The organism is Methanopyrus sp. (genome assembly GCF_053997775.1).
On sequence record NZ_JBMXXF010000004.1, the window covers coordinates 1 to 113,252 of the forward strand.

121 protein-coding genes, 2 tRNA genes and 1 pseudogene (1 of these 124 running past the window's edge) are annotated in these 113,252 nt (G+C 69.7%); 67 read left to right on the plus strand and 57 right to left on the minus strand.

The genetic code is table 11. The annotated features are described in order from the left end of the window. The 3 genes from serA to ACXJJV_RS00675 form a co-directional block, all read left to right on the plus strand. Positions 1-1,400, plus strand: a 1,400-nt coding sequence (gene serA / locus ACXJJV_RS00665; protein ID WP_456466246.1) for a phosphoglycerate dehydrogenase, incomplete at its 5' end; no start/stop codon positions are given. Continuing rightward, complete coding sequence (locus ACXJJV_RS00670) at positions 1,394-1,828, plus strand: nucleotidyl cyclase domain-containing protein (protein WP_456466247.1); 435 nt, start codon at positions 1,394-1,396, stop codon at positions 1,826-1,828. The genes serA and ACXJJV_RS00670, both read left to right, overlap by 7 nt. A 6-nt stretch (positions 1,829-1,834) precedes the next feature. After that, on the plus strand, positions 1,835-3,205 hold the full coding sequence (locus tag ACXJJV_RS00675) for an RsmB/NOP family class I SAM-dependent RNA methyltransferase (protein WP_456466248.1): 1,371 nt from the start codon (positions 1,835-1,837) through the stop codon (positions 3,203-3,205). Here the strand turns inward: ACXJJV_RS00675 and ACXJJV_RS00680 are convergent. Next, a complete protein-coding gene (locus tag ACXJJV_RS00680) occupies positions 3,202-4,479 on the minus strand; it encodes an MgtC/SapB family protein (protein WP_456466249.1) in 1,278 nt (425 codons plus the stop codon). The genes ACXJJV_RS00675 and ACXJJV_RS00680 overlap by 4 nt on opposite strands. Before the next feature lie 28 nt (positions 4,480-4,507). Between ACXJJV_RS00680 and larC2 the strand changes: the two genes are divergently transcribed. From larC2 to ACXJJV_RS00725, 9 genes are read left to right on the plus strand one after another with little or no spacing between them, the layout of a single operon-like run. Then, complete coding sequence (gene larC2, locus ACXJJV_RS00685; protein ID WP_456466250.1) at positions 4,508-5,089, plus strand: nickel pincer cofactor biosynthesis protein LarC2; 582 nt, start codon at positions 4,508-4,510, stop codon at positions 5,087-5,089. Further along, positions 5,086-5,679 (plus strand): dCTP deaminase, encoded by a 594-nt coding sequence (gene dcd, locus ACXJJV_RS00690; protein ID WP_456466251.1) that lies wholly within the window; start codon positions 5,086-5,088, stop codon positions 5,677-5,679. Before larC2 ends, dcd begins: the two co-directional genes overlap by 4 nt. Positions 5,680-5,726: 47 nt before the next feature. Beyond that, entirely contained in the window at positions 5,727-6,218 is a 492-nt protein-coding gene (locus ACXJJV_RS00695) for a hypothetical protein (protein ID WP_456466252.1), read from the plus strand. Then, on the plus strand, positions 6,187-7,257 hold the full coding sequence (locus ACXJJV_RS00700; RefSeq protein WP_456466253.1) for a DNA topoisomerase: 1,071 nt from the start codon (positions 6,187-6,189) through the stop codon (positions 7,255-7,257). The genes ACXJJV_RS00695 and ACXJJV_RS00700 overlap by 32 nt, the downstream gene beginning before the upstream one ends. 6 nt (positions 7,258-7,263) lie before the next feature. Then, positions 7,264-7,716 (plus strand): flavodoxin family protein, encoded by a 453-nt coding sequence (locus ACXJJV_RS00705; protein ID WP_456466254.1) that lies wholly within the window; start codon positions 7,264-7,266, stop codon positions 7,714-7,716. Then, positions 7,713-7,973, plus strand: coding sequence for an iron-sulfur cluster assembly protein (locus ACXJJV_RS00710; protein WP_456466255.1), 261 nt, complete (start codon positions 7,713-7,715; stop codon positions 7,971-7,973). The genes ACXJJV_RS00705 and ACXJJV_RS00710 overlap by 4 nt, the downstream gene beginning before the upstream one ends. Continuing rightward, positions 7,960-9,009, plus strand: coding sequence for a radical SAM protein (locus ACXJJV_RS00715; protein WP_456466256.1), 1,050 nt, complete (start codon positions 7,960-7,962; stop codon positions 9,007-9,009). Before ACXJJV_RS00710 ends, ACXJJV_RS00715 begins: the two co-directional genes overlap by 14 nt. A 25-nt stretch (positions 9,010-9,034) precedes the next feature. Further along, a complete protein-coding gene (locus tag ACXJJV_RS00720) occupies positions 9,035-9,982 on the plus strand; it encodes an MJ0548 connectase family domain-containing protein (protein WP_456466416.1) in 948 nt (315 codons plus the stop codon). A 56-nt stretch (positions 9,983-10,038) separates the two neighbouring features. Next, on the plus strand, positions 10,039-10,773 hold the full coding sequence (locus tag ACXJJV_RS00725; RefSeq protein WP_456466257.1) for an MBL fold metallo-hydrolase: 735 nt from the start codon (positions 10,039-10,041) through the stop codon (positions 10,771-10,773). Here the strand turns inward: ACXJJV_RS00725 and ACXJJV_RS00730 are convergent. The 3 genes from ACXJJV_RS00730 to ACXJJV_RS00740 form a co-directional block, all read right to left on the minus strand. Next, entirely contained in the window at positions 10,770-11,183 is a 414-nt protein-coding gene (locus tag ACXJJV_RS00730) for a hypothetical protein (RefSeq protein ID WP_456466258.1), read from the minus strand. The two genes, ACXJJV_RS00725 and ACXJJV_RS00730, sit on opposite strands and share 4 nt — an antisense overlap. Further along, positions 11,180-11,875, minus strand: a complete 696-nt coding sequence (locus ACXJJV_RS00735; RefSeq protein WP_456466259.1) for an ASCH domain-containing protein — start codon at positions 11,873-11,875, stop codon at positions 11,180-11,182. The genes ACXJJV_RS00730 and ACXJJV_RS00735 overlap by 4 nt, the downstream gene beginning before the upstream one ends. 72 nt (positions 11,876-11,947) lie before the next feature. Continuing rightward, positions 11,948-12,625 carry a protein-L-isoaspartate O-methyltransferase gene (locus tag ACXJJV_RS00740; RefSeq protein ID WP_456466260.1) on the minus strand — a complete coding sequence of 226 codons (678 nt, stop codon included), beginning with the start codon at positions 12,623-12,625 and terminating at the stop codon, positions 11,948-11,950. Between the two features lie 73 nt (positions 12,626-12,698). Between ACXJJV_RS00740 and ribH the strand changes: the two genes are divergently transcribed. From ribH to hemL, 3 genes are all read left to right on the plus strand, one after another. Further along, complete coding sequence (gene ribH / locus ACXJJV_RS00745) at positions 12,699-13,133, plus strand: 6,7-dimethyl-8-ribityllumazine synthase (protein WP_456466261.1); 435 nt, start codon at positions 12,699-12,701, stop codon at positions 13,131-13,133. A 41-nt stretch (positions 13,134-13,174) separates the two neighbouring features. Continuing rightward, positions 13,175-13,252: transfer RNA gene (locus ACXJJV_RS00750), tRNA-Thr, on the plus strand. A gap of 43 nt (positions 13,253-13,295) precedes the next feature. Further along, a complete protein-coding gene (hemL, locus tag ACXJJV_RS00755) occupies positions 13,296-14,588 on the plus strand; it encodes a glutamate-1-semialdehyde 2,1-aminomutase (RefSeq protein ID WP_456466262.1) in 1,293 nt (430 codons plus the stop codon). A 127-nt stretch (positions 14,589-14,715) separates the two neighbouring features. Here the strand turns inward: hemL and ACXJJV_RS00760 are convergent, their stop codons facing one another. Continuing rightward, on the minus strand, positions 14,716-15,438 hold the full coding sequence (locus ACXJJV_RS00760) for a radical SAM protein (RefSeq protein WP_456466263.1): 723 nt from the start codon (positions 15,436-15,438) through the stop codon (positions 14,716-14,718). A gap of 28 nt (positions 15,439-15,466) precedes the next feature. Here ACXJJV_RS00760 and ACXJJV_RS00765 point away from each other — a divergent pair, with 28 nt between their 5' ends. Next, positions 15,467-16,282: a hypothetical protein gene (locus ACXJJV_RS00765; protein ID WP_456466264.1), complete on the plus strand. Its 816-nt coding sequence runs from the start codon at positions 15,467-15,469 to the stop codon at positions 16,280-16,282. A gap of 45 nt (positions 16,283-16,327) precedes the next feature. Further along, the gene (locus ACXJJV_RS00770; RefSeq protein ID WP_456466265.1) at positions 16,328-17,890 is read left to right on the plus strand and encodes a 2-isopropylmalate synthase; all 1,563 of its coding nucleotides are present in this window, start codon (positions 16,328-16,330) and stop codon (positions 17,888-17,890) included. Here ACXJJV_RS00770 and ACXJJV_RS00775 read toward each other — a convergent pair. Then, complete coding sequence (locus ACXJJV_RS00775; protein WP_456466266.1) at positions 17,873-18,682, minus strand: hypothetical protein; 810 nt, start codon at positions 18,680-18,682, stop codon at positions 17,873-17,875. The genes ACXJJV_RS00770 and ACXJJV_RS00775 overlap by 18 nt on opposite strands. A gap of 209 nt (positions 18,683-18,891) precedes the next feature. Between ACXJJV_RS00775 and ACXJJV_RS00780 the strand changes: the two genes are divergently transcribed. Further along, positions 18,892-19,974, plus strand: coding sequence for a polysaccharide deacetylase family protein (locus ACXJJV_RS00780; RefSeq protein WP_456466267.1), 1,083 nt, complete (start codon positions 18,892-18,894; stop codon positions 19,972-19,974). A gap of 59 nt (positions 19,975-20,033) precedes the next feature. Further along, on the plus strand, positions 20,034-20,645 hold the full coding sequence (locus ACXJJV_RS00785) for a hypothetical protein (protein WP_456466268.1): 612 nt from the start codon (positions 20,034-20,036) through the stop codon (positions 20,643-20,645). On the opposite strand, the gene pheS is transcribed toward ACXJJV_RS00785, so the two are convergent. Continuing rightward, complete coding sequence (gene pheS, locus ACXJJV_RS00790; protein WP_456466269.1) at positions 20,646-22,226, minus strand: phenylalanine--tRNA ligase subunit alpha; 1,581 nt, start codon at positions 22,224-22,226, stop codon at positions 20,646-20,648. It abuts the gene before it with no gap. A 227-nt stretch (positions 22,227-22,453) separates the two neighbouring features. On the opposite strand from pheS, the gene cgi121 reads away from it, so the two are divergent. Then, complete coding sequence (gene cgi121, locus ACXJJV_RS00795) at positions 22,454-22,891, plus strand: KEOPS complex subunit Cgi121 (RefSeq protein WP_456466270.1); 438 nt, start codon at positions 22,454-22,456, stop codon at positions 22,889-22,891. Here the strand turns inward: cgi121 and ACXJJV_RS00800 are convergent. Further along, positions 22,848-24,170, minus strand: coding sequence for a hypothetical protein (locus ACXJJV_RS00800; RefSeq protein ID WP_456466271.1), 1,323 nt, complete (start codon positions 24,168-24,170; stop codon positions 22,848-22,850). The genes cgi121 and ACXJJV_RS00800 overlap by 44 nt on opposite strands. Positions 24,171-24,532: 362 nt before the next feature. Here ACXJJV_RS00800 and ACXJJV_RS00805 point away from each other — a divergent pair, with 362 nt between their 5' ends. Genes ACXJJV_RS00805 through ACXJJV_RS00820 form a run of 4 tightly spaced genes read left to right on the plus strand, consistent with a single transcriptional unit; the run spans position 24,533 to position 26,021 of the window. Beyond that, on the plus strand, positions 24,533-24,790 hold the full coding sequence (locus ACXJJV_RS00805) for a sulfurtransferase TusA family protein (RefSeq protein ID WP_456466272.1): 258 nt from the start codon (positions 24,533-24,535) through the stop codon (positions 24,788-24,790). Positions 24,791-24,842: 52 nt separating this feature from the next. Then, a complete protein-coding gene (locus ACXJJV_RS00810) occupies positions 24,843-25,190 on the plus strand; it encodes a zinc finger domain-containing protein (RefSeq protein WP_456466273.1) in 348 nt (115 codons plus the stop codon). A gap of 12 nt (positions 25,191-25,202) precedes the next feature. Continuing rightward, positions 25,203-25,481 carry an elongation factor 1-beta gene (locus ACXJJV_RS00815; protein ID WP_456466274.1) on the plus strand — a complete coding sequence of 93 codons (279 nt, stop codon included), beginning with the start codon at positions 25,203-25,205 and terminating at the stop codon, positions 25,479-25,481. 27 nt (positions 25,482-25,508) lie between these two features. Continuing rightward, positions 25,509-26,021: an HD domain-containing protein gene (locus ACXJJV_RS00820; RefSeq protein ID WP_456466275.1), complete on the plus strand. Its 513-nt coding sequence runs from the start codon at positions 25,509-25,511 to the stop codon at positions 26,019-26,021. Here ACXJJV_RS00820 and ACXJJV_RS00825 read toward each other — a convergent pair. The 3 genes from ACXJJV_RS00825 to ACXJJV_RS00835 are packed head-to-tail and all read right to left on the minus strand — an operon-like array spanning position 25,999 to position 29,561. Then, the gene (locus ACXJJV_RS00825) at positions 25,999-26,712 is read right to left on the minus strand and encodes a TrmB family transcriptional regulator (protein WP_456466276.1); all 714 of its coding nucleotides are present in this window, start codon (positions 26,710-26,712) and stop codon (positions 25,999-26,001) included. The genes ACXJJV_RS00820 and ACXJJV_RS00825 overlap by 23 nt on opposite strands. 7 nt (positions 26,713-26,719) lie before the next feature. Next, positions 26,720-29,017 (minus strand): phosphoenolpyruvate synthase, encoded by a 2,298-nt coding sequence (ppsA, locus tag ACXJJV_RS00830; RefSeq protein WP_456466277.1) that lies wholly within the window; start codon positions 29,015-29,017, stop codon positions 26,720-26,722. 22 nt (positions 29,018-29,039) lie between these two features. Beyond that, the gene (locus ACXJJV_RS00835) at positions 29,040-29,561 is read right to left on the minus strand and encodes a 50S ribosomal protein L16 (RefSeq protein ID WP_456466417.1); all 522 of its coding nucleotides are present in this window, start codon (positions 29,559-29,561) and stop codon (positions 29,040-29,042) included. A gap of 84 nt (positions 29,562-29,645) precedes the next feature. Here ACXJJV_RS00835 and ACXJJV_RS00840 point away from each other — a divergent pair, with 84 nt between their 5' ends. From ACXJJV_RS00840 to rpsJ, 5 genes are all read left to right on the plus strand, one after another. Then, positions 29,646-30,488: a hypothetical protein gene (locus ACXJJV_RS00840; RefSeq protein ID WP_456466278.1), complete on the plus strand. Its 843-nt coding sequence runs from the start codon at positions 29,646-29,648 to the stop codon at positions 30,486-30,488. 136 nt (positions 30,489-30,624) lie between these two features. Continuing rightward, positions 30,625-32,637 (plus strand): FAD-dependent oxidoreductase, encoded by a 2,013-nt coding sequence (locus ACXJJV_RS00845; protein WP_456466279.1) that lies wholly within the window; start codon positions 30,625-30,627, stop codon positions 32,635-32,637. 198 nt (positions 32,638-32,835) lie between these two features. After that, positions 32,836-33,771 carry a Gfo/Idh/MocA family oxidoreductase gene (locus tag ACXJJV_RS00850; protein WP_456466418.1) on the plus strand — a complete coding sequence of 312 codons (936 nt, stop codon included), beginning with the start codon at positions 32,836-32,838 and terminating at the stop codon, positions 33,769-33,771. Between the two features lie 77 nt (positions 33,772-33,848). Beyond that, entirely contained in the window at positions 33,849-35,117 is a 1,269-nt protein-coding gene (gene tuf / locus ACXJJV_RS00855; protein ID WP_456466280.1) for a translation elongation factor EF-1 subunit alpha, read from the plus strand. A gap of 44 nt (positions 35,118-35,161) precedes the next feature. Next, positions 35,162-35,470, plus strand: coding sequence for a 30S ribosomal protein S10 (gene rpsJ, locus ACXJJV_RS00860; RefSeq protein ID WP_456466281.1), 309 nt, complete (start codon positions 35,162-35,164; stop codon positions 35,468-35,470). Between the two features lie 28 nt (positions 35,471-35,498). Here the strand turns inward: rpsJ and ACXJJV_RS00865 are convergent, their stop codons facing one another. Further along, positions 35,499-36,782 carry a phosphoadenosine phosphosulfate reductase domain-containing protein gene (locus ACXJJV_RS00865; RefSeq protein ID WP_456466282.1) on the minus strand — a complete coding sequence of 428 codons (1,284 nt, stop codon included), beginning with the start codon at positions 36,780-36,782 and terminating at the stop codon, positions 35,499-35,501. Positions 36,783-36,805: 23 nt separating this feature from the next. Between ACXJJV_RS00865 and ACXJJV_RS00870 the strand changes: the two genes are divergently transcribed. From ACXJJV_RS00870 to ACXJJV_RS00885, 4 genes are read left to right on the plus strand one after another with little or no spacing between them, the layout of a single operon-like run. Beyond that, entirely contained in the window at positions 36,806-38,815 is a 2,010-nt protein-coding gene (locus ACXJJV_RS00870) for a helicase-related protein (protein WP_456466283.1), read from the plus strand. Next, positions 38,815-39,957 (plus strand): DUF512 domain-containing protein, encoded by a 1,143-nt coding sequence (locus ACXJJV_RS00875; RefSeq protein WP_456466284.1) that lies wholly within the window; start codon positions 38,815-38,817, stop codon positions 39,955-39,957. The genes ACXJJV_RS00870 and ACXJJV_RS00875 overlap by 1 nt, the downstream gene beginning before the upstream one ends. Beyond that, positions 39,939-40,811, plus strand: coding sequence for a hypothetical protein (locus ACXJJV_RS00880; protein ID WP_456466285.1), 873 nt, complete (start codon positions 39,939-39,941; stop codon positions 40,809-40,811). The genes ACXJJV_RS00875 and ACXJJV_RS00880 overlap by 19 nt, the downstream gene beginning before the upstream one ends. 51 nt (positions 40,812-40,862) lie before the next feature. After that, complete coding sequence (locus tag ACXJJV_RS00885) at positions 40,863-41,735, plus strand: Mrp/NBP35 family ATP-binding protein (protein ID WP_456466286.1); 873 nt, start codon at positions 40,863-40,865, stop codon at positions 41,733-41,735. A 108-nt stretch (positions 41,736-41,843) separates the two neighbouring features. Here ACXJJV_RS00885 and ACXJJV_RS00890 read toward each other — a convergent pair whose 3' ends face one another. From ACXJJV_RS00890 to ACXJJV_RS00915, 6 genes are read right to left on the minus strand one after another with little or no spacing between them, the layout of a single operon-like run. Then, complete coding sequence (locus tag ACXJJV_RS00890; RefSeq protein WP_456466287.1) at positions 41,844-42,293, minus strand: fibrillarin-like rRNA/tRNA 2'-O-methyltransferase; 450 nt, start codon at positions 42,291-42,293, stop codon at positions 41,844-41,846. A gap of 10 nt (positions 42,294-42,303) precedes the next feature. Beyond that, positions 42,304-42,855: a YfcE family phosphodiesterase gene (locus ACXJJV_RS00895; protein ID WP_456466288.1), complete on the minus strand. Its 552-nt coding sequence runs from the start codon at positions 42,853-42,855 to the stop codon at positions 42,304-42,306. After that, positions 42,852-43,643: a tRNA(His) guanylyltransferase Thg1 family protein gene (locus tag ACXJJV_RS00900; RefSeq protein ID WP_456466289.1), complete on the minus strand. Its 792-nt coding sequence runs from the start codon at positions 43,641-43,643 to the stop codon at positions 42,852-42,854. Before ACXJJV_RS00900 ends, ACXJJV_RS00895 begins: the two co-directional genes overlap by 4 nt. Next, positions 43,640-44,428: an aspartate dehydrogenase gene (gene nadX, locus ACXJJV_RS00905; RefSeq protein WP_456466290.1), complete on the minus strand. Its 789-nt coding sequence runs from the start codon at positions 44,426-44,428 to the stop codon at positions 43,640-43,642. Before nadX ends, ACXJJV_RS00900 begins: the two co-directional genes overlap by 4 nt. Next, positions 44,367-44,987: a hypothetical protein gene (locus ACXJJV_RS00910; RefSeq protein WP_456466419.1), complete on the minus strand. Its 621-nt coding sequence runs from the start codon at positions 44,985-44,987 to the stop codon at positions 44,367-44,369. Before ACXJJV_RS00910 ends, nadX begins: the two co-directional genes overlap by 62 nt. A gap of 9 nt (positions 44,988-44,996) precedes the next feature. Continuing rightward, positions 44,997-45,311 (minus strand): PRC-barrel domain-containing protein, encoded by a 315-nt coding sequence (locus tag ACXJJV_RS00915; RefSeq protein WP_456466291.1) that lies wholly within the window; start codon positions 45,309-45,311, stop codon positions 44,997-44,999. A 13-nt stretch (positions 45,312-45,324) separates the two neighbouring features. On the opposite strand from ACXJJV_RS00915, the gene ACXJJV_RS00920 reads away from it, so the two are divergent. From ACXJJV_RS00920 to ACXJJV_RS00935, 4 genes are all read left to right on the plus strand, one after another. Further along, positions 45,325-46,872, plus strand: coding sequence for a carbamoyltransferase C-terminal domain-containing protein (locus ACXJJV_RS00920; RefSeq protein ID WP_456466292.1), 1,548 nt, complete (start codon positions 45,325-45,327; stop codon positions 46,870-46,872). A gap of 27 nt (positions 46,873-46,899) precedes the next feature. After that, positions 46,900-47,595, plus strand: coding sequence for a RibD family protein (locus tag ACXJJV_RS00925; RefSeq protein ID WP_456466293.1), 696 nt, complete (start codon positions 46,900-46,902; stop codon positions 47,593-47,595). Next, positions 47,592-47,951 (plus strand): zf-TFIIB domain-containing protein, encoded by a 360-nt coding sequence (locus tag ACXJJV_RS00930; RefSeq protein ID WP_456466294.1) that lies wholly within the window; start codon positions 47,592-47,594, stop codon positions 47,949-47,951. The genes ACXJJV_RS00925 and ACXJJV_RS00930 overlap by 4 nt, the downstream gene beginning before the upstream one ends. A gap of 153 nt (positions 47,952-48,104) precedes the next feature. Further along, on the plus strand, positions 48,105-49,283 hold the full coding sequence (locus tag ACXJJV_RS00935) for a hypothetical protein (RefSeq protein ID WP_456466295.1): 1,179 nt from the start codon (positions 48,105-48,107) through the stop codon (positions 49,281-49,283). A 49-nt stretch (positions 49,284-49,332) separates the two neighbouring features. Here the strand turns inward: ACXJJV_RS00935 and ACXJJV_RS00940 are convergent. Then, positions 49,333-49,411, minus strand: a tRNA-Met gene (locus ACXJJV_RS00940). Between the two features lie 70 nt (positions 49,412-49,481). On the opposite strand from ACXJJV_RS00940, the gene ACXJJV_RS00945 reads away from it, so the two are divergent. After that, positions 49,482-50,069 (plus strand): nucleoside/nucleotide kinase family protein, encoded by a 588-nt coding sequence (locus ACXJJV_RS00945; RefSeq protein ID WP_456466296.1) that lies wholly within the window; start codon positions 49,482-49,484, stop codon positions 50,067-50,069. Positions 50,070-50,072: 3 nt separating this feature from the next. After that, positions 50,073-50,483 carry a Holliday junction resolvase Hjc gene (gene hjc / locus ACXJJV_RS00950; protein WP_456466297.1) on the plus strand — a complete coding sequence of 137 codons (411 nt, stop codon included), beginning with the start codon at positions 50,073-50,075 and terminating at the stop codon, positions 50,481-50,483. Here hjc and ACXJJV_RS00955 read toward each other — a convergent pair. Genes ACXJJV_RS00955 through ACXJJV_RS00975 form a run of 5 tightly spaced genes read right to left on the minus strand, consistent with a single transcriptional unit; the run spans position 50,458 to position 56,494 of the window. Then, complete coding sequence (locus tag ACXJJV_RS00955) at positions 50,458-52,029, minus strand: asparagine synthetase B family protein (RefSeq protein ID WP_456466298.1); 1,572 nt, start codon at positions 52,027-52,029, stop codon at positions 50,458-50,460. The genes hjc and ACXJJV_RS00955 overlap by 26 nt on opposite strands. Before the next feature lie 12 nt (positions 52,030-52,041). Continuing rightward, complete coding sequence (locus tag ACXJJV_RS00960; protein WP_456466299.1) at positions 52,042-53,118, minus strand: RNA ligase family protein; 1,077 nt, start codon at positions 53,116-53,118, stop codon at positions 52,042-52,044. Next, positions 53,115-54,413: a phosphomethylpyrimidine synthase gene (thiC, locus tag ACXJJV_RS00965; protein ID WP_456466300.1), complete on the minus strand. Its 1,299-nt coding sequence runs from the start codon at positions 54,411-54,413 to the stop codon at positions 53,115-53,117. Before thiC ends, ACXJJV_RS00960 begins: the two co-directional genes overlap by 4 nt. Beyond that, positions 54,410-55,795, minus strand: a complete 1,386-nt coding sequence (locus ACXJJV_RS00970; protein ID WP_456466301.1) for a hypothetical protein — start codon at positions 55,793-55,795, stop codon at positions 54,410-54,412. The genes thiC and ACXJJV_RS00970 overlap by 4 nt, the downstream gene beginning before the upstream one ends. Continuing rightward, positions 55,796-56,494 (minus strand): hypothetical protein, encoded by a 699-nt coding sequence (locus ACXJJV_RS00975; RefSeq protein WP_456466302.1) that lies wholly within the window; start codon positions 56,492-56,494, stop codon positions 55,796-55,798. Between the two features lie 41 nt (positions 56,495-56,535). On the opposite strand from ACXJJV_RS00975, the gene ACXJJV_RS00980 reads away from it, so the two are divergent. Next, positions 56,536-57,939 (plus strand): aspartate kinase, encoded by a 1,404-nt coding sequence (locus ACXJJV_RS00980; RefSeq protein WP_456466303.1) that lies wholly within the window; start codon positions 56,536-56,538, stop codon positions 57,937-57,939. Next, positions 57,936-58,664 carry a hypothetical protein gene (locus ACXJJV_RS00985; protein WP_456466304.1) on the plus strand — a complete coding sequence of 243 codons (729 nt, stop codon included), beginning with the start codon at positions 57,936-57,938 and terminating at the stop codon, positions 58,662-58,664. Before ACXJJV_RS00980 ends, ACXJJV_RS00985 begins: the two co-directional genes overlap by 4 nt. Here the strand turns inward: ACXJJV_RS00985 and ACXJJV_RS00990 are convergent. Beyond that, entirely contained in the window at positions 58,651-60,762 is a 2,112-nt protein-coding gene (locus ACXJJV_RS00990; protein WP_456466305.1) for a DEAD/DEAH box helicase, read from the minus strand. The genes ACXJJV_RS00985 and ACXJJV_RS00990 overlap by 14 nt on opposite strands. Positions 60,763-60,790: 28 nt before the next feature. On the opposite strand from ACXJJV_RS00990, the gene ACXJJV_RS00995 reads away from it, so the two are divergent. Further along, positions 60,791-61,300, plus strand: coding sequence for a gamma carbonic anhydrase family protein (locus tag ACXJJV_RS00995; protein WP_456466306.1), 510 nt, complete (start codon positions 60,791-60,793; stop codon positions 61,298-61,300). Here ACXJJV_RS00995 and ACXJJV_RS01000 read toward each other — a convergent pair. Together ACXJJV_RS01000 and ACXJJV_RS01005 are read right to left on the minus strand one after the other, a co-directional pair. Next, entirely contained in the window at positions 61,282-62,292 is a 1,011-nt protein-coding gene (locus ACXJJV_RS01000; protein ID WP_456466307.1) for a hydantoinase/oxoprolinase family protein, read from the minus strand. The genes ACXJJV_RS00995 and ACXJJV_RS01000 overlap by 19 nt on opposite strands. An 11-nt stretch (positions 62,293-62,303) precedes the next feature. After that, positions 62,304-63,236: an ATP-grasp domain-containing protein gene (locus ACXJJV_RS01005; protein ID WP_456466308.1), complete on the minus strand. Its 933-nt coding sequence runs from the start codon at positions 63,234-63,236 to the stop codon at positions 62,304-62,306. A 241-nt stretch (positions 63,237-63,477) separates the two neighbouring features. Between ACXJJV_RS01005 and ACXJJV_RS01010 the strand changes: the two are divergent. Then, positions 63,478-64,377, plus strand: a pseudogene (locus ACXJJV_RS01010) (YcaO-like family protein). A 53-nt stretch (positions 64,378-64,430) separates the two neighbouring features. Here ACXJJV_RS01010 and fhcD read toward each other — a convergent pair. From fhcD to glyA, 7 genes are read right to left on the minus strand one after another with little or no spacing between them, the layout of a single operon-like run. Continuing rightward, on the minus strand, positions 64,431-65,321 hold the full coding sequence (gene fhcD, locus ACXJJV_RS01015) for a formylmethanofuran--tetrahydromethanopterin N-formyltransferase (protein ID WP_456466309.1): 891 nt from the start codon (positions 65,319-65,321) through the stop codon (positions 64,431-64,433). A gap of 54 nt (positions 65,322-65,375) precedes the next feature. Then, the gene (locus ACXJJV_RS01020) at positions 65,376-66,245 is read right to left on the minus strand and encodes a shikimate dehydrogenase (RefSeq protein WP_456466310.1); all 870 of its coding nucleotides are present in this window, start codon (positions 66,243-66,245) and stop codon (positions 65,376-65,378) included. Continuing rightward, positions 66,211-67,062: a metallophosphoesterase family protein gene (locus ACXJJV_RS01025; protein WP_456466311.1), complete on the minus strand. Its 852-nt coding sequence runs from the start codon at positions 67,060-67,062 to the stop codon at positions 66,211-66,213. The genes ACXJJV_RS01020 and ACXJJV_RS01025 overlap by 35 nt, the downstream gene beginning before the upstream one ends. Further along, the gene (locus tag ACXJJV_RS01030; protein WP_456466312.1) at positions 67,037-67,549 is read right to left on the minus strand and encodes a chorismate--pyruvate lyase family protein; all 513 of its coding nucleotides are present in this window, start codon (positions 67,547-67,549) and stop codon (positions 67,037-67,039) included. The genes ACXJJV_RS01025 and ACXJJV_RS01030 overlap by 26 nt, the downstream gene beginning before the upstream one ends. 17 nt (positions 67,550-67,566) lie before the next feature. Beyond that, the gene (locus ACXJJV_RS01035; protein WP_456466313.1) at positions 67,567-68,517 is read right to left on the minus strand and encodes a coiled-coil protein; all 951 of its coding nucleotides are present in this window, start codon (positions 68,515-68,517) and stop codon (positions 67,567-67,569) included. Further along, positions 68,517-69,167: a phosphoserine phosphatase SerB gene (gene serB, locus ACXJJV_RS01040; protein ID WP_456466314.1), complete on the minus strand. Its 651-nt coding sequence runs from the start codon at positions 69,165-69,167 to the stop codon at positions 68,517-68,519. Before serB ends, ACXJJV_RS01035 begins: the two co-directional genes overlap by 1 nt. After that, positions 69,140-70,420: a serine hydroxymethyltransferase gene (gene glyA / locus ACXJJV_RS01045; protein WP_456466315.1), complete on the minus strand. Its 1,281-nt coding sequence runs from the start codon at positions 70,418-70,420 to the stop codon at positions 69,140-69,142. The genes serB and glyA overlap by 28 nt, the downstream gene beginning before the upstream one ends. Before the next feature lie 28 nt (positions 70,421-70,448). Between glyA and ACXJJV_RS01050 the strand changes: the two genes are divergently transcribed. From ACXJJV_RS01050 to ACXJJV_RS01065, 4 genes are all read left to right on the plus strand, one after another. After that, positions 70,449-71,036 carry a hypothetical protein gene (locus ACXJJV_RS01050; RefSeq protein WP_456466316.1) on the plus strand — a complete coding sequence of 196 codons (588 nt, stop codon included), beginning with the start codon at positions 70,449-70,451 and terminating at the stop codon, positions 71,034-71,036. After that, complete coding sequence (locus ACXJJV_RS01055; RefSeq protein ID WP_456466317.1) at positions 71,033-71,566, plus strand: ferredoxin domain-containing protein; 534 nt, start codon at positions 71,033-71,035, stop codon at positions 71,564-71,566. The genes ACXJJV_RS01050 and ACXJJV_RS01055 overlap by 4 nt, the downstream gene beginning before the upstream one ends. A 17-nt stretch (positions 71,567-71,583) precedes the next feature. Continuing rightward, a complete protein-coding gene (locus ACXJJV_RS01060; protein WP_456466318.1) occupies positions 71,584-71,847 on the plus strand; it encodes an eS26 family ribosomal protein in 264 nt (87 codons plus the stop codon). Positions 71,848-71,977: 130 nt separating this feature from the next. After that, complete coding sequence (locus ACXJJV_RS01065; RefSeq protein WP_456466319.1) at positions 71,978-73,480, plus strand: DHH family phosphoesterase; 1,503 nt, start codon at positions 71,978-71,980, stop codon at positions 73,478-73,480. Between the two features lies 1 nt (position 73,481). Here the strand turns inward: ACXJJV_RS01065 and glmS are convergent, their stop codons facing one another. Genes glmS through gatE form a run of 3 tightly spaced genes read right to left on the minus strand, consistent with a single transcriptional unit; the run spans position 73,482 to position 78,308 of the window. After that, positions 73,482-75,326 carry a glutamine--fructose-6-phosphate transaminase (isomerizing) gene (gene glmS, locus ACXJJV_RS01070; RefSeq protein WP_456466320.1) on the minus strand — a complete coding sequence of 615 codons (1,845 nt, stop codon included), beginning with the start codon at positions 75,324-75,326 and terminating at the stop codon, positions 73,482-73,484. Between the two features lies 1 nt (position 75,327). Continuing rightward, positions 75,328-76,374 (minus strand): M20 family metallopeptidase, encoded by a 1,047-nt coding sequence (locus ACXJJV_RS01075; RefSeq protein WP_456466420.1) that lies wholly within the window; start codon positions 76,372-76,374, stop codon positions 75,328-75,330. Between the two features lie 11 nt (positions 76,375-76,385). Further along, positions 76,386-78,308 (minus strand): Glu-tRNA(Gln) amidotransferase subunit GatE, encoded by a 1,923-nt coding sequence (gene gatE / locus ACXJJV_RS01080; protein WP_456466421.1) that lies wholly within the window; start codon positions 78,306-78,308, stop codon positions 76,386-76,388. 13 nt (positions 78,309-78,321) lie between these two features. On the opposite strand from gatE, the gene ACXJJV_RS01085 reads away from it, so the two are divergent. The 3 genes from ACXJJV_RS01085 to tfrB are packed head-to-tail and all read left to right on the plus strand — an operon-like array spanning position 78,322 to position 80,826. After that, positions 78,322-78,825, plus strand: a complete 504-nt coding sequence (locus ACXJJV_RS01085) for a methylated-DNA--[protein]-cysteine S-methyltransferase (protein ID WP_456466321.1) — start codon at positions 78,322-78,324, stop codon at positions 78,823-78,825. Next, entirely contained in the window at positions 78,738-79,346 is a 609-nt protein-coding gene (locus ACXJJV_RS01090) for a DUF366 family protein (RefSeq protein ID WP_456466322.1), read from the plus strand. Before ACXJJV_RS01085 ends, ACXJJV_RS01090 begins: the two co-directional genes overlap by 88 nt. Before the next feature lie 4 nt (positions 79,347-79,350). Continuing rightward, entirely contained in the window at positions 79,351-80,826 is a 1,476-nt protein-coding gene (gene tfrB / locus ACXJJV_RS01095; RefSeq protein WP_456466323.1) for a fumarate reductase (CoM/CoB) subunit TfrB, read from the plus strand. Here tfrB and ACXJJV_RS01100 read toward each other — a convergent pair. The 3 genes from ACXJJV_RS01100 to ACXJJV_RS01110 form a co-directional block, all read right to left on the minus strand. Beyond that, complete coding sequence (locus ACXJJV_RS01100) at positions 80,823-81,833, minus strand: RNA-guided pseudouridylation complex pseudouridine synthase subunit Cbf5 (RefSeq protein ID WP_456466324.1); 1,011 nt, start codon at positions 81,831-81,833, stop codon at positions 80,823-80,825. The genes tfrB and ACXJJV_RS01100 overlap by 4 nt on opposite strands. A 57-nt stretch (positions 81,834-81,890) precedes the next feature. Further along, on the minus strand, positions 81,891-82,268 hold the full coding sequence (locus tag ACXJJV_RS01105) for a BlaI/MecI/CopY family transcriptional regulator (protein WP_456466325.1): 378 nt from the start codon (positions 82,266-82,268) through the stop codon (positions 81,891-81,893). Positions 82,269-82,426: 158 nt separating this feature from the next. Next, complete coding sequence (locus ACXJJV_RS01110; protein WP_456466422.1) at positions 82,427-83,191, minus strand: putative RNA uridine N3 methyltransferase; 765 nt, start codon at positions 83,189-83,191, stop codon at positions 82,427-82,429. 29 nt (positions 83,192-83,220) lie between these two features. Between ACXJJV_RS01110 and ACXJJV_RS01115 the strand changes: the two genes are divergently transcribed. From ACXJJV_RS01115 to ACXJJV_RS01125, 3 genes are read left to right on the plus strand one after another with little or no spacing between them, the layout of a single operon-like run. Then, entirely contained in the window at positions 83,221-83,883 is a 663-nt protein-coding gene (locus tag ACXJJV_RS01115) for a 2-phosphosulfolactate phosphatase (protein ID WP_456466326.1), read from the plus strand. After that, on the plus strand, positions 83,884-84,630 hold the full coding sequence (locus ACXJJV_RS01120; protein ID WP_456466327.1) for a TraB domain-containing protein: 747 nt from the start codon (positions 83,884-83,886) through the stop codon (positions 84,628-84,630). 16 nt (positions 84,631-84,646) lie between these two features. Further along, entirely contained in the window at positions 84,647-85,321 is a 675-nt protein-coding gene (locus ACXJJV_RS01125) for a DUF166 family protein (protein ID WP_456466328.1), read from the plus strand. Here the strand turns inward: ACXJJV_RS01125 and ACXJJV_RS01130 are convergent. Further along, a complete protein-coding gene (locus ACXJJV_RS01130; RefSeq protein WP_456466329.1) occupies positions 85,318-86,112 on the minus strand; it encodes a sulfite exporter TauE/SafE family protein in 795 nt (264 codons plus the stop codon). The two genes, ACXJJV_RS01125 and ACXJJV_RS01130, sit on opposite strands and share 4 nt — an antisense overlap. A 54-nt stretch (positions 86,113-86,166) precedes the next feature. Further along, the gene (locus tag ACXJJV_RS01135) at positions 86,167-86,979 is read right to left on the minus strand and encodes a sulfite exporter TauE/SafE family protein (RefSeq protein WP_456466330.1); all 813 of its coding nucleotides are present in this window, start codon (positions 86,977-86,979) and stop codon (positions 86,167-86,169) included. 65 nt (positions 86,980-87,044) lie between these two features. Here ACXJJV_RS01135 and ACXJJV_RS01140 point away from each other — a divergent pair, with 65 nt between their 5' ends. Then, a complete protein-coding gene (locus tag ACXJJV_RS01140; RefSeq protein ID WP_456466331.1) occupies positions 87,045-87,527 on the plus strand; it encodes a universal stress protein in 483 nt (160 codons plus the stop codon). Here ACXJJV_RS01140 and ACXJJV_RS01145 read toward each other — a convergent pair. After that, positions 87,514-88,275, minus strand: coding sequence for a sulfite exporter TauE/SafE family protein (locus ACXJJV_RS01145; RefSeq protein ID WP_456466332.1), 762 nt, complete (start codon positions 88,273-88,275; stop codon positions 87,514-87,516). The genes ACXJJV_RS01140 and ACXJJV_RS01145 overlap by 14 nt on opposite strands. A 73-nt stretch (positions 88,276-88,348) precedes the next feature. Then, positions 88,349-89,059: a PP-loop family protein gene (locus ACXJJV_RS01150; RefSeq protein WP_456466333.1), complete on the minus strand. Its 711-nt coding sequence runs from the start codon at positions 89,057-89,059 to the stop codon at positions 88,349-88,351. A gap of 20 nt (positions 89,060-89,079) precedes the next feature. Here ACXJJV_RS01150 and ACXJJV_RS01155 point away from each other — a divergent pair, with 20 nt between their 5' ends. Continuing rightward, positions 89,080-89,598 (plus strand): hypothetical protein, encoded by a 519-nt coding sequence (locus ACXJJV_RS01155; protein WP_456466334.1) that lies wholly within the window; start codon positions 89,080-89,082, stop codon positions 89,596-89,598. On the opposite strand, the gene ACXJJV_RS01160 is transcribed toward ACXJJV_RS01155, so the two are convergent. Beyond that, positions 89,570-92,140 carry a tRNA(Met) cytidine acetyltransferase TmcA gene (locus tag ACXJJV_RS01160; protein WP_456466335.1) on the minus strand — a complete coding sequence of 857 codons (2,571 nt, stop codon included), beginning with the start codon at positions 92,138-92,140 and terminating at the stop codon, positions 89,570-89,572. The two genes, ACXJJV_RS01155 and ACXJJV_RS01160, sit on opposite strands and share 29 nt — an antisense overlap. A gap of 104 nt (positions 92,141-92,244) precedes the next feature. Here ACXJJV_RS01160 and ACXJJV_RS01165 point away from each other — a divergent pair, with 104 nt between their 5' ends. Continuing rightward, a complete protein-coding gene (locus ACXJJV_RS01165) occupies positions 92,245-92,913 on the plus strand; it encodes an aldo-keto reductase family protein (protein ID WP_456466336.1) in 669 nt (222 codons plus the stop codon). A 47-nt stretch (positions 92,914-92,960) separates the two neighbouring features. Here the strand turns inward: ACXJJV_RS01165 and selB are convergent, their stop codons facing one another. Both selB and ACXJJV_RS01175 read right to left on the minus strand, forming a co-directional pair. After that, entirely contained in the window at positions 92,961-94,346 is a 1,386-nt protein-coding gene (gene selB, locus ACXJJV_RS01170) for a selenocysteine-specific translation elongation factor (RefSeq protein ID WP_456466337.1), read from the minus strand. A gap of 4 nt (positions 94,347-94,350) precedes the next feature. Beyond that, on the minus strand, positions 94,351-95,175 hold the full coding sequence (locus ACXJJV_RS01175) for a methanogenesis marker 8 protein (RefSeq protein ID WP_456466338.1): 825 nt from the start codon (positions 95,173-95,175) through the stop codon (positions 94,351-94,353). A 27-nt stretch (positions 95,176-95,202) separates the two neighbouring features. Between ACXJJV_RS01175 and ACXJJV_RS01180 the strand changes: the two genes are divergently transcribed. Beyond that, positions 95,203-95,643 (plus strand): SAM-dependent methyltransferase, encoded by a 441-nt coding sequence (locus ACXJJV_RS01180; RefSeq protein ID WP_456466339.1) that lies wholly within the window; start codon positions 95,203-95,205, stop codon positions 95,641-95,643. On the opposite strand, the gene glyS is transcribed toward ACXJJV_RS01180, so the two are convergent. From glyS to ACXJJV_RS01200, 4 genes are read right to left on the minus strand one after another with little or no spacing between them, the layout of a single operon-like run. Continuing rightward, positions 95,597-97,285, minus strand: coding sequence for a glycine--tRNA ligase (gene glyS / locus ACXJJV_RS01185; protein ID WP_456466423.1), 1,689 nt, complete (start codon positions 97,283-97,285; stop codon positions 95,597-95,599). The two genes, ACXJJV_RS01180 and glyS, sit on opposite strands and share 47 nt — an antisense overlap. Positions 97,286-97,342: 57 nt before the next feature. Then, positions 97,343-98,326, minus strand: coding sequence for an orotidine 5'-phosphate decarboxylase / HUMPS family protein (locus ACXJJV_RS01190; protein ID WP_456466340.1), 984 nt, complete (start codon positions 98,324-98,326; stop codon positions 97,343-97,345). After that, complete coding sequence (locus ACXJJV_RS01195; protein WP_456466341.1) at positions 98,320-99,459, minus strand: hypothetical protein; 1,140 nt, start codon at positions 99,457-99,459, stop codon at positions 98,320-98,322. The genes ACXJJV_RS01190 and ACXJJV_RS01195 overlap by 7 nt, the downstream gene beginning before the upstream one ends. Positions 99,460-99,477: 18 nt before the next feature. Next, on the minus strand, positions 99,478-99,759 hold the full coding sequence (locus ACXJJV_RS01200) for a 50S ribosomal protein L35ae (protein ID WP_456466342.1): 282 nt from the start codon (positions 99,757-99,759) through the stop codon (positions 99,478-99,480). A 59-nt stretch (positions 99,760-99,818) separates the two neighbouring features. Between ACXJJV_RS01200 and ACXJJV_RS01205 the strand changes: the two genes are divergently transcribed. Together ACXJJV_RS01205 and ACXJJV_RS01210 are read left to right on the plus strand one after the other, a co-directional pair. Next, positions 99,819-100,973: a DegT/DnrJ/EryC1/StrS family aminotransferase gene (locus ACXJJV_RS01205; RefSeq protein ID WP_456466424.1), complete on the plus strand. Its 1,155-nt coding sequence runs from the start codon at positions 99,819-99,821 to the stop codon at positions 100,971-100,973. A gap of 18 nt (positions 100,974-100,991) precedes the next feature. Next, the gene (locus tag ACXJJV_RS01210) at positions 100,992-103,244 is read left to right on the plus strand and encodes a DHH family phosphoesterase (RefSeq protein WP_456466343.1); all 2,253 of its coding nucleotides are present in this window, start codon (positions 100,992-100,994) and stop codon (positions 103,242-103,244) included. Here the strand turns inward: ACXJJV_RS01210 and ACXJJV_RS01215 are convergent. From ACXJJV_RS01215 to ACXJJV_RS01240, 6 genes are read right to left on the minus strand one after another with little or no spacing between them, the layout of a single operon-like run. After that, positions 103,241-103,726 (minus strand): class E sortase, encoded by a 486-nt coding sequence (locus tag ACXJJV_RS01215; protein WP_456466344.1) that lies wholly within the window; start codon positions 103,724-103,726, stop codon positions 103,241-103,243. The two genes, ACXJJV_RS01210 and ACXJJV_RS01215, sit on opposite strands and share 4 nt — an antisense overlap. Beyond that, positions 103,723-104,694, minus strand: a complete 972-nt coding sequence (locus ACXJJV_RS01220) for a hypothetical protein (protein ID WP_456466345.1) — start codon at positions 104,692-104,694, stop codon at positions 103,723-103,725. Before ACXJJV_RS01220 ends, ACXJJV_RS01215 begins: the two co-directional genes overlap by 4 nt. A 57-nt stretch (positions 104,695-104,751) precedes the next feature. Then, on the minus strand, positions 104,752-105,813 hold the full coding sequence (locus tag ACXJJV_RS01225; RefSeq protein ID WP_456466346.1) for a DUF515 domain-containing protein: 1,062 nt from the start codon (positions 105,811-105,813) through the stop codon (positions 104,752-104,754). A 17-nt stretch (positions 105,814-105,830) separates the two neighbouring features. Further along, on the minus strand, positions 105,831-106,565 hold the full coding sequence (gene pssA, locus ACXJJV_RS01230; RefSeq protein WP_456466347.1) for a CDP-diacylglycerol--serine O-phosphatidyltransferase: 735 nt from the start codon (positions 106,563-106,565) through the stop codon (positions 105,831-105,833). Then, complete coding sequence (locus ACXJJV_RS01235; RefSeq protein ID WP_456466348.1) at positions 106,522-107,214, minus strand: phosphatidylserine decarboxylase; 693 nt, start codon at positions 107,212-107,214, stop codon at positions 106,522-106,524. Before ACXJJV_RS01235 ends, pssA begins: the two co-directional genes overlap by 44 nt. 5 nt (positions 107,215-107,219) lie before the next feature. After that, complete coding sequence (locus tag ACXJJV_RS01240; protein ID WP_456466349.1) at positions 107,220-107,765, minus strand: TRM11 family SAM-dependent methyltransferase; 546 nt, start codon at positions 107,763-107,765, stop codon at positions 107,220-107,222. 26 nt (positions 107,766-107,791) lie between these two features. Between ACXJJV_RS01240 and ACXJJV_RS01245 the strand changes: the two genes are divergently transcribed. The 8 genes from ACXJJV_RS01245 to ACXJJV_RS01280 all read left to right on the plus strand — a co-directional run. After that, complete coding sequence (locus ACXJJV_RS01245; protein WP_456466350.1) at positions 107,792-108,418, plus strand: Era-like GTP-binding protein; 627 nt, start codon at positions 107,792-107,794, stop codon at positions 108,416-108,418. Beyond that, positions 108,415-108,786 (plus strand): OapB/ArvB family protein, encoded by a 372-nt coding sequence (locus ACXJJV_RS01250; protein WP_456466351.1) that lies wholly within the window; start codon positions 108,415-108,417, stop codon positions 108,784-108,786. The genes ACXJJV_RS01245 and ACXJJV_RS01250 overlap by 4 nt, the downstream gene beginning before the upstream one ends. Before the next feature lie 7 nt (positions 108,787-108,793). Beyond that, positions 108,794-109,057 (plus strand): OapC/ArvC family zinc-ribbon domain-containing protein, encoded by a 264-nt coding sequence (locus tag ACXJJV_RS01255; protein ID WP_456466352.1) that lies wholly within the window; start codon positions 108,794-108,796, stop codon positions 109,055-109,057. After that, positions 109,054-109,671, plus strand: a complete 618-nt coding sequence (locus tag ACXJJV_RS01260) for a hypothetical protein (protein WP_456466353.1) — start codon at positions 109,054-109,056, stop codon at positions 109,669-109,671. The genes ACXJJV_RS01255 and ACXJJV_RS01260 overlap by 4 nt, the downstream gene beginning before the upstream one ends. Positions 109,672-109,773: 102 nt before the next feature. Then, positions 109,774-110,847, plus strand: coding sequence for a rod shape-determining protein (locus ACXJJV_RS01265; protein WP_456466425.1), 1,074 nt, complete (start codon positions 109,774-109,776; stop codon positions 110,845-110,847). 14 nt (positions 110,848-110,861) lie between these two features. Continuing rightward, positions 110,862-111,572, plus strand: a complete 711-nt coding sequence (locus tag ACXJJV_RS01270; RefSeq protein ID WP_456466354.1) for a PHP domain-containing protein — start codon at positions 110,862-110,864, stop codon at positions 111,570-111,572. Next, positions 111,569-112,708 (plus strand): RsmD family RNA methyltransferase, encoded by a 1,140-nt coding sequence (locus ACXJJV_RS01275; RefSeq protein WP_456466355.1) that lies wholly within the window; start codon positions 111,569-111,571, stop codon positions 112,706-112,708. Before ACXJJV_RS01270 ends, ACXJJV_RS01275 begins: the two co-directional genes overlap by 4 nt. 12 nt (positions 112,709-112,720) lie before the next feature. Continuing rightward, positions 112,721-113,252, plus strand: the 5' portion of a protein-coding gene (locus tag ACXJJV_RS01280) for a M48 family metalloprotease (RefSeq protein WP_456466356.1). It continues 437 nt past the right edge of the window; the window shows 532 of its 969 coding nt (coding positions 1-532); its start codon is at positions 112,721-112,723; its stop codon lies beyond the right edge, outside the window.

Sequence of the window (113,252 nt, forward strand, 5' to 3'; positions counted from 1 at the left end):
TGATCGAGGAGGCGGAGAACCTGAAGGTGATCGCGCGGGCGGGGGTGGGCGTGGACAACATCGACGTGGAGGCGGCGACGGAGCGCGGGATCATCGTGGTGAACGCGCCGGAGTCGAGCTCGATCTCGGTGGCGGAGCACACGATGGGGTTGATGCTGGCGCTGGCGCGGAGGATCCCGCAGGCGGATCGGTCGGTGCGTCGGGGTGAGTGGGAGCGGCAGCGGTTCATAGGGGTGGAGTTGGCGGGGAAGGTGCTGGGGATCATCGGGCTGGGTCGGATCGGGCGGCAGGTGGCGAAGCGGGCGAGGGCGTTCGAGATGGAGGTGATCGCGTTCGATCCGTACATCTCGGAGGAGGTGGCGGAGGAGCTGGGCGTGGAGCTGGTGGAGGATCTGGACGAGCTGCTGCGGCGGGCGGACGTGGTCACGATTCACGTGCCGTTGACGGAGGAGACGCGGGGGATGATCGGGGAGCGGGAGCTGAAGCTGATGAAGGAGTCGGCGTTCCTGATCAACTGCGCGCGGGGTGAGGTGGTGGACGAGGAGGCGCTGGTCAGGGCGCTGAAGGAGGGGTGGATCGCGGGCGCGGCGCTGGACGTGTTCGCGGAGGAGCCGCCGGGGGAGGATCACCCGCTGTACGAGCTGGATAACGTGGTGCTCACGCCGCACATCGGGGGGTCTACGAGCGAGGCGCAGCGGGCGGCGGGGTTGATCGTGGCGCGGGAGATCGAGCGGGTGCTGAAGGGGGAGATCCCGGAGAACGTGGTGAACCTGCCGGTGGCGGGGGTGTCGGAGGCGACGCGGCGGTTGATGGAGGTGGGGGAGCGGTTGGCGGACGTGGGCGCGCAGCTGTTGGAGGGTAGGCTGCGGTCGGTCGTGGTGAAGGTGGGGGACGAGCCGGGCGAGCGGGAGCGGGAGGCGCTGAAGCGGTCGGTGTTGAAGGGGTGCCTGGATCGGATCCTGCAGGAGCCGGTGACGATGGTGAACGCGGTGCGGGTGGCGGAGGATCGGGGGATCGAGGTCGAGTTCGCGGTCTCGGATGAGCTGGAGTCGGGGGAGCTGGCCGTCTCGCTGCGGTCGGAGGGGGAGGAGGTGTCGCTGCGGGGCGCGTGGTTGGACGGGCAGGTCTACCTGACGTCGGTGAACGGGTACGAGCTGCGGTTCAAGCTGAGCGGGCCGACGCTGTTCGTCTGGCACGTGGACCGTCCCGGGGTGGTCGGTGAGGTGGGGCTGATCCTGGGCGAGCACGGGGTGAACATCGCGGCGATGGAGGTGGGCCGCCGGGAGCGGGGTGGGGAGGCGATCATGGTGATCCGGACGGACGAGGAGCCGCCGGGGGAGTGCCTGCGGGCGATCGGGGAGGTGGAGCAGGTGCGGCGGGTGAGGCTGGTGCTGTGCTGAGGAGCGTGGCGGTGGCGGGCGACCTGGACGACTTCGGGGAGGTGGTGCGGGAGAAGGGGTGGCCGGAGTACTCCCCCAACCCCGCCACGGGCCTCCTCACGGAGCTGGTGGAGCGGTTCCTGACCCGGTTCCCGGGCGCGGTGGCCGTCAAGGGGCCGGACCGGGAGCGGGGCACCGAAGAGTTCATCGTCGAGATCCCGGGAGGGGAGGGGCTCCTGGAGGAGATCGTGGAGGAGTGCGAGCGCATCCGGCGCGAGTTCGAGCGGCGGTTCGAGGGCGAGGTGACGATCAGCATCGGGGTGGGGGTGGCCCCGGCCCCGCGCCACCGGCTGGTTCCGGAGCGTGAGTCCCCCGCGGTCCGGCGGGCGTTGGAGGCGCTGCGGGAGGCGAAGCGGCGGGGTGGGAACGTCGTGGTCGTGCGGGGGTGAGGCGGCGTGTCGGGGCGGGCCGGGTCGGGCGGGTTCATGATCACGTGCTACGCGCTGGCGGCGCGGTCGCTGGTGGCGGTGATGCGGACGCGGTCGTACCCGATCCAGTACGTCCTGCGGCGGGAGCTCTCGGACTACGACGATCGGACCCAGTCCGTGACCCGGAGCCTCGTGTACGAAACGCTGCGCCGGTACGGCACGCTGGAGCGGGTGGTGGAGGACGTCGCGCGGAGCCGGCTGCCCCCGCTGGAGCGGGCCCTGGTGATGATCGCGGCGAACGCGATCCTGTACGAGGGGGAGCACCCGGCCCCGGTCACGGACTGCGCTGCCCGGGCGGCGAAGCGGCTGGGCGTGAACCACCGGCGAGTGCACGGGGTGGTCGCGGACCTGGAGGACTACGAGGGGCCGGAGCCGGAGGACGAGGTGGACCGGCTCTGCCTGGAGTACCATCACCCGCGCTGGTTCGTGGAGCGGTTCGAGCCGCTGCTGGGTCGGGACGAGCTGAAGCGGCTGATGGAGGTGCACAACCGGCCCCCGGACTACTACACGTTCCGCGTGAACACGGCGGCGGCGGACGTGGACGAGGTCATCGGGGAGTTCGAGGAGCACGGGTTCGAGGTCGAGCGCGGCCGGTACGTGGAGTACTGCGTGCGGGTGCGGAAGGGGCGGCCGCTCCGGCTCGAGGAGCTCGAGTGCTGGAGGAAGGGATGGATCGTCCCGCAGGACGAGGCGGCCGCGCTCGTCACCGAGGTGCTGGACCCGCAGCCGGGGGAGCGGATCGCGGACCTGTGCGCGGCCCCGGGCGGGAAGACCACGCACATCGCCCAGCTGACGGAGGGTGACGTGGAGATCCTCGCCGTGGACGTGAGCCGCACCCGGCTCCGCCGGCTGCGGCGGTTCGCCGAGCGGATGGGGTTCGAGGACTGCATCGAGATCCTGCGGGCGGACGTGCGCCGCCTCGGACGGAACCCGCGCTTCGTCGGTAAGTTCGACCGCGTGCTGCTCGACCCTCCGTGCACGAGCCTCGGCACCCTGCGCACCGACCCGGACGTGAAGTGGAAGATCGGGCCGAGGGAGGTGCGGGAGCTCGCCGCGAAGCAGCGGCAGCTGATCCGGGCGGCCGCGCGACTGGTCAAGCCCGGGGGCGTGCTCGTGTACTCCACCTGCACGCTCACGCCCGAGGAGAACGAGCTCGTCGCCTCCGAGGCGCTCAAGACCGAGCGGCTGCGGGCGGAGGACGTGCGCTCCGAGTTCGACTTCCTCAGCCCGCCCCTCGAGGTGAACGGCGTCTCCCCGTCCCTAGAGGCCGGCCGCATGTGGCCGCACGTGCACGACACGTCCGGGTTCTTCGTGGCCCGGTTCCGCAAGCTGCGTTAGGCGAGTAGCAGGCCCGCGAGCAGCCCCACCGCCCCCGCCGCGGCCGGCGGGACGAGGTACGGCCACACCCGCCGCACGAGCCCCGGCCCGCCGAACGCGCCGACCCAGAGCAGCTTCACGAGCCCCGTCTCCAGGGAGGCGAGCGCGATCAGCCGCCCGGCCACGCCCGGGTCGAGCTTCCCCGAGGCCGCCATGTACGCGAGCGTCAGGCTCATCGCGTGGCTGCTCGCCAGCGATCCCACCACGACGCCCACCACCACCCCGGACCGGCCCGCGAGGAGCTGGGCCACCTTCAGCGCCATGGTGAACCCCGAGATCAGCACCGCCAGTTTCACCGCCGGCTTCAGGGACAGGGGCGAGCGGATCCGCCGCCGGAGGATCCCCCACAACCGCTCCTCGTCCACGTCCAGCCGACCCGCCCCGAGCGCGGCGACCAGGAGGCCGACGAGCGCGGCCGGGACGGCGACGAGCGCGACCCACCGGAGCACCTCCGGGCTCCGGGAGACCACGCCCACGTACGCCATGTTGCGGAGCTCGGCCACGGCCGTCGCGGCCGGCACGACCACCGCCACGACCCGGGGCACCTCCCGGAACCGGGACGCCACCGTCGCCGTCGTGGCCGAGCTGCTCACGAACCCGCCCACCAGTCCCGTGGCCAGGGCCCCGCCCCGCGCCGAGATCCGCATGCCCACGTACCCGATCGCCGTCACCGCCAGCACGATCAGCACGATCTCGATCACGCTCCGCAGGTTGAGCACGCCCCACGGGTCCACCGGTCCCGGCGGGCAGAGCGGGTAGACCAGCGCGGCCAGTGAGAAGACCGTGATCGCGTCCAGCACGTCCCGGTCCGAGAGCCGCCGCAGGATCGGGTGGACCCGGGCCCGGGAGAGCAGCACGACGGCGGTGAGGATGGCGAGCGTGGCCCCCTCCTTGAACCGACCCAGCCCCACGAGCCCGCCGGACGCCAGGGTGACCATCAGGGCCAGCGGGGTCACGACCCCGAGCGAGCGCCGCCGGTACACGCGCATGGCGTAAAGGAGGGTGACCAGGCCGACCGTGCCCGCGAGCACGGCGACCGCCAGCGTCCCCATCCCGACCCGCGCCAGGTACGTGGAGAGGCCGCCGAGCAGCCCCGTCAGCGTGAAAGTGCGGAACCCGGCCACCCGGCGGGCCGGCCGTGCGTGCTCCCGCTCCACCCCGATGAGCATGCCCACCGCGGCGGAGAGGATCACGGTCCGGAGGAAGTCCAGGTAGCCCGAGAGCTCCCAGCCCACGGGCCCTCGCCCCGGGGGTGAGTCCCGCTTGAGCCTGGATTACAATCCTTCCCATCTCACGCTGCTGCTCACCGTGGTGGACGATCGGGACGGGGAGGTCCTGGGGGACGCGATCCAGCGGCTCGTGGAGCGGGACGAGGTGCTCGCGTGCCACGTCCTGCCGTGCACGACCAAGAAGAACCGGCCCGGGCACGTGCTCCTGGTCCTGGTCGACGGCGGGGACGACCCCGACGGGACGGCCGAGCGCGTGGCGCGCGAGATCATGACCCTCACGGGCTCGACGGGCGTCGACCGGTTCGACGCGGACGGCGTCTACTCCGTCCCCTCCCGGTTCGAGACGGTGGAGGTGCGGTACGGGGACCGGCGCTGGGAGGTGAGCGTGAAGGTCGCCGAGACCCCGGACGGGGAGCCGGTCACGGTCAAGGCGGAGTTCGACGAGTGCCGCCGCATCGGCCGGGAGGTGGGGCTGCCGCCGCGCGAGGTCAAGGCCCTCGTCGAGGCGGCCGCCCGCGTCGGGGGCACGGTGGATTTGAAGCGCCGGGAGATCCGGGTGGACCGGGAAACCGCGGACGCACGCTCCGAAACGCGCCGGCCGGGGGCGCGCCCTTGACGGTCCTCTCCGACCGGGACATCCGGCGGGCGCTGGAGACCGGGGAGATCGTGATCGACCCGCTGGACGAGGACTACCTGGAGGAGGCCCTCGGCCCCGCGAGCCTGGACCTGCGCCTGGGGAACGAGTTCGTCGTCTTCAAGACCCTGCACAAGCCGTGCATCGACCCGACCAAGGACGCGGGCGAGAACACGGAGCGGATCGTGCTCGACGAGGACGAGGAGTTCGTGATCAACCCCGGCGAGCTCGTCCTGGGCGTCACCCATGAGTGGATCGAGATCAACTCGCCCGAGATCACCGGCGTCCTCCACGGCCGCTCCTCCCTCGGCCGGCTCGGCATCCAGGCGCACGTCGAGGCCGGGTACGTGGACCCCGGCTGGCGCGGCCGGCTCACGCTGGAGCTCGTCAACTTCAACCCCATGCCCGTGAAGCTACGCCCCGGCATGCGGATCGTGCAGATCGTGTTCCACCGGCTCTCCAGCGCGGCCGAGCGGGTGTACCCGGAGTTCAGCGGCAAGTACCACGGGGACCGACGACCCACCCCCTCCCGGCTGCACCTGGACTTCAAGGATGGGGACCGGCGCCCCTAAAGGCCACCCCATTTATAGTGGGGGACCGGCACGTCGCCCGGGACCCCGTGGCGTTCCGACAGTACCTGTACCCGGAGTTCCTCCGGCGGGCGTACCGACCCGCCCCCTGGGGACACTGCCGACGCACCGACCGATGGTCTTTCGGGCGCCGACTCCTCGACCCCGTCCACCCCGACCAGGTGACCCTGCAACCCGTCGAGGTCAGGCTCACCGAGCCGGACGCCCGCCACCCCTGCCTTCCACGCCGACTACGCTGCGCGACCCTCCTCTCCGTGCCCTGGAGCGAGGACCACCGCGAGGAGGCCCGGGTCCGAGCCTCCACCCGGATCCCGTGGCCCCGGGACGCGCGACCTCCGAGGGTCATTCACGTGCCCCCGGGCGGGATCGCGCGGCACCGGCGATTCAACGTCTCCATGCCCTATCCGCCGAGCAGCGACCGGGTGTCCAGAAAGGCCCTCTTCGCCCTGTCCCTGACGCTGGAGCTCCTGAGGGAGGGGCGGGGTAACCTTGGCGGAGGTCCGGCTCAGGGTCCGGGATGAGTCGCTGGCCCGGCGCACGTTCCGGGCGCTGGAGGGGTGCCCGGCGGAGGTCGTGCGGGTCCGCCGGGAGGAGCGGGAGATCGGGCCCCAACCCCCCTTCGAGACCGGGACGATGCTCCAGGTCGCGACGCGCCGCCTGCGGCTCTCCTCCGAGCGCGTGATGCGGCTGGCCCAGGACCTCTTCGAGGGCGGGATCATCACCTACCACCGGACCGACTCCACCCGGGTCTCGGACGAGGGCAAGCGGGTCGCCCGGGAGTACATCGAGGCGAACCTGGACCCGGACGACTACCACCCGCGCACCTGGGAGCCGAGGTCGGAGCACGTGGAGGGCGCGCACGAGTGCATCCGGCCGACCCGCCCGGCCGACCCCGAGGAGCTCCGCACGATGGTCCGGGAGGGAGCGCTCCAGACCACCGTCACGCTGACGCGCGACCACCTGCGCCTCTACGAGCTCATCTTTCGGCGGTTCATCGCGAGCCAGATGCGGCCGGCGCGGGTCCTGTACCAGGAGGCCGTCCTGCACGTGAAGGTGGACGGCACGCCCGTGGCCGAGCTCGAGCTGGAGGGCGTGGTGGAGGTTCTCGAGCCGGGGTTCACGAAGGTCCTCACGGAGTACGACCTGCCCGCGTACGGGATCCGCGAGGCGCCCCGGCTGGAGGAGGGGGACGAGCTGGAGATCGGGGAGGTGGAGGTCCTGGAGCGCCACGAGACGTACCCGTACGACCAGTCGGAGCTCGTGGAGGACATGCGGGAGCGCGGCCTGGGCCGGCCCAGCACCTACGCGCAGATCGTGGAGAAGCTGTTCCGCCGGGGCTACGTGTACGAGACCCCGCGCCGCCGGTGGATCTTCCCGACCGCGCGCGGGGAGGCCGTGTACGAGTACCTGAGCTCCCGGTACGAGGAGTTCGTCTCCGAGGAGACCACGAGGCGGCTGGAGGAGCGCATGGACGCCGTGGCGCTGGGCCGCGCGGACTACCAGGAGGAGGTGCACCGGCTCTACCTGAGGCTGCGGGAGACCGTGGACGTCCTGCCCTGACGGGAGGTGAGGGTCATCCAGCCCATCGTGTACTACTTCTCGGAGACCGGTAACACGGAGACCGTGGCGAGGGCCATCGCCTCCGCGCTGGGCGCCGACCTGGTCGGCCCCCTCACGGGCCGGGAGCGCGCCGACGCCGACCTGGCCTTCATCGGCACCCCCACCCACGGGTTCCGACCCGCGCGCCCCGTGCGCGACTTCATCGAGCGCAACGACTGGTCCGGCGTGAGCGTGGGACTCTTCTGCACGTACGCCCTGCACCCCGGCGGCACGCTCCGGTGGATGCGTCGGAGGATCGAGGACCGGGGCGGCCGAGTCCTGGGCGAGCTCGCGGTGAAGGGTGAGCACTCGGCGCTCCCCCTCCTCGCCCGGGGCCGACCCAACGAGCGCGACCTGCGCCGCGCCCGAAGGTTCGCCCTCAACGTCCTGAGAAGGTTCGAACGGGGTGAGCGCGATTGAACCGGGAGGACGTGCTCGAGGAGCTCCGGGCGGTTAAGGACCCGCACACCGGGCTCGACATCGTGCAGATGGGCCTGGTGGAGGACGTGGAGGTGGGGGAGGAAGAGATCCGCGTGACCATCCGACCCACGAACCCGTTCTGCCCCTCCGCGCTGTTCATCGTGGAGGACGTGAAGCGGGTCCTGAAGGACCGGTTCCCGGACCACGAGATCGACGTTCAACTCGTGGGGCACGTGCTCTCCGATGAGGAAGGGTGAGTGCGCCCTCTGCGGCGCCCCGGCCTCCCGGTTCCTCCGGGTCTGCCGCGAGTGCATCCTGAACCGCTGGGACGAGGCGGAGCGGTACGTGCGCGAGGCCCACGCCCGGGCGCGCCGGGAGCTGGGACTGCCCCCGGAGCCCCCGCGGCGGGGCAAGCGCTGCGGGGCCTGCGTGAACGATTGTCGCATTCCGGAGGGCGGGCGCGGCTTCTGTGGGGTCGTCGTCAACCGGGAGGGAACGCTCGTGCGGGAGCACCGGGGCCGGGCCTACCTGGACCCGCACCCCACGAACTGCGTGGGCGCCTGGGTCTGCCCCGGCGCCACGTCCGCGGGCTACCCCCGGTACACCGACACCAAGGGACCCGAGCTCGGCCGGTACAACCTCGCCGTCTTCTACGCCGGGTGCAGCCACCACTGCTTCTTCTGCCAGAACCACGAGCACTGGGTGGAGGAAGGTCGGCTCGACGCCGAGCGGCTCGCGCGCCGGGCGCGGGACGAGGACGTGACCTGCGTCTGCTTCTTCGGCGGGGATCCCACGCCGCACCACGACCAGGTGCTGGAGCTGGGGGAGCGGTGGGAGGAGCTGGGGGTGCGGGTCTGCCTGGAGACCAACGGCAGCCTGGACCCGAGGATCATGCGGAGGATCGCGGAGGTCTGCTACGAGTCCGGCGGCGGGTTCAACATGGACGTGAAGGCGTACGACCCGCGGATCTACCGCGCCCTTACGGGCTCGGACCCGGAGAACACGTTCAAGAACCTGGAGCTGATCGGGGAGGAGTTTCACCGGGAGGATCCGCCCATTCTGCGGCCGAGCGTGCTGATCGTGCCCGGGTACGTGACGCCCGGGGAGGTGGAAAAGATCGCAGAATTCTTAGCTTCCGTCAACGAAAGTATACCTCTGAAGCTGCTCCAGCACGTGCCTCATTACCACTCCCTGGACCTGGGGTACACGCCCGTGCGCGTCATGCGGGAGTGCGAGCGGGCCGCCCGGCGGCACCTGGAGCGGGTTGAAGCCTGTATCTACCGGCCCGCGTGACGGGGGAGGCCCGGTCTTGACCCTCGTGCTGGCCTACGCGGGCACGGACGGCGCCCTGATCGCCGGCGACCGACGCACCCTGGTCGCGCGCGCCGAGGAGGAGAAGATGAGCGAGCTCGAGCGCCGGCTGTACTCGGGCGAGGTGCGCACGCGGGAGGAGTTCGAGCGGCTGGTCGAGGAGCTCGGGATCGAGGGGTACGTGGACTTTCACGACGATCGGGAGAAGGTCTGGAAGGTGAACGACGAGGTGCTGGCGGGCGAGGTCGGGATCCGCTCCGCGCGGGGCGTGCGCCGGCGGCGGGTGTACGTGACCCCGGGGGCCCACGCGTTCGTGGAGCTGGAGGGGGACGAGGTGCAGTCGAAGCGGTTCGGCGGCCCCGCGCTCATCGTGGAGGGGCCCAAGGTGGTGAAGGAGCTGGTTTCCGAGTTCCTGGAGGACCTGGGGCGCCCGGATCTGGAGACCCTGCGGGATTCGCTCGACGATCTCTTCGAGTACGTCGCGTCCGAGACCATCCTGGTGAGCCGGGAGTACGACTCGTACGTGGTGGAGGGCGGGGCCGACCCGCTGGCCCGGGCCCGGCTGCAGAACGCGATCCGTGAGGACGTGGAGGAGCTGCGCCGGTACCGGCGTCAGTTGGCGGAGGAGATGCTCAAGCACGTGCGCGAGGCGTACGACCTGCTGAAGGAGGGTGAGGTGGGCGAGGTGGTCGAGGTGGGTACCGAGGAGGAGGGGCAGGGGGTGGAGGATGAGCCCCCGGAGCGTCGGATCGTGGTGCGGCTGGCGGACGGGGTGGAGGCCCGCTACTGGGGGGACGTGGTGGCGGGCCCGGGTGAGACGGTGGTGATGGCAGTGGAGGATCCGGAGCGGGTGGAGCCGGGCGACCGGGTCGTCGTGGAGGACGGGGAAATGAAGATAGCGAAAAAGGGCGTGCCCGTCAAGACGGGGTACTCGATCTGCCGAGCGAGGGACTAGATCGGTGGACGGGCGCCTCCGTCTTCTTCGCCGGAACCGGCGGCGGACGGTTCGCGATGATCACGCAGAAGCGCCGGACCGGTGGCTTCCGGCTCGAGCTGCCGGGGCTCCGGTTGCAGGTGGATCCGGGCCCGGGCTGCCTGCTCAGCACCCGGCTCGCCGGCCGGTCAACGACGGCCGTCGACGCGATCTTCGTCTCCCACTCGCACCCGGACCACTACACGGAGGCGGAGGTGCTCATCGAGGCGATGACCCGCGGGGGAACGCGGAACCGGGGCCTGTTTCTGGGATCCAGGTCGGCCGTGGAGGGGTACCGGGACGGGTCGGGCGATTACGGGCCCGTCATCAGCGCGTACCATCGGGAGCTCCCCGAGCGCGTGGTCGGGCTGTCGCCCGGGGACGAGGTCCGGCTCCCGGAGGGTCGGTTGGAGGCGACGCCCACGGAGCACGGGGACCCGACGGGGATCGGGTTCCGGCTGGAGTACGAGGACGGGGTGATCTACTACACCGGTGACACGGCGCTGGTGGACGGGCTGTTCGACTGCATCGAGGACGCGACGACGGCCATCGTCAACGTGGTCCGGCCCGGCTCGGACCGGATCCGCGGGCACATGTGCACGCGCGACGTCATCGAGCTGGTGCGGGAGGCGTCGGAGCTGGAGCGGGTGTTCATCACGCACTTCGGGATGAAGATGATCCGGGTGGGCCCGGGCCGGGAGGCGCGCCGGATCGAGCGGGAGACCGGCGTGGAGACGATCGCCCCTCGGGACGGTCGCGCGTACCGGATCTAGCGGGGCGGGATGCCCGAGGCCTCCTCCTTCACGATGACGAGCTCGTCCGGATCCTCGCCGTACCTGCGCAGCAGGTCGCGGAAGGACCTGCCCTTCCACACGAACGAGACGCCTCCGATGAGCACGTGCGCGCCCTCGAACTCCTCCTTCGCCCACTCCATGAGGTCGATCGCCATCGCCTCCAGGTTCCTCGGGTCCACGAGCGTGCGGTCCGCCCCGCTCTCCTCCGACTCCTTCAGCCCTATGTAGACCAGGAACACGTCCTCGCCCCGGGAGACGAGCTTCGAGACCGGGTCCGGGTCGTCCTCCCGGCCCGGCCGCACGGCCACGTAGATCTCGTCCACGAGCTGCGAGTCGACCCGGGGAGAGACCTCCGACGCGATCCTCTCCGCGATCTCCTCCGGCTTCATCGTTCCTCCTCCCACTCACGCACCGGCTCGAACTCCGCCACGTCCACCTTCTCCGGCATCCCGCCGTACATCTCCTCGAGCGCCTCCAGGCACTCCTCCTTGCTCTCGAACCCCGCCTCCCGGTGGTACCGCTCCGCCGCCTCCTCCGGATCCAGCCCCTTCTCCACGTTCCGAACCACCGTCTCCACGCACCGCATCGTCCCCGCCTTGAAGTTCTTGAACACGAGCGTGTCACCCGGCTCCAGGTACCGGAACGATCGGTGGTCCGAGGGCCGAATCTCCGCCGTTTTCAGGCCCTCCACGATCAGGTCGAAGAACTCCTCCCTGGTCATGAGCTCGATCACGCGCCGCGGCGGCCGCTCACCCAACCGCTCCCGCAGCCGCCGCGCCTCGAACTCCGGGATCCACACCCGCGCCACCTTGTTCTTCAGGTCCACCTCCTCCAGCCGGACGATGAGCTCCTCACCCGGGATGAAGAGGAGCTCCAGGTCCACCGGCTCGGGCCAGTCCAGCGCGGCCCGGATGGCGCCCGCCGGCAGGAACACGCCGAACGGGAGGCCCAGCTCCAGCTGAATCCCCTGATCCCCCTTGATCTGAGCCACCACGGCCTCCACGTACTCACCCACCGCCCGGTGCGGGTTCTTCGCCACCTCCGAACGGCTGAGCACGCGCTCGGGCCGCTCCTCACCCATCCCTCGACACCCCGCGGTGGGTCGGCCTATCGGGGTCCTCGATCATCCGCCCCTCCGCTCCTGCCGGTCTCGTCATCCCCGCTCCGGGAACCCCTCCTCACCCACCAGCGGGACGAACGCGCACCCGCCGTGCCGCTCCCGGCGGATCCGACCGTCCTTCGTCTTCTCCACCACCCACAGCTCCTGCATGTGCCGGTCCCCGACGGGGATCACGAGCCGGCCCCCGGGCTTCAGCTGCTCGAGCAGGCTGGGCGGCACGTCCGGGGCGCCCGCCGTCACCAGGATCCGGTCGTAGGGGGCCTCCGGCGGGTACCCCTTCGACCCGTCCCCCACCTTGACCTCCACCCACCGATCGTACCCGGTCCGCCTTAGATTCTCCCGGGCGAACTCGGCCAGCTCCGGGATCCGCTCCACCGTGATCACCTTCCCGTCCGGCTTCACCAGCTCCGCGACCACGGCCGCGTGGTACCCCGAGCCCGCGCCCACCTCCAGCACCTTGTCGCCCGGTCGCGGGTCGAGCAGCTCCGTCATCAGGGCGACCATGTGCGGGGCCGAGATCGTCTGACCCTTTCCGATGGGCAGGGGCGAGTCCACGTAGGCCCGGTCCCGCAGCTCCCGGGGCACGAACTCGTGCCGGGGCACCCTCCGCATCGCCTCCTCCACGCGCTTCGACCGGATGTACCCCAGGGACTTCAACCGCTCGATCAGTCGCTCTCGGGCGCGGCGGAACACCTCGTCGTCCTCGACCACGCGCGCTCCCCCCTGGGCCCGGGACCGCAGGGGTTTTTGACGTGCGTCCCTCACCGGCCCGGGGGTGCCGCCCGTGTCCGAGATCCGGCTGGGCCTCGTCGTCACCGAGTTCAACCGGGAGATCACGTACGCGATGGAGGAGCTGGCGGTCCAGCACGCGAAGGACCTCGGGGCCCGGGTCGTGGAGCGCGTGCTCGTGCCCGGCTCGTTCGAGGTCCCCCTCGCCGTCAAGCGGCTGCTGGAGCGGGACGACATCGACGCCGTGGTCACGCTGGGCGCGATCATCAAGGGGGACACGGACCACGATCAGGCCATCGCGCAGCAGGCCTTTCGGAAGCTCCAGGACCTGATGGTCGAGTACGGGAAGCCCGTCGCCCTCGGGATCTCCGGCCCGGGGATGACGCGCATGGAGGCGCTGGAGCGCGTGCACTACGCCAAGCGGGCCGTCGAGGCGGCGGTGAAGATGGTCCGCCGCCTGCGCGAGCTGGAGGGGTCGGGGGAGGCGTAATCGTTAAGTACGTACGGGCGGCTAGGCACCGCCGGCGGACCGCCGCGGCAGCTCAGCCTGGTTAGAGCGCGGGACTTGTAATCCCGTGGCCCCGGGTTCAAATCCCGGCCGCGGCTCCACCGGGAATCGTTACGAGAATCTTAACGAAAGCGGGGGACGCCCTTGGGGTACGAGGACAGGTTCCCGGCCTCCAAGGAGGTCTTCAAGCGCGCCGAGCGCGTCATGCCCGGCGGCGTGAGCAGCCCGGTCCGCCGCTTCGACCCCTACCCCTTCTGCGTCGAGCGCGCGGAGGGCTCCCGCCTGTACACGATCGACGGTCAGGTCCTCATCGACTACTGCCTCGCCTTCGGCCCCCTGATCCTCGGGCACGCGCACCCGGAGGTCGTCGAGGCGGTCCGGGAGCGGGTGGCCGACGGCTTCCACTACGGCACCCTCACCGAGCCCGAGGTCGCCCTCGCCGAGAAGGTCGTGGACCTCGTCCCCAACGTGGAGAAGGTCCGCCTCGTGAACACGGGCACCGAGGCCACGATGAGCGCGATCCGCCTCGCCCGCGCGTACACCGGCCGCGACCGGATCATCAAGTTCGAGGGCTGCTACCACGGCGCGCACGACGCCGTCCTGGTGAAAGCCGGCTCCGGCGCCTCCGAGCTCGGCGCCCCCGACTCCCCCGGCGTGCCCGAGCCCGTGGCCGAGTGCACGCTCGTCTGCCCCTTCAACGACGTGGAGGCGTTCGTCGAGACCGTCGAACGCTTCGACGAGGAGGTCGGCGCCGTCATCGTCGAGCCCGTGCTCGGCAACGCCGGCTGCGTGCCCCCCGACCCCGAGTTCCTCAAGACCCTCCGCGAGTACTGCGACGGGACCGAGCGCCTCCTCATCTTCGACGAGGTCATCACCGGCTTTCGGCTGGGCCTCGGCGGGGCGCAGGAGTACTACGGCGTGGACGCCGACCTCGTCTGCCTGGGCAAGATCCTCGGCGGCGGACTCCCCATCGGCGCGCTCGCCGGGCCCGAGGAGTACATGACCCACGTCGCGCCCGAGGGCAAGGTGTACCAGGCGGGCACCTTCAACGGGAACCCCGTCTCCGCCACGGCCGGCCTCGCGACCCTCGAGGTGCTCGAGCGGGAGAAACCGTACGACGAGCTCGCGGACAAGGCCGAGCGACTCGCCTCCGCGCTCGCCGACGGGCTCGAGGACCGGGGCCTGGAGGGCACGGTCAACCGCGTCGAGTCCATGTTCCAGGTGTACTTCGGCGTGGAGCGCGTGCGGGACTACGGGGACGTCAACGCCGCGGACCACGACGCCTTCAAGGCCTTCCACCTGGGACTCCTCGAGGAGGGCGTCTGGATCGCCGCCTCCAACTACGAGGCGTGGTTCCTCTCCACCGCGCACACCGAGGAGGACCTCGAACGCACCGAGGAGGCGATCGAGTCCGCCCTCGACCGGCTCACGGGATGACGAGGCCGTACCGGGTGAGGCCCCGATGATCAGTACCTGGGCTTCCCCGACCGCCCGGAAACGGTAGGATGACGAGGGAGGTTTCAGCGGACGCCCCCCGCGGATGACGAGCAGGGGCCTTGCCCGACTACGCCAGCCCCCTCCTCCGCATCTCCCGCTCCACGTGCTCGTAGAACGTGATCGGCTCCACCTCCAACGCCCCCGGCGGGATCCCCAGCTCCCCCAGCCGCTCGACCAACCGCTCCACCTCCTCCCGCTCGAACAGGTCCGGGAGCGCCGGGTGGAACGAGACGCCCTCCCCCATCAGGTACCGCAGGCACCGAAGCTGCAGCTCGAACCCGCCCGGGTCCGCGTTGGTGATCCGGGCGAAGGACTCCGGATCGCAGCCCTTCAGGCACACCCGCACGTGCAGGTTCTCGAAGTCGGCCAGCTCGCGCACGAACGACCGGTCCGCCCCCAGCAACGTCCCGTTCGTCTCGAGCACGAACCGCCGCTCTGGCATCGCCCGCTCGCACGCCTCGATCAGCCTTACCAGGTGCCCCCGACAGAGCGTCGGCTCGCACCCAGAGACCCGGACCACCTCCCCCCGCATGCGCGCCAACCGGCGCGCCACCTCCTCGGGCGAGTAGAACCGCCAGCGCCGCTCCCACGGGTGCCGGCGCGGGTAGTTAACGTAGCAGTACGCGCAGTCCAGGTTGCACCCGACCGCGTCCGCCGTCGCGCACCCACCGTAGAACCGGGTCTCCCGGAACCGATAGTACCTACGAGCGCGATCCCGGCAGACCCACCGGCGCACCTCCTCCGCCGTCTCCAGCGGATCGTAGCCCGGCTCCGGTCGCCACTCCCGCAAGCCGGCCACCCCTACGGGGGCGGTGGGAGTGACCTCCACCATCCTGGTCGTGGGGCTCCTGGAGAGCGACTCGGGGAAGACGACCGCGTCGATCCCGCTGGTCCGCGCCCTGGACCTCGTCCCCTTCAAGCCCCGCTCCGGGCACAACGTGTGGCTGCACTACGATCACACCCGCCGGTGCGTCGAGCTCGGGCTCCCCGTGAGCCGGGACGCGACCCGGCTCCTGCGCGCCGCCGGGGTGGACCTGCCCCCCACCCTCGTGAACCCGTTCCACCGCGTCTGGACCACCCCCGACGTGGCCAAGGCCGTCGAGTCCGACGTGTCCCTCCGGTACGTCTCCAGCCGCCCCGACGCGTACGTGCTCCTTGACCGGATGGGGAGCACCGTGCGGCTCTACGGGTCGAACGACCTGCGCTACCTGCCCGAGGAGGCGACGCGCATGCTCGAGAACTGCGACCGGGTCGAGGAGCGCGCCGAGGAGCCCAGCCCGGAGGAGATCTACCGCGTCATCGACCGGGCCTGGCGCCGGATCCGCCGCGAGGGACCCGCGCTCGTGGAGAGCCTGAACAACCTGGCCGTCCCCTGGCCCGGGGTGCTCAGGGAGCGGGGCGTGGTCGTGGCGGTGGGCCCGGGCGTCGCCCTGCTCTACGACCTCCGGGACTACGCCCGGGCCGTGGAGACCCTGTCCGCCGGGCGCGAGGTCGTCACCCTGAACGTGCTCGAGGTCCTGGAGCCGCTCGAGGTGGTCCGGCTGCCCCCGCTCTCGCGGGAGGAGCGCGCCGACCCGCGAAAGCTTGAAGAATCCTACGGGGAGCTCGTCGCGGCCGTTAGGGACGCCCTGTAGCGGGGGACGTTCCCGTGGGGGATCGCTTTATCCGAAGCGCGGCGGGTGCTTGAGGCGGCCAACCGGGACGCGGACCTGCCCGACCGGGTCCGCATCTTCGACACGACGCTGCGGGACGGGGAGCAGACGCCCGGCGTCGCCCTCACGCCCGAGGAGAAGCTGACGATCGCGCGGAAGCTGGACGAGGTGGGCGTGGACACGATCGAGGCCGGGTTCGCGGCCGCCAGCGAGGGCGAGAGGAAGGCCATCCGGAGGATCGCCCGGGAGGGGCTCGACGCCGAGGTCTGCAGCATGGCGAGGATGGTCGAGGGTGACGTGGACGCGGCCGTGGAGGCGGACGCGGACGCGGTCCACATCGTCGTGCCCACCTCCCGCGTGCACGTGAGGAAGAAGCTGGGCATGACCCGAGAGGAGGTGCTCGAGCGGGCCGCCGAGACGGTCGAGTACGCCCGGGACCACGGCCTGACCGTTGAGATCTCCACGGAGGACGGCACCCGAACCGAGCTGGAGTACCTCCGCCGGGTTTTCCGCGCCTGCCTGGAGGCGGGGGCGGAGCGGGTCGGGTACAACGACACGGTGGGCGTGATGGCCCCGGAGGGCATGTTCTACGCCGTGAGGAGGCTGCGCGAGCCCCTGGACGACGGGGTCATCCTCAGCGTGCACTGCCACGACGACTTCGGGATGGCGACCGCGAACACGGTGGCCGCCGTCCGGGCCGGGGCCGAGCAGGTGCACGTGACCGTGAACGGGATCGGGGAGCGGGCTGGGAACGCCGCGCTCGAGGAGGTTGTGATCGTCCTCGAGGAGCTGTACGGCGTGGACACCGGCATCGAGACCGAGCGGCTCACCGAGCTGTCCAAGCTCGTGGAGCGCCTCACGGGTGTGCAGGTCCCACCCAACAAGGCCGTGGTCGGGGAGAACGCGTTCACCCACGAGTCCGGGATCCACGTGGACGGGCTCATGAAGGACGAGACCACCTACGAGCCCATCCCGCCCGAGAAGGTCGGCCGCAAACGCCGCTTCGTCCTGGGTAAGCACGTGGGCACCGCCGTGATCCGCGAGAAGCTCCGCCGAATGAACATCGAGGTGGACGAGGAACAGCTCCTCGAGATCACGAAACGGCTCAAGCGCCTCGGCGACCGGGGCAAGCGGATCACCGAGGCCGACCTGCGCGCGATCGCGGAGGACGTGCTCGAGCGCCCGCGACGGCGCGACATCGAGGTCGACGACTTCACCACCGTGACCGGAAAGCGGGCGCTCCCCACCGCCTCCGTCGTCATCGAGATCGACGGCACCCGCAAGGAGGCGGCCGCGACCGGCGTGGGGCCCGTGGACGCGACCATCAAGGCCCTCCAACGCGCCCTCAGGGACCAAGGGGTCGAGTTCGAACTCGTCGAGTACCGCGCCCGCGCCCTGACCGGAGGCACCGACGCGATCACCCACGTGGACATCAAGCTCCGCGACCCGGAGACGGGCGAGACCGTCAGCTCCGGCGCCTCCCACGAGGACATCGTCGTGGCCAGCCTCCAGGCCTTCGTGGACGGCGTCAACGCCCTGATCGCCCGACGCGAGGGACACGGCCCCGAGGACTCACAGGCAGACGCGTGAGACGTACCTCGACCACACCGGATCGTAATCCCCCGGCCGGAGCTCCAACCGGCGCCCCGCGCTCACCACCACCCTACCCCCCTCGCTCGCCGCCCGGCCGAGCAGGTCCCCGAGCTCCAGCGACGCCAGCCCGGCCACCGTACCCCTCAACCCACTCGGCGGGCGCTCAACCCTCGGCCGGGGAAGCTCCTTCACCGCCTCCTCCACCTCAAGACCGATCGAGCGGACCCGATACCCCACGGCGCGCGCCAGCAGGACCGAAACGTACGCCCGCTCCGCCAGCTCGTACGTGCACCGCAGCAGCTCCCCCACCAGCTCCGGGGGCAGGCACGCCCGCTCGCCGAGCAGCCTGGAGAGCGCCCGGGACAGGCACCGGGCCACGAACCGATCGTCCCGAACCTCCTGACAGCCCAGCGAGACGACGGGCAGGAACACCCGCACCACCCCGTCCAGATCCGCCGCCAGCAGGGCCCGAACGCCCCTCCTCAGCATCTCGCGGATGACCTCCGCGGCGTCCTCGGAAAGCCGCTCCGACCGCTCCAGCAGTCGGTCCAGGCCACTCCACACCCGATCGTCCACGCTGAGGTACTCCGACAGCTCGGCCGGGTGGACCGAGACGGGGTGCCTCACGTTCACCGGCATCCCGATCGACACGCTCGCGGCCAGGGACACGGCCCGGTAGAACCGGCGCGAGGGCTTCACGGGCGGACCGAGCCACGCCCACTCCCGCTCCGGCCTCACCTCCGGCGACGCCCGACCCCGGTCGGAGTGCAGCGCGAGGATGAGGGTCACCGGGCACCCCCTGATCCGGTGGGGGTTCCGGGAGTCAAATTTTAAGCCGGTCGAACGACGGCGTGGCCCGGCCCCAGGAGGCCTCGTGTGCAACGGGATGAACCGCCCGGGGACCGCCGCCCGGTCCTCCCCGCCCGCGGGGGACGCGGCCGGGCCGTGGATGACCCGACGGGCCGGCTACCGCCGGGCACAGCCGATGAAGGGCCCGGGTGGGACGACGGCGGGACAACCCTCCCACGAGCGCGGCCGCATCGCCCGACGATGACCCGCCGTTTCACCCGGGCCCACAGGGGGTCTCAACCATCGGGCGGGTTCCCTCCGGTCACCCCGGAACCATCGCGGCCAAGACCACCCTGATTCTGGCCCTAGCGATCGCCGCGTCCGCCACCGCGGGGGTCGCCCTCTACCACCTTTATCACGCCGGCAAGAGGCCCGAGAGCAGGCTGGACCGGCTGTCCCACGCCCGGTGCATCGTGGTCATCAGCGAGGACCTCTGCGGCGGCTCCCGGTACGCCGTCCAGCTCGCGGAGCGGCTCCGCCGGAAGGGCGTCCCCATGACCTTCGCCGTCCCCGCGTGGGAGGCATACGCGTACCCGGACCGGATGCGGAAGCTGCGCGAGCTGGGCTGCGACCTCATCAACCACGCCAACGACGGGGGCGCCTCGTACGCGTTCCTCGGCCACCCGGGCAAGCTGGCCGGGCTACCGGAGGAGGAGCAGCGTAAGATCATCCACACCGCCCAGGAGCAGATCCGAAAGGCGACCGGGTTCCGACCCGACGCCTACCGGGCCCCCGGCCTGGCGATCGACGAGAACACGTACCGGGCCCTGATCCGGGAGGGCATCTGGATCGACTCCAGCAAGATCTTCACGCACCCGGGGACCCGAGGCGCCCCGCGGTGGACCAAGGTCGACGGGCATCGGATCCTGGAGATCCCGATCGCCTGCTACACCGAGTGGGAGTACGACCGGCACGGTCGACCCGTCAGGCCCAAGTTCCTGTGCTCGTTCGCCGACGACCTGTTCGTGCAACCGAAGATCCGGTCCCACCAGCCCGAGCGGGCGCTGGAGAACCTCAAGCGCGGGTTCGACCAGTACTACCGGCACGGCCGGCCCGGGCGACCGACCGTGTTTGTCGTGCTCTTCCACGAGCACATCACGGCCAACCCGAAGTACTGGTGGATCATCCTCGAGTTCGTCGACTACGCCCGCCGGCACCCCGGGGTGGAGTTCGCCACGATCGACGAGGTCGCCCAGCTGGCCAAGCGGGGCCAGCGGTTCACCGCCTTCTAGCCGCCCCTTTCCGCTAATTCTATCCGGCACCGGGCGGCACGCGCCCGGGCTCAGCCCGAGTGCCGGTCGTCATCACGCTCCGCGCGTACCGAGGTCTCATCATCCCGCCGGAGCGGGTTCCCGGGGGTCGCGCCGTGTTTTCCGGGGTGGAAAAGGGGTCCGTGCGGGTGCAGAAGTGGGTCGTGGACGTGCTCACGGGTCGGAAGCTCCGGGTGCAGGAGCTGCGGGCGACCGTCAGGGTGGACCACCGGGAGCTCATGCTCCTGTCCATGGACGTGCGGGACGACGAGAACCCGCTCTCCCTGACCGCGGGGGTCGTGGGGCTGTTCTCCGCCGCCCTGGCCGACCTGCTCGGCTGGGCCGACGGCGCGGACCTGTACTACCCGATCACCTCGGCCAACCGGGACGCGTGGCGCGTCTGCGTCGACGCGGCCGTCCTCGCCGTCGTCGACACCTACTCCCGCGACCTGGGCGTGACCGTGCGGGACTTCGTGTCCGAGGCCGGCCTCCCCTGGCTCCGCACGCTCGCGGACAACGGGTTCAAGCCCGAGACCGTCATCCGGGGGGCGGACGAGACCTTCGTGATGACCCTCATGAACCTCCTGCGCCGGGAACTCCGGGCCCGGTGCGGGGACCGCTGGCGCGAGGTCTGGGCCCGCATGAGCCGGTGATCACCGCCGAGCCCGCGCCGAGGGAAGCTCCAGCAGCGTCTTCAGGTCGCTCATGTACAGCTCCCGAATGTCGTCGATCCCCAGCTTCATCATGGCCAACCGCTCGACGCCCAGCCCCCACGCCAGGCACACCACGTCCTCCCCGAACCCGAGCGGTCGCAGGACCTCCTGCCGGAAGATCCCGGCCCCGCCCAGCTCGACCCAGTCCCCCTTCTCCTCGAAGTACACCTCCGGCTCCACGGACAGGACCGTGTACGGGAAGTACGCCGGCCGGAACCTCACCTCCTCGAACCCCATCCGCCGGTAGAACTCCTCCAGGACGCCCAGCAGCTCCCGGAAGGACACGTCCTCCGCCAGCACGATCCCTTCGCACTGATGGAACTCCGGCAGATGCTTGTAGTCCACCGTCTCCCTCCGGTAGACCCGACCGATCGAGAAGAGCTTCAGCGGCGGCCCCTCCGCCTCGTACAGCCGACGCACCGACACCGCCGTCGTGTGCGTGCGGAGGACCGGCTTCCGCGCCACCTTCTCGTCCCACTCGTACCCCCACCCGCGCGAGCCCACGTCACCACCGTCCTCGTGCACGGACTTGACCCGCTCCACCACCTCCCCGTCCGGCAGCTCCGCCTCCGACGGCTCCTCCAGGTAGAACGTGTCCTGCATCTCCCGGGCCGCGTGATCCTGCGGCTGAAAGAGCGCGTCGAAGTTCCAGAAGCTGGACTCCACCAGCGGGCCGGACACCTCCCGGAACCCCATCTCCAGGAACACGCGCCGGATCTCCTCGATCACCTCCCGCAGCGGGTGCCGCTTGCCCGGGTACGTCGGCCGCGTCGGCGCCCGCACGTCGTACGGCTTGAACTCCTTCTCCCGCCACGTACCCTCGCGCAGGTGCTCCGGCCTCAACTCCGTGATCCAGTCCCGCTCCAGCACCTCCTCAGCCCACTCCGCCACCTCACGCCCCAGATCCGTCAACCGCACGACCCGACTCCGCACCTCCCTCTCCTTCACCACGTCCCCCCGCTCCGACAACCGCCGAAGCGCCTCCCGAACCTTATCCTCATCCTCCCCCAACCGCGACGCCACCTCCTCCACCGAGGCCGGACCCTCCGACAGCGCCTCCAGCACCCGCTGATCCAGGTCCTCCTCCACGTCCCCCTCCTCACCCACGAAGACGAGCCTGGTCTCACCGTCCTCGCGCTTGATCTCGGCCAGCCCCTTCCTCCTCAGCCACCCCAGCGTGGGCCCGGCCAACCGCCCGGGCACGCCCGCCCGCTCCAGCGCCTCCTCCAGCCCGAGCTCCCCGCCCGCCTCGACCAGGACCCGAGCCACCCGGAGCTCCGGCAGGCCCTTCTCCGCGTACTCCCGACCCTCCTCACCCAGCTCGTACACGCGCTCGCGACTCTCCTCCGACTCGATCAGGCCACGCTCCTCCAACCAGTACAGCGACCTCATCACCGGACCCTCATCGTACCCCAGCTCCCGCGCCAACTCCTCCGGCGTGGCCCGACCCCGCTCCCGCAGCTCCAACAGGATCCTCAGATCCCGCTCGCTCAACCGCTCCGCCAGCTCCTTAGGCTCCACCGGGGCACCCCCTGATGACACAAGGAGCGTGAGGCTGAGGCGGGGTTAACCCGCCCGGGCTCACAGTGACCCCCTTCGGGGGACCTCACCCGGGCGCTGTGGCCCGGGTGGCTGGCGTCGGCCGGTCATCGCGCGCGGGGGACCCCGCCTCCCGACCGCCGGCTGGGCCCGGGCCGCCGAAGCCCCCGACCGCGCGCCGTAAATTAGTCTTTCCAGGGGGACTCACCGTGATCCGACGGCTCGAGCACTGGTCCGGGCCACTCTACCTCCACTGCTCCCTGCGCCGAGGGGACCCGGAACCCATCATCGAGGCGAGCGTCCCCGACGCGATCGTGCAGGCCGTGTCCCGCAGGTACGCCGACCACCGGCTCGCCGCCTCCGCCGCCGTCAGGGCCCTCCGAGCCCACGAGGAGAACCGAGGCCTGGCCCGCTCACTCGACCTGGAGTTCCTGCTCCGCCTCCTCGGCACCCGGCAGATCTCGGAGGCCGTAGAGAGGGCGGCCCCGGATCGCACCTTCACGGCCGTCGTCGCCTCCCGGGAGAAGGAGCGGGTGGAGGAGGGACTGAAAAAGGTCGAGGAGACCTCGGAGATCCTGGAGGCGTTCCCCGAGCGGGACGACCTCAGGCGGCTACTGACCCGCGCCGCCGCCGTGGACGTCGAGTGAGCCACGGGGCCACCAGCGCGAACCACACCGGGAGCCCGCGCGACCCGATCGTCACCTCACCCCGGAAGCTCGGTGCGTAGCAGAACGTCACCGAGCCGGCCAGCGGCCTCAGGATCAACCGCAGCAGCCACCCGATGAGCGGTGGGAAGCGCACGGCCCCCAGCCGCTCCGCCAGGTCCAGCGCGTTCACCGTGGAGGAAGCCTGCAGCCGGTTGCCCGGCACCCCCACCCCGTACACGACCAGCAGACCACCGGGAGCGCTGCCCCGGATGACCAAGTCCCTGCCGCGGGCCTCCGCCCGCACGTCGGCCCGGTACGCGAACACCTTCGGATTCCCACCCAGCATCGCCGCCGCCCGGGACGCCACGATCCCGTTGATCGGATTGGTGCCCGCGAAGTAGAAGACCACCGCCGCCCCCCTGTTCGCCCACAGCGGAAGCCCGCGCACCCGGATCTCGCCTCCTCTCGGTCGGCTATAAAACCGCACCTCCGTCTCCTTGAGTACCTCCAGGGCCTGCTTCACGTCCCGGATGTTCTTCTGCAGCAGGTCCAGCACGCTGCCCCGGTAGCTCAGCGTCACGACCACCAAGTTGTAGGTCCCCTCGCCGGTGGTCCGAATCCTGACCTCCCCCCTATCCGCGTCGACGCTGACCTCCGTCGCCTCGCTCGGGTACTCGTACGACCAGCCCAGCCGGATCGGCAGCCCGGTGAGATCGTCCAGCTGCCTCGACCCGGCGAGCACGTAGAGATGCAGCTCCGGGTACGGGAACGCGTAGTCCCTGTGAAACTCGCCCCGCTCCAAGAGCTCCCTCAGCGCCGACGGCAGGTTCCCGGGCGGGTTCCCGACGGTGTACTCCTTCCACATGTCCACGTGGAACACGCACTCCAGGATCCTCACCTTCTTGCCCCGAAGCCGGTCCGCGAGCCGCTCCAGCACGTCCCTGTGTTTCATGGCCAGCTCGATCGCCCGCTTCAGCTCCGGCTTGTTGTACCTCTCGGCGATCGTCTCCGCCACCGGCCGCACGTCGTCGGCGAACCTTAGCAGCTCGTGAATCGACTCGCCCACGTCCACCTCCATCTCCCGCAGCCCCAGGTAGTCCACGTTGATCTTGCCCACCAGGGTAAACCCGGTCTGACGGTATAGGATCGCGGACTCTTCACCCTGGAAGACCGGCTCCCGCTCGACCTTCTGCACGTTCTCCTCGAACTCCGTGTTAACGCCCGCCACCGGGACCGCGCAGACCGTCAGGGCGAGGAGGAGCGCGACCGGGGCCCGCACCCTTCATCCCCCTTACCCGAGGTGGACCGTCCGACCGGTCCGCACCATACCAATGGGCTTGAGTTGATCTCGTTTACTACCTAGGTCTCCCTGGACCGTGGTGGTTCGGGGGCTCGACGCCGTGGGCAACCGGTGTTGCTACCGTCGCCGTAGTCCACGTGTCCCCGAGTCGTCGCGGTAATGCTTGAGCGGGCTCGCTTCCCTCGTTCGGCCGCCCTCCGCGATCGCTTCTCGCGCCGCTCGCCCGCCTTGTCGTTGGCCCGTTCGGCCCGTCGGGGGAGGTCGTGTCCGTCCGCGTTGGGCGATTCGGGCGTCTGATAGCCATTGAACTCGCTGGGGACAAGGTTTCAGGGTCTGCCCGCGTGGTCACGCCAGGGGTCGTCGGGACGGTGGAGTACGACCACGAGCTCGACGTTCGCGGTAAGGTCTGCCCCATGCCCGTCCTCGAGACGCGGAAGAAGCTCGAGGAGATGGACGAGGGCGAGGTGCTGAAGGTGGTCGGCGACTACCCGCCCGCGAAGGACAACATTCGCCGCTTCGCGGAGGAGCACGGGCACGAGGTGTTGGAGGTGGAGGAGGAGGACGACCGCTTCGTCATCTACATCCGGAAGGGCGGCTAGCCCACGACAAATTTATCGGGCGCTCGCGATCGACCCGGCGCGGGGGCGCGCTTTGTCCGAGGAGCAGGAGCGAGAGGAGGAGAGGGATGAGGAGGAGCGGGACGAAGAGGAGGTGGGTGTGCGCCGCGCCACGGCCGAGGAGATGAAGGAGATCGGCGGTAAGACCCGCGAGGAGCTGATCGAGGAGGCCGCGGAGAAGGTCGAGATGACGGAGGCGGGCCGGATCGAGCGCAGCGATTACGCGGTGTGCTCCGCCTGCGGCGGTCCCATCGCCCCGGGCGAGCGGGCCGTGTCGCACCCGTGCCCGAAGTGTGGCGAGGTGGTGATCACCCGGTGCCAGAAGTGCCGGCGACTCGGCAACCGGTACCAGTGCCCGAACTGCGGGTTCATCGGGCCGTAGGGGGTCCGGTCCGTGTCCAAGGTGCTGGTCGACCTGAAGGTGCTGCCGGAGAGCCCGGAGGTGGACTACGAGGAGCTCGCGGAGGAGGTCCGGGAGCGGCTGGAGAGCCTAGACATCGTCGAGTCGGTGGAGGGGATCGAGGAGGAGCCCATCGCCTTCGGCCTGAAGGCGCTCCGGGTCAAGGTGGTGGTACCGGACGCGGAGGGAGGGACCGACCGGCTCGAAGAGGAGCTCCGGGACTTGGAGCACGTGAACCAGGTGGAGGTGGTGTCCGCGAGCCGCACCCTTTAGGCCTCCCTCCCGGGTGGATCGTTATTGATGTCGAAACGATACGGGAGGTTCCTGGACCTGCTCTCCCGGGCCTCCCGAGGGCTCTCCGACGCCGTTCGGGACCGGCTCCGGGGGCTGCACCGCGTCCGGGGCCACCGGGGCGACACGCGGCTGGAACACTGCGTGAAGACCGCGTACCTGTGCTACCGCCTGGCCGGGACGCTGGGCGTGGACGGGCTCAAGGCGGTTCGGGCGGGTCTGCTCCACGACGTCGGGTACGGGATCCCCGGGTGCCCGCTCTGCCGGTTGGATCCCGGGGGCCACTGCGGAATCTGCCACTGGCGGACCGGGGCTCGGTTGCTGGCCCGGGAGGGGGAGGACCCGGAGATCGTCGCGGCGGTCCGGAGGCACATGTTTCCCTACGGACCTCCGCCTAGGTCCCGGCTCGACTGGTGCGTGTGGTGGTCGGACAAGCTGGAGGTGCTGCTCACGTCGCTCGGCCGGGAAGTGCTGCCGAGGGAGGCGCTCGACCGGGCCCTTAGGATCCTCTTGCAACCTTGAGGATCGCGTCCCGGAGTCCCTCCGCGACGATCTCCTCCCGTACGACGAGCAGGTGGCTCAGACTCCCAACCCGGGCCAGCGCCATCTCGTCCCTGTCGATGGAGAGGGTCAGGATCGTGGCGTCGGTCCCCACCCGGGCGGACTTGACGATCATCCTGGGGTGCTCGAAGGGGGGTTCCTCGCACCTCACGACCAGAGGGCCCGAGACGCGGGAGAGCTCTCGGGCCAGCCAGTCCGGGAATTTTCTGCCCACGTGCACGATTCCGCACACCTCCTCCGCGTGCCGGAGCGCGCCCCGGAGCGCGTCCTCCGCGGCCTCCCCCTCGTACACCTGGGCCACGGTGCGGCGGTAGGCTCGGCACGATCGGGCTAGCTCGCGCAGGGCCCGCCTCGCCTGCTCCTCCAGCTCCCTCCGCTGGCGCTCCAGCTCGCGCTCGATGGAGCGCTCCACGGCTATCTCCGGGTTGACCGGGGCGTACCGGGCCGGTCGGGTGGAGCGGTCCGCGGTGACCCAGCCCTTCTCCTCCAGGGACTTCAGGACGGAGTACACCTTGGAGATCGGGATGTCGGTGCCCTCGCTGACCTCTCGCGCGGTGGCCTCCCCGTGCCTTAGGAGAAACAGGTAGGCGCGGGCCTCCCGCTCGGAGAGGCCGAGTCGAGAAAGCGCGTCCAGGAGTGAGGGTGAGGGCAAGGGGGCGTTAGAGGCCCCGGACCTTGTCCAGCAGGATCTTGCGCTCCACGCGCGCCACGATCCGTCGGATCTTCGGCACCGCGTCGATGTTGGCCGAGATGCTGTCGATGCCCGCGCGCACGAGGATCTCGGCCATGCGCGGATCGCTGCCGGCCTGGCCGCAGATGCTGGTCTTCACGCCCTCCTCCCGGCACCTCTCGATCACGCGCCGGGCCAGCTTGAGCACGGCGGGGTGCTTCTCGTCGTACAGGTGCGCGACCTTGTCGTTGTTCCGGTCCACGGCGAGCGTGTACTGGGTCAGGTCGTTCGTGCCCAGGCTGACGAAGTCCAGCCCCTCCCGGATGAAGTCCTCGATGAGCAGGGCGGCGGCCGGGGTCTCCACCATCATGCCGAACTCCACGTGCCGGTGGGGCTTGAGGCCGACGTCCCGCGCGACCTTCTTGGCGCGCCGCAGCTCCTCCGGGTGCTGAACGAGCGGGATCATCACGCCCAGGTTGTCGTACCCCTCCTCGTACAACCGCCGGATCGCCTCGAACTGGCACTCCAGCATCTCCCGCTCCTCCAGGTCCCGCCGGATGCCCCGCCAGCCGAGCATCGGGTTCGCCTCCTCCGGCTCCCGCTCGCCGCCCTCCAGCTCCCGGAACTCGTCGGTCGGCGCGTCCAGCGTCCTCACCCACACCGGCCGCGGGTAGAACGCGTCCGCCACCTGACGGATCCCGTTCATCAGGGACTCGACCAACCGCTCCCGCTCACCCTCCTCGATGAGCTTGCGCGGGTGCACGCCGATGCCCAGGATCATGTGCTCGATCCGCAGCAGTCCCACGCCGTCCGCCCCGGTCTTGGCCGCCCGCTCCGCCGCCTCCGGCATACTCACGTTCACCTTGATCTCCGTCGCGGTCACGGGCTCCGGTGCGGCCCGCTCGACCACGACCTCCCGCTCCTCTTCCTCCTCCGCCTCGACCTCCTCCCGCTCCTCACGCAGCCGCTCGCTCACGTCCCCCTCGTAGACGACGCCCCGCTCCCCGTCCACCGTGACCAGCTGCCCGTCCTCCAGCACCTCCGTCGCGTTCCCGGTGCCGACCACGCACGGGATGCCGAGCTCCCGGGAGACGATCGCCGCGTGGCAGGTGATGCCTCCCTCGTCCGTCACGATCGCGGCCGCCTTGCGCATCGCCGGGACCATGTCCGGGGACGTCATCTTGGTGACGAGCACGTCTCCCTCCTCCACCTTGTCGATCTCGTCCACGTCCATGACGATCCTCACGCGCCCGACGCCCACGCCCGGGCTCGCGCCTAGCCCGCGGACGAGCACCTCGCCCGCCTCCTCCTCTTCCTCCTCCGGGAGCGTGGTCACCGGGCGCGACTGCAGGATGTACACCTCACCGTCCTCGATCGCCCACTCGATGTCCTGCGGGAACCCGTAGTGCTCCTCGATCGCCACGCCCGTCTTCGCCAGCTCCCGGATCTCCTCGTCCGTGAGCTTCCGCTTCGACCGCTTATCCTCCGGCACCTCCACCTTCTTCGTCTCACCCGTCTCCGGGTCGCGCACGTACATCCACCGCTGCTCCGAGATCTGCTCCTCCACCACCTCGAACGAGCTCTTGTCCACGATGTACGTGTCCGGGGTGACCTCGCCGCTCACGACGGCCTCTCCCAGCCCCCAGGCCGCCTCGATGACCATCTTGTCCCGGTCGCCGGTGTGCGGGTTGACCGTGAACATCACGCCCGCCTTGTCCGCGTCCACCATCTTCTGCACGACGACCGCGATCGAGACGTCGAAGTGGTCGAACCCCTGCTCCTCCCGGTACGCGATCGCCCGCGGGTTGAACAGCGAGGCCCAGCACCGCTGCACGTGCTCGACGACCGCCTCCTCGCCCCGCACGTTCAGGTACGTGTCCTGCTGGCCCGCGAACGAGGCCTCGGGCAGGTCCTCCGCGGTGGCCGAGGAGCGCACGGCCACGAACTCCTCGTCCTTACCCACCTTCTCGCACAGCTCCCGGTAAGCCCGCACTATCTCCTCCCGGATCTCCTCCGGCATCTCCGCCTCCACGATCAGACCCTGGATCTTCTCGGCCGCCTCCTCCAGCTCCCGGTCGTCGGAGAGATCGTGCGACTCGAGCACCTCACGGATCTTCTCGCGCAGACCCGTCTCGTCCAGGAAGTCCTCGTACGCCCGAGCGGTCACCACGAAGCCCGGTGGGATCGGCAGCCCCGCCTGCGTCATCTCCCCCAGGTTGGCGCCCTTACCGCCGGCGACGTCCACGTCGTCCTTGGAGATCTCCTCGAACCACTTGACGTACCTCACGCCCGGCACGCCCCACCGACCGTCAGTCCTGCACGAGCTCCTCGCCCTTGTCGATCACGATCGTGAACGGGAACGGGAACTTCATCCCGGCCCGCCGGAGGGCCTCCTTCCCGTGCTCGTAGTTCTCCGGGTCCAGCCGCACGGTGACGACCCGCTGTCCCTCGCGCACCCGGGCCGCCGTGCCGATCGGCTTACCGAAGGCCAGCCGCATCCCCTCCTGCACTCGGTCCGCGCCGGCCCCCGTCGCCAGCGGGTTCTCGCGCAGCACGTGGTGCGGGTACACCCGGATCTTCAGGTGGTAGTTCTCCCGGCCCACGGTCTTCGTGAGGTACCGGTTCGCCGCGACGCGCGCCGCCTCCAGCGCGTTGTGCGTCACCTGCGCCCGCTCCTTCGCGACCAGGGACATCTCCAGGTCGAAGTCCTTCGATGGGTCACCCATGTCGAACTGCCGGATCTTCGGGTCCGGCACTCCCTTAATGTACTCCTTCCGCGTGTACGCCGGGCCCTTCCACTCCCGGTAAATTCGGGCCGGGCGGTTCACCAACTCCCTCACCCCGCGCCTCACCCTTGAGAGAATTTTAAAACGGTATCGTGAATCCCACCGCACAGGGCTCCGGGTATGAGCCCGATGATCCTCGCCCTGCTCGTTCTCATCTCCGGAGCGACGGCGGGGACGGCGACCGACCACCCGATGAGCACCCTGCCGCAGGTCCAGGCGCCGACGCAGGCTCCGACCGCGCACCCAACCGCCGTCGACGACCGTCAGGACCGGGTGACCGAGGTCGCAACGCCGTCCCCCGGGATCACCGAGCGCGCGACGAACGGCGCGATGGCCGCGCGTGCCGCGGGCGGGCCAGGCGCCGGTTACGACTCGGGCGTTACCCTCTCGGCGGGCGACCGGTCCGGCGAGGCCTACCGGTTGGACCCGTCGGACCAGCCGACGTCGCTCGGCCAGGGAGCCGGGGACACCACGCAGTACCTGAGCATCGCCCAGCAGATGTCGTCCGACCTCATCGACGCGATTAAGCACGCGATGAACGCCGCGCTGGACTTCCTGCAAGGCCAGGCCCTGCGCGAGCCCATCGGTCCCACGGGGTTCGCGGCGCTGGTCGTCCTGCCGGCGATCAAGGCCGTCGTCCAGCAGCGGCTGATCCAGCAGATCAACCGGCCTCTCGTTCAGTTCCACCTGGAGCTGCTCAAGGTGATCCGGCCGAACGTCAGCCTCGTGAACCTGATGTCCGTGGCCGGGGCCGCCACCCAGGAGACCATCAAGGAGGCCCTCAAGGAGCTGGACCCCGTAAAGCGACTCTTCGACATGATCGAGGACAGGGAGAAGCACTCCACCAACGAGCGGGAGGAGAACGCGTACAAGGAGGCCGAGAGCGAGCTAAGCGGCGCGCTGGACAGCCTGGCCAAGTACTTGGCCGCCTGGATCTACGTGCTGACGGCGGCGGCCGTTCCGACCCTTTAAGGGCCCTTCCCTCCCCGTTTCAACGCCCTCAATGATCCCCTTTTAAGTTCCGACGCCCGTGAGCGGGGTCCGGACGGCGAGGTGGTGAACCCCTCACATGGTGAACCCCTCACAACGGGAAAGGGGGTGAAAACCGGTGGGCGACAAGGACGACGTCAGGATCGGCGTGTTCGTGTGCCACTGCGGCGTGAACATCAAGGGCGTCGTGGACATCGACGAGGTCGTGGAGTACGCCAAGCAGCTGCCCGGCGTAGTGTACGCCGACGATTACCCGTTCTTCTGCTCGGACCCGGGTCAGAACATCATCAAGGAGGCCATCGAGGAGTACGACCTAGACCGCGTCGTGGTGGCCGCGTGCACGCCGAAGATCCACGAGAACACGTTCCGGAACTGCGTCAAGGAGGCGGGACTGTCCCCATACTACATGGAGATGGTCAACATCCGGGAGCAGTGCTCGTTCGTGCACCTGGACGATCCGGAGGAGGCCACGGAGAAGGCTAAGGCGCTGATCCGCGCCGGGGTCGAGCGGGCGCGCAGGCTGGAGGACGTGCCCATCAAGGAGGTCGAGGTCGAGGACAGCGTGCTCATCATCGGCGGCGGTATCGCCGGCATCCAGGCGGCGCTGGACCTGGCGGACCAGGGCTTCAAGGTGTACCTGGTCGAGAAGGAGCCGTCGATCGGCGGTAACATGGCGAAGCTGGCGAAGACGTTCCCGACGGACGACTGCGCCATGTGAATCCTGGCGCCGAAGATGGTGCAGGTGGGCAACCACCCGAACATCGAGCTGATCACCTACGCGGAGGTCAAGGACATCGACGGTCACATCGGCAACTTCGAGGTCACCATCGAGAAGAAGCCGCGGTACGTGGACGAGGACGCGTGCACGGGCTGCGGCGTCTGCGCGGAGGTCTGCCCGATCGAGGTGCCCAACGAGTTCGACCAAGGGATCGGCACCCGGAAGGCGATCTACGTGCCGTTCCCGCAGGCGATGCCGCTGGTGTACACGATCGACCGGGAGCACTGCATCGAGTGCCGGCTGTGCGAGGAGGCGTGCCCGCAGGACCCGCCGGCGATCGACTTCGACCAGGAGCCGGAGGAGATCCGGCTCAAGGTGGGCACGATCATCGTCGCCACGGGCTACGAGGAGTTCGACCCGAGCGTGCTCGAAGAGTACGGCTACGGCCGGTACGACAACGTAATCACCACGCTGGAGCTCGAGCGGATGCTGAACCCGGCGGGCCCGACGGAGGGTCACGTGATCCGGCCGAGCGACGGCGAGGAGCCGAAGCGGATCGTGTTCATCCACTGCGTGGGCTCGCGGTGCCCGGGCAAGGAGGAGAAGGGGCACCCGTACTGCAGCCGGATCTGCTGCATGTTCATCCTCAAGAACGCGCAGCTGATCAAGCAGCACGACCCGGACGCGGAGGTCTACTGCTGCTACATGGACGTGCGGGCGTTCGGTAAGGGTTACGAGGAGTACTACGAGCGCGCGCAGAAGCAGTTCGGCGTGCGGTTCATCCGCGGGCGGCCGGCGGAGATCATCGAGGACCCGGAGACCAAGAACCTCATCGTGCGCGTCGAGGACACGCTCACCGGCGAGCCGCTGGAGATCGAGGCGGACCTGGTCGTCCTCGGCTGCGCGCTGGTCGCGCCGGAGGAGACGTACAGCAAGCTCGCCGACATGCTGGGCATCGACCGGTCGCCGGACGGGTTCTTCAAGGAGCTGCACCCGAAGCTGGAGCCGGTCAGCACGAAGGTCCGCGGCGTCCAGATCGCCGGCGTGGCGCAGGGCCCGAAGGACATCCCGGACACGGTGGCCCAGGCGAAGGGTGCCGCCAGCGAGGCCAGCATCCCGATGTCGCAGGGTAAGGTCGAGCTGGAGCTGATCACGGCCACCGTCGACGAGGAGATCTGCGGCGGCTGCGGCGCGTGCGCGCAGGTGTGCCCGTTCAACGCGATCGAGATGGTGGAGAAGGACGGCCGGCGGGTCGCCGAGGTCGAGGAGGTCTCCTGCGAGGGCTGCGGTCAGTGCGCCGCGGCGTGCCCGAGCGGCGCCATGCAGCTGCGGTACTACCGCGACGAGCAGCTGATGCCGCAGATCGAGGCGCTGCTCGAGGAGGCGCTGGGCGAGGAGGAAGAGGAGGAGTAGGGACCGTGAGCCCGGACTCACGGTCCCGTCCCCGATGACCCCGCCCCCGAAGGGCGAAACGCCCAGGGGGCGGGGGATGGGGGCCTCACGCCCGTCGCCAATCGTTATGATTTTCATAACGATCGCCCGACACCCTATTCACAGCCTTCGCGCGGGTGAGCGTCCTCGTTCTCAGGGGGACTCCCGTTGACCGCCAGGATGGGCGTGATCGGCGTCGGGATGATGGGAAGCAACCACGCGCGGGTGTACCACGAGCTGGAGGAGACGGAGCTGGTGGCCGTGTGCGACGTGAACGAGGAGCGCGCCCGGGAGATCGCCCGCCGGTACGGGGCCAACTGGTACACGGACCACGAGAAGATGCTGCGGGAGGAGGAGCTGGACGGCGTGAGCGTCTGCGTGCCCACCAAGTACCACGCGGACGTCGCCGTCGACGCCCTGGAGGCCGGCGTCCACGTCCTCGTGGAGAAGCCCATCGCCGACACGGTCGAGAACGCCCTCCGCATCATCGAGGCCGCGGAGGAGCACGGGCTGAAGCTCGCCGTCGGCCACATCGAGCGGTTCAACCCCAGCGTGATCAAGGCCAAGGAGGTCATCTCCCGCGGGGACGTGGGCGACATCGTCGTCATGTCCGCCAAGCGGGTCGGCCCCTACCCACCGAGGATCCGGGACGTGGGCGTGATCGTGGACCTCGCCGTGCACGACATCGACGTCATGATGTACCTCACCGAGTCCGACGTGGTCGAGGTGTACGCGGCCGCCGGCTCGGCGATCGTCCGCACCCGGGAGGACTACGCGGAGATCATGCTCAAGTTCGAGGGCGACCCGACCGGGCTCATCGAGGTGAACTGGCTGACCCCGTACAAGGAGCGCCGGCTGGAGGTCACGGGCCGGGAGGCCATCCTCGAGGTCCAGTACATCGACCAGGAGCTCCGGATGATGGACGAGGAGGGGGTCAAGGTGTTCAACATCGAGCGCGAGGAGCCGCTGAAGATCGAGCTCCGGGACTTCGCCGAGGCCATCCTCGAGGACCGGGAGCCCGTGGTGGACGGGACGACCGGGCTCAAGGTGCTCCGCACCGCGATCGCCGCGCTCGAGTCCGTCGAGCGGAACGAGCCCGTATCCCTGGAGGACTGACCCGTTCCACCCCGACAACATTATAAAATAGGCGACTCCGGCCCGCCCGAAAGCACCGGAGCGAGGGGGAGGATTCCATGTCCGAGAAGGAGCACATCAACCTCGCCTTCATCGGGCACGTGGACCACGGCAAGTCCACCCTGGTGGGCCGACTCCTGTACGACACCGGCGTGATCGACGACAAGGACCTGGGCGAGGGAGAGGACAAGTTCCGCGTGGTCATGGACACGTTGGAGGAGGAGCGGGAGCGCGGCGTGACCATCGACCTGGCCCACACCAAGTTCGAGACCGACAACTACGAGTTCACGATCGTGGACTGCCCGGGCCACCGCGACTTCGTTAAGAACATGATCACTGGCGCCAGCCAGGCCGACGCCGCCATCCTCGTCGTCGCCGCCGACGACGGCGTGATGCCGCAGACCAAGGAGCACGCCTTCCTGGCCAAGACCATGGGCATCGACCAGCTGATCGTCGCGATCAACAAGATGGACCTCGTGGACTACGACCAGGACCGCTACGAGGAGGTCAAGCAGGAGGTGGCCGAGCTCCTGAAGACCATCGGCTACAACGTGGACGAGATCCCGTTCATCCCCATCAGCGCCTTCAAGGGCGACAACGTCGTCGAGAAGAGCGACAACATGCCCTGGTACGACGGCCCGACGATCCTCGAGGCCCTGGACCAGCTGAAGCCGCCCGAGAAGCCGGTCGACAAGCCGCTGCGCATCCCGATCCAGGACGTGTACTCCATCACCGGAGTCGGTACCGTGCCCGTGGGCCGCGTCGAGACCGGCGTCCTGGAGGTGGGCGACACCGTCCGGTTCGAGCCCGTGTACACGGCCACCGGCGGGCGCAAGGGTGAGGGCGAGGTCCGAAGCATCGAGATGCACCACGAGGAGATCGAGCGCGCCGAGCCGGGCGACAACATCGGCTTCAACGTGAAGGGCGTCGGCAAGAACGACATCAGCCGCGGCGACGTCGCCTGCCACCCGGACGAGCCGGCGACCGTGGTCACCCCGGACGACACGTTCATCGCCCAGATCGTCGTGCTGCAGCACCCGAGCGCGATCTCCGTCGGCTACACGCCGGTGTTCCACTGCCACACCGCCCAGGTCGCCTGCAAGTTCGAGGAGCTGATCGAGAAGATCGACCCGGCCACCGGTGAGGTCATCGAGGAGAACCCGGACTTCCTGAAGACCGGAGAGGCCGCCCGCGTCCGCATCCGGCCCACCAAGCCGATGGTCATCGAGGAGGTCAGCGAGATCCCGCAGCTGGGCCGGTTCGCCATCCGAGACATGGGCCAGACCGTGGCGGCGGGCATGTGCGTCAAGATCGAGAAGGAGGAGTAGGCCCGCCCCACGCCCCTCCCACACTTCTTCCCGGGTGAGCCCCCATGGCCCAGGAGGTCCGGCTCAAGCTCTCCAGCACCGACCACCGCAAGCTCGAGGAGGTGTGCGAGCGCATCAAGAAGGTGGTCGAGGAGACCGGCGCCCACATGTCGGGGCCCATCCCGCTGCCGACGAAGCGCCTGATCGTGCCCACGCGCCGCTCCCCGGACGGCGAGGGCAAGGCCACCTGGGACAAGTGGGAGATGCGCATCCACAAGCGGCTGATTGACATCCGAGGCGACGAGCGCACCATCCGACGCCTGATGCGGATTCACATCCCCGAGGAGGTGCACGTCGAGATCATCATGAAGTAGGGCCCGGGTGACCGCCCCGGGCCAATCGTTAATCATCCCGTAACGTTCCGCCGCCCAGCAGCGCCCGCTCCCACGAGGTCAGCGACGGGCACACCGAACACCCCAACCGGTAGAACCCCCGCTCGTACAGCCCGCTCACCGGCAGCCCCAGCCGGAACAGCGTCCCCAGCACCTCCGCCCCGCTCCACCACTTCAACGGGTTCACTTCCGGCACCTCCAGCATCCGATTCTCGTGCACCGGGGGCCTCAGCCGCCTCCTCCTACTCTCCGCGTCCCGATCCCCCACCACCAGCACCGGATCCTCCAGCCCGCTCACCACCCTCCGGATCCCGGCCACCTTCACCCCCGTGCACCACCGATCCTCCGGAGTGGGCCGCTTCCTCCTCAACCCCCGACGGAACGCGTCCGAAACGTCCACGCGCTCGACCTCCACGCCCAGCGCGTCCTCCAACTCCCCCACCACCTCCCGACCCAGGTCGAACCCCGTGTCCACGTACACCGCGACCAGATCCAGCCCCAGCTCGTCCGCCACCTCCCGACCCAGCGCCAGGCAGCACGCGCTGTCCTTCCCGCCGCTGACCGGCACGACCACCTCCGAGAATCCCTCCACGTGCTCCCTCAGGAACTCCAGCGACTCCTCGAACCGCTCCCTCAACACCCCCTCGTTCACCCGCACGAACTCATCCAGGTCGAACGGCTCCCCCTCGCCCAGCCGACCCGCCTCCGGCTCCCCCTCGTCCGGGGTCACCAGCCGCAGCACCGGCCGTCCCGAGCCGTCGTAGAGCACCTCTTCGGGCGGGTTGCCGGGCTGGCGCACCGAGAGGTACGCCCCCGGTTCCAGCTCCACCCCCGTCACCTCCCGCACCGACTCCGCGAACCGGCCCCACCGCAGGAACAGGTCCGCGTCCTGGTCCTCCACCACCGGCCGCCCCGACCGCAGCTCCGGCACGCCGCGGAACGCCACGCTGAGCCGCGGAACCGCCCGGCCCAGCTCGATCGCGTCCACGATCTCCACCAGCCGCGCGTTCCGAACCTCCGCCTTCCCCACGTTCACGATCGCCCAGTCGTCCACCAGCATCGCCCGGGACCGGGCCCGATCCGGGTACGTCCTCCGACCCAGCAGCAGCACCTTCCACAACGCATTTGACTCCTCGAAAATCCCCCGGCAGGTCCCCACGATCCAGGAGAAGTCCCGCTCCCCCCGCACCGTGTCCACGACCCACTCCCAGTCCGGGTAGTACCGCTCCAGCGCCGACTCCACGGCCGACGCATCCTTCCGGGCCCGCACGACCACGTGCAGCTGCCCGCGCAACCGGATCCCCCCGGGGTGCTCCCATGAGCGAGGGGGAGCGCTGGCGGCTGAGCTGGGAGGGTGAGCGTCCCGAGCGCGCCGACGTCGAGCTCTCGGAGTTCTCCCCCCGGCTGCCCGACGCGCCCGCCTACACCCACCAGGTCGAGACGGTCGAGCGGCTGCGGGAGGCGAACGTGCTGCTGACCGCCGGGATGGGGGCGGGCAAGACCGAGGCGGCCCTGGCGGCCGTGGAGCACCTGGGGCTCAAGCCCGCCGTGTTCGTGTACCCTACCAAGGCCCTCGCCCGGGACCAGGCCGAGCGCATGATCGAGTACGGGTTCCACGTCGTGATCGCCGACGGCGACCACCCGGGCTGGCGCTCCCGCATCGACGACGCCGAGCTCGTGCTCACCAACCCGCAGATGATCTGGGTGCACGCCCAGGAGGGACTGGACTTCTGGCGGTTCCTCAAGGACCGCGCCGCCTGCGTGGTCTGGGACGAGGTCCACTTCTACGACCCGCGCCAGGCCAACCTCCTCCTGGGCATCGTCCGGGCCCTCCGGGACCGGCGCCACCTCTTCATGTCCGGCACCGTGGGCCATCCGGACCGCTTCTGCCGCGAGGTGGAGCGGGCCACCGGGGTCCCCTGCGCGCACGTCCGCGGCCGCGGCAAGATGGCCCCCCGAACCTTCCGGGCCCTCGACTCGGGCTCGCTGAAGGATCTCATTCGGGAGGTCGCCGAGTGCGCCGAGCGGGGGGAGAAGACGCTCGTTTTCCTGCGCTCCCGCGCCCAGGTGGAGCACACGTACCAGGTCCTGCGGCGCCGCTTCGGGCTGGAGGACCGGGTCACGATCCACCACGGGGCCCTGCCCAGGGAGGAGCGGTGGCGGTCGGAGCGCGCCTTCAAGAGCCACGTGCCCGTCATGCTCACCGTGAAGACCCTGGAGGTGGGCATCGACATCGGCTCCGTCTCCCGGGTGATCCACTACGGGCTGCCCGAGAAGGTCTCCGACTTCTGGCAGCGGGAGGGACGCGCCGGGCGGAGGGGCCAGCCGGCCGAGTCCCTGATCTTCCCGGCCGACCCGTGGACGCGGTTCGTCACCTCCTCCCCCACCCGGTTCCGCCGGGCGTACCTGGAGGGACAGGTCGAGCGGATCCTGGCCGACCACCGCTCCCCCACGTCCGCGCCCCCCGACAAGAACCCATCGCGGTCCTTCTACGGGGAGAAGGAGGTCTACCGGGTCGTGCGCGCGGACGACCCGCGCAGGCTCCTGAAGGACCAGCTGGACCCGGAGGACGTGCCCCGCTCCTGGGCGCCCGGGTGCGCCTTCCGGTACCGGGGAGACGTGTGGATCGTGGTGGGACCTCCCGACGAGGAGCGCCGGACCATCCCGGCCCTACCGGCGGAGGAGTACGACCCCTCGGTCCGCCAGCTCATCGACGAGGGCTGGTGGCCGTACCCCCGGATCGAGATCGAGGCCGAGGCCAGGGAGGGGGAGGATCCCGAGGGGTGCGGGCTGGGCCACGTGAAGATCCGCTGGACGGACACGGTCCTCGTCCCGCCCCCGGACGTGCCCGACCAGCCCATCCTGCTGGAGTCCGGCGACCTCACCGTACGGATCCGCGCCTTCTACGTCCGGCTTCACGACCCCCGGCTGCGGTCGTCCCGACGGGCCAGCTCCGCCGAGCTCGCCATCCACGCGCTCACCTACGCGCTGAAGCTGGTGTCCGGCGCCCCACTCAACCTCATCGATCATTACGTGCACGAGTCCGCGTACGCCGAGCTGCCCGAGGGTGAGATCCGGAGCGCCGCGTACATGCTCCTCTACGAGGCCCCGCCCGCCGTCATGCCGCTGCTCGAGTGGGAGCGAGCCGCGCTCAAGGCGGAGCAGCTGATCGAGCGGGAGGCCCCGGAGAACCTGCGCCTCCCCCGCTGCCCGTGGCCGAGCCGCTCGGACCCCGATCCCTCACCCCGACTCGCCCGCCAATACCTCCACGCCGTCCTCGAGCGGATCCAAACGCTGCGAGAACGCGTGCGAAGGGAGGAGCTGTAGTGGGCGCGGAGTGGGTCACCCGACACCTGGACTACGACGGGGAGCTCACCTGGCTGATCGAGTCTCACGGACCGCCCGACGACCCCACGCCGCCCTGCCGCCCCACCTGCCGGCACTGTTACGCGACCCAACTCCCACCGGACGCGCGCGAGCGGCTCGTGATCAACGAGCTCTCCCTGTATCCCTCCGACCTCGTGAACCACCCGCGGCTGGAGGAGGTGCTGCGCAGGGCGCGCGAGCTCGTGGCGTCCCGGGAGCCGCTACCCCTCAAGCTGATCACCTCGGGTAAGGGGCTCACCGAGCGCCGGCTGAAGGTGCTCCTGCGGCACCTGGATCAGCTGGACTTCCACCTGCTGTCCACCGACCCCGCGGAGCGGGCCTCCCTGACCCGCGAGCCGGTACCCCGGGCGGAGCGGGTGCTGGAGCTCGTCCGGCGCGCGGCCGGGGAGGTCGACACCGTCGCCAACGTAGTGCTCGTGCCCGGCCACAACCTGCGCAGCCTGCCCCGCATCCTCCGGGACCTGGACGACTGGGGACTGCGCAAGTGCGTGGTCATCCCCGTCGGACTGACCCGGTACCACCGGGGCGGCCTGCGGCCGCTCACCCCGGACGAGGAACGGTGGGCGTGGCGGGTCTGTCGACGGTTGAACCGGGAGCTCGACCTGGACGTGGTCCCCTGCGACAGCCTGCTTCCGGCGGAGCGGTTCCGCCCGAGGCTCGACCCGGTGGCGAGGCGGTGCGCCCGGGCCCTGGAAGGGCGGGAGATGCGCGTGGGGCTCGTCACGGGCGAGGCCTTCGGCCCCGTGATCCGAGAGCTCTGCGAGCGGGTCAACGCCGAGCTGGGGGTCCGGGCTCTCGAGCCCGTGATCGTGCGCAACCGGTACTTCGGCGGGAACATCCGCTGCGCCGGCCTGCTCACCGGCCGTGACGTCATCCGGGCGCTCCAGGGGGTGGACGTGGACGTCGCGGTCGTGCCCCGGATCGCCGTCGAGCTGGGTTCGTTCATCGACGGGGTCACGACCTGGGAGGTGGCCGCCAGGGCCGACTGCGAGGTGATCGTGGGTCCGGAGCGGGTGGAGGAGCTTCCGGAGGTCCTGTCCCGGCTCGCCTCGGGGTGGTCCGGGTGCACCGGGCCGTGCTAGCCCTGCTCCTCTCCACCGCCGGTACGCTCGCCGCCGCCCGACTGTTCCGGTGGGTGGACGGGCCGCTGTACGAGCCCGTGCGCGGGGGCACGCCCCGCGGCGTCGGGATCGTGCCCGCCCTCGTATACGCCCTCCTGTCCCCGGTCGGTGCCGTGCCCGCGCTCACCCTGGCCCTCCTGGGCTTCGTGGACGACGCGCTGGGCCGCCGGCCCACCCGTCTGGGCGTGGAGGTCGGTCACCTCTCGCGCGGCCTGGCCATGCTGGTGACCCTGGCGTGGTGCTGGAACCGGTACGGGCCGATCACCGGGCTGGTGGCCGGGTTCCTGCCCCAGCCCGCCAACATCGTGGACACGCAGCCCCGGGCGTTCACCTTCGCGCTCGCGGTGGCCACGCTCTCGTGCGTGCCGCTGGGTACCGCGGACCCGGTCGCCCTGGCGGTGCTCTGGGCGGCGCTCGCCCCCTACGTGGCGCTCGACCTGCGCGGTCGGGCGATGCTCGGGGACGGTGGGAACGCGGCGCTCGCCGTGGCCGGGCTGCTGGCGGCGACGCGCGGGGACTCGCTCGGCGCGCTCGCCTTCCTGGCCGCGTTCACGCTCGCCGGGGCGTGGTACCGGTACCGGGTGGAACCGAGGCTCCGCGAGTACCTGGAGCGGGAGCTGGGAATCCGCGACCCGTCGTTCATGGACGCGGTCTGGGACGTGCTGACGGGAGGGGCGCTGGGGGACCTGGTTAAGTCGTGGACGTTCGGCCGGGTTCGGGTCCCGGAGTGCGGGCCGTGGGCGCGCCGGCTGGGGTACCGGCGGTTGGTCCTTATCGGCCGGTCGACGGTGGGTAGGCGCCTCCGAGCAGGTTAAATCCCCGGGCCCCGGGCACCCGGGTTAGGTCCTCCTAACGGGGGTCTCTCGTTGACCGAGCGGGCCGAGGAGGGGAAGGAGGAGGGCAGGCACCCGCACCATCCGAGCCCCGAGGAGATCAAGAAGCAGATCGAGCGGGAGAAGGAGGAGATCGAGAGGCGCCTGGAGAACGTGGAGCACGTGCTGATCGTGATGAGCGGTAAGGGGGGTGTCGGTAAGACCACGGTGACGGTGAACCTGGCGCTCTGCCTGGCCGAGGACGGGGACGTGGGCGTGCTGGACCTGGACATCCACGGCCCGAACGTCCCGGAGCAGCTGGGGGTGGACGAGCCCCCGAAGGCGTCCCCCGCGGGACTGTTCCCGGTGAAGGGGTACCGCGACGTGCGGGTGGTCTCGATCGGCACGATGCTGGAGGACCGGGACCTGCCGGTGCTCTGGCGCGGGCCGCGCAAGTCCGGGTTCGTCCGGGAGGTGCTGGTGAAGACGCAGTGGGGAGACCTGGACTACCTGATCATCGACATGCCGCCGGGGACCGGCGACGAGATCATGACCGGGCTGGACATGCTGCCGGAGCGGGCCCGGAACGTGCTGCTGGTGACGAGCCCGGAGTCGCTGGCGCGCGCGGACGTGGTCAAGGCGGGCGAGGCCGTGCGGCGCATGGAGGGCAACCTGCTGGGCCTGGTCAGCAACATGCACGGGATCATCTGCCCGGAGTGCGGCGCGACGATCGAGTACTTCGCCGAGGATCACTCGGAGAAGCTGGCGGAGCGGCTGGGCGTGGAGGTGCTGGCCCGGATCCCGCTGGATCCGGAGGCGAAGCTGAGGTCGGAGGAGGAGGGCAAGCCGATGGTGCTCGCGGCCCCGGACTCGCGGGCCGCCGAGGCCTTCCGGAAGCTGGCGGAGCGGGTTAAGGAGGCGCTGTAGGTCGGTCGGAACGGTCCTCATCACCACTCAGCGGGGTCCTACCTCCCCATCCCCGGTCTTCCCGCGGGCTCGGCCCCGAGCGCCCTCCCCATCACGCGTCGGGGGCGGCTATACCTCCTCATCGCCGCCCACGTCCTCCACCTCCTCCACGGTCCGGACCAGCCGACAGAGCCGACGGTTGCGCACGACCATGACCCGGGGTCGGAACCGGACGTAGTAGGCCTCCCAGAGCGCGAGCGCGAGCCGGGGCTGGGCGCCCCCGCCCACGTCGATGAACACGGCGTCGACGCGGTCCGTGCGCCTCAGCACCTCACCCAGCCGGAATCCGTCCTCGTGCAGCGGGACGACGTTGTCCAGGTTCGAGACCCGATCAATCAGCCTCCGGTACATCTCCTCGGACTTCTCGAACGCGAGCACGAGCTCGGCCCGCTCCGCGAGCCGGACCGTGGTATCCCCGGCCGCCGCCCCCACCTCCACGACCACGTCCCCGTCCCTCACCACCTCCTCCGCCAGCCTCCGGTACCGACCGACGTCGAAGACCAGGTAGGTCCTCGTCACGGGACCGCCCCTACAGCTCCGCCTCGAACTCCCGCGTCTCCACCTCGCCCTCCCGCAGCAGGTAGAGCTTCATCCACACCTTGCGGTCCTCGATCGTCCCGTACATGAACGAGGGGCCCGGACTCGCCCCGCCGCCCGAGCGCACCCCCGTGAGGCTGCCCGGGTTCACGATCAGCTTCCCTCGGTGCTCGCGGAACTCGGGCCGGTGCGTGTGGCCCGTGAAGATCACGTCCGCGCCCTCCTCCTCCGCGATCGAGGCCAGCTGGTCCGGGTCCCCGCGCGGGTGTACCCCGCTCCCGTGATCCACCACCACCTTCAGCCCCTCCAGCTCCTCCGTCACCCGGTTCGGGAGCGGGAGGCCGAAGTCGCAGTTCCCCGTCACCAGGAGCGCCTTCTCGCCCAGCGAGGCCATCCACTCCACCACGTCCTCCGACGTGTAGTCCCCGGGCGAGATCACCACGTCCACCGGGGCCAGCCGCTCGATCCGCTCCTTCAGCGGGTGCGGTACCTCCTGCGCGCGCTCCGGGATGTGCGCGTCCCCCAGGACCAGCAGGTTGATCATGATCCCTCACCCCCGGGCGCCGGATCCAGCTCCACGAACCCCCTCCGGAGGCACGAGCGTAAAATTCGTCGCCCCGCTCCCTCGTGGAACCGCGGCGGCGCCCAATCCCGGGTCACCCGGCACCGCTCCACCCCGTCCTCCCGCACCCTCACCCGGTACGCCAGGAACCCGCGCCGCTGCCACACCGGGGTCCGGCCCAGGTTGATCCCGAACTCCCGGAAGAGGAGCTCGTGCACGTCGTGCGCCTTCATCCCTCGGAGCCGCTCCGCGGCCTCCCTCGGCGAGAGCCCCTTCCTCCTGAGCGCCCAGTACGCGTACGAGTTCAGGTGGTTCCGCCAGGCCTCATCCTGCCTCCACTTGAAGTACCGGACCACGTCCTCCTCCGTGAGCACCACGCACCGGGAGTCGAAGGAGATCGTCTCCGCGAACACCCGCTCACCGAAGTGCTCCCGCAGCGCGCCCTGCAGGTAGCTGGCCGCGCAGGAGGCGGAGACGGAGGTGAGCTTCTCCACCCGCCCGGAGAACGGGATCCGATCGCGCGGGATCAGCAGGTTGAGCTCGTCGGAGAACCCGTACACGAGCGTGACGCCGAGGCCGGAGTCCCGGATCAGGCGCACCGCCGTCTCGGCCATCGCCTCCGCGAACCGACGGTCGTAGGGTTTCTCCATCCCCAGCCGGCGCGTCAGGTTCGTGAACGCTCGACCGTCCACCCGCAGGACCAGGTGCGCGTTGGGCGGGACGCGCAGCCCGGAGTACACCTCCAGGTCCCGGGGCTCCGGGGGCTTCAAGTCCCCACCCGCAGCCCCTCGGTCAACCGCTCCAGGAGCGCGACGGTCGAGTACGCGGCCAGGGCGCTCGTCCTCGGGTTCTCCGGGAGGGCCGCGTTCCGCAGCTCGAACCGGTACTCACCCAGCTCCGAGCGGACCTCAACGACGTGCGTGTTCCGGTCCGCGTCGGGATCGCACACGATCCGCACCCGCACCCGCGACGGATCCCCCACCGCCAGGGCGACGGCGGCCGCCACGTTCACGTTCCTCGGGAACCGACGCACGGCCTCCCGAACGGACCCCTCGAACACCACCTCCCGGTCCTCAACCTCCCGGTCCAGTGACTCCGGGGGCTTGACCGTGGTCAGCACCACCTCCTCTACCCGGCCGTCCACCGCCCGGAGCACGTCCAACCCGCCCACCGCCCCGGAGGGGACGAACAGACGATGACCCGACCGCTCGCACGTCTCCAGGCACTCCTCGAGCAGTCCCTCCTCCAGCACCAGGGCGCCCACGCTGAGGACGATCACGTCCGTTCGCTCCAGCGCCCCCGGCAGCAGCTCCGCCGCCGCCTCCACGGAGGCCGCCTCCACGAGCACGTCGCAGTCCCACTCCAACGCCTCCTCCAACCTCGTCGTGACCTCGCAGTCCGGGAAGAGCCGTCGCGCCCACGCCAATCGCTCCCGATTCCGATCGCACACGGCCACCGGCACCACGCGACCCCGCAACCGCCCCTCCGCGGCCTCAGTCAGGATCGTCGACCCGATCCCGCCCACGCCCACGAGCCCTAAGCTCAGCCTCCTCATACTCCACGATCCCCTCCCTCAGGTACTCCACCAGACCGGGCGGCAGGAGGGGGCGCCCCTCCTCCGCCGGGTAATCGCAGTGAAGCCGCACCGAGTGCCCGGGCCCCAGCTCCACCTCCGGCCGCTCCACCACCTCGATCTCCTCCACCCTCACGCCCTCCTCCAGCACCATCAGCGCGACCCGAACCGCGCCGTCGATGCTGAAGTGGTACTCGCCCAGGTGCCGCGCCTCCGCCCCCCGGAACCGCGGCGTGATGAGCCTCCGGGTCCGGCGCCGGCGCGGGTGGTCCCCCAGGATCCCGCCCACCACCAGCACGTCCGGCTCCTCGTCCGGGGTCAGCGGCTCCTCCGCGTCCGGGTCCAGCACGATCACCCGGTCACCCCGCAGCGGCAGGTCCGAGCCCGAGTACGGGAGGGCCGGGTACCGGGACTTGACCAGGACCTCCGGGTCGGCGCCCGTGACCGTGAGCTCCCACCCGTACCGCCGGGCCACCCGGTAGGACTCCGTGTACTCCAGGTCCAGCCACGGGGACCACCGGTCCGCGTGCTCGATGAACACGACCGGCAACTACTCCTCGACCTCCTCCACCTCCGTCGTCTCCCGCTCCCTCGAGCGCCCGGGTCGCTCCACGATCACGATGTCACCCACCGCCTTCACGGCGCCCGCGTCGATGTTTTCCACCCGCTTCTCCTCCACCCCCGGCAGTGGAATCAGCCCACCCCCCGACTCCTCCGTGACCACCACGATCAGCCTCCTCAGGTCCCCCGTCTCCGGGTCGAACGTGACGTCCCGAACCGTGCCGACCCGGTTTCCATCCTCCGTGTACACCTCCATCCCCACGAGCTGCTGAAACCTAACGTACCGGCGCTGAACCTCCGCCAACGGGGCTCCCCCCATGGAGGTCGTCGGGATTCACCACGGACACGACGCCGGGGCGGCGCTCGTCCGGGACGGCCGGATCGTGGCCGCCGCCAACGAGGAACGGTTCTCGCGTAAAAAACTCCATCGAGGGTTCCCCGAGCATTCCCTAAAGTTCGTCCTCGGGCGGGCCGAGGACCCGGACGCGATCGCGGTGGCCGGCCTCTACCGACGCAAGCGCGACCTGGACCGCCTGCGCGCGCTGTCCGAGGAGCTCGAGGCCCCGCTCTACCTCGTCGAGCACCACGCGGCCCACGCCGCCTCGGCCTACTACACCTCCGGCTTCAACCGCTGCCTCACGATCACCGTGGACGCGGCGGGGGACGGGCTCTCCGCGACCGTCTTGGCGTGCGAGCGGGGACGCATGCACCGCGTGGCCACGGAGTCCTACTACGACTCCCTGGGGGACTTTTACGCGAACGTGACCGAGCTCCTGGGCCTCGAGCCCATGAAGGACGAGGGCAAGGTCATGTGCCTGGCCGCGTACGCCGAGCCCGACCGCCGCACCCTGGAGTGGATCGAGAGCGAGGTGATCACCGTCGAGGAGGGACGGATCAAGAACCTCCTGGGGGCCATCTCCGGCGAGGCCGTGCGTCGGCTCAAGCGCTCACCGCTGGCCGAGCTCGACCGCGAGCGCCTCGCGGCCACCGCGCAGCGGGCCCTCGAGCGCCTCCTCCTCCGGTACTTCTCCCACTACGTCGAGGAGTATGGGGAGCGCCGGGTCGCTTACGCGGGGGGCGTCGCCGCGAACGTCGTCGCCAACATGCGCCTCCGCGAGGGGCTCGACCTCGACCTCTTCGTCCATCCGAACATGGGGGACGGCGGGCTGGCCGTCGGGGCCGCCCTCTGGGCCTGGGCGCAGGAGGAGCTGGCCCGGGGCCGCACCCCGAGGCCGCGGCGGCTGGAGCACGTGTACCTGGGCCCCGAGTACGGTCGGAGGGCCGTGGAACGGGCGCTCGAGCGTCACGGGCTGCTTGACCGGGCCGAGCGGGTGGGCCGGGACCCGGAGCCCCTCGTGGACCGGCTGCTGGAGGGACGGACCGTCGCCGTCTTCCACGGGAGGATGGAGTACGGACCCCGGGCGCTCGGGGCCCGGAGCATCCTGGCGGACCCGAGGGACCGGGCGATCGTGGACCGGCTGAACCGCGCGCTGGGCCGGGAGCGGTACCAGCCCTTCGCCCCAACCATCCTGGAGGAGCGGGCGCGGGACTACCTGCGCCGGCCGTGCCGTTCCCCCTTCATGACCCTCGCCTTCCGGGCGACCGAGCGGCTGCGGCGCGAGGCGCCCGCGGTCGTGCACGTGGACGGGACGACCCGCCCCCAGACGCTGGGCGACGAGCTGCCCTTCTACCGGGAGATCCTGGAGGAGTTCGAGGGGAGGACCGGGGTGGGGGGCGTTTTGAACACCAGCTTCAACCTCCACGGGGAGCCGATCGTCCGCTCGCCCGAGGACGCCGTGCGCGCCCTCCTGAAGGGGGCCGCCGACGCCCTCTGGATCGAAGGGTACCTCGTCGATCGCGGGTAGGGGGTCGGTACGCTGAAGCGCCCCCGCGTGCTGTACAACGTGGGGATGACCGCCGACGGCAAGGTGGCGAGCGTGTCGGGGGACGCGCGCATCTCCGGGGAGGAGGATCTGAGGGAGGTGCATCGGCTCCGGGCCGAGCACGACGCGGTCGCGGTGGGAGCGAACACCGTGCGCCGGGACGACCCGATGCTTAACGTGCGCCTGGTCGAGGGGGAGGACCCGCTCCGCGTCGTCTTCACCTCCGACTGCACCGGGATCCCGACGGACTGCCGGCTCGTGCGGACCGCGCGCGAGATCCCCACCCTCGTCCTCTGCGCCGAGGCGGACCCGGGGCGCCGCCGGGAGCTCGAGCGGCGCGGGGTGGAGGTGGAGGAGGTCGGCTGGGAGGGCGGGTTCGCGGACGTGCGGGAGGGGCTGAGGGTGCTGTACGAGCGCGGGGTCCGGTCGCTGCTGCTGGAGGGCGGGCCCACGCTCGCCTGGAGCTTCCTCAGGCACGGGCTGATCGACGAGTTCCGCGTCGCGGTGGCCCCCGTGCTGGTCGGCGGGGAGGAGGCGCCCACGCCGGTGGGCGGCGAGGGGTTCCCCACGATCGGGGAGGGCGTGGGGCTAAAGCTCAAGCGCGTGGAGCGGCTCGGTCGGGACGTCGTGCTCTGGTACGAGGTTACGGGGCCCGCCGAGCGCCTCGCGAGGGAGCACGAGCGGGCCCGGGGGGAGCCGGATTGAAGTGTCCGGAGTGCGGGACCGAGATGAACCCGGAGCTGCGGGAGGACGGCGTGGAGGTGCTGAAGTGCCCGGAGTGCGGGAAGGAGATCAAGCGGATCCTCTCGTACCGGGACTTCGGCGTCGAGTCCGTCGAGCTCCTGGACCTCCCGCGACCGGAGTGGGACGAGGAGCTCGTGGGCAAGAAGGTGGTCGCGGTGATCCGCTACCGCTCGCCCGAGGGGTACCGGCGTCGGAAGATCCGGGGCCGGGTGGAGCGGATCGACAACCGGGGTAACCTCGTGATCCGGCGCGAGGAGGACGACTTCGAGGTCACGCTGTACCCCCAGGTGGTTGAGAACATCAAGGTACTGGAGTAGGGGGGTTCGGCTCCCGCCGGTCCGGTCATCGGCGCGGGAGCCTCCCCGATCCCCACCGGAGATCCCATCCACATCGCGGGGGCCGTGAACCGCGTGCCTACCAACGATAAAAGCGACCCCTCCCCGGCCGCGCCCCCCGGGGGTGACCCGGGGGTGAGTCGGGTGCTCGCGACCCTCCTACTCGCCCTCTTCGCGCTCATCCCGCCGGCCTCCGCCGAGATCCACATGCTCACCTGGGCCGGCGGGGGCGCGGACGACACCTGCGTGGCCCGAACGAAGGAGATCGTGGACTGGTGGAACGCCTACCGGGCCACCGGGCCCCAGGACACGATCGTGTGGCACTACACGACCCGGGAGGACCGCTGGCGAACCGTGCTGGAGACCGGCGTGGACCCGCTCACCGGCGCCAGGATCGACGTGATCTACGTGCCCGGCGGCTGGCACCCGGAGCGGTACTGGCACTTCGACTGGGTCAGCGCGCTCTACCGCGCGCAAATCGACCTGGGGATCGGGTACGTGGGCGTCTGCGCGGGCGCCTACCTGCACGCCGGCGACGTGGAGTACGACTCCGGTTCCCCAGGTCACCAGGACCTGCTGCAGGACGGCGTCACCGTCGTGGACGGGATGAACGGACCCAACCGGATCTGCCGCGTGCTCATCCTTCCGGATAACCCGCTGACCCCGGGCTGGACGTGGAACAACGTGTTCACGTACAAGTACTGGAACGGGCCCGGGTTCGGTCCGGAGGACGGCCTGCAGTACGACCAGAGCCAGCGATGCTGGGTGAAGTACGCGAGCATTGAGGGCAAGGACGTGATGATCAAGCTCTGGCCGGTCGGGGAGTACCTGGACACTTGCCGGGGCTGGGCGATCGTGGCGGGTCAGTACTTCGTGCGCGAGGGGGATCGGTGGGTCCCCCGCGGGCGGTTCGTGCTCTTCGGACCCCACCCGGAGCTGACGAACCGGGCCGGGGCCCACGCGCTGCTGGCGAAGGCGATCGTCTGGGCGGCCGGCCGGGAGCTGCACCAGGAGGAGCGGCCCACCTTCACCCAGCAGCTGACCACCAACTTCCTGGAGAAGTCGATCGTGGCGGCGTTGGTGTCCACGGCCATCACCGTGGCGCTCCCGGAGCAGGTCAAGAAGCAGGCGTTCCAGGGACTGACCGAGGAGGTTCGGGAGGTCTTCGAGCGGATCTCGGACGCCCTCTACCGGCTGGTGAAGGTCCGCGTACCGCCCGAGGACCTGTTCGTCGGCTCCGTCCTGACGGCGGCCATCTACCTGATGGAGACGCTGGTCGAGTGGCTGACGACGCCCGCCCCGGCCTCCGCCTGAGCCCCTCCTCCGACCGGGTATTGTTATGGATCCCGTAACGATTCCGGCCTGGTAGCGGGGCCGGGATTTGAACCCGGGACCTCCGGGTTATGAGCCCGGCGGGATGGACCTGGCTACCCCGCCCCGCTGCCCTCCAGGGGAGCCCCGCCCCCATCCAATACATTAAGTTTTCGCGGCCCGGTCCCCCGGGGATGATCGGTGTACGTCGGCGTCGAGGGAGTGGACGGCGTCGGCAAGTCCTCCGTCGTGAACCTGGCCTCCGAGCTCCTCGAGCTCCACGGCCTCGAGGTGACCGTCGTGCGGGAGCCCGGCACGAGGATCGGTCGGAAGGCCCTCAAGTGGGACGACCCGCACGCCCAGGCCCTAGCCTTCACCCTGGACCGCCTGCTCACGCTGAAGCGCGTCGACTTCGACGAGGCGGACGTCGTCCTCTCCGACCGCACCTTCCTCAGCACCCTCGCCTACCAGTCCGCCCTCGGCGCCGACCTCTCCTGGCTCCTGGAGCTCCAGCGCCCCGTCCCCAAGCCGGACGTGATCTACGTGATCGACCGGGAGCCCCTCGTCCGGGACGAGGCGTTCGACCCCGAGTTCCTCCGGCGGGTCCGGCGCGAGTACCGCCGGGCCTCCCGGCGCGCCGAGCGCGAGTTCAACGTTAAAATCCGCTGGCTGGACGCCGAGGGGATGGAAAAGGAGGAGATCGCCGAGCTCATCGTCAGACAGGTGCTCCGGCGCGTGAGCGACGCGCTGGACGATCCCCTGGTACCGGACGACCTGGTGGAGGGGTGACCCGTGTCCTACCGCAAGGGGGCCGACTTCGAGCGGCGGCTCGTCGAGTACGTGCGCCGGCACGGCGGCGAGGCCGTCCGCGTGGCCGGCTCCGGCGGTCCGGTGGACGTGGTGGCGTACGCGCCCGCGCGGGGCCACCTGGCGATCGAGTGCAAGGTCCGGCGCGAGGACCGGCTGTACGTGCGGCGGGAGGAGGTGGAGGGGCTGGTCGCGTTCGCCGAGCGGTTCCGGGCCGAACCCCTGCTCGCGTGGAACCCGGCCCACCGCCGGACCGGGTTCGCGCTGAACGCGATCCTGCTGCGCCCGGAGGACCTGGAGCGGCGCGAGCGCTCCTACGCGGTGGACTACGAGACGGCTCTACGGGTCGGGCTCGACCCGCGCCGGCTCTTCACCCGCTCGCTCGAGGAATGCTGAGCGGCCGCACGCGCTCCTCCAGGAAGTCCTCCAGCTCGCACGACACGCCCAGCCGGGAGCACTCACGCTCGATCTCCCGCACCCCGGGCGCCTCCCACGGGAACCCCAGGTGCCGGCCCACCACGCGCAGAAACAACTCCTTGTGACTCCGATACCCCAACCGCTTCGCCACGGCCCGCTTGATCCCCAGCCCCCGCACGAACCGGTCCAGCATCTTCGAGGTCAACGACCCGTACTGGGTCGCGCGCTTCCGCCGCTCCACCACGAAGTCCGGGAGCCCCAGGTCCCGAGCCACCCGGCGCAGCGCCCGCTTCCGCAGCCGGTCCTCGGGCCCGCTCACGTTCTCCCGCGGGTGGATACCCAGCCCCACCCGCACCACGTCGAGATCCAGGAACGGGACCCGCAGCTCCACGGAGTGGTGCATCCCCGCCTGATCGTCCCGCTCCAGGTTCACCGCGTGAATGGAGGCCACGTCCCGCCACAGCTCCCGCGCGAACCGCTCCCACCGCCCGTAGTGGCGGAGATGCCGATGGTACCCGCCCAGCAGCTCGTCCGCCCCCTGACCGGAGAGCATCACCCGGATCCCGTCCCCGGACATCGCCCCCGCGCAGGCCAGGATTGGGATCCCCACCTCCACCTTCATCGGGTTGTACGACTCGATCGCCAGGACCGTCCGGACGATCAGCTCCTCGAACGACTCCTCCAGATCGATGCGGCGGAACTCCCACCCCATCTTCTCGCACACCCGCTCCGCGCACTCCACGTCGTCGGAACCCTCGAACCCCGCCGCGTAGCACCGGACATCCACGTGCTCCGCCGCGAGCCGGGCGACCGTCGAGCTGTCCACGCCCCCGGACAGCACGATCCCCACCCTCTCCGTCTCCCGCACCCGCTCCCGCACCGACCGCTCCAGCGCGCGCCGGAGATCCCCGTGATCGTGCGACCCGGGCCTGGGCCGGGGCACGTCCACCACGTTCCGAACCCGGAGGCTCCCCTCCCGGTACGTCAACAGCGAGCCCGGGGGCAGGCGCCTGACGTCCCGCCACCCCAGAGCCCACAGCGCCTTACGCTCCGAGGCTAGCGCGAGCCCCTCCCCTCGGACCGAGAAGTAGAGCGGCCGCACGCCGATCGGGTCCCTGGCGGCGAGCACCGTGCCGTCCCCGAGCGCGGCCACGAACGCGTACTCTCCCCGCAGCAGCCGGAGGGCCGCGGCCGCCTCCCGCTCGGACCGGACCAGCTCGAACACCGCCCACGAGTCCGAGGGCGCGTCCTCCGCGAACCTCCGGTAGTTGTAGACCTCACCGTTCACGGCCACCGCCCGATCCTCGCCGGTGATGGGCTGGACCGCGCCCTCCTCGCCCCTCACCCACAGCCTCACGTGCCCCAGCAGCACGTCGCCCTCCTCCGGGGCCTCCTCGAGGAACTCCACCTCACCGTCCCGGACCGCGGCGAACCCGCGCCCGTCCGGTCCCCGGTGCCGGAGGATCCTCAGGGCCCGCTCAACGTCCTCCCCGCGACCGTTCACGAGGCACACGATCCCGCACACGGGTCACCACCCCTAGATCCGGGGGCTGTCAACGCCGAGGCTCAGCAACCGCTCCTGCAGGTCCAACGCGCGCCGCACCCGCTCCGACAGCCGCCTCCACCTCCTACCGAGCACGTTCCGCTCCCCCTCCAGCTCCCGGAGGTTCCGGTGCAACACCCTCGTCTGCACCAGCTGCGCCGTCAACCGTCCGGCCACCTTGTGCGAGCCCCGGCCGGGGGGCCTCCCGTCGAACTCCCGGTACACGAACCACGGGCATCGGAGCTTGACGGCGTGCAGCCGGTCCGGGGACTCCTCCATCGACTTGACGCAGAGCCCCTCGCGCCACCGGCGCTCCAGCCGGTCGAGCCAGCGCTCGAGGTCCCTGGGCTCGGGGTCGCGCACCACCTCCCACTCGAGCGACTCGGTGGAGAGGCGCTCGCAGACGCGCAGCTGCTCGGTCCGGGGCCGGTCGATCCACCGCTCGCCTTCGAGCATGTCCACCTCGTAGAAGCAGACCCGCACCCGCAGCTTCCCCTCCCGGACCGCCGCCTCCGGGTCCGGCTTGCGCTGGTTCTCCCGCAGGAAGCGCTGCACGAGCTCGTGGTCGGGATCCAGCTCGCAGGCCCGGCTGAACAGGGGCTCGGGCCGGCACTCGTACCGCTTACCCTCGTAGTAGACCAGCCGGGCCGTCACGTCGGAGGGCTCTCCCTCGAAGAGGACCTCGGTCTCCAGCCGGCCGGCCAGCTCGTGCAGGCGCGGGGACCGCTGGGAGAAGAGGTCGTAGGGCAGGAGCTCCCCCTCCAGGATGGTGAGCGCCTCGAACTCGCCGCGCAGGTCCTCCCAGGGGGGCTCGAGGTCCAGCCTCCGCAGGTACGCGTTCACGTCCACCCAACCTCGCGTGTGCGCGACGACGCGGTCGCCCTCGAGGTAGACCCGGACGTTGGTTCCGTCCAGCTTCTCCTCCAGCACCACGTCCCGCTCCTCGTTGAACGCCCGGAAGAGGCGCAGCGTGGGCTCGGGCTCCTCGGGACGGGCCGCGACCATGGTCCGGGTGGCGGTGATCCGGAGGTGCTCCGGGACCTTCTCCGGCTCCTCGAGCTCGAGGATCATGATCGCTCCCGCTGCCGCTCGAGCGCCTCCCTGACGATCTTGATCGCGCAGTACTCTCCGCACATGGAGCACTGCTCGCGCGCCTGCGGGGGCCGCTCCTCCCGGTACCGCCGCGCCCGCTCCGGGTCCAGCGCCAGCTCGAACTGCCGCTCCCAGTCCAGCTCCCAGCGGGCCCTGCCCATCTCCTCGTTCTCCTTAACCGCGTACTCCCGGCCCCGCGCCGTGTCGGCCGCGTGCGCCGCGATCCGGGCGGCGATCACGCCCTCGATCACGTCCCGCACGTCGGGCAGGGCCAGGTGCTCGGCCGGCGTCACGTAGCACAGGAAGTCCGCCCCGTGGTAGGCCGCGATCGCCCCGCCGATGGCGGCCGCGATGTGATCGTAGCCCGGGGCCACGTCCGTGGGCACGGGACCGAGCACGTAGAAGGGGGCGCCGTCGCACACCCGCTTCTGCAGCCTGACCACCGCCGGGATCTGGTCCAGGGGCACGTGGCCAGGTCCCTCGACCATCGCCTGCACTCCGTGCTCCCGGCACCGGTCGACCAGCTCGCCCTGCACGAGGAGCTCCCGGTGCTGGGCGGGATCGTTCGCGTCGAGGACCGAGCCCGGGCGCATGGCGTCCCCCAGGGACAGGGTCACGTCGTGCTCGCGCGCCAGCTCCAGGATGTAGTCGAAGTGCTCGTACAGCGGGTTCTCCTCCTCGTGATGGATCATCCAGGCGGCGACGATCGCGCCGCCCCGGGAGACCACGCCCAGGAGCCGGCCTCGGCGGAGCAGGTCGTTCAGCGCGTCCCACGTGACCGCGCAGTGGATCGTCATGAAGTCGACCCCGTCGCGCATGTGCCGCTCGACCGCCCGGAGCATGTCGTCCTCGTCCATGTCCACCACGGCCCGGCCCCGGGACGTGGCCTCCACGGCCGCCTCGTACACCGGCACCGTGCCCACCGGCACGTCCACGGCCTCCATGATGCGGCGCCGGATCTTCCCAAGGTCGCCGCCCGTGCTCAGGTCCATGACGGTGTCGGCACCGTGCTCGACGGCGGCCCTCGCCTTCTCCACCTCCAGGTCCGGGTCGCAGACCTCCGGTGAGGTCCCCACGTTCGCGTTCACCTTGACCCGCAGTCCCTCACCGATCCCGACGGGTCGAACCTCCTCTCGACGGTCCGCGTGGGCCGGCACGACCACCCGGCCCTCCGCGACCCGGCGGGCGAGCTTCTCCGGGCGGATTCCCTCCTCCTCGGCGACGCGCCGTACGGTCTCCGGCACCCCGCGCCGGCACTCCTCCATCAGGGTCACGGGATCCCTACCCCTAGCCACCTTATGAGGGAGCCGAGGGCGGACTTCCCGGCGGAGACGGCCTGGGCCGCTATCACGTCGGTTAACCTGACCAGGGGCTCCGGCAGGTAGGCGTACCGCACGTGCACGCCCACCAGTAAGGCGATCACGGTGGCCATGAGCCAGAGGATGCCCCAAAGGGCGGCGGCCGTCAGCTCGTCCCGGTTGCGGCGGGCCGCGGCGGTCGGGAAGTAGAGCACGGTGGGGATTCCCAGGTACGGATGCAGGGCCGCGAGCGAGGCGGTGACGATCACGGCCCCGATCATTCTCCCCAGCTCCGACGGTACCCGACGGAAGAATATCATCGAGAACCGAGGCGGCTCAACGTACGCGGCCAGGTAGGGGCCGAACCGGAAGGCGACGAACGAGGCCCGGTACCCGATCCGATTCATCGCCTCGACCGCGTTCTCCGCCGCCCGCCCACCGGAGTCGCCAACCCCTATTTTAACCCTCACCCCGTGATGACTCGCCCGCTCAATCGCCCGGATCGCGGCCCTCAGCGCCCTTCCCTTCGTGGGGAACTGGGCGAGTACGTCGTCGCCTCCCGCTTTGTGGTCCAGCACGACGCCCCCCTCCTCGGCGATGAGGTCAATCAGCTCCCGCATCACTCTCTCCAGGTACGGCCTCCCCATCTCCTCCACCAGCCGCGTGGACTCCACGACGTCCAGGTACAGGGTGCGGTCCGGCCCGGTCTCCGTTCCCTGCGGCTCCGGCAGCTCGATCTCCCCGCCCGCGTGGAGGATCCACTCCCCCCCGGCCTTGGAGAACGCCGCGAAGGGACCGTCAGCCCGCCGCTCGGCCTTCGCGTACCGTTCGACCGCGGCCGCCTGGGTGAGCCCGATCGCGGCGCTGCCGCCGAGCTCCAGCGGGACGGAAACGGCCAGCCTCAGGGCGTGGTACTTGGAGGGGGCTTCGACGACGGCCCCGTCCACCTCCCAGCTCACCACGGTACACCCGAACTCCCGGGCCAGCGACTCGAGCGGCTCCCGACGTCCGCCGGGGACCCGGCAGTACACGTACCGGGTCTCGTCCAGGACCATCTTGGAGACCAGGGCCACCTCGGGGTCATCGTACTTGAACCGCTCCACGCGGGACAGCCCGAACCCCTCCTCCCGCAGCCTCCGCGCCAGGTCTCCCAGCTCGTTGGAGATGATCTGAGGGGCGGGGATCGGATACTTCTCGAAGTAGGCCAGCAGGAGCGCGTTCTCGTTCAGGATGTCCACGATCTCCGCCTCCTCCTCCGTGAGCGGGTCGTACCGGGTCCCGCAGGCGATCACGCGACCGCGGATCCTCAGCCCGGCGGACAGCCTCACGAGGAGGAGTCCCAGCCGCGGGAGCCTCAATCACCCGGCCCCTCCCTCCTCGAACTTCACCCGTACGCGGAACTCCCCCTCGTCCACCAGCAGGCTCTCCTTCACGATCACGTACGGGAACTTCAGGTGCGCCGTGCGCGTGGCCACCGTGCTCGCGATGAACCGGGCCAGCTTGATCATCGTCGGCTTCAGGTCCTCGTTCACGAGCACCTCCACGTCGAACCCCGGGCGCTCCTGCACCACCTCCGACGCGTGCAGGACCAGCACTCCGAACTCGTCCTTCCGCAGGCACAGGTCGTTCCGGACCAGGACGAACGGGGTGTGGTCCAGGTCCAGCTCCTCCCGGGCGGTGGCCGCGATGACCCCGGCCCGCTCGCTGAGCTTCCGGTAGTTCCCCGGGTGGACGGCCAGGAAGCAGACGAACCGCTCCTCCCCCTCTACGGGCAGCTCCTCCTCGGAGAGGACGGTGCGGATCAGCGGCACCTTGCTGATCATCTTGTCGAGGACACGGTCCACGCCCTTCAGCGAGAACTCGAGCCCGGCCAGGGTCCCCAGCTCCCTCACGACCTCCCGGGCCACCGCCCTCAGCTCCAGGCCCCGGTGCCTTTTTAGGTCGTAAACGGGCTGCCCCGCGTCGGCGAGCGCCTCCAGCGCCTTCATGCTCACCTCGGCGCCCAGCTTCCTAGCCTCCTCGTCCGGAACCCATACCTTGCCCTCCTCTTCACCCAACGGGAGTACCCCCGACCCCGGGGCGGTGAGGGAGGAGCAGCTTGAGGATCGTCATGAAGTTCGGCGGCACCTCGGTCGGCTCGGCGGAGGCGATAAGGAGGGTCGCCGAGATCGTGGAGGAGGCGCACCGCGAGCACGAGGTCCTCGTCGTCACCTCCGCCATGTCCGGGGTCACCGACGAGCTCGAGCGTGCCGCCCGCCTGGTGCCCCGGTGGACGGAGGAAGACGTGAAGAACTTCGTGGGTCGGATCCGGCGTCGGCACGTGGAAACGGTCAACGAGGTCATCTCCTCGAACCTAATCCGACGCGAGGTCCTCGGTCACGTCGACTCCCTGCTGGACGAGCTGGAAAAAGTCCTTTTGGGACTCAGCTACGTCGGCGAGGTCACCCGGCGCTCCGCGGACCTCGTCCTCTCCTTCGGCGAGCGGCTCGCCGCCCCGATCCTGGCCGGCGCCCTCCGCGACCGGGGGTTGGAGGCCGAGCACCTGGAGGCCGGCGAGGCGGGCGTGATCACGGACGAGCGGTTCGGCGAGGCGGAACCCATCCTGCCCGCCTGCCGCCGGAAGGCGCAGCGCACCCTGGTCCCGATGCTCCGCTCCGGCAAAATCCCCGTCGTCACTGGCTTCATCGGTGAGACCGTGGACGGGGAGATCACGACCCTGGGACGGGGCGGCTCCGACTACTCGGCCGCCATCCTCGGCGCGGCGGTGGAGGCCGACGAGATCCAGATCTGGACGGACGTGGACGGGGTCATGACGGCAAACCCGCGCCTGGTGCCCGACGCCCGCACGGTGCCCCGGCTGTCCTACGACGAGGCCCTCGAGCTCGCCAGCTTCGGCGCGGAGGTCCTGCACCCCAAGACCGTGATCCCCGCCCGGGCCGAGGGGATCCCCATCCGCGTCAAGAACACGTTCAACCCGGACGCGGAGGGCACGCTGATCACCGCGGAGACGCAGCCCACGGACGAGGTCGTTAAGGCGGTGGCCTCCTCCTCCGACGTGGGCATGGTCGACGTGCGCGGCACGACCATGATCGGGCGGCCCGGCGTCGCCGGCCGCATCTTCACGAAGCTCGGGGAGGCCGGGATCAACGTGATCATGATCTCCCAGTCCGCCTCGGAGTCCAACATCTCCATCATCGTGTCCGAGGAGGACGTGAGGGAGGCCGCCCGCATCATCGAGCGCGAGTTCGTCGGGGAGCGCCTGGTCGACCGCGTGAAGGCGTACGAGGACGTCTCCGTCGTGGCCGTCGTCGGGGAGGGCATGCGCGGCACGCCCGGCGTCGCCTCCCGCGTGTTCAGCGCCGTGGCCCGGGAGGGGGTGAACGTGCGCACCATCTCTCAGGGGGCCTCCGAGGTGAACATCTCGTTCGTCGTGTCCGAGGAGGACGAGGCCAAGGCTGTCAACGCGATCCACTCCGAGTTCGGCCTCGGTGAAGGGTCATGATCGCGCCCCTGGTCAACGGGTACGTGCGCTACCTGACCCGGAAGCGCCTCGTGCTCAAGCCCACCTCCACGCTGACCTACGCCGCCCTGCTGGGGCTGAAGGCGCTATCCAACCGATTCTCGGACGACCGCGTCGAAGATCTCAGCCCCGAGCCCCTCTGGACGGTCGAATCGATCACCCACGTGCGCACCCGGGACCGCATCGGCAGGGAGCTGCTCCAGGAGCTCGTCCGTTACCTCACCGAACGCCTACCGCCCGACGCGCCGGTCTCGGACGCCATCCCCGAGATCGAGGTCGAGGCGGAGCTCCTGTCCCGCAGCGAGAGCCTCGCGCAGATCCTGAGGAACGCGGACCTGCCGTTCGAGATCAACGGCACCAGCCGTACCACCGTGGAGCTGGACCTGAGGCTGATCGAGCTGTTCCTGCTGCTGGACCGCCTGAGCGAGGACGAACCGGACCGATACGTCAAGCCCTTCGTGATCACCTGCTTCGAGACGCTGTCCGACTACATCGACGTGCTCGACCTGCGCTGGAGCCACGTGGACCCCCTTAAGCGCCGCATCACCGTCCGGGGCCGCGTCCGAACCATCTCCCGGTACCTGGCCCAGGAACTACTGGAGATGCCTCGGCAGGGCGAGAGCGTGTTCCCGATCACCTCCGTGGAGGTGGCCCGCTGGGAGCGCAGGATTAGCAGGAAGTGGGGCCACGAGTTCAGGTTCCTATGAGCCGACGCGCGCTCTCCCGGATCCGACGCGCCCTCCGCTCCCCCACCCCGCGCACCCGGGTGAGCCGTGAGAGGCTCGCCTCCGCCAGATCCTCCACGGACCGGAACCCCGCCTCGTAGAGCCGCATCGCCAGGGTCCTACCCACCCCGTCCACCTCCGTCAGCTCCAGAACCTCCTCCGGCACCCCCAGCTCGATCCGACGGCTGAGCATCGGGCACCTCCACCGAATCCCCGCCGCCGACGCCAGCCTGGACATCCCCCACGCGATCCACGCCGCGTCCTCCCGGGCCCGATAGAGATCCCCCGGGTAGAGCTCGTACCGCCGGAGTATCACCCGCTCCGAGACCCCGGAGACCCAGTCCCGCAGCACCTCCGCCCACGCCAACCTCCGCTCCAGCTCCCAGTCGTCGTACCCGAACCACTCCACCGCCAGCTCCGCCACCTCCTCACCGGATAGCTCCTCCGAGGACCCGCCCAGGAACGCGTCAAGCGTGCCCTGCTCCCGCCCCTTCCAGGAGATCGGGGCCGGGGTGAAGTCCTGAGACAGCGTGATCGCCGGCAGCACGACGGACTCCTCCGTCCCCATCTCCCTCATCACCTCCAGCAGGAACCGGGCCGAGTCCGGGTTCAGGTACGTCTCCGCCACCGCCCGACCCACCTCCGTCACCCGCAGCCGCCCCCCGAGCTCCCGGACGAAGTCCCACTCCCTCAGCAGTCTCACCGACTCCACCACCAGTTCCTCCGGCGCCGAACGCTCCCACTCCACGGACTCCACGAACGTGTTGAGCGAGACCTCCAACACGTCGGAGAGGTCCTCGCAGAACCCCGCCGCCACGAGCCCCAGGATGAAGCGCCGGAGCTGCGGCCCCGTCGACCAGATCCGGCTCCGCACCGGCTCCGCCTCGGACCGCACGTACTCCTCCGCCAGCTCCCGCAGCCTCGGGCTCACGAACACGTACACGTAGCCGACCTCGTCGTACCCCGGACGGCCCGCCCGACCCGCCATCTGCTTGAACTCGTTCTTCGAGGGCTTCAGCTGACCACCGACTCGGACCCCGAAGTCCCGGATCAGCACGTACCGGGCGGGTAGATTGACCCCGGCCGCCAACGTCGGCGTGCACGTCACCACCTTGAGCAGCCCCTCCCGGAACGCATCCTCCACGAGCTCCCGCTGCCCCGGGGCCAGCCCGGCGTGGTGGAACGCCACCCCGCTCCTCACGGTCTCCGCCAGCACCCTCGTCTCATCTCCCTCACCCTCATCCCGCACCTGCTCCGCCAGCTCCCGCAGCTCCTCCACCTCCCGCCGGGACAGGTGCCCTCGAACCACGGACGCCAGCCGCTGCGCCTCGGTCATCGATCGCCGCCGAGAGTACAGGAACACGAGCGCCTGACCTCCCTCCCTCAGGCACCGCTCCACCACCTCGTCCACGCGGTTATCCGCGTCCGACGGCGTCACCTCCTCCACCCGGTACCTCAGCTCCACCGGCCGCCAGTCGCTCTCCACCACCTCGGCTCCCAGCCACCGCCCGAGCTCGCGCGCGTTACCCACAGTGGCCGAGAGCGCCAGCACGGACGCGCCCGAGAACGTGCGCACCAGGGCGATGAGGCCCTCGTACGTGGGCCCCCGATCCGGCTCCCCGACCAAGTGCACCTCGTCCATCACCAGCAGGTCGACGGCGTCCACCAGCCCCGGCCTCGACCGCAGGCTCGCGTCCAGCTTCTCGGCCGTCGTGATCAGCACGCCCGGCTCCAGCTCCCGGATCGGCTCCCGCACGTCCCCGGTCCGGAGCTCGACGCTCACGTCCACCCCCAGCTCCTCCCGGCAGAACCGGGCGACCCTCTCAAAGTCCCGGCGCTTCTCCCGGGCCAACGCCCGGTAGGGGACGACGTAAATCACGCGCCGCCGCCCGTCGTGCGAGGCCAGCTCGTGCAGCACTCGCATCTCCGCGATGAGCGTCTTTCCGCTGGCTGTAGGCGCCGCGACCACCAAGTTCTTACCCTCGAACAGCCCACGCTCCACCGCCTCCCGCTGCGGCGGGAAGAGCTCCTTTATCCCGCGCCACTCCAGGTACCGCCGCACGTGCTCCGGCAGCTCCAAGGCGCACGCACCCTTGGGGGGTCTCCGGTTGGACGAGGTCAGGCTTCAGGGACGCGCCTACGTGCACCCGACCGCCACGCTCCTCGGCCGGGTCACCCTGGAACGGGATGTCAGCGTCTGGCCGGGAGCGGTCATCCGGGGCGACCTCGAGCCCGTCACGATCGGGGAGGAATCCAACGTGCAGGACAACGCCGTGATCCACGTCTCCCGGGGCCACCCGGTGGAGATCGGGCGCCGGGTGAGCGTCGGTCACGGAGCCGTCGTGCACGGGGCCCGGGTCGAGGACGACTGCCTCATCGGGATGAACGCCACCGTAATGAACGGCGCGGTCGTCCGGCGCGGGTCCATCGTCGGGGCCGGCGCCGTCGTCACCGAGGGCACCGAGGTGGGCCCGCGCGAGGTGTGGGCCGGGGTCCCGGCGCGGAAGATCGGGGAGGTGGACGACGACCGACTCGAGGAGATCCGAGACAACGCCCGACGGTACCTGAAGCTGGCGCGGAGGGAGCTCCCCGCCTGGACTCAGTCCCGGCGGCGATAGGCCAGGTAGGCGGCCCCCACGGCCGGGGCCACCTCAGACCCGGCCCCGAACACGTCATCGAAGGACTCGAACTCCACCCCCAGCCGGTTGCAGGCGGACCGCAGCAGGAACTCCCCGGCGCCCGCCCCCACGACGCGGTCCAGGTCGTACTCCCTCAGCTTGAACTTGAGGTGCTTGAGCAGCCGACCCATCAGCACCCGGTAGGCCGAGCGGGCCACCTGCATCACCCCGTCCCAGCCCAGCTCCTCCAGGTCCGAGCAGACGACCCTCGCCAGCCGGCGGGCGCAGTCCTCCGGCGACTTCCCTCGACCGTCGGGCGTCTCCGGCGTGTACTCGTCCTCCGATATCAGCTCCAGCAGAACCAGCGCGTCCGCGATGATCGAGAAGTACTCGTAGGAGACCGGCACGACCGAACCGTCGATCTCCACCTCCCTCAGCAGGAACCCGATCGGCGTTCGCAGCGCTCCCAGGTAGACCAGCTCCCCGGCCCGCAGCCGCTCCAGGTCCGTGCGGCCCTTAGCCCGCACTTCCCCGTCCACGATCGGGATCAGGTCGAGCGTGGTCGAACCCAGGTCCGAGAACAGGTAGGACCCCTGATGCAGCTCAGACAGCAGCTCGGCCGTGGCCCGCCAGTTGGCCGACGCCACCTCCCGCCAAGCGTCCAGGCACTCCTCCGGCTCGATCGCGTCACCGGACGACGTGACCACCCGCACCGGGACCCGCGCGCTGGACGTCACCAGGTCAACGATGTACTCCACGCCCTCCCGGCGCGTCTCAAAGACGTCCGCCAGCTCCCCCGACATCGTGAGTCCGATCAGGTCCGGACGGCACCTGGACACCACCCGCTTCACGAACCTGTGGAGACGCCTCCTCCCCCACCGCTTCCACATCGGGAGGTACTCACGCTTGGTCTCCTCCACCTCCAGCTCTCCATCCCGCACTCGGACCAGCGCCGCGTCGGTGTGAGCCCCACCCACGTCCAGTCCGAGCACGCGCAGGGTGCCTACCCCCGACGATACACCTCGATGTCGCCGAACCGCTCCACTCGACGGAACCCCTCCGGGACCAGCGCCTCCGCCCCCGACCGAACGAACACGTACTCTCCCGAGTAGGACCACACGCCCGGCGACGGGCCCTCCAGCAGCGCCTCCGCCAGCCGCTCCGGCCCCTCCAGGGCCGCCCCCACCACCGGGGTCGTCGGCCGCGGGTTCACCTCGATCACGTAGGGCACGTCCCCACGCATCACCACGTCCACCCCGAACACGCCCGACAGCCCGCTTATCCGTTCCACCACCTCCTCCGCCACGTCCCGGGCCACCCGACGCACCCTCCCGGACCGACTCGGGGTGCGGCCACCCAGGTACACGAACTCCCCACCGGCCAGGGCCACGAACTGATCGTTAATCCCCACCACCTCCACCGACTCCCCGTCCGTCACGCACAGCAGGCTGTGGTGCGACCCGGGCACGAACTCCACCTCCAGCTCCCCGGAGCCGACCCGCACCCCCTCGGAACCCACCCCGTCCACCGGCTTCCCCACCGTCACGTCGCCCCCACGCCTCGGGACCCGGAACGTCGAGGCACCCTCCAACGCCTCCAGCGTTCGAAGCTTGTCTCCGGCCACCTCCACGGCCTCCGGGGAGGGACCCAACACCCGCACCCGACGACCGAACTCCCTCACCTTCTCCGCCAGCACCCCGTCCGTCTCCGGCGCGATCACCACCGCCGCGTCCGCGAGCTCCAGCGCCCTCGACTCCCGACGCACCACCACGTCCGCCCAACGCACCCCCACGCCCGCCTCGGCCACCGCGACCGTCTCCACCCCGTACTCGCGGAGCGAGAGCAGCAGCGCCTCGAGCATCGCCTTCCCCTCGCCCACCAGGTCGCGCTCGCCCCGCGCAACCGCGTACTCGTACACCATCACCCGGTCCGTCATGGGTATCCCCGGGGGACGTCGGGGGATGGGGGAAATAGTCTACGAGGTCGAGGGGTTCCGGACCGCCGACCCCGCCGACACGCTCCGATGGCTGAAGGACCGCTCCATCCCCTCGCTGCTCGGGCTGGAGAAGGCGGCGGAGGGCCGGGTCGGCGGGGTCCCGATCAAGGTCTACACCCGGGGCTCCCGGGCTCACGCCGGGAAGGGCACGTCGGAGGAGCAGTCCACCGTCTCCGGGATCATGGAGTCCGTGGAGCGGGCCTCCGCGGAGCCGGAGCACCACGAACCCGAGCGCGGCCGCCCCGAGGGGGACGCGTGGGTCCCGCCCTGGTACCCGACGGAGCCGGGCGCCTGGCTGCCGGCCCGGGATCTGACCGAGGGCGGGACCGTCCACGTGCCCGCGAACGAGGCGCTTCATCCCTGGCCGGGGGACGGGCTCCCCTCACACACCAGCGGCCTGGCCGCGGGCCGCACCCGGGAGGAGGCGGTCGTCCAGGGGTTGCTGGAGGTGCTGGAGCGGGACGCCTGGAGCGTGTTCGAGTACCATCGACGGCCCGCCCCGGGGCTCCGGGTGCACGGGGACCTGGAACGGCTCCGGTGATTGATCGCCAAGGAAATGGGCGGTGAGGTGCACCTGCGGTTGCTCCCGTCCCGGGTGCCCGGGGTGTACGCGGTGGGGGCGGTGGTCGAGTCCCCGTCCGTGCGGGAGATGGTGCTGGGGTTCGGATGCAGCCCGGACCCGCGGATGGCGGCGCTGCGGTCCCTGCTCGAGGTGGCGCAGGGCGTGTTCATGGCCCGGGAGGGGTTCGAGGGGGTCCGGCGCGTCGACCCGCTGGGCGGGAAGCTGACGCCGGAGCGGTTGAAGCGGATCCACCGGCACTGGTTCCGGGCCTCCGGGACGGTGGAGCTGGACGAGCTGGATCGGGAGGTGCGCGCGCGCTCGTTGGGTCGGTTGCTCGAAGAACTAGTGGAGCGGGTTCGCGAGGGTGGATTGGGTCGGGTGCTCGTGGTCGACCTGACGCGGGGGGATCTTAAGGTCCCGGTGGTGAGGGTGCGCGTGACCGGGGCGGCGGAGCTCGCGTTGGACGAGCGCCGGGTGGGGAACCTGCCCGAGGAGCCGCCGAAGGACTGGGTGGGATGAAGAAAAGGCCCGTGCCGAGGGTTCACCGGTGACGAGTGTCACCCTCGCGGACCCTAGAACAGGTCGTGCAGGTGCAGCTCGTACTGCCCCAGCTCGCCGCCGAAGTTGCCGGCGCTGATCTTCACGACGCCCGGCTGCCGGCAGGCGGCCTCGATGCCCACCCGCATCGCCTCCTTCACGGCCTCCTCGTTCAGCCCGTTGATGACGATCTCGTACACGCACTTGACGCCCTCCGGCAGCTCGTTGCCCTCCACCGTCGGGCAGTAGGCGTCGTTCGTGGACGCGGGCAGGAAGTCGTACTCCTTGGACCCCGGCTTCGACGCGGACGCGACGACGCCGCCCGGGAACGGGGTGTACACGCCCTCGACGCGCTTGATCGCGTCGACGGCGGCCTCGGCCGCCTGCAGCCCGGCCGGCTGGCTCTCCGCCATGATGTAGAAGTTCCCGCCGGCGACGCCCGTCGTGATCCCGAACGTGTCCTCGACGATGAACTCGCCCTCCACGATCGGTACGCGCCAGACCTTGCGGTCGCCCACCTCGTCCTCCTCCTGGTGCCCGTCCCCGAAGAAGCTCAGCTTGTATCCGACCCGGTCCTCGTCCTCCCGCTCGTCCTCCGGCATCGCGTCGAAGGCGGCCGCGGTCGGGGCGGTCATGACGCACTGGCCGATCCGGTCCAGCAGCTGCTCCTTCAGCTCGTCCGCGTCGTTGTGCCCGATCATCACGATCACGCCGGGCCGCCCGTCCGGCGTCTCCTCGGGCCGCACGAACCCCACGTCAACGCCCGCCTCCGCCGGGCACATGATCACGGAGGTGCCGAACCCGACGGTCTCCCGGGCCGCGATCCGGGCCCAGCGGTGCGTCGCGGCGGTGATCAGCACCCGGGCCATCTTCGCCTCGAACGCCTCGGCGAACGTGTCCTCGATCTCGACCCCGTTGATCTTCATCCGCGCATCCCCGGCCGACCCCGACCGTCCGGGCTTAAATCCGCAACGATTTCCCTAAAGGCGTTCCAGCACGGCCTCGCGCATGACGTCCACCGGCGCCTCCTCGCCCGTCCAGAGCTCGAAGGCCAGCGCGCCCTGGTGCACGAGCATCCCCACCCCGTCGACCGGGGTGGCCCCCGCCCGCTCCGCCTCCTCCAGCAGCCGCGTCTTCGGCGGGTTGTACACCAGGTCGTTCACGATGAGATCCTCGTGCATCTCCCGGGCCGTCACCAACGGGGGCTCGTCCTCGTTCGGGTGCATGCCGACCGGGGTGGCGTCCACGAGCAGCCTCGCGTCCCGAAGCTCCTCCCGCAGCACCTCACGGTCGAGCTCCACCGCCCGGGCCCTCACGCCCGTCCTCTCCTCCAGCTCCCTCGCCAGCCGCTCCCCGCGCTCGTACGTCCGGTTCGCGATCACCAACTCATCCGCGCCCTCAAGGGCCAGCTTGAACGAGACCGCCCGCGCCGCCCCGCCGGCGCCCAGGATCACCGCCTTCACGCCCTTGGGATCGAAGTCCACCGCCTCCCTCAACGCCCGTAGGAACCCCTCACCGTCCGTGTTGTACCCCTCAACCCTCCGCTCCCGGAACCGCAGCGTGTTCACCGCACCGATCAGCTCCGCGTCCCGATCCACGGTATCGCAGACCCGGAGCGCCCGCTCCTTGTGCGGGATGGTCACGTTCAGTCCGACGATCCCCAGACTCTGGGCGCCCACGATCGCGGTCTCCAGCTCCCGCTCCGGCACGTCGAACGCCACGTACACGTAGTTCAGACCCAGCTCCCGGAACGCCGCGTTGTGCATGGGCGGGGAAAGGGAGTGCTCCACCGGGTGGCCCACGAGCCCCACGACCTTAGTCTCCGCGTCGACGGGGACGGACACGCTCACGCGCCACCACCCTCCCCTCCCTCATGTTGAACAGCTTGGCCCGGATCCGGGATCCGGAGAGGCGGAGCAGGCACACGTTGCCCACGTTGAGCGGATCCCGGCACGTGGCGCACGTGGCCGGGCACGCCGTGGTGCCCACGTTGACGACCAGCACCCCGCCGAACCGCCCCAGGAACCGGCAGTGGGTGTGGCCGACCACCACCACGTCCGCGCCGCTCGCCCGGGCGATCTCCTCCAACCGGTCCGGCATCTCGTATTCACGACACGTATAGTTATCCAGCAGCTGGTCCCGTCGAGGCATCGGAGACGCCTCCGCGACTGGGTTTCCCGGCCGCTGCGGCTCCAACCCCAGCTCACCGCACGGCTCGTGCCCGTGCGCGATCAGGAACCGGCATTCCCCCACCTCCAGCCACTCCGGACCCCCGAGCGAAGGCCCCTCGTGCCCGGGCGGGCACCCGCGGCCCCGGCGCTCCTCGTACTTCCTCATCATCACCGGAATCCCGGACCTCCGCAGCCGCCGCACCAGCCGGAGCGTGTCGTGGTTCCCGGGCACGACCACCAACCTCGCCTCCTCGGACAGGTCCCGGAGCGACTCCACGAGCCCCTCCACCTCACGCTCGCGCGCCCTCGGGTCCGCCAAGTCCCCGTCCAGCACCACGAGGTCTTGATCCCGGGCCAGCTCCAGGGCCATCTCCAGAAGCTCCGGATCGTGCCCCTGGTACCGGTCCCCCACGTGCACGTCGGAGGCGATCAGCACCCGTTCGGCGCGGACCCGGGGCCGTTGCAGCACCTCATCCAGCGTCCTCTGCATCGCCATCCCGACCGAACACCTGCACGTTGAACTTCTCCCGAATTAGGAGCATAGGCGTGCGGTCGTGGTACACGACGTACTCCCTCCACGGGACCTCCTCCGCCTCCACGCCCAGGAGCCGCCTCTCCTCGCCCGAGAGCCGGACCGTGCCCACCCGCACGATCTCCCTCCGCGTTTCCAACCTCATCTCCTCGATCATCTCACCTAGGGGCTTCCGGGACTGCAGGACCAGCCTCCGCATGTCACCGGGGAGGTTGTCGGGGCGGGCGTAGGAGGTGGCCAGGATCCCGGGGCGACCGTCGAGCTCGATCAGGACGCGCCGCAGGTAGGCCACGTCCCCGTCCGGCAGGCCGAGCAACCGGGCCTCCCGACCGCGCACGTGCACCCGCTTGGTCCGGAGCGGCCGCACCTCCACTCGATTGAAGAAGCGGCGCAGGATGCGGGTCACGGAGCCGTCCGTGTGCAGGATGACCTCGAGGAGCGGGACCCGCATGAACCCCACCTCGGGGGCTACATCTCACCGTACTGCTGCAGCAGCTGCAGCTCCTCCCAGCTGACCTTCTCCCCACGCTCCAGCTTCTCCTTGATCTCCTCGATCTTCTCCCGGTCGACGGCCGCCCTCTCCAGGTCCTTGATCCGGACCTCCAGCGCCTTCTCCTCCGCGCGCTTCTCCATGATCTTCTGCTCGAGCTCCTCCATCCGGGCCCGCAGCTCCCGAACCTCGTCCCGAAGCCTCCTCACCTTGAACCGGAGCTCCTCGTACTTCCGGTGGTATCCGTCCGCCTTCTCCCGGATCCGGTCCGCCCGCTCGTAGTACTCCAGCATCTTGTCGTGGTGCTTGTTCGCCTTCTCCGCGGTTTTAACCACCAGCTGATGGTACTTGTTCGCCCGCTCCCGCAGCTCGTCCGCCCGGGAGAAGAGCCGATCCGCCTCCCGGGAGTGCCTCTCCGCCCGCTTCCAGTACTCCAGCTGCTCACGGAGCCGCTCGAGCCGCTCCGCGATCCGCTCCTCCCGGCGCGGCGAGATGGGCTTCGTCTCGATCTCCCGCTCCAGCCGCTCGATCTCGCGGCGGATCTCCCCGATAGGGCGCTTAACCTTGGCCCGGAGGGCCTTCGCCCGCTCCACGTGCTCCTTGGCCTTCCGGGCGATCCGATTGGCCTGCTCGTTCAGCTCGTCCCGCTTCTTCTTGTACGCCTGCACCTCCTCGTTCAGCTCATCCCGCCGCTCACGATGCTCCTCCGCCCGCTCCCGCAGCTCGCGCACCCGCTCGTTCAGCTCGTCCCGCTTCCTCCGGTAACGCTCGGCCTCCCGCTCCAGCCGCTCGATCTCGCGCTCCAGCTTCCGAACCTTCCGCTCCAGCCTCCCCCGCTCCTCCTCCAGATCGTCGATCTCCTTCCGCACGTCCGCCAGCTGCTTTTCCAGCCGCTTGATCTCCTGGAGCTTCTCCTCCGCGAAGACCATCAGCCGCGGACGCCCCAAAACCGCAGTACCAGCGGGATGGCCTCCCGGAAGTCGGACAGGGACCCTCGAACGAGATCCCGGATGGCTCCCTTCGGCCGGAACCCCAGCGGGAGACCGACGCGATTTAACATTGATGCGTCGTTGGCACCGTCGCCCACCGCCACCGTGTCCTCCGGGCGCACGCCGAACCTCCGGCACAGCTGAAGCAGCACCCGGCCCTTCGCCTCCCCGCTCATCACCGGACCGTACACCCGGCCCGTGAGGACCCCGTCCCTCACCTCCAGCTCGTTGGCAACGACCGCGTCCAGCCCCAGCTCCCGGGCGAACCGGCGCACCACCTCCGTGAACCCGCCGCTCACGACCGCGACCGCCGCCCCCGCGCGTCGGACCGCGGCCACGAACTCTCGGACCCCGGGGTTCAGCCGCAGGCGCGCGGTCGCCGCGTCCAGGATCGAGGCGGGGGCGCCGGCGAGCAGCCGCACCCGCTCCCTCAGCGCCTCCCCGAACTCGAGCTCCCCCTCCATGGCGCGGCGCGTGATCTCCTCCACCTCCCGGCCCACTCCCGCCAGCTCCGCCATCACGTCGATCGTCTCACCGTCCACCAGCGTCCCGTCGAAGTCCATCACGACCAGTCCGCGAACCGGGGCCATTCGTGCGCACCCACGCCGTCCCCGAGCCCGTACTCCACCTCCTGGAACTCCCTACGGAGCTCGGCCACGTCCTCCCGGACCTCGTCCACGCCCCGCCGGTCCAGCACCACGTCCGCGATCAACTCCGCCACGTATTCCATCTCCGAGGGACCCATCCCCAGCCGCGTCAGCTCCTGCACCCCGAGCCGGATCCCGCTGGGATCCTCCGCCTCGGACTCATCGTCCCCCGGCAGCAGATTCTTGTTGCACAGGATGTTCGCCCGCTCCAACCGGCGCGCCACCTCGGCCCCGCCCCCGTGCTCGCTCACGTCCACCGCCACCTGGTGCGAGCGCGTGAACCCCAGGTGCTCGCAGAGCACGTCCAGCCCCTCGGCGTGCAGGGACTCGGCCAGCGCCCGGGCGTTCCGTACCGTGGCCCGGGCGTACCTCCTCCCATACCGCTTGAACTCGGCCAGCGCGACCGCGAGCGCGGCCACGTGGTGCAGGTGATGGTTGCTGACCAGACCCGGGAACACGGCCTCGTCGATCGCGTCCCCCAGCTCGCGCCCGCAGAGGATGATCCCACCCTGGGGCCCCGGCAGGGTCTTGTGCGTGCTCCCCGTCACCACGTGCGCGCCCTCCCTTAGCGGATCCTGGAACTCGCCCCCCGCGATGAGCCCCAGCACGTGGGCACCGTCGTACAGCACGCGCCCCCCGACCGCCTCCACCGCCTCGGCGATCTCCTCCACCGGGTGCGGGAAGAGGAACAGGCTCGCCCCCAGGATGACCACCCGGGGTTCCACCTCCTCGATCCGACGGACCGCCGCGTCCACGTCCACGTTCATGTCCTCCTCGTCGAAGGGCAGGAACTCGACCCGGAGCCCGCGCACGCCCGGCGCGCTGATCTCGTGGTGACTGATGTGCCCCCCGTGCGAGATCCGCAGCCCCATCACCACGTCGCCCGGCTCGGTCAGGGCCGCCAGCGCGGCCAGGTTCGCGACCACCCCGGACACGGGCTGCACGTTCGCGTGCTCCGCCCCGAAGAGGTCTTTGGCCAGCTCCACGCACTTCAGCTCGACCTCGTCGATGTACCGGCATCCCTCGTACAGCCGCTCCCCGGGCCGCCCCTCCGCGTACCGGTGGCCGAAGTCCGTGACGAGCATCTCCCGGACCGCGGGACTGGTGACGTTCTCACTCGCGATCATGGGCAGGCACTCGCGGAGCCACCGATGGTGCCGCTCCACCGCCCTCACGATCTCCCGAACCTCGTCCAAACGGGGCGCCCCCAAGGGGAGGGTGCGCGTGACCGGGAAGGCCCTGGGGGAGGCGGTCACGAAGGGAATCATCACGCACGCGCGCGTCACCGTCCGCCCCGGCTCCGGGCTGAAAATCGACGTCGAGGTGCCCGGGCGCGAGAGGGTGGAGGAGATCGTGGAGCGACTGGTCAGCCCCGTCACCGGCATGTACCGCGTGCACGTCCGCATTTACAACGCTCGCACGGCCCGGGGCGCGCGCGGTAAAAAGTATCTCGCCACCGGCACGTTCACGGCCCTCGGGAAGGCCCTGATGGACGCGTTCTTCCCGGGCCGCGGCACCGAGGCGGTCAACAAGGCCCTCCTCCGGCTCCCGCTCACCTCCGCCGAGGCGTTCGAGGGGCGACCCGTGGACCGCGTCTACGACCCGCGCGACCGGAGGTGGATCCCGGCCCGCCCCGGCATGATGTGCCGCACCAAGGACGGCATGATCTGCGCGATCACGGACGATCCCGAGGGGACGGCGCCCCCCATCGCCGCCGAGAAGGACGCCCGGATGGCCGCCGTCCTGTGCGACAGCCTGGTTGACATGCTCCTCGCCGAACGCCCGCCCACGGTCGGGGGTGGCCCCCGGTGAAGCCCGAGGCGGAGGGCGTCCGCCAGGTCGCCCGCCTGATGGCCGTCGCCGCCCGGACGGCCCCCAAGACGCGCGGGATCGACGACATCGTGGTGGAGATCATCGAGGATAAGGAGCGGCTGCGCGAGATCGCGGACAAGATGGAGGAGATCGCCGAGGAGAAAGGGGCCGACTTCTTCCGCCGGGACGCGGAGTGCCTGCGAAAGTCCGAGTGCCTGGTCGCGATCGGGGTCAAGTCTAGCGGTCCCTGCGGCCTCCACTGCGGGATGTGCGGCTCGGACTGCGACGAGCTCGAGGAGAGGGAGGTGGATCGGGAGTTCGCCGGCCCGCTCTGCGGGTTCAAACTGATCGACCTGGGGATCGCGCTGGGCTCGGCCGCCAAGATCGCCAACGACCTGGTCGTCGACAACCGGCTGATGTACACCGTCGGCGTCGCCGTCCGGGCGCTGGGGCTGATCGACGCTGACGTCGTGATCGGGATCCCGCTCTCCGCAACCGGGAAGAATATATACTTTGACAGGGAGGGTTAGCCGGGAGGGAGCGCCGAATGGCGCGCAACCCGAGGCGGAAGGGTCGGGATGGCTGGAAGCAGTCTAAGTCCCGCGGTAAACCCTCGTTCGTGACCTGCGAGTGCTGTGGCGGCAAGGTTCCCCGCCACAAGGCCATCCCGGCCACCCAGGGGTTCCGGATCACGGACCCCGTGGTCCGGCAGGCCGTGGACGACCGGTACGTGCACACGTTCTCCAGGAAGGTTTACTACTGCCCCAAGTGCGCCCGGTTCCTGGGTATCCGCAAGCCCAAGCGCCGGTAAGCGCCGCCCGCGCTCCCTCCGGCCCTCCCCGCCCGGTTTTTTCGACTATTTCTGACAAGCTATCTCGGGAAGCGGTCGGACATCGTTATATACGCTTGAACGACCGCGACGTCCGCCCAGGGTGCACGCGTTGCCCACCGTCGGCGCGGGGGCATCGACGATTCCCCTGCACGTGATTCTGGGAGCCGGTTCCGTCGGCCACGTGGTCGCGGACGCGCTCCGGGACCGCGGCGAGGATGTCGTGATCGTGGACTGCGACGAGAACCGCGCGGAGGTGCTGAAGGAGCAGGGATTCGACGTGGTCATCGGGGACGTGACGGATCGGGAGGTGCTGGAGGAGGCGGGCGTCGAGGAGGCCGTCACCGTCTACGTGCTCACCCCGGACGACGACGTGAACGCGCGGGCCGTCGAGCTAATCCGCAGGCTGAACGAGGGCGCCTACGTCGTCGTCCGCGTGGCTGATGAGGACCGGGTGGAGGAATTCAACGAGCTGGGCGCCGACGAGGTGCTCTCCCCCAACCAGCTCCTCGTGGAGAAGCTCCTCTACAACATCGACAACGTGCGGAACCGGCAGAAGGCGCAGGAGCTGCTGGCCGTGTTCGAGCGCGTGGACTCCGTCGCGATCGTCCCCCATAACAACCCGGATCCGGACTCCATCGCCAGCGCGGTCGCCCTGCAGGAGCTCGTCTCCGAGAAGGACGTGCACGTGGACATCGTGTACGGGGGCGAGATCGGGCACCAGGAGAACAAGGCCCTGGTCAACATGCTCGACATCGAGATGATGCGCGCGTCGGAGGCGGACCTGGACGAGTACGACGGTTTCGCCATCGTCGACACGCCCACCGTGCCCAAGGTGCTCGAGGAGGAGCTGGGGGATGACCTGGACGGCCGCATTCTCGCGGTCATCGATCACCACGATTCATCCTCCAACGGCAGCATGATGAGCGTCAGCGAGGGGTCTTCGCTCGACGCGCTCGAACTGGCCGAGTTCACGGACCACCGGCCCGAGGTGGGCGCGACCTCGACCATCCTCACCCAGTACCTGAAGACGATGGGTAAGGACGTGGACCGCCGCACCGCCACGGCGCTGCTCTACGGGATCCGCACGGACACGCTGAACTTCACCCGCAACGTGTCCCCGGAGGACCTGAAGGCGGCCGCCTTCCTGTACCCGAGGGCCGACCACGAGGTGCTGGCGAAGATCGAGTCCCCCGACATCTCCCCGGAGACGCTGGACGTGCTGGGTGAGGCCATCCGGAACCGGACCGTGGTCCGCAGCTACCTGTTCTCCAACGTCGGGTTCGTCAAGAACGAGGACGCGCTGCCTCAGGCCGCGGACTACCTGCTGAACCTGGAGGGCGTGCACACGGTGATCGTCTTCGGGGTGGTGAACGGGAAGATCAAGATCTCCGCCCGCACGGACGACATCCGCCTGAACCTGGGCGAGGTGATGCGGGAGGCGTTCGGGGACGTCGGGTCCGCGGGCGGTCACTCCAAGGCGGCCGCGGCCGAGATCCCGCTGGGCATCTTCAAGGACGTGCAGAAGGACGAGGTGCTGGAGCTGGTGGAGGAGGCGGTGCGCAAGCGCATCTTCAAGGTGATCGGGATCGAGGAAGAGGAGGAGGGAGAGTGAGCTACTCCACCGTGACGCTCTTCGCCAGGTTCCGCGGGTAATCCGGGTCGATGCCCCGCGCCACGCTCATGTAGTACGCCAGCAGCTGCAGGGGCACCGTGTACACGATCGGCGAGAACACCTCGCTGATCCTCGGCACCCGGATCACGTGGTCCGAGTGCTCCTCCACGTTCTCGTCACCCTCCTCCGCCACCGTGATCACCGTCGCGCCCCGCGCCTTCACCTCCTCGATGTTGGCCAGCATCTTCTCGTACACCCCGCCCCGCTGCGCCACCGCGACCACCGGCACCCCCTCCTCAATCAGCGCCAGCGGACCGTGCTTCAGCTCGCCCGCCGGGTACGCCTCCGCGTGCTGGTACGTGATCTCCTTCAGCTTCAGCGCGCCCTCCATCGCCGTCGGGTAGCCCGGGCCCCGCCCGATGAAGAACCAGTTCGGGCGCTCCTTGTACCGACCACCCAGCACGGCGACCTCCCGCTCCCGCTCCCACTCCAGCACCCGCTCCAGCATCTCCGGCACCCGGCCCAGCTCCTCGTGGTACTCCTCCGCCTCCTTGTCCGTCAGCTCGCCCAACCGCCGGGCCAGCTCCACGGTCAACGTGTACATCGCCGCCAGCTGGGCCGTGTACGTCTTCGTCGCCGCCACCGCCTTCTCGAAGCCCGCGTGCGTGTACATCACGTGATCGACCTCGCGGGTGATGGTGCTGCCGACGACGTTCGTGAGCGCGATCGTCGTCGCGCCCCGCTCGTTCGCCTCCCGCACGGCCGCGAGCGTGTCCGCCGTCTCCCCGGACTGCGAGATCGCCAGCACCAGCGTCTCCTCGTCCACGAGCTCCCGCGTTACGTACCGGAACTCCGAGGCGATGACCACGTCCACCGGGAACCGGGCCAGCATCTCCATCGCGTACTTGGCACCCAGCCCCGCGTGGTACGAGGTACCGCACGCGACGATGTACAGCCGCCGGTACTCGCCCCGGGCCAGCTCCTCGGCCATCTCCACCAGCCGGTCCCGCTCGATGGTCAGCGTGTTGCGCACCGCCTCCGGCTGCTCGTGGATCTCCTTCAGCATGAAGTGCGGGTACCCGTGCCGCTCCAGCCGATGCGGATCCTCCTCGACCACCTGCACCTCCTTCTCGTCCGTCACGTCCCGCAGCGTCTCCGCGTCCAGGATCTTCACCTCATCCCGCTTCACCACCACGACCTCACCGTCGTCCACCGGGATCACCTCGTTCGTCTCCGGTAGGATCGCTGGGATGTCCGAGGCCAGGAAGTTCCCGTCCTCGCCCAGCCCCACGACCAGCGGGCTCTCCTTCCGGGCGGCCAGGATCACGTCCGGCTCGTCCACGCAGATCGCGGCGATCGCGTACGATCCCTCCAGGCGCTTGACCGCCTCGACGAACGCGTCGAAGAACGACTTGCCCTCGCTCATGAACTCCTCGATCAGGTGAGGCACGACCTCCGTGTCCGTCTCCGAGGTGAACCGGTGACCCCGCTCCTCGAGCTCCTGACGCAGCTCGCTGAAGTTCTCGATGATCCCGTTGTGCACGACCGCGATCCGGTCGCGGCAGTCCGTGTGCGGGTGAGCGTTCTCCCGCGTCGGGTCCCCGTGCGTGGCCCACCGGGTGTGGCCGATCCCGATCTTACCCGGCAGGGACTTCAACCGCCGCTGCAGGTCCGTGGGCTCGCCACCCTCCGTCAGCTTCCCCGCGTCCTTCTCCACGTAGAGCCGACCCTCGTGGATGGTCGCGACGCCCGCCGAGTCGTACCCCCGGTACTCCAACCGCACCAGCGACTCCACGATGATCGGGGCGGCGTCCCGCTCACCCACGTATCCGACTATCCCGCACACGTTACGCACACCCTTGCGACAGCTCGTTCACGACCTCCTCCAGCACGCGCACGGCCGTCACCAGCTCCCGGATCGGCACGTGCTCCTCCGGGGTGTGAGCGTATTTTATGGATCCTGGCCCGAACACGACCACGTCCTTCCCGCCCAGGTGACGGATGTACCCGGCGTCGGTGCTGGCCGACCACACGGTCGGCTCCGCGGGCAGGCCGCGCCGCCTCAACGCCCCCACCAGCGCCCGGACCACCGCCTCGTCCCCCCTAAGTCGAAACGGCGGCGCTCCGGAGCGCACCTCCACCTCCTCGCACTCCCGCTCCAGCAGCTCCCGCAGCTCGTCCGGGGACAGCCGCGTGTTCAACCGCACGTCCAGCACGGCCTCCAGCTCCTCCGGCGTCACGTTCGTCGCCCCGGACTCGGCCACGACCCGGGTCGGCACCACGGTGGGCCGACCGAGCCCGTCCTCCAGCCCCCGGGCGCGCTCCCTCAGCCGCCTCAGCGCGCGATAAAACCGCAGGATCGGGTTGTCCCGCGGGTCCTCGCTCGCGTGCCTCGGCTTCCCCCGCACCCGCAGCCGAACCTCCGCCCGCGACTTGTGACCGATTACGGGACGCAGCCCCGTCGGCTCCCCGTTGATCACGTGGTCCGAGACCATCTCCCCCTCCCTCAGCACCCGCCGCACGCCCGCCGAGTCCGTCTCCTCCCGCACCACCCCGATGACCTCCAGGGGACCCTTCCACAGCTCCGCCACGACCGCGTACACGGCGAGGTTCGCCTTCGCGTCGCACGCCCCTCGACCGTAGACCCGACCCTCCTCCACCCGCGGCTCGAACGGATCCTCCATCCCGTCCGGAGGGACCGTGTCCAGGTGCGAGGTCAGGCAGACCGACGGCTCCCCGCGCCGGGCGATCACGTTCCCCAGCTCGTCCACCCGCACCTCCAGCCCGGCCCGCTCCAGGTCCGAGGCGTACCGCTCCGCCAGCTCCCGCTCCTCCCCGCTGACGCTCGGGATGGAGATGTACTCCTTGAGCAGCCGCACCACCCGCTTCTCCACGTCCAACGCGGTCACGCTCCCGAGAGCCTCTCGATGTGCTCCCTCACGATCTCGCTGACCAACTTCCCGTCCGCGCGCCCGCGCAGCACCTCCATCACCTCCCCCATCACCTTACCCATCACCCGCATCCCGCGCTCCTCGATCTCCTCCCGATGCCGCTCCACCACCTTCCGCACCACGCGCTCGATCTCCTCCCGCGACGCCGCGATCAGGCCCAGCTCCTCCGCCAGCTCCTCCGCGTCCGCGTCCGGGTCCGCCGCGAGCGCCCCCAGCAGCTCCTCGATCGCCGACTTCGCGATCCTCCCCTCCGCGTACAGCCGCAGCACCTCCTCCAGGTGCGACTCGCGCAGCTCCTCCACCGGGTACCCGTCCTTCCGCAGCCTCGGTAGCACGTTCACCAGGGTCGTGGCCACCACCTTCGGGTCCGCGCCCGTCCGCTCCACCAACCGCTCGAACTCCTCCACCCGACCGTGCTCGAACAGCTGCTCCACCAACTCCTCGTTCAACCCGTACTCCTCCAGCAGCTTCTCACGCCGCTCCCACGGCCGCTCCGGCAGCTCCCGCCGCAGCCGCTCCACCCGCTCCCGGCTGATCACGACCGGTGGAATGTCCGTCTCCGGGTACATCCGCGCGGCGCCCGGCCGCGGCCGCATGTACTCCGTCGTCCCATCCTGCAGCGCCCGCCGCGTCTCGGCCGGAACCCCATCCAGCGCCATCACCGCCCGATCCCTCACCGCCTCCATCGCCGACCTGACCCGGTCCTTCGGCCCCGCGATGAGCACGAACGCGTCCCCGTCCCCCACCTTCAGCCGCCGCTCGACCTCCTCCACCTCCCGCTCCGAGATCCCGTACCCGGGCAGCTCGTCCGAGTGGAACAGGCCCGAAACGCCCCGCCGCCGCGCGTAGTCGGCCAGCTCCGTCCCGAACCGGCGGCCCGGGCAGAGCTCGAAACCCAGCAGCCCGTCGAACCCGGGCAGCTTCAGCGCGTAGACGACGCCGTCCCGCTCGAGCTCGCGCCGGACCACCTCCGACTCCGTCCCCTCGAACACCTCGGTCACGTCCACCGGCCGGGACTCCACCACGTCCGTCTCCTTCACGCCCCGCTCCCGCAGCGCGTCCCGCAGCCGCAGCAGGTTGGCCTGCCGCAGCGCCTCGAACCGCACCACCTTCGGGATCAGGTTCAGGTCCTGCACGCCCTTGATCTCCTGCACCGCGCCCCCCTCGATCGACACGTTCACGTCCTGCCGCACCGTACCGATCCCGGACTTGACCCCGCCCACCGCCTTGATCGCCTCCCCGACGTTCTCCGCCGCCTCCCGCGCCTGCTCGGGCGTCCGGATGTCCGGCTCCGTCGACACCTCGATCAGCGGGATGCCCAGCCGGTCCAGGCAGTACTCCACCCGCAGCTCCTGATCCCAGCCCCGCACCTTCCGGGCCGCGTCCTCCTCCAGGCAGACCGTGCTGATCCGCACCGGCCCCTCGGACGTGGGCACCTCCCCGCCGATCCCCACCAGCATCGTCCGCTGGAACCCGGTCGTGTTCGAGCCGTCGATGACCATCTTGCGCATCACGTGCACCTCATCGACCACCTCCCCACCCAGCAGCAGCGTGACCTTGATCGCCGTGTCCAGCGCCTCCTCGCACGGCTCGTGCGGCGGCTCCTCGTCCAGCTCCACCAGGCAGGAGAACGAGCCGTCCGCCAGGTAGTAGAACGTCCGGTCCCGCTTGAACTCCTCCAGCGCCGCCGGGTCGAACTCGCCCAGCTCGCTCTGAACCGGCCGCAGCTTACGCCGCACCCTCGGCTCCTCCGGCACCTCCTCCACCAGCTCCGGCTCGCACCCGCAGAACAGCTTCCTAGGGGTGTCCAGCTGACGATGGATCTCCAGACCCACCCGCAGCCCGAGCTCCTCCCAATCCAGCTCATCCTCGGTCAGGGGCTCCACCACGATGACCACGCCCCGGTACGTTCTAACCTACGAGACCCCGTACGGGCGCGGGTACGTGGTGCACGACGGGCGGCGCGCGCTCCGGGTCGAGCCACCCGGAACCGAGCCGCCCGACCTACCGGAAAAGGGTTTCCTGAACCTAAGGGAGCGCCTGGAACGGTACTTCCGGGGCGAGCGGGTGGACCTCCGAGACGTCCCGGTGCGGCTCCCGGACGCGCCGGTGCACCGGGCCGTGCTCTCCGAGGTGAGAAGGCTGGGGTACGGCGAGGTTAAAACGTACGGGGAGCTGGCCGAGCGCGTCGGCACGCACCCGCGCGTCGTCGGCCGGGCCCTCGCCCGGAACGAGACCCCCGTGCTCGTGCCCTGCCACCGCGTCGTCGGGTCCCGGGGACTGGGAGGGTTCAGGTGGGGGTCGCGATGGAAGCGCAGGCTCCTGAGGCTCGAGGGAGCGCTGAAACGCGCCGCGTCGGGGGCTGGACGATCGTCCTCGAGCGGGAGCGGATGAGGTACGACGGCTCCCAGCTCCGCCGCGCCTACGCCCACGCGCGGTACGGGGTGCGCGGGCGCGCGATCCTCGTCTTCCGCGGCCCGATGGACGTGAGCCGGGAGCACACGGTGGACACCGAGGACCTGGACGAGCCCATCCGAGGGGCGGACGTGCTGCACCTGATCCTGGACGACCCCACCCGGTGCGACCCCCTCGCGGCCGGCCTCCTTCAGCGGATCCTCGTCGTCACGGCCCGCGAGGTGCTGGAGGAGCGGCTGTCCGTCAGGCTGGAACGGGACGGGGACGACCTGCTCCACGACGGTCGGAAGCTCACGGTCTCCGTCTTCCGACCGGCCGGACCGGGCGCCCTGGCCCACCTGGGCGTCAACGTGACCACCGAAGGGGTGCCCGTGCCCGCGACCTCCCTCCGGGACCTCGGATGGGAGGGCGACCCGCTGGAGCTCGGCCGCGAGATCGCGGTCGCCTTCGTCCGCGAGGTGGAGGACGTCGAGCTGGACCTGACCAAAATGAGGTGGTGAGGGCATGGGCGAGGAGGAGACCGTGCTGGTCCGCATCCGCACCCCGGACCGGGAGCTGGAGGTCGAGGTACCGTACCGGGAGGGGATGACGCTCCTGGACGCGCTGCTGTGGATCAAGGAGCACGAGGCCCCGGACCTGCAGTTCCAGTACTCGTGCAGGAACGCTCAGTGCGGGACCTGCGCGGTCCTGATTAACGGGGAGGCGGGGCTGGCCTGCGAGCGCCGGCTCGAGCCGGGGGAGGAGGTCACCGTCGAACCGCTCCGGCACCTTCCGGTCATCCGGGACCTCGTCGTGGACTGGCGCGAGGTGACGGGGCGCCTCCGACCGCTCGCGCCCCGGACTCACCTGGACTGGTTCCGACGACTGGAACCGGACCGGGCCGAGCGGCTGCACGAGCTCCGCTCGTGCATCGAGTGCCTGTGCTGCGTCGTGGAGTGCCCGGTGATCCGGGCGGGCTCGACCCGGAACCCCGGACCCACCGTCCTGCGAAAGCTCGCGGAGGAGTCGGAGAAGTGGGATCGGACGCCTCGACTCGAGGGCGTGGACGTGTACGCGTGCACGACGTGCCACCGGTGCGCGGAGGTCTGCCCGAAGGACATCGACATCCCGAAGAAGGCCGTGGAGGCGGTGCGGGCGCGGCTGCGGGAGTTAGGCCTCGGACCGCTGGAGGCGCACCGGGAGGTGGGGGAGCGGGCCGTTCGCACCGGTCGGTCGGTGGAGCGGGAGGACGAGTGCTTCCTCGAGGAGTGCGCGGGCGAGCACGGGTCCGGGGACGTGACGGCGCTCTTCTTCACGGGATGCCTCGTCGACTACCGGCTGCCCGAGACCGGGAGGGCGCTCGTCCGGCTGGCGGAGGAGCTGGGGTTCCGCCTGGTGATCCCGGAAGACCAGGTGTGCTGCGGCTCGCCCCTGCTCCGAACGGGGCAGCGGGACCGGGCCGAGCGCCTGGCCTTCCGGAACCTGGAGGCGTTCCAGCGGGTCGATCCGGACGTGATCGTAACGGTGTGCGCGGGGTGCGGCGCCACGCTGAAGAACGACTACCCGGAGCTACTGGGGGAGCGGTTCGAGTGGGAGGTGCTGGACGTGACGGAGCTGCTGGTGGAGCTGAAGGCGCACGAGCGGGGGTTCGAGCACCCGGAGGAAGTCGTGGTCACGTACCACGACCCGTGCCACCTCAAGCGGGGGCAGGGGGTGCACCGGGAGCCCCGGCGCCTGCTGAAGTCGGTCGAGGGGGTCGAGTTTCGGGAGATGCGCGAGCCGGACCGGTGCTGCGGGGCCGGTGGGGGCGTGCGCGCCGGCCTGCCGGAGCTGGCCCGACTGATGTCGGACGTGAAGGCGCGAATGGTCGAGGAGGTGGGGGCGGACGTCCTGACCACCGTGTGCCCGTTCTGCGAGTACAACCTACGGGAGGGGGTCGAGCGGTGCGGGGTGGACGCGGAGGTGCCTAACCTCACCGTGCTGCTGGCCCGCTCCCTCTAGCCCCAAGCCTTCGGGTACGTGCCCGGCTCCATCAGCACCCGCTTCGTGTCCACCATGATGCCCCGATCGGCGTGCAGCATCTCCTTCCAGGAGGCCTTGGCCACGCCCAGCGCCACCGCCTCGCCCTTCAGCGTGAAGATGGCCACTAGGTCGCCCGGCTGGATCCCCTTCTCCACTCGGACGATCCCGGGCGCCGCCAGGTCGGCCCCGTGGCAGATCGCGTCCACGGCCGTGTCCCGAATCTCGATCCGGGGTAGGTGGCTCAGCCCCTCCTCCATCGGCCGGATCACGTGCCTCAGCGGTTCCTCCCACCCCTCCTCCCGCCAGAACTCGTAGGCGTCCTTCAGGTCGTGAAGCGTGACGGCGTTCTCCTCCGAGAACGGGCCCGTCTTGGTCCGGCGCAGCTCCGCCATGTGCGCGCCGACGCCCAGCGCCTCCCCGATGTCGTGGCAGAGCTTCCGGATGTAGGTGCCCGCCTGGCAGCCGACCCGTAGCAGCACGTCCCGACCGTCCCGCTCGATGATGTCGATGTAGTACACCTTCTTCGGCCGCACGCGGCGCTTGACCGCGGACCGGAGGGGCGGGCGCTGCAGGATCGTCCCCTCGAACTCCCTCACCACCCGCTCCAGCTCGTCGTCGTCCACGTCCCCGTGCAGGTGCATGATGCAGACGTACTCCTTGCCCGCGGGTAGTAGGGTCTGGATGATCTTCGTGGCCTTCTCCAGCGCGACGGGAAGGACGCCCGTGACCTTCGGGTCCAGCGTGCCCCCGTGACCCGCCTTGGACAGCCCCAGGATCTCCTTCACCCACGCGACCACCTCGTGGGAGGTCGGACCCGCGGGCTTGTCGAGGTTGATGACCCCCTTCATGATGTACTCCTCCATCGGCCGCTCCTCCGGCGGGCACCCGTACCGTGGGTCCGTCTCGGCCTCCGCCTTGGTTATCATCTCCCGCTCACGCTCGAAGGGAAGCCTCCGCTCCCGCGCCTCCTTCCCCGACCCGCTCACGCTCGATCACCCCATCGTTTCGAGGATCGAAACCATACGGAGGGGAGGGCGGAGCGCTCACTCCCGGATCTCCTTAAGCAGCTCCTCCACGATCTTCTCCCTGATCTCCTCCCCGGTGATCCGACGCAGGATCGCTCCCAGCACCTCTTCCTCCTCCACCGGAATGAAGTACGCGGTCTTCCGGCCCAGCCGCTTGGACTTCAGCAGCCCCTCCTGCCGAACCTTGTACAGGGCGCTCCTGATGCTGTTCGTTTTCACATCGTACCCGAGCTCCCGCAGCACCTTCACGATCTCATCCACGTTGATCCACTGACCCTTAAGGCTCGCCAGCAGCACGACCGCCAGGGCCGCTCCCAAGTTGGTTAACTTCCCCTCCCGAAGCCTCCGCTTGACCTCCTCTATGTCACTTTCAAATTCTTCCGGCATCTCCACCATCACCTCATCCCCCTCTTTGAACCTCCCTTTAAGCAACCCACCGGGAGATCAATAAATATGTTGTCGTAAGGAAGCCGCGTCGATGACGAAACCTCAGCCGATGACGAGGTAATCCCCGGCTGATACCCCGAACATGATGTGGGAGAGCCGGCCGAGGCTTACAGCAAGTCCAGGTAATTCAGCACGGCCAACGCCGCGTGCACGGCCTCCTCAGTCCTCACCACCTCCACACCTTGATCGGGTATGAAATTAACCGTAAGGAACCTCTCCTTCACGTCGGGCTTGACGTCCAGCACCCCCACGCGACTGGACCCGAACACCAGGCACCGGGGGGACTCCCGGAACTCCACCTCCCTGACGTCCTCACCGTACCGGGAGGCGATCACGACGCCCCGATCGAACCGCTCCAGCACCCGATCCAGCGAGTCCACGATCCGCACGCGGAACCCCCAGTACTCGTCCGGCTCGGCGGGCTCGACGATCAGCGGGTCCTCCGACACGACCCGCACCGTCACCCTCCGCCTCGGTCGTAACCGCTCGCGCGAGACCGCCAGCTCCTCCGCCCCCACGTCCACCAGGCACCCCTCCCGCGACCTTCGCACCACGTACCCCTCCCGCACCTCCCCCTCCCTGGGCGGGTGCCGCTTGTGGTGCGGGGCGCGCAGCGGCGGCATCACGCCCGCGTACCGCAGGTCCCGGTCGAGCCGGAACACCCGCTTCCTCAGGTACTGCGGGCACTCCAGGTACTCCAGAAGCTTCTTCAGTCGCTCGGCGTTGCGCCTCCGTCCGACGCCATCGCCGTAAAGTAACACCTCCTCCACCCGATAGATCGCCAAGGCCCGCCCCAGCAGTCCCACCCGGTACGCGTAGATCTTCGGATCCCGCTCCTCCGAGAACAGGCTCCAGGGCAGGGCCACGGCCACCAAAGGAACCCTCCCCCGGGGGTCCCACCGTGCGGGTTCTCGCGACCATGGACCCGGACGAGGGGTACCCGGTGGGCGTCGTCGTGGACGCGCTGCGGGCCAGCTCCACGATCGTCACCGCCCTCGCCCTCGGCGCCGAGGCCATCGTGCCCCTAACCAGCCCACGGGAGCTCCGGGACGCGGACGGCCCCACGATCGGTGAGCGTCACGGGAAAAAGCTCGACATCGCCGACTACGGGAACTCCCCCACCGAGCTGCTGAGGAACCCGGAGGGCATCGAGGGCGAGACCGTGTACATGGTCACGACCAACGGGACCGAGGCGATCCTGCGCACCGCCGAGGCCTGCGAGCGGGTGCTCGTCGGCGCCCTCCTCAACGCCAGCGCCGTCGCCGCCGAGCTGGACCGCGACACGTGCATCGTGGAGGCGGGTCACCGGGGAAGGATGGCCATCGAGGACGCGTTCACCGCCGGGTACATCGCCCGCCTCTCCCGGGGCGAGCCCGCCGACCGGCGCACCCGCACCCTCATCGAACTGTCCAAAACGTTTCGACCCCTGGACGTGTTCCGCAGCTCCCGCACGAGCCACGTGCTGGAGCTGCACGGCAAGGATCGAGACGTGGACTTCTGCGCGAGGGTGGACGAGTTCGACGTCGTACCGGTCTTCGAGGACGGGATGGTGGTGCCCGGGTAGTTGCGACCGCGCCTCGACACCTTCCGCCTCCTGGGCACCGAGCTCCACGTGCTCCGCACCGCGCACGCGGGCCTGGACCGCGGGCTCGTCCGCGACACCGTCCTGGAGCTCGAGCCCGAGGCGGTACTGCTGGAGCTGTGCGAGGGTCGACTCCTAACCCTCCTGGCCGAGCTCCACGGCGCCGGCGAGCGGAAGCGAGGCCCCGGACGGCTCGCCGGAGGCGTCCTCTCCCTGGCGGAACGACTCGTCAGCCGCGTGGTCGGGAGCGAGCTCGGGGACGACATGCTCGGGGCGATCGAGGCCGCGCAGGAGTTGGGGGCCGAGCTCGTACCCGTGGACATGGACGTGGACGGCATCCTGCACCGGATACGCGTCAAGGCCCCGCTCACCGAGCGACTCAAGTTCCAGGTCGTGACGCTCCTCGACGCCCTCCGCTCGGTCCTCCGACCGTCCAAGACCCAACGACTGCTGTCCGACTCCGTCGCGGACGAGCGGACCGTGCGCGAGATGATCGAGTGGATGCGGCGCCGGTTCCCCAACGTGACCCAAGTTCTGATCGACGAGCGGAACCGCGTGATCGCGGAGAACACGATCGAGTACCTGCACCGGAGCGATGTGGATCGGGCCGTGCTCGTGATCGGCGCGGCCCACTACGGGGTCTTGGACCTGCTCCGGGAGGCGGAGCGAGAGCTCGGCGATGATGAGGACACGGCGAGCGGAAAGCATGAAGAGGAGACCGCGGGCTGAGTTCGGGGCCCTCAGGTTGAGAATCCTCGTGCTGGGATCCAAGTACGGGAGGCGCGCGGCCCGCACCATCGACGCCCGGTCCGAGCACGAGGCCGAGTTCCTAGAGGTGAACGAGCCCCCGGAGAACGTGATCCTGGACGAAGAATCCGCGGAACGACTGATCCCGGCCGAAATCGCCGGGTTCGACCTGGTCGTGTGCTACCTGAGGCACCCCGACCTCCAACTGGCCCTCGCCGAGCGGACCGATGTCCCCATCTACTACGCCCTACTGCCTGAGCCCGCCCTCCGCCGCCAGATCCGGGACCGTCACGACGCCGTCGCCTTCGCCGACCCCACCCCGTGCTCGATGCTACCCGACACCGGGGTGGACGCCGTCGACCGACTCCTGGAGCGGTTCGGCCGCCCCGAGGTGCGGGTCGAGGTCTCCTCGGGCGTCATCGAGTCCGTGGAGGTCGTCCGGGGCGCCCCCTGCGGGGCCACCTGGGCCGCCGCCGACCGGGTGGAGGGGATGGAGGCGGGCCGGGAGGCCGTGAACACCTTCGTGCTGACCGCCTGCCACCACTGCGTGGCCCCCCGGCTTGGCAGGTACGAGTCCAAGGACGTATCCTCGTACTACCACGGCAAGGCGCTGGCCGACGCCCTCGGGATCGAGCTGGACGTCAGCCTGGAGGACCTCGAGTCCCCGCTCTAGAACAGCTTGATCCCGAGCCCCATCAGGATGAACTTCAGCGACACGTACAGGAACACGACCCCGAAGATCAGCTTGATGCCCCACGGCTCGATCTTCTCCGTGGTCTTGGCACCCAACTTCACCCCGGCGATCGTACCGAGGCCCAGGATCGTGCCGCCCAGGACGTCCGTGACGCCCTGGGCCATCTTGTACGAGGCGGAGACCGTCGCCATCGGGATCATGCTGATCATGGACGTGCCCACGGCCAGGTGCACCGGCGCGTCCAGCAGGTAGATGAACGAGGGCACCAGCGCGTATCCTCCTCCCAGTCCCAGGATGCCGGTGAGCACGCCGATGAAGAACCCGATCGCGGCCTTAGCGCTCGCGCTACCCGGGATGTGATCCGCCTCGGACCCGGGGATCCGCTTGATCCCCTCGTAGATCATCCGCACCGCCGCGTACAGGAAGGCCGCGCCCAGGATCAACTCCAGCACCCTGGCGTACCCCATGATCGCGGCGAAGATCACGGAGCCCGCCAGCGCCCCGATCGCGCCCGCGGCCAGGACCACGGCCGACGTCTCGTAGTCGATGTTCCCCAGCTTCCCGTGGGAAATCGCTCCGAACGTGGCCGTCCAGACCACCGCGAGCACGGTCGTACCAATGGCCTGAGCCACCGGGTACTTCATCAGGAACACGAGCATCGGCAGCATCAGCACGCAACCACCGGTCCCAATGATGCCACCCAGGTACCCGGCGATGAACCCCGTACCCACCAGCTCAGCCACCTTCAGCGCCGTCAACGTCGCGGGCATCGCAACCTCCCCAGGGTGATCATGCGATTTCAAGAGTTTTTTAATATTTCGAGGTTAGTTGAAGATGTCAACCCGCCCCAGGCCGACGATCCCCATCCCGCTCAGGATGAACCTCAGCGACACGTACAGGAACACGACCCCGAAGATCCCCTTCAGCGTCCACGGCCTGACCACCCTGGTGACCCTGGCACCGAACCTAGCGCCGACCGCGGTCCCGAGGCCCAGGATCGTGCCGCCCATGACGTCCGTGAGGCCCTGAGCCATCTTGTACGAGGCGGAGACCGTCACCATGGGGATCATGCCGATCATGGACGTGCCCACGGCCAGCCGAACCGGGGCCCCCATCAGGTAGACGAACGAGGGTACCATGACGTAGCCCCCGCCCAGGCCGAGGACGCCCGTGAGCACCCCCGTACCGAACCCCAGGAGGACCTTGGAGGTGACGCTCCCGGGGACGCGGTCGACGTCGGAGTCCGGAACCCTGCTCAACCACTCGTAGAGCATCCGGATCGAGACGAACAGGAACGCGGCCCCTAGGGCCGCTCGAAGCGCCCCGGTGTGCCGCATCACCAGCGGGAAAATCGCGGAGCCTATCAACGCCCCGATCGCGCCCGCGGCCAGGACCACGGCCGACGTCTCGTGGTCCACGTTGCCGATCCTGGCGTGGGACATCGCCCCGAACGTGACCGTCCACACGACCGAGAACACGTTCGTGGCGATGGCCTTCGGTACCGGGTACCCCAGCAGGAACACCAGCAGCGGCAGGATCAGGACCCCTCCGCCCACGCCGACGAGCCCGCCCAGGAAGCCCGCGGCGAGCCCCGTTCCCACCATTTCAACCACGGTCGAGGCCGTCGGCCCGATCAACGGCGGCACCCTCGTTTCAGAATCTTTTTAATGATTCAAGGAGCTTTGAGGATCTGGGGATCCCGTTGCGCAGGAAGATTCTAGTGCCCTTCGACGGGTCGGAGCCGGCGGAGACGGCCCTGAAGTGGGCCCTGCTAGACGCGCACGATCACGGGTTCCCGGTCAAGGTGCTCTACGTGGTGGATGAGCGCTCCGTGGACCTCGTCGCCGGGTTCGCCGCCCGACGGGAGAAGGTGGTTGAGGAGCTGAAGAAGGAGGGGGAGAGGACGCTGGAAGAGGTCGACCGCATCGCGGAGGACCTGGGTGTGGACGTGGAGATCGAGAAGAAGATCCGCGTCGGCGTGCCGTGGAAGGAGATCGTGAGGGAGGCGGAGGAGGATGAGGACGTGAACCTCATCGTGATGGGGTCTCACGGTCGAACGGGTCTGGAGCACGCCGTCATCGGCAGCGTGGCGGAGAACGTCATCCGGCACAGCCCCGTGAACGTGCTGATCGTGAAGCTGGAGGAGAGGATCAAGGAGAGCGTCGAGACCGCTAGACCATCTTAAGGCCGCTGAGCACCATCTTGGCCCCCACGATCGCCAGCACCACCGAGAACGCCCTCTTCACCCTCCTTCCTCCCATCCGGTTGGACAGCTCGGCCCCAACGTAGGAGGATAGTAGCATCCCGGTCACGATCGCCGCCGCGGCCCACGGGTTCACGTACCCCTTGGACCAGTACTGGGCGGCGCCGGCCAGCGCGCTGATGGGCACGATCACGGAGGAGGTTCCCACGGCCAGCATGGTGGGGAAGTTGAGGAACGAGGACATGACCGGAACGAACAGCATGCCACCACCGGACCCGGTGAACCCGCTGAAGGCGCCCACGCTGAACCCGGCCAGCGAGGCCGTGGTTGGATCGTCCCGGATCTCGCCACCGTCTCTCTCCCTACGACCGTCCGTCAACACTCGCAGCGCCATCGCCGCGCACGCTCCTCCCAGAACGAGCTTCAGCAGGTGCTCCGGGGCCTGACAGGCCAGGTACCCGCCCAGCTGGGCCCCCGCGACGGCGCTGATCCCGAACACCGGGGCCATGCTCACGTGAACGTTGCCCCGCTGGAAGTGGCGGAACGCGCCCGTGAAGCCGCCGAAGCTCACCGCGAGCAGCGTCGTTCCGAGCGCGACGTGCATGGGCATCCCGACGGAGTTGAGCAGCGGTACCAGCAGGAACCCTCCGCCGACGCCGAAGAGGCCGGAGATCAGCCCGACGAGGCCTCCGATCCCCAGGTACGTGAGGGTCGCGAAGCCCTCTATCATCGGGCGTCGAGGGCCCCTAGGCGGCCTGTGACCCGATTATCGGCCCGGCCGCGCCGAGCCCCCATTTATTAAGTTATCGCCCCCGATCCTCAAGCGTCCTGGACGCGGTGCCCACAACGTTCCCCTTCACGGTCGGGATGCGCCTCTCCACCCGGTCCAGGAACCGCCTCACCTCCTCCCTCAACCCCTCCCCGGCGAACGGGCAGACCTCCTCCGTGCTCACGACCCTGACCCCGAGCCGCTCGGGAAGGGCCCGCGTCACCTCCTCCGGGCACCGAACGAGCGGCCGGAGCAGGCGCGGGCCCCTCCGCCACGAGCCCACGTAGCCCAGCAGCTTGATCCGTCGGTACCCGGAGAGCAGCGAGAGGAGGACCGTGGCCGCCGCGTCGTCCAGCGTGTGCCCGAGCGCGATGTAGTCGAACCCCCGCTCCTCCGCCAGCCTCCCCAGCTCGATCCTCCTCAGCGTCCGGCACGCGTAGCAGACCTTACGCGCCCGCATCTCCTCCCGGGCCCTCATCACGTCCTTCTCCGGCTCCAGCCTCGTGACCTCGATCCCCAGCCTCCTGGCCTGGGCCCGAACGACGTCCCACGCCCCGACCTCGCGCCCGTCCACCCGCACCACCACGTGGGCTCCCTCCACCTCCCAACCGTACTCCTCGGACAGCGCCGAGAGCCCGTACGCCGTGGCGAGGCTGTCCTTACCCCCGGACATGGCCACGAGGATGCGGGAGCCGGGCCGGGGATGCCCCGACCGCTCCAGGCACTCCCGGACCTTCCGCCTCACCGTTGACGCGGGGTCCTTCGATGCGCGTTCTCGGGATCGACCTCGCGGCAAAGGCCGACAACCCCACCGGGTTCGCGACATGGTCGGGCGGGGCGATCGAGTGCTGGTCCGAGCCCGCGGACGACCAGCGCGTCCTCCGGCTTGCCACCCGGGCCCGGGTGGTCGTGATCGACGCCCCACTCACCCCATCAGACGGCCCCTTCCGACGCCGGGACGAGCGCTTCCGTGAGTTCGCTCCCGTCCTCCCGCTCACGCTGCCGGGGATGAGGAGGCTGCTCCGGAGGGGCGTGCGGTTGGCCGAGCGGTTGAGGCGCCGGGGCGTGCGGGTCTACGAGACGTTCCCCCGGGCCGCCGAGCGGCGGCTTTCCCTGCGGGGTGAGTGCCCGGACGAGCACGCGCGGGACGCGGCCCTGTGCTGCGGGGTAGGGGTGGCGATCGTGGAAGGGTGGGCGGAGACGTTCGGTCGCGAGCCCCGGGCCGCCCTGCCCGGGCGGAGGGAAACGCTCCGCATCAGAGCTCGAAGCGCTCCTCCCGCCTGATCACCACCTCCTTGGGCTCGCCCTCCTCCACCCGCACGATGACCTCGCCGGAGTGCCCCTTCTCCGCGAGCCGCTCGACGGCCTTGCCGACACCCTCCAGCGCGGAGTGGCGTCCCAGCTCCTCCTTGTACTCCTCGTACAGGAGGCCGATCAGGTCGCGCAGCGTGCGCATGAGGTCGGGCACCTCCTCGTCCAGGAAGTTCGCGACTTTCTCCCACTCCCAGCGTTGGAGGCACTTGGTCACGAGGAGGAGTTCCTCCTCCCGGGACAGCTCCAGCCGGTCCTCCGTGTCCAGGAAGTGGGTCTTGACGAGCTCCCGGATCGCGTCGGCGGCGATCTCGTACGTGTGGACCATGTCCACGTACTTCTTGAGCCGACGGAGCTGGCCGTCCGTGAGCGCGGGCCGGTACCGGTGCGGTGACATCGGGGTCAGCAGGAGCCGGGCGACCTCGGGCTCCAGGTCGCGGTGCGTCTCCCCGAGCCAGTCCACCAGCTTGAGCCGGAACTCGAAGTTGGCCCGCTGGATGATCTCCCGCGCCTCGTCCGAGATGGGTCGGATCACGGCCACGGAGTACTCACCGCTCACCGGGTTCCGGTTCGGGCTGATGTGCACGGGCACGAAGTCGTTCTTGAGCCAGAACCGCGTCAGCTCCTCGTTCGCTCCGAAGCCCGTGCCGATCCAGTCGAAGTCCTTCTCCTCGCACACCTTGGCTAGCTCCTCCAGCGCCCGCGAGCCCAGCCCCTGACGCATCACGTCCGGGTGGGTCGCGATCCGGACGATCCGGTACCCCTTCATCCGCGGGAACTCGAGCGCGTCGTGGTGCTGGACCATGAGGTCCGGGATCACGTTCCCGGGGGGCCGGTACCCCTTCCGCATCTTGACGATCACGTCGCGCGGGATGGACCCCTCCCGGGCCACCTGCAGGGCCGTGACGATCTTCCCCGTCTCCGTCTTGAGCGCGTACGCCTCGTGGTGCGGCGCGTCCGCCAGCACCATCACGTCGCTGGGCCGGTTCCGGTAGTGCGCCATCACGTAGATGCCGATGAACTGGCGCAGCTCCTCCTCGCCCTCCTCGTCCTCGAACCAGAACCGGAGGTCCGGCTTCTCGAGCCGGACCCGCTGGCGCCGCACGCACTCGAGGTCCTCCTCGTCCAGCTCGGCCGGCTCGGCGTCGAGCAGCAGCGTATCGAACAGCCAGCGCTCGATGGGATCGTCCGGGTCGTACCGGATCGGCTCGTGCATCTTGAACTTGATCAGCCGCACGTCGTCGCGCCGCTCCACGCTCTGAAGGAACCGGACCGAGAAGCCCCGTCCCGCGCCCTCGTACCCGTGGATCGTGGACGAGTACACCACGAGGTCGTTGTTGTCCAGGATCCGGTGCAGGATGGGCACGTGGATCGAGGCCGCCTCGTCCACGACCATCAGGTCGCACTCGATCTCGGCCGCGTCCGACGGGCGCTCGTACTCGACCACGAACTCGTCCGTCTCCACGTAGACCACGTTCCCGTCCTCGTCCTCCTCGAACTCGTACTCCACCCCCAACCGGTCCAGCGCCTTCAGTAGGAACTCGAAGAGCACCCCCACGTTCTCCGGCTCCGAGGCCGTGACCACCACGTCGTACACGTCCTCCGAGACCGTCCCCGCCCCGGCGATGGCGAGCCCCAGGAGCGCGGACTTGCCCCGGCCCCGGTCGGCCGTGAGAATGAGGGCCGTCTTGCTCCGGGCCCGCAGCAGCTCCTCGAACCGGGTCAGCGCCTTGAACTGATCCTCCGTCGCGCACATCCGGTAGACCTCCTCGGGCAGCATCGCGCGCTCCGGTGGCTCCACGTCCGGGGCCTCCCGGCGCTTCACCTCCACCTCCAGCTCCGGCTCCTCCCTCGGCTCCGGCCGCGCCTCCCACTCGTCCGTGTTCACGATCCAGATCCCGTCGTGCTCCTCCAGCTTCCGAATGAACCGCCGGTTGAACCGCTTACCCACGTGGTCCAGGGTGTACGGGGGCGTGACCAGGCTCTTGTGGAAGGCCGTCCACATCCGCCGCCACCGCTCGAACGGGGGCGTGAGGAGCAGGACCAGCCCGCCGCCGCGCACGGTCTCGATCAGCCGACCGATCGCGTCCGGATCCAGCTCGTAGGACAGGTCCATGACCAGGATGTCCCAGGTCGTGCCCAGCACCCGCTTCGAGCGCCCGAACGTGAGCGCCTCGAGCTCGTAGTCGACCCCCACCTCCTCCAGGAAACCCTCGAACACGTCCCGAAACTCCTCGTACCGCTCCCGCGCGTACGTGCCCTCCTTCAGGCTGTCCGTCACGTAGAGCACGGACACGGGCCGATCCCTCACCTCCGAGAGCACGTCCGCGGCCCCGGCCGCCACCGCGCCCGCCGCGGCCGCCTTCAGCTCGTCCCCCTCGAACACGATCATCCGCCGGTGCCGGTGGGCCAGCGCCTCCGCCAGCGCCTCCTCCCCGACGTCGAGCACCACCTCGTCCACGTCCGCGTGGTCCAGCAGCGCCTCATCGAAGCACACTTCAACACGCTCACCCATCGCTCACCACCCCCGGGGGATGACGACGGACCACGGGCCGAGCCCGGTGAGGAGGGTCCGCGCTACCGACCCCCGCGGGGGGAAGGACCCTGCTCCCCCGGGTCATGGTGGGGACCTCGCCGTTCCTGGGCGCGGGACAATTCGGGCCTCGCGCGCTCGAGTACCGACGGCGGTTCTACGAGCGGCCCGACAACATCACGCGGCTCGTGGAGTACTGCGCCGAGCGGCACGACGTTCGCGGCGTCCAGGCGCTCGCGGACCCCGTGATCGCGCGAGCGCTCCGGAGGGTCGAGCACGACCTTGAAGTTGTCGCCGTCGTCGGCCTCGGACCGCTCCGCGAGGACGCGCGCACGATCGAGGGGATGAACCTCCGGGCCGTCCTCCTGCACGCCAGCCGGGTGGACGGCCGGGACCCGGACGACGTGCTCCGCGACCTCGACCGGCTCCGCGACCGATTCGGGGTGCCCGTGGGCATCGCCACCCACCGACCCGACGCCACCCTCCCCGCCTGGGAGGAACGCGACGGCGTGGACGTGTACATGGTGCCGCTGAACCCAAGGGGCGCCTTCATGGGGGATCGGAGCCGGGTGGAGGAGATCCTGGAGGACACGGACCGAACGGTCATCGCGAAGAAGGTCCTGGCCGCGGGCGCCGTTCCCCCGGAGGAGGGGCTCCCGTACGCCTCCCAGTACGCCGACGCGGTCGCGGTCGGGATCACCTCCCGGGAGGAGGCGGACGAGACGCTACCGATCGCCCGACGGTGCTTCGGATGATGAGCCCCTCGGGAGCGGACCCACGTGAAGAGACGTTCCAGCGCTGACTAGAGGTCCAACTTAACCTCCCGCACCCGCCGCAGCAGCACCCGCTCGCCGGTCCTGACCTTACCCTCGAACTCGACCAGGACGGCGCCGCGCGTCCCGTGCGTGTCCACGATCCGCCCCTTCACCCCGCCCTCCGTCTCCACCTCCTCACCCACCAGCCTCTCCGCGTGCTCCTTGTTGAACGCCAGCCCGTCCACCACCGCCAGCCCCTTCCCCATGTGGTCCGGGTTCGTAACCCGACCCCGCCGCTCGGACACGCGCTTGAACGTCTCCCGCCGCTCCGTGCCCGACACCCGGCCCGCGCCCGCGATCCGCAGCTTCGTGGGGGGAAGGTCCATCTTCACGAGCACGACCGGGTCGCCCTCCCGCACCGCCACCGGCTCATTGAGCCGCACGTACAGCTCTCCAGACTCGCCGGGCCGCAGCTCCTCCCGCAGGAACCCGTCCTCGTGCGGGACCACGTACCCCGGAACCGAGCGCAGACCGACGTGCACGTGCACCATGGTCCGGGTCCCGAGCGACTGCGGGAACAGCGGGTGCACCTCCACGCCCTCCAGATCCAGGTCGCGCGTCACCTTCAGGGAGTCCGACTCCGCCAGCTGATGGCCCCGCTCGATCTCCTCCTCCCTCACCCCGCGCAGCGCCATCCCCACCCGATCACCGGCCCGGGCGGCGTCTAGATCCCGGCCGAAGCACTGAATCGACTTCACCTCCACCACCTTGCCCGAGGGGTACAGGACCACCTCGTCCCCCACCTCCACCTCCCCGGACAGGATCGTCCCCGTGACGACCGTGCCCGCCCCCTTCACGTGGAACGCGTGGTCGATCGGCATCCGGAACGGCGCGTCCACGTCCCGCTCCGGGGGCTCCAGCACCTCCAGCAGCGCCTCGCGCAGCTCGTCGATCCCCTCCCCCGTCTTCGCCGAGACCGGGACGATCGGGGCGTCCTCCAGGCAGGTGCCCCGCAGGACGCTCCGGACCTCCTCAACGCGCCGCTCCACCGTGCTCTCGTCGACCAGGTCGACCTTGTTGAGCGCCACGACGCCCCGATCCACCCCGAGGTAATCGAGGACGACCAGGTGCTCGCCCGTCTGCACCTGCGGCCCCTCGTCCGCCGCCACGACCAGGATGGCCGCGTCGATGATCTCCGCGCCCGCCACGACCGTCCGGATCAGGTCCGCGTGCCCCGGGGCGTCCACCAGCGTGACCTCGTAATCGCCCAGCCGGAACGAGGAGAAGCCCAGGTCGATCGTGATCCCCCGCTCCCGCTCCTCCGGGTGCTTGTCGAGCGCCGCGGTCGAGGCCTTCTCCGTGAGCTGCGCGGCCAGCGCCGTCTTCCCGTGGTCGATGTGGCCGAACAGCCCCACGTGAACCATCTCCGGCATCCCCTCACCCCCTACCCCTCAGGATGCGCACGGGCTCCTCACCGGAGAGCTCCCGGGCGTTGAGCAGCAACGCCTCCGCGCCCATCGGGGTCACGCCGTACACCGGGATGCTGCGCCCCGACTTCACCAGGTAGGCCCGCTCGCACGCCCCCTTAACGGCCTCGGACGGGCACCCCGTGACGATGTCGCACGCGCGAACCAGCCGGTCCGCCCCACGCTCGTCGAGCCCCGAGGTGTGCACGGCCGCGATGAGCACGTCCCGGCCGAACCCCTCCCGGATCCGCACGGCCTCGTCCGGGTCCACCACCGTCACGGCCACCGGCGGCTCGAACTCCTCGAGGGCCGTCTCCACGCCCTCCACCTGGTCGATCCGCTCCAGCACCGTGCACCCGAGCCGTTCCGCCCGCTCCACCACCTCCGGGATCGGGTCCGTCTCCACGATCCCCGAGACCTCGCCCCCGATCCCTTGCACCACGGACGGGCGGTCCGTCACCACGGTACCCAAGCAGTCCGACACCACCACCGCCGCGTTGACCAGCCCGTAACGAAGGCACACCATGAGCGTCTCCGAAACGCCGAACGGGGTGTACCGCCGGCAGGACCTCAGCCGACGCTCCGGCGTGAACATCCCCAGCTCCCGTGCCTTGCGCAGAACGTGCCGCTCCGCGGCCTCCGGGGTCAGCCGCTCGAACCCCTCCCGGGACCTCATCAGCGGGCACTCCTCGATGATCGGCTCCCCGCGGGCCTCGGCCCGAACCTCGCCATCCTCCCACACGACTCGCACCGGCACCCGTCCCAGGCACTCCATCACGTGGGCGTACCGCGCCACCGACGATCACGCCCCGGGGGGACCCGGGTGAGGCTGCGCCCGGTGGGCGAGGTCTCCGAGGCGGGGGACGAGCGGGCCACCTTGACGATCTACAGGGAGTACCGACGGTGCCTGGAGGGGCTCGAGGACTTCTCCCACGCCTGGGTGCTTTGGTGGGGTCACGAGTCCGACCGATCGGTGCGCCGGGTGCGACCCTTACACGGCCGGGCGCCTACGATCGTGGGCGTGTTCGCCAGCCGCAGTCCCGACCGACCCAACCCCGTCCTCCTCACGCTCTGCCGGCTCCTCGACGTGGACCCGGGGCGCGGTCGGGTGAGGGTGGAGGGGCTCGACGCCCGCGAGGGCTCCCCGGTGATCGACCTGAAGCCGTACCTGCCGGGCTACGACGAGCCGGAGGGCGACGTCCGCGTGCCGGAGTGGTTCAAACGGGCTCGCCGGCCTCCTCGAACTCGATCTCGCCGTCGATGAGCCCGCGTAGGATCTCCGGCAGCTCGTCCACGGGCACCCGAACCTGCTCGGTCGTGTCCCGGTCCCGAACCGTCACCGTGTCCTCCTCGAGCGTGTCGTGGTCGACGGTCACGCAGTACGGGACGCCGATCTCGTCGGCGCGGGCGTACCGGCGCCCGATGGAGCCCGAGTCATCGTACTCCACCGTGAACCCTTCCTCGCGCAGCTCCCGCGCGATCCGCCTCGCGTACCTCACCATGTCGTCCCGCTTGAGCAGCGGGAACACGCCCACCTCGATCGGCGCCAGCCAGGCGGGGAAGCGGAACATCCCCTCCTCCGGGTCGAAGTTGTGCTCGAGCACGCAGTACAGGATTCGGTCGATCCCGTACGAGGGTTCGACCACGTGCGGGTAGAACCGGCGCCCGGTGACCTTCTCCTCCACGATCTCGTAACAGTCCGGCGGCACCTCGACCTCCTCACCGTCCACCTCGACCGTCAGGCCGCCCTCCAGCTCCTCCTTCGACTCCGCCTTGATCCTCCTCAGCTCCTCCGCGATCTTCGGGGCGTCCGACTTGAACTTCGGGCCCAGTTTCTCCATGATCGGCTCCGGTCGGTAGACGATCCGGGGCTCGTCCAGCTCCTCGAACGCCCGGAGATCCTCCCCACTGTGCTCCGAGTGGCGCCGCAGGTCGTAGTCCGTCCGGTCCGCGATGCCGACGACCTCCACCCACCCGAACCGGTCCAGCCTCACCTCAACGTCCCAACAGTCCCGGGCGTAGTGCGCCCGCTCCTCCGGCAGGTGCTGCCGCGCGCGGATCGCGCCCTCGTCGATCCCCATCTCCACCAGCATCCGCTTCGTGAGGCCCAGGAAGTAGCCGATGGGCTGGCTGACGAGGCCCTCCTCGACCGCCTCCTCCACGCGCATCTCGAGCATCTCGCCGTCGTCCTTCCGCTGCTCCTCGATCGGGTAGAACAGCAGCCGCTCCCGCTCGTAATCCCACCGACCCGGGTAGCGCTTGTCCTCCGGGTCCAGGAACACCTCCGCCTCGGCCTGCGTGAACTCGCGAAGCCGAATCACGCCCTGACGCGGGCTGATCTCGTTCCGGTACGCCCGGCCGATCTGCACGACGCCGAACGGCAGCCTCTGCCGGGCCCACCGGTACAGGTCCTTGAACTGGATAAAGATGGCCTGCGCCGTCTCGGGCCTCAGGTACCCGTCCCGACCCTCCTTCGGCCCGATGTTCGTACGGAACATCAGGTTGAACTCCGTCACCTCACCCAGCTCGCCGCCGCACTCCGGGCACCGCAGGTCGTGCTCCCGGATCAGCCGCTCCAGCTCCTCGATCGAAAGGCCCTCCGCGTCGATCCCCAGCTCCTCCTCCACCAGGTGATCCGCCCGGAAGAACTCCCCGCACTCCCGGCAGTACGTCATCGGGTCGATGAAGTGATCCACGTGGCCCGAGGCCTCGAACACCTCTCCGATGAGCAGCGTGGGGGCCTCGATCTCCATGAACCCCTCGCGGTACACGTAGTACTCGCGCCACTTCTCCTCGATCTTCCGCTTGAGCAGCGCGCCCAGCGGGCCGTAGTCGTAGAAACCCCGGGCCCCACCGTAGATGCGGCAGGAAGGCAGCAGGAACCCGCGCCGGCGGGAGACCTCCATCACCCGCTCGTACAGGTCCCGGTCCTCCCGCCTTTCCTCGCTCAACCCCGGCTCCCCCTACACCTCGTACACCGCCTCCGCCACCCCGTAGACCTTCAGCACGTGCTCCTCGGAGACCAGCACGACCCGCCGACCGTCGCGCGCCAGCCGCTCCAGCTCCTCACCCTCAAACTCCTCGGCGCCCACGACGATCAGCAGGTCCCGGCCCTCACCGTTCACGTCCTCCGGAAGGAGCTCCAGGTCGTCGTCCCCCACCGCGCCAACGTCCGCCCCCCGCCGGACCCACCGAAGCGACCGCACCGCCGCGCGGAGCACCTCGGCCACCCGGTCCGGGTCTCGCATCACGATCCCCACGCGCGCCCGCCGCCGAAGGCCCAACAGGACCTCGCGCTGCCGCTCGTCCGGTCGGAACCCGTACGGCTCGGCGCCCGCCGCCTCCAGCACCTCCTCGGCGGCGCGCCCCGGGTCCTCGGACGACGTGATGTACCCGCCCACGATGACCGCGTCGACGCCGTCCAACCCCTCCACCTTCTCGGGCGTGAGCCCCCCGGCCACGGCCGTCCGGTACGGACACTCGCCCACCCCGGCCCGCTCCAGCAGCTGCTCGCCCGTGACGGACTCGTCGATGGCCGCGTGAATCAGCAGGTAATCCGGCCCGTCCGACAGGCCGTCCACCTTCCTCAGCACGTCGCCCGGCTCCGCACCGATCGTGTCCACCAGCGCCCCCATGCCCAGCTCGTGCGCCCGGGTCACGAACGACTCGATCGTCTCCTCCGGGGCCGCCCCCAGCACGCACCCGAGCCCGGCGCCCCGGGACGCCACCAGCTCCGCCTCCAGCGCCCCCGTGTCCATCGTCTTCGTGTCCGCCACCACCGGACGCTCCGGGAAGCGCTCGACGAGGGCCTCCACCGCCCGGACGCCGCAGGACTTGATAAGCGGGGTGCCGGCCTCGAGGAGGTGAATGCCGGCCTCGGCGCACGCCTCCGCCAGCTCGATCGCCCGGGAGAGCGAGGTCACGTCCAGGGCGACCTGCGTCAGCATGCTCCCTCCCCCAGCTCGCGCAGCACCTCGCGGAACTCCCCCGGATCGGCGTCCGTCTTGACCACGGACCGCCGGGAGTAGTGCGGCCTCAGGGCCCGACGCCCCCTCTCCCGCAGCCCCTTCAATACATCTTTCAGCCGCGGGACCCGGGGCAGTCCCAACCGCGACGCCCACCGGTGCACGTCGTAGCTCCAGGGAAGCAGCCCTACCTCCTCGGCCAACCGCTCCAGCAGCTCACGAGCCCGCTCGAGCCCCAGGCGCCCCGCCACCTCCGCCGCCCGGCGGGCCCACGCGCGATCGACGAAGTCCTCCAACCAGAGCGGGCCCAGGACGGTGAGCCCCTCCCCGCACTCCGGGCACTCGTCCTCGCCCGGCTCGACCACGGCCGTGAACCCGCACTTCCGGCAGTGCCCCACGTGCCCCAGCCGCCTCAGCGCCCTGTCCGCGCGCCTCGCCCCGCGCCGCACCCGGCCCACCACGCGCACGTGATGACGCTGGAAGAACGCGACGAGGGGCTCGAACGCCAGGTCGTACTTCGCGCACGTCCTCACCACGTACGAGAGCAGGGCCCGGATGGCCACCTCCTGGTAGAACTCGACCCGCTCCACCTCCACCCAGTACTTACGGCGCGCCGCCCGCGGGTAGCGACCCGCGAGGGCGGAGACGTCCGTCGCGGAGACCCCGATCAGGCCCCGGTTCCGCAGGGTGCGAACGGCCGCGTCGAGGAAGGGAACGGGCGGGCCGAACGGGTCCAGGTCCACGTAGTCGAACGCGCCGGCCAGCTCGTCCTCGCACATCAGCGCGTTCGCGTCCCGGTTCTCGACCCGGCAGACGTCCTCGACGCCGTTCAGCCGGACGTTCTCCTCGATCAGCTCCACGGCCCGCTCGTTGATGTCGTTGAGCACGACCGTGTCCGGGTCGAGCTCCACCGCGATCCGGAGGCCGCGGGCCCCCACGCCCGCGAGCGGGTCGCACACGAGGCGCGGGTTGGCGGGACCGACCGAGGCCACCGTGAGGTCCCGGCTGAGGCGCATGCGCGGGTTGTAGAACACGGGATCGCGGGAGGAGGGCTGACCGCGGACTCGGGGCACCTTGAGTAGCGTCCGGCCCTCCCTGACCGTCTCGACCTTCATCGCCGGCCCCGTGACGCCCTAGTCGCGCAGCTCCACCTCGGTCCCGAGGGCCTGGCCCGGCAGGCCGCGCTCGAACCGGGCCCGCACGGCCCCGTTGTTCCCGTGCGTGTCCACGATCTTGCCCCGGATCTCCGTGCCCGTCTCCGGGTGCCTCCAGACCACCTCCTTGCCGATCAGCCGCGCCGCCTCGGACTTGCTGTCCACACCCTGAAACTCTATTATGCACTGACGGGGGTCCTGCGTGTGCCTGCCCATTCGGTAGTTCACGATCACGCCGCGCTTCACCTTCACCTCCGACATCGGGCCAACCCCCAGGGGGCCGCGGGTTGTCCAGGCTGGCCATCGAGGGCGGTGAGCCGGTGCGGGAGGAGCGTATCCCGATCGCGCAGCCGGTGATCGGCGACGAGGAGATCCGGGCCGTGGAGGAGGTGCTTCGCTCCGGGCAGCTGGCGCAGGGACCGCGCGTGGAGGAGTTCGAGCGGCGCTTCGCCGAGTACGTGGGGACGGAGCACTGCGTGGCCACGAGCTCGGGCACGACCGCCCTTCAGCTGGCGCTGGAAGCGGCCGGAATCGGCGCGGGCGACCTCGTGATCGTGCCGTCTTTTACGTTTATCGCGACGGCCAACGTCGCCCTGCACGCCGGGGCCGAGGTCGCGTTCGTCGACATCGACCTGGAGACGTACTGCCTGGACCCCGCCTCCCTGGAGGAGCTCCTCCGGAGCCTGGAGCGGGAACGCCGGCTCACCCCGCGCCGCGTCGCCGTGATCCCCGTGCACCTGTACGGTCACCCGGCCGACATGCGACCCATCCTCGAGCTCGCGGAGGAGTACGACCTCCTCGTGATCGAGGACGCGGCCCAGGCGCACGGGGCCGAGTACCGCGGGGACCGGGTCGGCGCCCTGGGCGACGCGGGTTGCTTCAGCTTCTACCCGACGAAGAACATGACCACGGGCGAGGGCGGCGCGATCACGACGGACGATGAGGACCTGGCGGAGGCCGCCGCGATGCTCCGCTCCCACGGGGAGCGCGAGCGGTACGATCACGTGGAGCTGGGCTACAACTACCGGATGACCGACATCGCCGCGGCGATCGGGCTGGAGCAGCTCAAACGGCTGGACGAGCTCAACCGGCGCCGCCGGGAGAACGCCCGGTTCTACATCCGGGAGCTGAGCGACCTAGAGCCCGAGATCCGGCTCCCCCGCGAGCGGTCCTGGGCAAAACACGTTTACCACCAGTTCACCATCCGCCTCGACCCGGACGCGCTCGAGTGCACCCGGGACGAGTTCGCGGAGGCCCTCCGGGCGGAGGGCGTCGACTGCGCCGTCCACTACCCCAAGCCCCTCCACCGGCAGCCCGTGTACCTCAAGCGCGGGTATCACACCGCGAGCCTCCCCAACTCCGAGCTCGCGGCCCGTACCGTCCTGTCGATCCCCGTGCACCCCGGGCTCTCCCGCGAGGACCTCGAGGACGTGGTCCGGGCCGTCGAGAAGGTCGTCACCGCCTACTCCTCATGATCCTCAGGGGAACCTTCCTTGCCGAGGAAGAAGTGCCCGAAGTGCGATGGGAAGGGTAAGATCAAGGCCGGAGAGCGCGAGTGCCCCGAGTGCCAGGGCACCGGCTACGTGGAGGACGTGGACATCAGCGAGCACTTCAAGGGCGCCTCCCAGCACGCGATCGAAGGGTACGACCTGGCCGGGTCCCGCGAGGTTCCGTGCCCCAAGTGCCAGGGTAAGGGCGTGATCCCGGTCTACGAGGAGTGCGACCGGTGCGGGGGCACCGGCCACATCGTCGTCTGCCGGGAGTGCGGCAAGGAGCTGGACCCGAACGCCGAGGAGGACCTGTGCGAGGAGTGCCGGGAGAAGATCAAGGAGATCCGCCGGAAGAAGCGTCCCAAGGTCAAGGTCCTGTCCCCCGCCTGCGGGTACGAGGACGTCGAGGTGGGCGAGCTGTACAAGGGCCGCGTCGCCCGCGTGGAGAAGTACGGAGTGTTCATCCAGCTGAACGACCGCACCCTCGGGCTCCTACACAAGCGCGACATGGGCGACAAGGAGCCGCAGGACTTCTCCATCGACCAGGAGGTCGTCGTGAAGGCCATCGACGTGCGGCCCGAGGAGGGCGAGATCGACTTCACGATCGAGGGGATCGACCCGCGGCCCGAGAAGTACGAGGAGGAGGTCGTGGAGAAGGACCTCGAGCGCACGTACGTGCGCGACATCGACGAGTCCAAGGTCGGCGAAACCGTCCTGCTCAAGGGCAAGATCATTCACGTCCAGCAGACGCCCGGCCCCACCGTCTTCACCCTCCGCGACGAGACCGGCAGCATCTGGATGGCCGCCTTCGAGGGACCGGGCATCCGGGCCTACCCGGACATCGAGGCGGGCGACTACGTGCGGGTGGTCGGCGAGGTCACCACCCACGACGGCCAGCTGCAGGTTGAGATCCTGGACATGGAGAAGCTCATCGGCACGGAGAAGGTGAAGATCAAGCGAGCGATCGACGAGGCCCTCGAGCGCGAGGCCGAGCCGCCCGAGGACCTCACCCCGATGGTCGAGAGCGAGGTCCTGGAGCGGCTCTGGCCGCGGATGCGCGAGGCCGCTAGGATGATCAAGCGGGCCGTGCTCGAGGGTCGCCCCATCCTGATCCGACACCACGCCGACGCCGACGGGATCTCCGGGGGCATCGCCCTCGAGGAGGCCATCCTGCCCATCCTCCGCGAGAACAACCCCGACCCCGAGGCGGAGTACCACTTCTACAAGCGCTTCCCGAACAAGGCCCCCATCTACACGATGGAGGACGCGTCCCGGGACCTCAATCACGCGCTCGAGGACGTCCACCGCTACGGCCACCAGGTCCCGCTCCTCATCCTCCTGGACATCGGCTGCACGGAGGAGGACGTCCCGGCCATCGAGGAGATGCGCTCCTACGGGGTCGACGTGATCGTCATCGACCACCACTACCCCGGCGAACCCACCGGCGAGAGCGCGGACGGGCTGCGAAAGTTCCCCATCGACGACCACGTGGACGTGCACGTCAACCCCTACGCCGCGGACGGGGACGGCAAGAACATCCCGGCCGGCGTCCTCGCCACCGAGATCGCCCGGCTCATCAACCCGGACGTCGAGGACCGCATCCGCCACCTGCCCGCCGTCGCCTGCGTCGGCGACCACGCCGAGTCCAAGGAGGCCGAACAGTACCTGGAGATCGCGGAGGAGTCCGGATACGACCGCGAATGGCTGCAGAAGATCGCCGCCAGCGTGGACTACCAGGCCTTCCAGCTCCGCCACACCCCGGGTCGTCACCTCATGAACGACGTCCTCGGCACGACCGGGAACGACGTCCGACACCGCCGGCTCGTTGAGAACCTGTACGAGCAGCACAAGCGCGCCTGCGAGCGACAGCTCCAGGCCGCCCTCTCCGGCGTGAAGGAGTACGAGTCCAACGGTATCAAGGTCGTCACGGTGGACGTCGAGCGCTACGCCCGCAAGTTCGAGTACCCGGGTCCCGGCAAGACCTGCGGCCTCGTCCACGACCTCAAGGTGGAGGAAGAGGGTGAGGACGCCAAGGTCGTCACCATCGCGTACGGACCCGACTTCGCCGTGATCCGCGCCACCGAGAACCTGGGTATCAACCTCAACGAGATCGTCGAGGAGCTGCGGGAGGAGCTCCCGGAGGCCGCCATCGATGGGGGAGGCCACGAGACCGCCGGCTCCATCTCCTTCGCCGAGGCCCACCGGAACAAGGTCCTCGAGCGCCTCGTCCGCAAGATCCTACGCGACGCCGCCTAACACCGGGCGCACTTCACCACCAACCGCTCGCTCGACGACCACAAGGGAGCGCACGTAACCAGCCAGAGCTCGTCCCGGTCCACCCCGTACGGGTCCACCCGCGCGCTCGGGCTCACCACCTCCTTCCCGTACACCCGGTACACGTACCTCCGCCCGAACCAGTACACGATCACCTCGTCGCCCCGCTTCAGCTCGTTCAACCGTCTGAACGGGGATCCGAACAGCGTCCGGTGCCCGTACAGGATCGTGATCCCGCGCTCCCCGGGCTCCGGCGTCTCCGGGTCGTAGTACACCCCATAGTCCGGAGAAATCGCGTTGATCGGCTCCCGAAGATTCAGCTTCGGGATAACCAGCTCACACCCGGGCACGGACACGGAACCGTGGTACAGCCGATACGCCAGCTCCCTCGCCGCCAGCTGGCCCAAATAAACGGTGGATGGGGCCAGAAGCAGCAGCCCCGGGACCAGGTACCGGAGCCTCACCGCCGGAGGCCCCTGTACACCAAGTACGCTCCCACCAACACCCCGATGACGGCCGCCGTGATTAGGAACAGCGACTCACCGGTCCGGTACTTGCCCACCGGCATCCCGGCACCGGCACCCTCCCTTACCATCTTGACCCCGCCGGCGCCACCGCCGGCACCGGCCCCCGGTCCGGGGGCACCCGCGCCGCCCCCGGCTCCCGGGCCACCGACCCCGGCTCCCCCACCGGCCTGACCTCCACCGGTGGCACCACCGGTTCCACCTACCCCACCGGTCCCGGCGCCCCGACCGTACTCCAGCACGTACCGGAACCGCGGGAACTCCCCGTCCTCACGACCGTTGATGACGAACTTGCCGTCCCGGATGGCTACCCTCCAGATCGCGGTCCCGTCCTCCGTGCGGTCCGGGCGCGGGTCGGCCGACGTCACCCGACCATCACTCAGCGCGATGAGCCCCGCGAAGTCCGTTTCCTCGGCGCTGTCCGTGTTGGCCTTAAGCTTGAACGTGACCTCGATCCTCTCGTACCGGCAGTCGCTCATGTTGAACGGCCATCCCGGGTTCACGTTCACCGGCAGCCCGCTGATGGGAACATCGTGCGCCTCGATGACCGCCTCCGCCCGATCACCCGACACCTTGCACTCCCGTACCTTGGAGTTGGGTATCTCCTCGACCTTGCTGACCTTCTTGGCCCCCTTGCCAACCGCCTGAACCCTGATGATCGCCTCGCTGACCACGAACGGGTCACCACCGCCGGCACCGGCCCCTCCCGCTCCCACGGACTGGGCCGCTCCGGCGGTGGCCCTCACGGCCCCGGAGGCCGCGCTACCGGCCGCCTGAGCCCCAGCGGCGGGGGCCCCGGTGGGCATCTGGCCGAGCTTCACCTGTCCCGACTCCTCCGCCACCCAGACCCCGGCTAGGACCGCCACGCTGACCACCAGCGCCGGCACGATCGATCCCAGGCGTCGCAACTTCAATTCCCCCGTAGACCCAGTCCAGCGTTTTGGTGCCTCATTTTTTAAGGGGTTTCACCGCTCCGGCATGATCCAGAAGCCTCCCCGGACCGCGGCCGCTATGAGGATCTTCGGCGTCACGGCGTCCTTGGGGATCTCCACGACCACGATCAGCTTGTCCCACGCGCGGATCCCCTCCCGCTGCTCCAGCGACATGAGCTGCCTGACGTATCCTCCCCTTTTCGCCTTCGCCAGAGCCATCGCCTTGACGAAATCCGACAGATCGATGATGCCGACAAGGGGTTCCTGAGCCCGCTGTAGGGTCTCTCCGCCGGCGGCCCCACCGGCCCCTCCCCTCCCGACCAGGCCGAGCGCCGCGGCCGGCACGACCATCTTACGGGCCGCGATGTCGACGCTGCCGGACCGGTACAGCTCCGCCGCCTTGGCGGCCGACTCCAGGTTGATCTTCGTGTTAAATCCCGCCAAACCGCCTCGAACCAGCAGTATGTACCGCACGATTCCACCGCTGATTTGGTTCGGTCCCTTCAGTAGCTCCCTGGGAACCTTGGTCTCACCCCGCTTGTGCAGCGCCGCCTTGATCACCCAGTCCACGGTCGACAGCGTGACCCTGTCCCCGACCCGGATGGCCCCGGTCTTGTTGGGGTCCGCCCAGACGGCGATCAGCACGGTCTCCGGCCTCTTGACCACCAGCTTCATCAGATCGTCCGCGGACATGGACTTCACCTTCGCGATCGCGTCCTTGACCGACATCAGCTGCGGTCCTTGTGGCGTGACCAGCTCGACCCGACCGTTCTTCTGGTTCCTCTTGATCTGCGAGATCTGGTACTTCTGCCACTCCACCGTGGCCGCTCCCACCACGTCGATGGCCTGCAGCTGCTCTATCGTCTCCGCGGACAGGATCTGCTGCTGCAGCTTCGCCCGCACCGGGGACGTGGCCAGCGGCCCCGTGAAGTACCTGTTCAGCTCCGCGAGCTTTTGCTGCCGGAGCTTCTGCAGCTGCTCCATGTACGGTCGGTAGTACAGGAAGTACCAGGCGCCGACGGCGGACCCCAGGATGACCAGGCCCAGCACCAGCGCGCCCACGATGGCGTGACGACGCTCCTCCGGGATTTCCAAGGCCGCCGTCGACGCTACTACCGCCGCACGCACCAGATCACCCCCGACAGCGCGTAATACGAGAGGATGCCCAGGATCGTTCCGGAGGAGGCTACCTCCAGCTTCCCCCTTAACCAGTCCGGGCAGAACAGCGGGCTGAACAGGAGGGCGAGCATCGAGGTGCCACCGATGGTGATCACCGCCGGGTGAGGGCGCTTGAAGCTCGGGAACCTAACGGTGGACACCATGAGCGCCGACGCGCTCGCCAGCACCGCGGGGTTGACCACCAGCCAGACCCGCGAGGGTAGGTTCGCGGTCAGGAAGTACAGGCACGAGGTGGCGGTGCCCACCCAGGGTACCGGCAGTCCCAGGTAGTACTCGTCGGGGGAGTAACCCTCGGCGCACATCGCGTTGAAGCGGGCCAGGCGGAGGGCCCCGCAGCACACCATGGCCACGGCCAGCGGATAGGCCACTAGCGCGGGCGCCATTTTCCCGACCAGGAGCAACGAGGCCGGGGCCACGGCGAACGAGATCACGTCCGCGAGCGAGTCCAGCTGCTTACCGAACTCGGACGTCTTGCGCTTCCTCCGCGCCACGAACCCGTCGATCGAGTCGGCGATGAAGGAGAGAAGGATCATTCGAGAGGATATTCCAGGCCACCCGGACAGGGACGCGAGCACGGAGATGGAGCCGAACACCACGTTGAGCGTGGACACCACCGACGGGGCGTTAAGCAGGCTGGTGATCTTCCACTTCTCGACCCGCTCTTCCACTCCTCCTCCCCTCTTTTACCCTGATTATCGGCGTCTCACCCGCCTTGACCCGGTCGCCCACCGAGACCAGGATCCGGTCCACGTGGTCCCGGGGAACGGCCACGTCCACCCTGGACCCCAGTCTTATCATCCCTATCGGCTGACCGCGCCGCACCCGGTCGCCCTCCTCCACGTACAGGTCGATCCGACGCGCGACCGTCCCCACCACCAGTCGCACGAGGAACGGCACCCTACCCTCGAACAGCAGGATCGCCCGGTGATTCTCCGTCGCCGAGGAGGACTTGAACGCGGGCACGGTGCGCCCTCGGACCCGGCTTACCTCCCGCACGACGCCGTCGAACGGCGCCCGGTTCACGTGCACGTCCAGTGGGGACATGAACACGGAGACCATCACCGGCTCGTTCAGGTAGGACTCCACCTCCTCGTCCCCGGGACCCACGTGCATGATCCTACCCATGAGACGACCGTCGGCGGCGGAGACCATCAACCTGGGGTCGCTCGGCGGCTCCCGATCTGGGTTCCGGAAGAAGAAGGCCAGGAAGCCGGCCGCTGCCAGGAACAGCGCGGAGGCGGGCTTGCACACGGGGGCGGTGATTGCGCCGAGCGCCGCGGGCGGCAGCACGAACCGGTGCCAGCCGGGCGCCAGCATGCCCGTCACTCCCGACGACAGACGAAGATGAACCCCGGCACCAGGTGAACCCACCGCAGGTACCTCCGCTCCACCCGGAGCGGCACGCCCTCGACCGCCCGCAGAAAGCGCCCCGGCCAGTGGGTGAGCTGGACCACCCGACCGCCGGGCCGCACCGACTCGGCGTAGGCCTCAAAGACCCGCCCCGGGTCGGGAAGCGTTTTGATGGGCACCGTGGAGATCACCGCGTCGGCCCGATCCACCAGGTCCGGCAGCTCCCTAACGTCCGCCCGCACGAACTCGATCCGATCATCCAGCCCCTCCTCCCGGGCCCGCTCCCGAGCCACCTCCAGCATCTCCTCGTCCAGATCCACGGCGACCACCTCGCACCCGAGCCGGGCCGCCTCCAACGCCACCACGCCCGTTCCCGTGCCTGCGTCCACCACCAGGTCCCCCCTACCCACGCCCGTGACCTCCACCATGAACCTGGCAGTCCCACGCAGCGTGGGCGCCGGAGCCCCCACTCGCAGCGGCCTCCTGATCGCCCGGCTCACGAACCTGACCACGCCCACGTCTCCGACCCCCACGGGGTGGTTACGTGAGGCCCAGGAGCCTCATCAGACGACTCCTGGACTACCTGAGGTCCGCGAGGAGGGAGGTTAAAATAGGAATCTACGGGGCCCCCAACGTCGGCAAGACGACCCTGGCCAACCGGATCGCGGAGGACTGGGGCGCGGAGCGGTTCGGTGAGGTCTCCGAGATCCCGCACGAGACGCGCCGCTCCGTCCGGCGCCGGGTGCGCATCGAGCTGGGATCGTCCCGAGTCGACTTCGAGATCGTGGACACGCCGGGCGTCACCACGAAGGTGGACTACCGGAAGTTCCTCAAGTACGGGTTGGACGTGAAGGAGGCCAAGCAGCGGGCCAAGGAGGCCACCAAGGGCGTGGTGGAGGCCATCCGACTGCTCAAGACCATCGACGGCGCGCTCGTGGTAATCGACTCCACCCGGGAGCCGCTCACCCAGGTGAACGTGACGCTGATTGGAAACCTGGAGGCGAATGAGGTGCCGTTCATCGTGGTGGCGAACAAAATAGACTTAAAAGAGGCCGATCCGGGCGCCGTGGAGGACGCCTTCTCGGACTACCCCGTCGTTAAGGTTTCCGCCAAGACCGGAGAGAACATGGAAGACCTCTACAAGGCGATGATCAGGGAGTTCACGGGTTGACGGAGGGAGAGATCAAGGTCGAGGTCATGGCCCGATCGGCGCTAAAAGGCATGTCCAGGTCGGAACTCATCGAGTACGTGATACGCCGGGCGAAGGACGGTGCGGTGATCGTCTTCGAGGGCCAACTCAACCCGGATCTACTCACCGAGATCATCCAGCGTACGATGGAGGAGGTGGACCTGGAGGAGTTTACGGGGATCGATATCTACGTGGTCCCACCGAAGCGGGCGGCCCGACGATCCGGTAGAGGGCTGATGAAAAGGCTCCTGGGGAAGCGCTCCGAGGAGGGAATGACCGTCATCTCGCCGGCGAACGTGCTCAAAGATCTGGAGAAGGGAGAGGACTTCATCACGCTAAAACTAGGGTGACGGAGGCATGCCACACCGGTGCTTTAAATGCGGTAGAACGTTTGACAAGCTGAGCGATGAATTGATTAAAAGAGGGTGCCCGAACTGCGGGTGTAGGTTGTTCCAGCGCATTCCTGAGGACGATAATCATGACCCTGCCGCCATAGTGGTGGAGCGGGATGGGGTGTACAAGATCAACATTGATAACATAGACGATGTTGTCACCGTGTACAAATCTGGTAGATACTTCATCCTGCTACCACCCGCGGACGGGCGGGGACGGAGGGGTTGAAGGCTACGGAGGACCCAGAAACCAGAGTTAAACTGCTGAGGTCCGCCGCCGTATCATATGAGAAAATGGACGAGGAAATGAACTCGTACTGTGCCATATTAGGGGACCCTGAGGATATCGAAGAGGCCCTCTACGAGACGATGAGATTCTCGAAATTTGAAATTGTGGATAATCGTGAGGTTAAGACTAAGTACGGGGTCACCGTGTGGAGGTACGGCGTCACCCTAATACGGTCCACCTCCGAGATCACCTCGTTAATCAGCCGCGTGGCGACCAAGTCCGAGCTGCTGTCCTTGGTTTTCGAGGAAGGTGATGGAAATTACGTCGTCGCCGGGCCGGACTCCGTCCTCAAGAGCGTGATGTCGCGGGCCAGGAGCCGGATGAAGATTAAGGTTAACAAGAGGAGGAGAGGGCCCGCATTCATCGAGACCTCGATGATCTTCTTTGACGTGATGCCGCGCCCCATTAGGAACATTATAAGCGTGTTTCTGGGGGTTGAGGAGGAGACGTTCAGCATCATGGTCCTGCAGGTGGAGGATCCCGAGGAGTTTCGAAAGATCGCGAACGATCGTGGCGTTTACGTCCACGAGATTCCGGGCACCGAGGAGGGGTAGGGGAGCTCGACCTTGCCGTTCTGGAGGAGGAAGAAGCGCGAGGAGAGTGAGGAGGAAGAGGAGGAGCGCGGCGAGGAGACCGAGGAGCGCGAGGAGGAGTCCATCTCCGAGGAGCTGGAGAGGGAGGAAGAGGTCGAGATCTACGGAGATTACGCGGCCCTCGGCATCGATCTGGGTACCATGAACACGGTGGTGGCGCGCCCCTCGGAGGAGGAGTTCCAGGTCAAACAGTTCCCCTCCGTGGTGGCCGTCAAGAAGGGTACGAATAAGGTGCTGGCCATCGGCGAGGAAGCCCGCAAAATGCTCGGCCGCACCCCGGAGGACATCGTGGCCGTCCGGCCCCTCCGGCACGGAGTCATCGAGTCCATGGAGTACGCCAAGTTCATCGTCCAGTACGCGATCGAGGTCGGTTCAAACAACAACCCGGAGGAGATCGAGCGGGTCGCCGTGGGCGTCCCGGGTGACGCCTCCGAGGTGGAGCGACGCGCGATCAAGGAGGCGACCGTCGAGGTCGGGATCGAGGAGGACAACGTGATCATCATCCAGGAGGCCCTCGCGGCGGCCATCGGCGCCGGCCTACCCATTGCCGAGCCCACGGGCACGATGGTGATCGACATCGGCGCCGGTTCCACCGACATCGCGGTCATCTCGCTGGGCGGCATCACGGACCAGGAGACCATGCGCGTGGGCGGCGACGACATCGACCAGAACATCGTCGAGCTCGTCGAGGAGGAATACGGGGTCCGGATTGGCATCCACGAGGCCGAGCGGGCCAAGATCGAGGTGGGTCGCGTGTTCTCCGAGACCGAGGACTTCGAGGACAAGGAGATCGAGGTCGTGGGCAAGGACGTCGAGACGAACAAGCCCAAGGAGATCACGATCGACTCGGAGTTGGTGGCCAAGGCCGCCGAGCCCGTCGTGCAGGAGATCATCCGCGCCATCCGAAGGATCCTGGATCGGCTGCCCGCGGAGCTGGTCCCGGGCGTGTACGACAACACGGTCATGGTGGGCGGCACGTCCCTGATGCCGGGCATGCAGGCGCGCATCGAGGAGGAGACGGACATCCCGGCCGAGCTGGCGGACGATCCGATGACGGTGGTCGCCAAGGGCGCGGCGATCGTCGCGGCCGAGCCGAGAACGCTGGAACCGGAGGTCCGGCTGAGAGCGTTGAAGTAACGGGACCCCCGGCGTTGAGGCTCCGGTACGACCTGCACACGCACACCGTCTACTCCGACGGCCACGGCACCCCGTTCGAGAACGCGGCCGCCGCCGAGGAAAGAGGCCTCGAGGCGGTGGCGCTCACTGACCACGGGCCCGCCTCACCGGAGGGGCTCACCGACCGCTCCTTCCGACGCCTCCGCTCCGAGGCGAAGGAGGCGGAACGACAGCTCTCGGTGAAGGTCTACGTTGGGATCGAGTCCAACATCGTCTCCCCCACCGGCGAGATCGACGCCACCCCGGCGATGCTCGAGCAGGCCGACCTCGTCCTAGGCGCCGTGCACCACCCGCACCTCCTCACCCCCAACCCGATCGGAACGGAGGAGGTACGCCGGGTCATCGTCCAATCCACCCTCCGCTGCATCGAGCGCGGTGAGGTGCACATCATCGCCCACCCGGTCTGGATACTGGAGGAACTCGGCCACCGCATCACCGCCCGGGAGGCCGAGGAACTCGCCCACGCCGCGGCCGACCACAACGTCGGCCTGGAGCTGAACGCCCGCCACCTCCCGCGGGACTTCACCCTGTACCAGATCGCCGTCCGGGTGGGCGCCCCCATCACCTTCGGTTCCGACGCCCACGCACCCGAGGAGGTGGGACGGTTCAAGCCGCTGATCCGGATCGCCAGAAAGCTCGGCGTCGAGCCCCACGAGACGGACCCGAGGGAGCTGGGCATCCTGTGAGGACCCTCGACCTGAACTGGGAACGGATCAAGCTCGAGCTGGAGCGGTCGGAGGACCCGAGCGAGCTCCCCCGACGCCTCCCGCCGCGCGAGGCCGCCGTCGCCCTCCCCTACACCGGCTGCCGGAACCCGGGCGAGCTCCTCCGGCGAGACCCCAACGTCGGCACCGACCCGCTCGTCACCGCGCTGCTGACCATCCACACCAAGGTGGCCGCCAAGGTGGAGGAGTGGGCCCCGCTAGCGTGCCCCGACGTGCGGGCCGCCGAGGAGCTCACCGGCGAGCACGTGGCGCGCGCCAAGGCCCGATTCCTGTCGGATCGAGCGGGCGGCCGGGAGTGCCTCGACCTCTGCGCCGGCATCGGCGGCGACACCCTCGCCCTCTCCCGGCACTACCACGTCACCTCCGTCGAGCTTGAGGGGCCCCGAGCCCGCGCCCTGCGCACGAACGCCCGCCTTCACGCGCCCAAGGACGTCCAGGTCGTTGAGGGCGACGCGACCCGGACACCGCCCGACGCGGACGTCGCCCACGCGGACCCGGGCCGGCGCGGCGCCCGACGGCCCGAGGAGACGAGTCCCCCGGCCACCGAGCTCCGCGAACTCCTCGACGGCCTGCCGCACCTGATCGAGGTGCCCCCGGCAACCCCGGCCCGACCCGGCACCGCGGTGTTCAGCCGGGCCCGAGAGGTGCGCGCGGTATGCTGGACGAACCTGACCGACGGAACCGCCGCGATCGTATCCGAGACGCGCGCGGTCCTTGAGGGAGACCCGGAGACTCCCCGGAGATCCCCGAAACCGGACCGCGTCGCCTACATCATCGAGCAGGACCCGGCCGTGCGCAAGGCCCGTTTATCGACGCTGCTCGCGGAGGAGCTGGACGCGTACCCGACCCTCACCCCGGGCCGGGAGTCCCTGCTGGCCACCACCGGGGCGCCCCCGGAGGACCCGCCCGACCACGTGATCCGCGTGGTCAAGGTGGGGGAGGAGGGCGAGGGACCCCCGATCGTGCGGTCCATCGGGGTGCGGCTGGGGAGAAGGGACGTGACCCGGCTACGGAAAAGCTATGAGAGGTACGACGTGGTCTACGTGACGAGGGCAGGGACGTTCCCGGGACGGATCGTCCACGAGAGGGGGTTCTAGGAGGGACCCGTGATGAGCGCGTGGCCCACGGCGCTAAAGGCCCTGACCCCGCTCGCGGGCGCCTCACTGGCCCTCCTGGCGATCGGCAGGCTGGGCGATCGAAGCCACTTCATCGTGCTCCGGACCCTCGGCCTGATGGGACTGCTCTTCTCCGTCCTGGCGGGAGTCACCGCTTTCCTGACCAAGAGCGTGCTCGTCGGGGCCGCGGTGGGGCTGACCTGGGCGGCCATCTCGTACCTGATAAGCGACAAGCTCGTGCTGCTGAGCATGGGGGCGGTGAGCGAGGAGGAGTTCCGAGCGCTGAGACCGGAACTGTCCGACCGGCTACTCCGGGTTCGGAAGCTCGTCGACGAGCTGGCGGCCCGGGCCGGGATCGAACGACCCAGGCTCGTGGTCGTGCCCGAGGAGACCGGCCTGGGCGCCCTGCCCAACGCCTTCGCCGTGGGCCGCCGATCCCGCCCGGTGATTGGGGTCACGGAGGGGCTGTTGAGGCTGCTGGATGACCGCGAGATCCGAGGCGTGCTCGGGCACGAGGTCTCGCACG

Bases quoted from the DNA above. Each gene is read 5' to 3' on its own strand.
- ACXJJV_RS00715 (WP_456466256.1), top strand. From the start codon at position 7,960: ATGAGGAAGGGTGAGTGCGCCCTCTGCGGCGCCCCGGCCTCCCGGTTC.
- ACXJJV_RS00725 (WP_456466257.1), top strand. From the start codon at position 10,039: ATGATCACGCAGAAGCGCCGGACCGGTGGCTTCCGGCTCGAGCTGCCG.
- ACXJJV_RS00730 (WP_456466258.1), bottom strand. From the start codon at position 11,183: ATGAAGCCGGAGGAGATCGCGGAGAGGATCGCGTCGGAGGTCTCTCCC.
- ACXJJV_RS00735 (WP_456466259.1), bottom strand. From the start codon at position 11,875: ATGGGTGAGGAGCGGCCCGAGCGCGTGCTCAGCCGTTCGGAGGTGGCG.
- ACXJJV_RS00820 (WP_456466275.1), top strand. From the start codon at position 25,509: ATGTCGAAACGATACGGGAGGTTCCTGGACCTGCTCTCCCGGGCCTCC.
- ACXJJV_RS00840 (WP_456466278.1), top strand. From the start codon at position 29,646: ATGATCCTCGCCCTGCTCGTTCTCATCTCCGGAGCGACGGCGGGGACG.
- ACXJJV_RS00850 (WP_456466418.1), top strand. From the start codon at position 32,836: ATGGGCGTGATCGGCGTCGGGATGATGGGAAGCAACCACGCGCGGGTG.
- tuf (WP_456466280.1), top strand. From the start codon at position 33,849: ATGTCCGAGAAGGAGCACATCAACCTCGCCTTCATCGGGCACGTGGAC.
- rpsJ (WP_456466281.1), top strand. From the start codon at position 35,162: ATGGCCCAGGAGGTCCGGCTCAAGCTCTCCAGCACCGACCACCGCAAG.
- ACXJJV_RS00870 (WP_456466283.1), top strand. From the start codon at position 36,806: ATGAGCGAGGGGGAGCGCTGGCGGCTGAGCTGGGAGGGTGAGCGTCCC.
- ACXJJV_RS00895 (WP_456466288.1), bottom strand. From the start codon at position 42,855: ATGATCAACCTGCTGGTCCTGGGGGACGCGCACATCCCGGAGCGCGCG.
- nadX (WP_456466290.1), bottom strand. From the start codon at position 44,428: ATGAGGAGGCTGAGCTTAGGGCTCGTGGGCGTGGGCGGGATCGGGTCG.
- ACXJJV_RS00920 (WP_456466292.1), top strand. From the start codon at position 45,325: ATGGAGGTCGTCGGGATTCACCACGGACACGACGCCGGGGCGGCGCTC.
- ACXJJV_RS00960 (WP_456466299.1), bottom strand. From the start codon at position 53,118: ATGATCCTCGAGCTCGAGGAGCCGGAGAAGGTCCCGGAGCACCTCCGG.
- ACXJJV_RS00985 (WP_456466304.1), top strand. From the start codon at position 57,936: ATGATCGCGCCCCTGGTCAACGGGTACGTGCGCTACCTGACCCGGAAG.
- ACXJJV_RS01005 (WP_456466308.1), bottom strand. From the start codon at position 63,236: ATGACGGACCGGGTGATGGTGTACGAGTACGCGGTTGCGCGGGGCGAG.
- fhcD (WP_456466309.1), bottom strand. From the start codon at position 65,321: ATGAAGATCAACGGGGTCGAGATCGAGGACACGTTCGCCGAGGCGTTC.
- ACXJJV_RS01025 (WP_456466311.1), bottom strand. From the start codon at position 67,062: ATGGCGATGCAGAGGACGCTGGATGAGGTGCTGCAACGGCCCCGGGTC.
- ACXJJV_RS01030 (WP_456466312.1), bottom strand. From the start codon at position 67,549: ATGCGGGTCCCGCTCCTCGAGGTCATCCTGCACACGGACGGCTCCGTG.
- ACXJJV_RS01035 (WP_456466313.1), bottom strand. From the start codon at position 68,517: ATGGTCTTCGCGGAGGAGAAGCTCCAGGAGATCAAGCGGCTGGAAAAG.
- serB (WP_456466314.1), bottom strand. From the start codon at position 69,167: ATGGCCCCGGTTCGCGGACTGGTCGTGATGGACTTCGACGGGACGCTG.
- ACXJJV_RS01060 (WP_456466318.1), top strand. From the start codon at position 71,584: ATGGCGCGCAACCCGAGGCGGAAGGGTCGGGATGGCTGGAAGCAGTCT.
- ACXJJV_RS01085 (WP_456466321.1), top strand. From the start codon at position 78,322: ATGACCACGCCCCGGTACGTTCTAACCTACGAGACCCCGTACGGGCGC.
- ACXJJV_RS01090 (WP_456466322.1), top strand. From the start codon at position 78,738: ATGGAAGCGCAGGCTCCTGAGGCTCGAGGGAGCGCTGAAACGCGCCGC.
- tfrB (WP_456466323.1), top strand. From the start codon at position 79,351: ATGGGCGAGGAGGAGACCGTGCTGGTCCGCATCCGCACCCCGGACCGG.
- ACXJJV_RS01105 (WP_456466325.1), bottom strand. From the start codon at position 82,268: ATGGTGGAGATGCCGGAAGAATTTGAAAGTGACATAGAGGAGGTCAAG.
- ACXJJV_RS01130 (WP_456466329.1), bottom strand. From the start codon at position 86,112: ATGCCCGCGACGTTGACGGCGCTGAAGGTGGCTGAGCTGGTGGGTACG.
- ACXJJV_RS01145 (WP_456466332.1), bottom strand. From the start codon at position 88,275: ATGATAGAGGGCTTCGCGACCCTCACGTACCTGGGGATCGGAGGCCTC.
- ACXJJV_RS01155 (WP_456466334.1), top strand. From the start codon at position 89,080: ATGCGCGTTCTCGGGATCGACCTCGCGGCAAAGGCCGACAACCCCACC.
- ACXJJV_RS01160 (WP_456466335.1), bottom strand. From the start codon at position 92,140: ATGGGTGAGCGTGTTGAAGTGTGCTTCGATGAGGCGCTGCTGGACCAC.
- ACXJJV_RS01165 (WP_456466336.1), top strand. From the start codon at position 92,245: ATGGTGGGGACCTCGCCGTTCCTGGGCGCGGGACAATTCGGGCCTCGC.
- selB (WP_456466337.1), bottom strand. From the start codon at position 94,346: ATGCCGGAGATGGTTCACGTGGGGCTGTTCGGCCACATCGACCACGGG.
- glyS (WP_456466423.1), bottom strand. From the start codon at position 97,285: ATGGAGGTCTCCCGCCGGCGCGGGTTCCTGCTGCCTTCCTGCCGCATC.
- ACXJJV_RS01190 (WP_456466340.1), bottom strand. From the start codon at position 98,326: ATGCTGACGCAGGTCGCCCTGGACGTGACCTCGCTCTCCCGGGCGATC.
- ACXJJV_RS01195 (WP_456466341.1), bottom strand. From the start codon at position 99,459: ATGAAGGTCGAGACGGTCAGGGAGGGCCGGACGCTACTCAAGGTGCCC.
- ACXJJV_RS01200 (WP_456466342.1), bottom strand. From the start codon at position 99,759: ATGTCGGAGGTGAAGGTGAAGCGCGGCGTGATCGTGAACTACCGAATG.
- ACXJJV_RS01235 (WP_456466348.1), bottom strand. From the start codon at position 107,214: ATGCTGGCGCCCGGCTGGCACCGGTTCGTGCTGCCGCCCGCGGCGCTC.
- ACXJJV_RS01255 (WP_456466352.1), top strand. From the start codon at position 108,794: ATGCCACACCGGTGCTTTAAATGCGGTAGAACGTTTGACAAGCTGAGC.